The organism is Caballeronia cordobensis, assembly GCF_001544575.2.
Lineage (GTDB): Bacteria > Pseudomonadota > Gammaproteobacteria > Burkholderiales > Burkholderiaceae > Caballeronia > Caballeronia cordobensis.
Genome location: NZ_FCNY02000013.1, coordinates 56,060 through 169,816, shown reverse-complemented (window position 1 = coordinate 169,816; position 113,757 = coordinate 56,060). Strand labels below are relative to the sequence as shown.

Annotated in this window: 107 protein-coding genes and 1 tRNA gene (2 of these 108 only partly in view); 58 read left to right on the top strand and 50 right to left on the bottom strand. The window is 64.6% G+C overall.

The genetic code is table 11. The annotated features are described in order from the left end of the window. On the top strand, positions 1-647 hold the 3' portion of the coding sequence (locus AWB70_RS24685; protein ID WP_053568495.1) for an ABC transporter ATP-binding protein. It extends 46 nt beyond the left edge of the window; only the last 647 of its 693 coding nucleotides appear in the window; the start codon falls outside the window, past its left edge; the stop codon is at positions 645-647. Here the strand turns inward: AWB70_RS24685 and iolB are convergent. The 7 genes from iolB to AWB70_RS24645 form a co-directional block, all read right to left on the bottom strand. Next, positions 644-1,459, bottom strand: coding sequence for a 5-deoxy-glucuronate isomerase (gene iolB / locus AWB70_RS24680; protein WP_045450822.1), 816 nt, complete (start codon positions 1,457-1,459; stop codon positions 644-646). The genes AWB70_RS24685 and iolB overlap by 4 nt on opposite strands. Continuing rightward, the gene (iolE, locus tag AWB70_RS24675; protein ID WP_053568494.1) at positions 1,456-2,352 is read right to left on the bottom strand and encodes a myo-inosose-2 dehydratase; all 897 of its coding nucleotides are present in this window, start codon (positions 2,350-2,352) and stop codon (positions 1,456-1,458) included. Before iolE ends, iolB begins: the two co-directional genes overlap by 4 nt. A gap of 642 nt (positions 2,353-2,994) precedes the next feature. Continuing rightward, the gene (gene iolD / locus AWB70_RS24665; protein ID WP_053568493.1) at positions 2,995-4,878 is read right to left on the bottom strand and encodes a 3D-(3,5/4)-trihydroxycyclohexane-1,2-dione acylhydrolase (decyclizing); all 1,884 of its coding nucleotides are present in this window, start codon (positions 4,876-4,878) and stop codon (positions 2,995-2,997) included. Beyond that, a complete protein-coding gene (locus AWB70_RS24660) occupies positions 4,875-6,857 on the bottom strand; it encodes a bifunctional 5-dehydro-2-deoxygluconokinase/5-dehydro-2-deoxyphosphogluconate aldolase (RefSeq protein ID WP_053568492.1) in 1,983 nt (660 codons plus the stop codon). The genes iolD and AWB70_RS24660 overlap by 4 nt, the downstream gene beginning before the upstream one ends. Positions 6,858-6,869: 12 nt before the next feature. After that, positions 6,870-7,655: an ATP-binding cassette domain-containing protein gene (locus tag AWB70_RS24655; protein WP_041730532.1), complete on the bottom strand. Its 786-nt coding sequence runs from the start codon at positions 7,653-7,655 to the stop codon at positions 6,870-6,872. 11 nt (positions 7,656-7,666) lie between these two features. Continuing rightward, the gene (locus AWB70_RS24650) at positions 7,667-8,818 is read right to left on the bottom strand and encodes an ABC transporter permease (protein WP_053568491.1); all 1,152 of its coding nucleotides are present in this window, start codon (positions 8,816-8,818) and stop codon (positions 7,667-7,669) included. A 121-nt stretch (positions 8,819-8,939) separates the two neighbouring features. Continuing rightward, complete coding sequence (locus AWB70_RS24645; RefSeq protein WP_014191877.1) at positions 8,940-9,992, bottom strand: sugar ABC transporter substrate-binding protein; 1,053 nt, start codon at positions 9,990-9,992, stop codon at positions 8,940-8,942. A gap of 203 nt (positions 9,993-10,195) precedes the next feature. On the opposite strand from AWB70_RS24645, the gene AWB70_RS24640 reads away from it, so the two are divergent. From AWB70_RS24640 to AWB70_RS24630, 3 genes are read left to right on the top strand one after another with little or no spacing between them, the layout of a single operon-like run. Continuing rightward, positions 10,196-11,074, top strand: a complete 879-nt coding sequence (locus tag AWB70_RS24640) for a MurR/RpiR family transcriptional regulator (RefSeq protein WP_053568490.1) — start codon at positions 10,196-10,198, stop codon at positions 11,072-11,074. Next, entirely contained in the window at positions 11,064-12,068 is a 1,005-nt protein-coding gene (iolG, locus tag AWB70_RS24635) for an inositol 2-dehydrogenase (protein ID WP_053568489.1), read from the top strand. The genes AWB70_RS24640 and iolG overlap by 11 nt, the downstream gene beginning before the upstream one ends. Next, positions 12,065-13,081: a Gfo/Idh/MocA family oxidoreductase gene (locus AWB70_RS24630; protein WP_053568488.1), complete on the top strand. Its 1,017-nt coding sequence runs from the start codon at positions 12,065-12,067 to the stop codon at positions 13,079-13,081. Before iolG ends, AWB70_RS24630 begins: the two co-directional genes overlap by 4 nt. 10 nt (positions 13,082-13,091) lie before the next feature. Here the strand turns inward: AWB70_RS24630 and AWB70_RS24625 are convergent, their stop codons facing one another. Further along, a complete protein-coding gene (locus AWB70_RS24625; RefSeq protein ID WP_053568487.1) occupies positions 13,092-13,427 on the bottom strand; it encodes a helix-turn-helix domain-containing protein in 336 nt (111 codons plus the stop codon). Between the two features lie 344 nt (positions 13,428-13,771). Between AWB70_RS24625 and AWB70_RS24620 the strand changes: the two genes are divergently transcribed. Next, the gene (locus AWB70_RS24620; RefSeq protein ID WP_008341954.1) at positions 13,772-13,999 is read left to right on the top strand and encodes a sulfurtransferase TusA family protein; all 228 of its coding nucleotides are present in this window, start codon (positions 13,772-13,774) and stop codon (positions 13,997-13,999) included. A 71-nt stretch (positions 14,000-14,070) separates the two neighbouring features. Here AWB70_RS24620 and galU read toward each other — a convergent pair whose 3' ends face one another. Together galU and AWB70_RS24610 are read right to left on the bottom strand one after the other, a co-directional pair. Next, positions 14,071-14,952 (bottom strand): UTP--glucose-1-phosphate uridylyltransferase GalU, encoded by an 882-nt coding sequence (galU, locus tag AWB70_RS24615; protein ID WP_014191873.1) that lies wholly within the window; start codon positions 14,950-14,952, stop codon positions 14,071-14,073. A gap of 79 nt (positions 14,953-15,031) precedes the next feature. After that, positions 15,032-17,899, bottom strand: coding sequence for a valine--tRNA ligase (locus AWB70_RS24610; protein WP_053568545.1), 2,868 nt, complete (start codon positions 17,897-17,899; stop codon positions 15,032-15,034). 182 nt (positions 17,900-18,081) lie between these two features. Between AWB70_RS24610 and AWB70_RS24605 the strand changes: the two genes are divergently transcribed. The 5 genes from AWB70_RS24605 to AWB70_RS24585 all read left to right on the top strand — a co-directional run bounded on the left by AWB70_RS24605 (position 18,082) and on the right by AWB70_RS24585 (position 24,110). Next, positions 18,082-20,448: a UvrD-helicase domain-containing protein gene (locus AWB70_RS24605; protein ID WP_053568486.1), complete on the top strand. Its 2,367-nt coding sequence runs from the start codon at positions 18,082-18,084 to the stop codon at positions 20,446-20,448. Beyond that, on the top strand, positions 20,445-21,197 hold the full coding sequence (locus tag AWB70_RS24600) for a 5'-methylthioadenosine/adenosylhomocysteine nucleosidase (RefSeq protein WP_053568485.1): 753 nt from the start codon (positions 20,445-20,447) through the stop codon (positions 21,195-21,197). The genes AWB70_RS24605 and AWB70_RS24600 overlap by 4 nt, the downstream gene beginning before the upstream one ends. A 138-nt stretch (positions 21,198-21,335) precedes the next feature. Then, complete coding sequence (locus AWB70_RS24595; RefSeq protein WP_053568484.1) at positions 21,336-21,587, top strand: hypothetical protein; 252 nt, start codon at positions 21,336-21,338, stop codon at positions 21,585-21,587. Further along, the gene (locus AWB70_RS24590; protein WP_235024340.1) at positions 21,584-22,060 is read left to right on the top strand and encodes a hypothetical protein; all 477 of its coding nucleotides are present in this window, start codon (positions 21,584-21,586) and stop codon (positions 22,058-22,060) included. The genes AWB70_RS24595 and AWB70_RS24590 overlap by 4 nt, the downstream gene beginning before the upstream one ends. 139 nt (positions 22,061-22,199) lie before the next feature. Next, entirely contained in the window at positions 22,200-24,110 is a 1,911-nt protein-coding gene (locus tag AWB70_RS24585) for a propionate--CoA ligase (protein WP_045450809.1), read from the top strand. Positions 24,111-24,128: 18 nt separating this feature from the next. On the opposite strand, the gene AWB70_RS24580 is transcribed toward AWB70_RS24585, so the two are convergent. Both AWB70_RS24580 and AWB70_RS24575 read right to left on the bottom strand, forming a co-directional pair. Beyond that, complete coding sequence (locus tag AWB70_RS24580) at positions 24,129-25,100, bottom strand: fimbrial protein (protein ID WP_053568483.1); 972 nt, start codon at positions 25,098-25,100, stop codon at positions 24,129-24,131. A 334-nt stretch (positions 25,101-25,434) separates the two neighbouring features. Next, entirely contained in the window at positions 25,435-26,694 is a 1,260-nt protein-coding gene (locus tag AWB70_RS24575; protein ID WP_014191866.1) for an MFS transporter, read from the bottom strand. Positions 26,695-27,039: 345 nt separating this feature from the next. Between AWB70_RS24575 and AWB70_RS24570 the strand changes: the two genes are divergently transcribed. Next, complete coding sequence (locus AWB70_RS24570; protein ID WP_053568482.1) at positions 27,040-28,701, top strand: methyl-accepting chemotaxis protein; 1,662 nt, start codon at positions 27,040-27,042, stop codon at positions 28,699-28,701. Positions 28,702-28,876: 175 nt separating this feature from the next. Further along, positions 28,877-29,326 (top strand): hypothetical protein, encoded by a 450-nt coding sequence (locus AWB70_RS24565; protein ID WP_053568481.1) that lies wholly within the window; start codon positions 28,877-28,879, stop codon positions 29,324-29,326. Between the two features lie 29 nt (positions 29,327-29,355). On the opposite strand, the gene AWB70_RS24560 is transcribed toward AWB70_RS24565, so the two are convergent. Next, the gene (locus AWB70_RS24560) at positions 29,356-30,828 is read right to left on the bottom strand and encodes an HDOD domain-containing protein (protein WP_053568480.1); all 1,473 of its coding nucleotides are present in this window, start codon (positions 30,826-30,828) and stop codon (positions 29,356-29,358) included. 152 nt (positions 30,829-30,980) lie between these two features. Beyond that, positions 30,981-32,843, bottom strand: a complete 1,863-nt coding sequence (locus tag AWB70_RS24555; protein ID WP_045450804.1) for a putative bifunctional diguanylate cyclase/phosphodiesterase — start codon at positions 32,841-32,843, stop codon at positions 30,981-30,983. 420 nt (positions 32,844-33,263) lie between these two features. On the opposite strand from AWB70_RS24555, the gene AWB70_RS24550 reads away from it, so the two are divergent. From AWB70_RS24550 to AWB70_RS24540, 3 genes are all read left to right on the top strand, one after another. Next, positions 33,264-34,562 carry an EAL and HDOD domain-containing protein gene (locus AWB70_RS24550; RefSeq protein WP_053568479.1) on the top strand — a complete coding sequence of 433 codons (1,299 nt, stop codon included), beginning with the start codon at positions 33,264-33,266 and terminating at the stop codon, positions 34,560-34,562. Between the two features lie 63 nt (positions 34,563-34,625). Next, on the top strand, positions 34,626-35,183 hold the full coding sequence (locus AWB70_RS24545; RefSeq protein ID WP_053568478.1) for a peroxiredoxin: 558 nt from the start codon (positions 34,626-34,628) through the stop codon (positions 35,181-35,183). Between the two features lie 24 nt (positions 35,184-35,207). Continuing rightward, positions 35,208-35,681 (top strand): hypothetical protein, encoded by a 474-nt coding sequence (locus AWB70_RS24540; RefSeq protein WP_045450801.1) that lies wholly within the window; start codon positions 35,208-35,210, stop codon positions 35,679-35,681. A 2-nt stretch (positions 35,682-35,683) separates the two neighbouring features. On the opposite strand, the gene cydB is transcribed toward AWB70_RS24540, so the two are convergent. Then, complete coding sequence (gene cydB / locus AWB70_RS24535; protein ID WP_014191858.1) at positions 35,684-36,691, bottom strand: cytochrome d ubiquinol oxidase subunit II; 1,008 nt, start codon at positions 36,689-36,691, stop codon at positions 35,684-35,686. Between the two features lie 17 nt (positions 36,692-36,708). Further along, entirely contained in the window at positions 36,709-38,172 is a 1,464-nt protein-coding gene (locus tag AWB70_RS24530) for a cytochrome ubiquinol oxidase subunit I (RefSeq protein ID WP_053568477.1), read from the bottom strand. A gap of 228 nt (positions 38,173-38,400) precedes the next feature. On the opposite strand from AWB70_RS24530, the gene sugE reads away from it, so the two are divergent. The 6 genes from sugE (at position 38,401) to AWB70_RS24500 (ending at position 44,036) form a co-directional block, all read left to right on the top strand. Further along, positions 38,401-38,721, top strand: a complete 321-nt coding sequence (gene sugE, locus AWB70_RS24525) for a quaternary ammonium compound efflux SMR transporter SugE (protein WP_014191856.1) — start codon at positions 38,401-38,403, stop codon at positions 38,719-38,721. Positions 38,722-38,989: 268 nt separating this feature from the next. Next, on the top strand, positions 38,990-39,616 hold the full coding sequence (locus tag AWB70_RS24520; protein ID WP_014191855.1) for a DUF4126 domain-containing protein: 627 nt from the start codon (positions 38,990-38,992) through the stop codon (positions 39,614-39,616). Between the two features lie 71 nt (positions 39,617-39,687). Then, entirely contained in the window at positions 39,688-42,204 is a 2,517-nt protein-coding gene (locus AWB70_RS24515; protein WP_374730257.1) for an ABC transporter permease, read from the top strand. A 15-nt stretch (positions 42,205-42,219) separates the two neighbouring features. After that, the gene (locus tag AWB70_RS24510; protein ID WP_014191853.1) at positions 42,220-42,627 is read left to right on the top strand and encodes a group II truncated hemoglobin; all 408 of its coding nucleotides are present in this window, start codon (positions 42,220-42,222) and stop codon (positions 42,625-42,627) included. A gap of 95 nt (positions 42,628-42,722) precedes the next feature. After that, a complete protein-coding gene (locus AWB70_RS24505; RefSeq protein WP_053568475.1) occupies positions 42,723-43,454 on the top strand; it encodes an alanyl-tRNA editing protein in 732 nt (243 codons plus the stop codon). 3 nt (positions 43,455-43,457) lie between these two features. Beyond that, a complete protein-coding gene (locus AWB70_RS24500) occupies positions 43,458-44,036 on the top strand; it encodes a DUF924 family protein (RefSeq protein ID WP_053568474.1) in 579 nt (192 codons plus the stop codon). Between the two features lie 19 nt (positions 44,037-44,055). On the opposite strand, the gene AWB70_RS24495 is transcribed toward AWB70_RS24500, so the two are convergent. From AWB70_RS24495 to AWB70_RS24450, 10 genes are all read right to left on the bottom strand, one after another. Continuing rightward, positions 44,056-44,802, bottom strand: coding sequence for an SDR family oxidoreductase (locus tag AWB70_RS24495; protein WP_053568473.1), 747 nt, complete (start codon positions 44,800-44,802; stop codon positions 44,056-44,058). A gap of 13 nt (positions 44,803-44,815) precedes the next feature. Beyond that, the gene (locus AWB70_RS24490; protein ID WP_014191849.1) at positions 44,816-45,400 is read right to left on the bottom strand and encodes an LOG family protein; all 585 of its coding nucleotides are present in this window, start codon (positions 45,398-45,400) and stop codon (positions 44,816-44,818) included. A gap of 2 nt (positions 45,401-45,402) precedes the next feature. Beyond that, positions 45,403-46,122: a TetR/AcrR family transcriptional regulator gene (locus tag AWB70_RS24485; protein ID WP_041730518.1), complete on the bottom strand. Its 720-nt coding sequence runs from the start codon at positions 46,120-46,122 to the stop codon at positions 45,403-45,405. A 144-nt stretch (positions 46,123-46,266) separates the two neighbouring features. Then, a complete protein-coding gene (locus AWB70_RS24480; RefSeq protein ID WP_014191847.1) occupies positions 46,267-46,794 on the bottom strand; it encodes a diacylglycerol kinase in 528 nt (175 codons plus the stop codon). Next, the gene (locus AWB70_RS24475) at positions 46,791-47,822 is read right to left on the bottom strand and encodes a glycosyltransferase family 4 protein (protein WP_045450797.1); all 1,032 of its coding nucleotides are present in this window, start codon (positions 47,820-47,822) and stop codon (positions 46,791-46,793) included. The genes AWB70_RS24480 and AWB70_RS24475 overlap by 4 nt, the downstream gene beginning before the upstream one ends. 62 nt (positions 47,823-47,884) lie before the next feature. Beyond that, complete coding sequence (locus tag AWB70_RS24470) at positions 47,885-48,814, bottom strand: UDP-2,3-diacylglucosamine diphosphatase (RefSeq protein ID WP_087086335.1); 930 nt, start codon at positions 48,812-48,814, stop codon at positions 47,885-47,887. Positions 48,815-48,893: 79 nt separating this feature from the next. Next, a complete protein-coding gene (locus tag AWB70_RS24465) occupies positions 48,894-49,421 on the bottom strand; it encodes an RDD family protein (RefSeq protein ID WP_374730255.1) in 528 nt (175 codons plus the stop codon). Further along, positions 49,418-50,191, bottom strand: coding sequence for a DUF3106 domain-containing protein (locus AWB70_RS24460; RefSeq protein ID WP_053568471.1), 774 nt, complete (start codon positions 50,189-50,191; stop codon positions 49,418-49,420). The genes AWB70_RS24465 and AWB70_RS24460 overlap by 4 nt, the downstream gene beginning before the upstream one ends. Before the next feature lie 38 nt (positions 50,192-50,229). Continuing rightward, positions 50,230-50,694 carry a DUF3619 family protein gene (locus AWB70_RS24455; protein WP_045450794.1) on the bottom strand — a complete coding sequence of 155 codons (465 nt, stop codon included), beginning with the start codon at positions 50,692-50,694 and terminating at the stop codon, positions 50,230-50,232. After that, on the bottom strand, positions 50,691-51,254 hold the full coding sequence (locus AWB70_RS24450; RefSeq protein ID WP_014191841.1) for an RNA polymerase sigma factor: 564 nt from the start codon (positions 51,252-51,254) through the stop codon (positions 50,691-50,693). The genes AWB70_RS24455 and AWB70_RS24450 overlap by 4 nt, the downstream gene beginning before the upstream one ends. Positions 51,255-51,679: 425 nt before the next feature. Here AWB70_RS24450 and AWB70_RS24445 point away from each other — a divergent pair, with 425 nt between their 5' ends. From AWB70_RS24445 to pssA, 5 genes are all read left to right on the top strand, one after another. Continuing rightward, complete coding sequence (locus AWB70_RS24445; RefSeq protein ID WP_014191840.1) at positions 51,680-53,443, top strand: acetolactate synthase 3 catalytic subunit; 1,764 nt, start codon at positions 51,680-51,682, stop codon at positions 53,441-53,443. A gap of 110 nt (positions 53,444-53,553) precedes the next feature. Beyond that, the gene (gene ilvN / locus AWB70_RS24440; protein WP_008341906.1) at positions 53,554-54,045 is read left to right on the top strand and encodes an acetolactate synthase small subunit; all 492 of its coding nucleotides are present in this window, start codon (positions 53,554-53,556) and stop codon (positions 54,043-54,045) included. Positions 54,046-54,109: 64 nt separating this feature from the next. Next, complete coding sequence (gene ilvC, locus AWB70_RS24435; RefSeq protein ID WP_014191839.1) at positions 54,110-55,126, top strand: ketol-acid reductoisomerase; 1,017 nt, start codon at positions 54,110-54,112, stop codon at positions 55,124-55,126. 115 nt (positions 55,127-55,241) lie between these two features. Further along, on the top strand, positions 55,242-55,886 hold the full coding sequence (locus AWB70_RS24430; RefSeq protein WP_053568470.1) for a phosphatidylserine decarboxylase: 645 nt from the start codon (positions 55,242-55,244) through the stop codon (positions 55,884-55,886). 13 nt (positions 55,887-55,899) lie between these two features. Then, entirely contained in the window at positions 55,900-56,766 is an 867-nt protein-coding gene (pssA, locus tag AWB70_RS24425; protein WP_014191836.1) for a CDP-diacylglycerol--serine O-phosphatidyltransferase, read from the top strand. Between the two features lie 74 nt (positions 56,767-56,840). Here pssA and AWB70_RS24420 read toward each other — a convergent pair whose 3' ends face one another. The 3 genes from AWB70_RS24420 to prfB form a co-directional block, all read right to left on the bottom strand. Continuing rightward, on the bottom strand, positions 56,841-57,593 hold the full coding sequence (locus AWB70_RS24420) for a glycine zipper 2TM domain-containing protein (RefSeq protein ID WP_053568469.1): 753 nt from the start codon (positions 57,591-57,593) through the stop codon (positions 56,841-56,843). A 274-nt stretch (positions 57,594-57,867) separates the two neighbouring features. Then, positions 57,868-59,394 (bottom strand): lysine--tRNA ligase, encoded by a 1,527-nt coding sequence (gene lysS, locus AWB70_RS24415; RefSeq protein ID WP_053568468.1) that lies wholly within the window; start codon positions 59,392-59,394, stop codon positions 57,868-57,870. A gap of 85 nt (positions 59,395-59,479) precedes the next feature. Then, a protein-coding gene (prfB, locus tag AWB70_RS24410) for a peptide chain release factor 2 (RefSeq protein WP_143281699.1) occupies positions 59,480-60,584 on the bottom strand; the annotation gives its coding sequence in 2 pieces (ribosomal slippage) (positions 59,480-60,502 and positions 60,504-60,584; 1,104 coding nt in all). Between the two features lie 150 nt (positions 60,585-60,734). Here prfB and AWB70_RS24405 point away from each other — a divergent pair. Further along, on the top strand, positions 60,735-61,016 hold the full coding sequence (locus AWB70_RS24405; protein WP_014191832.1) for a CopG family ribbon-helix-helix protein: 282 nt from the start codon (positions 60,735-60,737) through the stop codon (positions 61,014-61,016). 12 nt (positions 61,017-61,028) lie between these two features. On the opposite strand, the gene recJ is transcribed toward AWB70_RS24405, so the two are convergent. Beyond that, positions 61,029-62,732, bottom strand: coding sequence for a single-stranded-DNA-specific exonuclease RecJ (recJ, locus tag AWB70_RS24400; RefSeq protein WP_053568467.1), 1,704 nt, complete (start codon positions 62,730-62,732; stop codon positions 61,029-61,031). A 13-nt stretch (positions 62,733-62,745) separates the two neighbouring features. Continuing rightward, on the bottom strand, positions 62,746-63,840 hold the full coding sequence (locus AWB70_RS24395; protein ID WP_053568466.1) for a hypothetical protein: 1,095 nt from the start codon (positions 63,838-63,840) through the stop codon (positions 62,746-62,748). Between the two features lie 149 nt (positions 63,841-63,989). Here AWB70_RS24395 and AWB70_RS24390 point away from each other — a divergent pair, with 149 nt between their 5' ends. From AWB70_RS24390 to ftsB, 9 genes are all read left to right on the top strand, one after another. Then, entirely contained in the window at positions 63,990-65,243 is a 1,254-nt protein-coding gene (locus tag AWB70_RS24390) for a lipoprotein-releasing ABC transporter permease subunit (protein WP_014191829.1), read from the top strand. Further along, complete coding sequence (gene lolD, locus AWB70_RS24385) at positions 65,236-65,949, top strand: lipoprotein-releasing ABC transporter ATP-binding protein LolD (protein ID WP_053568465.1); 714 nt, start codon at positions 65,236-65,238, stop codon at positions 65,947-65,949. The genes AWB70_RS24390 and lolD overlap by 8 nt, the downstream gene beginning before the upstream one ends. Before the next feature lie 24 nt (positions 65,950-65,973). After that, on the top strand, positions 65,974-66,762 hold the full coding sequence (locus AWB70_RS24380) for a TatD family hydrolase (RefSeq protein ID WP_053568464.1): 789 nt from the start codon (positions 65,974-65,976) through the stop codon (positions 66,760-66,762). Between the two features lie 78 nt (positions 66,763-66,840). After that, complete coding sequence (locus tag AWB70_RS24375; protein ID WP_053568463.1) at positions 66,841-69,333, top strand: ComEC/Rec2 family competence protein; 2,493 nt, start codon at positions 66,841-66,843, stop codon at positions 69,331-69,333. Positions 69,334-69,350: 17 nt separating this feature from the next. Continuing rightward, the gene (locus AWB70_RS24370) at positions 69,351-70,172 is read left to right on the top strand and encodes an alpha/beta fold hydrolase (protein WP_053568462.1); all 822 of its coding nucleotides are present in this window, start codon (positions 69,351-69,353) and stop codon (positions 70,170-70,172) included. A gap of 163 nt (positions 70,173-70,335) precedes the next feature. After that, positions 70,336-72,030 carry a CTP synthase gene (pyrG, locus tag AWB70_RS24365; protein ID WP_014191824.1) on the top strand — a complete coding sequence of 565 codons (1,695 nt, stop codon included), beginning with the start codon at positions 70,336-70,338 and terminating at the stop codon, positions 72,028-72,030. Further along, on the top strand, positions 72,027-72,881 hold the full coding sequence (gene kdsA / locus AWB70_RS24360) for a 3-deoxy-8-phosphooctulonate synthase (protein ID WP_014191823.1): 855 nt from the start codon (positions 72,027-72,029) through the stop codon (positions 72,879-72,881). The genes pyrG and kdsA overlap by 4 nt, the downstream gene beginning before the upstream one ends. A gap of 244 nt (positions 72,882-73,125) precedes the next feature. Further along, positions 73,126-74,409, top strand: coding sequence for a phosphopyruvate hydratase (gene eno / locus AWB70_RS24355; protein ID WP_014191822.1), 1,284 nt, complete (start codon positions 73,126-73,128; stop codon positions 74,407-74,409). A 112-nt stretch (positions 74,410-74,521) separates the two neighbouring features. Next, positions 74,522-74,980, top strand: coding sequence for a cell division protein FtsB (ftsB, locus tag AWB70_RS24350; RefSeq protein WP_014191821.1), 459 nt, complete (start codon positions 74,522-74,524; stop codon positions 74,978-74,980). 86 nt (positions 74,981-75,066) lie between these two features. Here the strand turns inward: ftsB and AWB70_RS24345 are convergent, their stop codons facing one another. From AWB70_RS24345 to AWB70_RS24335, 3 genes are all read right to left on the bottom strand, one after another. Beyond that, positions 75,067-75,417 carry a hypothetical protein gene (locus AWB70_RS24345; RefSeq protein ID WP_053568461.1) on the bottom strand — a complete coding sequence of 117 codons (351 nt, stop codon included), beginning with the start codon at positions 75,415-75,417 and terminating at the stop codon, positions 75,067-75,069. Between the two features lie 151 nt (positions 75,418-75,568). Next, positions 75,569-76,519 carry an Hsp33 family molecular chaperone HslO gene (hslO, locus tag AWB70_RS24340; RefSeq protein WP_053568460.1) on the bottom strand — a complete coding sequence of 317 codons (951 nt, stop codon included), beginning with the start codon at positions 76,517-76,519 and terminating at the stop codon, positions 75,569-75,571. A gap of 43 nt (positions 76,520-76,562) precedes the next feature. After that, positions 76,563-77,087 carry a gamma carbonic anhydrase family protein gene (locus AWB70_RS24335; RefSeq protein ID WP_053568459.1) on the bottom strand — a complete coding sequence of 175 codons (525 nt, stop codon included), beginning with the start codon at positions 77,085-77,087 and terminating at the stop codon, positions 76,563-76,565. A gap of 209 nt (positions 77,088-77,296) precedes the next feature. Between AWB70_RS24335 and AWB70_RS24330 the strand changes: the two genes are divergently transcribed. From AWB70_RS24330 to dapA, 8 genes are all read left to right on the top strand, one after another. Next, positions 77,297-78,151: a ferritin-like domain-containing protein gene (locus AWB70_RS24330; protein WP_053568458.1), complete on the top strand. Its 855-nt coding sequence runs from the start codon at positions 77,297-77,299 to the stop codon at positions 78,149-78,151. Positions 78,152-78,186: 35 nt separating this feature from the next. Next, on the top strand, positions 78,187-79,071 hold the full coding sequence (locus AWB70_RS24325; protein ID WP_053568457.1) for an alpha/beta fold hydrolase: 885 nt from the start codon (positions 78,187-78,189) through the stop codon (positions 79,069-79,071). 101 nt (positions 79,072-79,172) lie between these two features. Then, the gene (locus AWB70_RS24320; RefSeq protein ID WP_053568456.1) at positions 79,173-80,003 is read left to right on the top strand and encodes a 3',5'-nucleoside bisphosphate phosphatase; all 831 of its coding nucleotides are present in this window, start codon (positions 79,173-79,175) and stop codon (positions 80,001-80,003) included. 142 nt (positions 80,004-80,145) lie between these two features. After that, complete coding sequence (locus tag AWB70_RS24315) at positions 80,146-80,775, top strand: L-threonylcarbamoyladenylate synthase (RefSeq protein ID WP_053568455.1); 630 nt, start codon at positions 80,146-80,148, stop codon at positions 80,773-80,775. A gap of 131 nt (positions 80,776-80,906) precedes the next feature. Next, on the top strand, positions 80,907-81,572 hold the full coding sequence (locus tag AWB70_RS24310; RefSeq protein ID WP_014191813.1) for a site-2 protease family protein: 666 nt from the start codon (positions 80,907-80,909) through the stop codon (positions 81,570-81,572). Between the two features lie 4 nt (positions 81,573-81,576). Then, a complete protein-coding gene (locus tag AWB70_RS24305; protein ID WP_014191812.1) occupies positions 81,577-82,779 on the top strand; it encodes a tryptophan--tRNA ligase in 1,203 nt (400 codons plus the stop codon). Further along, positions 82,779-83,387 carry a class I SAM-dependent methyltransferase gene (locus tag AWB70_RS24300; RefSeq protein ID WP_053568454.1) on the top strand — a complete coding sequence of 203 codons (609 nt, stop codon included), beginning with the start codon at positions 82,779-82,781 and terminating at the stop codon, positions 83,385-83,387. Before AWB70_RS24305 ends, AWB70_RS24300 begins: the two co-directional genes overlap by 1 nt. A 63-nt stretch (positions 83,388-83,450) precedes the next feature. Next, on the top strand, positions 83,451-84,356 hold the full coding sequence (dapA, locus tag AWB70_RS24295) for a 4-hydroxy-tetrahydrodipicolinate synthase (protein ID WP_014191810.1): 906 nt from the start codon (positions 83,451-83,453) through the stop codon (positions 84,354-84,356). On the opposite strand, the gene AWB70_RS38860 is transcribed toward dapA, so the two are convergent. After that, the gene (locus AWB70_RS38860; protein ID WP_156903058.1) at positions 84,357-84,530 is read right to left on the bottom strand and encodes a hypothetical protein; all 174 of its coding nucleotides are present in this window, start codon (positions 84,528-84,530) and stop codon (positions 84,357-84,359) included. Here AWB70_RS38860 and bamC point away from each other — a divergent pair. After that, complete coding sequence (bamC, locus tag AWB70_RS24290) at positions 84,529-85,671, top strand: NlpB/DapX family lipoprotein (RefSeq protein WP_053568453.1); 1,143 nt, start codon at positions 84,529-84,531, stop codon at positions 85,669-85,671. The genes AWB70_RS38860 and bamC overlap by 2 nt on opposite strands. A gap of 19 nt (positions 85,672-85,690) precedes the next feature. Then, positions 85,691-86,464, top strand: a complete 774-nt coding sequence (locus AWB70_RS24285) for an MBL fold metallo-hydrolase (RefSeq protein WP_014191808.1) — start codon at positions 85,691-85,693, stop codon at positions 86,462-86,464. A 153-nt stretch (positions 86,465-86,617) separates the two neighbouring features. On the opposite strand, the gene AWB70_RS39355 is transcribed toward AWB70_RS24285, so the two are convergent. After that, positions 86,618-86,872, bottom strand: coding sequence for a hypothetical protein (locus AWB70_RS39355; RefSeq protein ID WP_041731112.1), 255 nt, complete (start codon positions 86,870-86,872; stop codon positions 86,618-86,620). Between the two features lie 268 nt (positions 86,873-87,140). After that, on the bottom strand, positions 87,141-88,379 hold the full coding sequence (locus tag AWB70_RS24270) for a cupin domain-containing protein (RefSeq protein ID WP_053568451.1): 1,239 nt from the start codon (positions 88,377-88,379) through the stop codon (positions 87,141-87,143). A gap of 33 nt (positions 88,380-88,412) precedes the next feature. On the opposite strand from AWB70_RS24270, the gene AWB70_RS24265 reads away from it, so the two are divergent. Continuing rightward, positions 88,413-88,964: an FKBP-type peptidyl-prolyl cis-trans isomerase gene (locus AWB70_RS24265; protein WP_014191806.1), complete on the top strand. Its 552-nt coding sequence runs from the start codon at positions 88,413-88,415 to the stop codon at positions 88,962-88,964. Positions 88,965-89,008: 44 nt separating this feature from the next. On the opposite strand, the gene AWB70_RS24260 is transcribed toward AWB70_RS24265, so the two are convergent. The 5 genes from AWB70_RS24260 to AWB70_RS24240 all read right to left on the bottom strand — a co-directional run bounded on the left by AWB70_RS24260 (position 89,009) and on the right by AWB70_RS24240 (position 96,138). Continuing rightward, positions 89,009-90,352: a hypothetical protein gene (locus AWB70_RS24260; RefSeq protein WP_053568450.1), complete on the bottom strand. Its 1,344-nt coding sequence runs from the start codon at positions 90,350-90,352 to the stop codon at positions 89,009-89,011. Next, positions 90,315-93,026, bottom strand: a complete 2,712-nt coding sequence (gene mutS / locus AWB70_RS24255; protein ID WP_053568449.1) for a DNA mismatch repair protein MutS — start codon at positions 93,024-93,026, stop codon at positions 90,315-90,317. The genes AWB70_RS24260 and mutS overlap by 38 nt, the downstream gene beginning before the upstream one ends. 231 nt (positions 93,027-93,257) lie before the next feature. Then, positions 93,258-93,626, bottom strand: a complete 369-nt coding sequence (locus AWB70_RS24250; protein WP_014191803.1) for an ElaB/YgaM/YqjD family protein — start codon at positions 93,624-93,626, stop codon at positions 93,258-93,260. A gap of 202 nt (positions 93,627-93,828) precedes the next feature. Next, the gene (gene lplT, locus AWB70_RS24245) at positions 93,829-95,127 is read right to left on the bottom strand and encodes a lysophospholipid transporter LplT (protein WP_053568448.1); all 1,299 of its coding nucleotides are present in this window, start codon (positions 95,125-95,127) and stop codon (positions 93,829-93,831) included. Between the two features lie 207 nt (positions 95,128-95,334). Then, complete coding sequence (locus AWB70_RS24240) at positions 95,335-96,138, bottom strand: inositol monophosphatase family protein (protein WP_014191801.1); 804 nt, start codon at positions 96,136-96,138, stop codon at positions 95,335-95,337. A gap of 253 nt (positions 96,139-96,391) precedes the next feature. On the opposite strand from AWB70_RS24240, the gene AWB70_RS24235 reads away from it, so the two are divergent. After that, on the top strand, positions 96,392-97,162 hold the full coding sequence (locus tag AWB70_RS24235; protein WP_053568447.1) for an RNA methyltransferase: 771 nt from the start codon (positions 96,392-96,394) through the stop codon (positions 97,160-97,162). Between the two features lie 161 nt (positions 97,163-97,323). Next, complete coding sequence (gene cysE / locus AWB70_RS24230; protein ID WP_014191799.1) at positions 97,324-98,124, top strand: serine O-acetyltransferase; 801 nt, start codon at positions 97,324-97,326, stop codon at positions 98,122-98,124. Here the strand turns inward: cysE and AWB70_RS24225 are convergent. The 4 genes from AWB70_RS24225 to AWB70_RS24210 all read right to left on the bottom strand — a co-directional run bounded on the left by AWB70_RS24225 (position 98,121) and on the right by AWB70_RS24210 (position 100,908). After that, a complete protein-coding gene (locus tag AWB70_RS24225; protein WP_053568446.1) occupies positions 98,121-98,921 on the bottom strand; it encodes a UDP-2,3-diacylglucosamine diphosphatase in 801 nt (266 codons plus the stop codon). The two genes, cysE and AWB70_RS24225, sit on opposite strands and share 4 nt — an antisense overlap. A gap of 13 nt (positions 98,922-98,934) precedes the next feature. Next, positions 98,935-99,426 (bottom strand): peptidylprolyl isomerase, encoded by a 492-nt coding sequence (locus AWB70_RS24220; RefSeq protein WP_014191797.1) that lies wholly within the window; start codon positions 99,424-99,426, stop codon positions 98,935-98,937. Positions 99,427-99,506: 80 nt separating this feature from the next. After that, the gene (locus AWB70_RS24215) at positions 99,507-100,088 is read right to left on the bottom strand and encodes a peptidylprolyl isomerase (RefSeq protein WP_053568445.1); all 582 of its coding nucleotides are present in this window, start codon (positions 100,086-100,088) and stop codon (positions 99,507-99,509) included. A 127-nt stretch (positions 100,089-100,215) separates the two neighbouring features. Continuing rightward, positions 100,216-100,908, bottom strand: coding sequence for a tetratricopeptide repeat protein (locus AWB70_RS24210; RefSeq protein WP_235024341.1), 693 nt, complete (start codon positions 100,906-100,908; stop codon positions 100,216-100,218). Positions 100,909-101,491: 583 nt separating this feature from the next. Between AWB70_RS24210 and cysS the strand changes: the two genes are divergently transcribed. From cysS to AWB70_RS24165, 9 genes are all read left to right on the top strand, one after another. After that, positions 101,492-102,889 carry a cysteine--tRNA ligase gene (gene cysS / locus AWB70_RS24205; protein WP_053568444.1) on the top strand — a complete coding sequence of 466 codons (1,398 nt, stop codon included), beginning with the start codon at positions 101,492-101,494 and terminating at the stop codon, positions 102,887-102,889. A gap of 47 nt (positions 102,890-102,936) precedes the next feature. After that, positions 102,937-103,971: a DNA-3-methyladenine glycosylase family protein gene (locus AWB70_RS24200; RefSeq protein ID WP_053568443.1), complete on the top strand. Its 1,035-nt coding sequence runs from the start codon at positions 102,937-102,939 to the stop codon at positions 103,969-103,971. 118 nt (positions 103,972-104,089) lie between these two features. Next, entirely contained in the window at positions 104,090-105,061 is a 972-nt protein-coding gene (locus AWB70_RS24195; protein WP_053568442.1) for an acetyl-CoA carboxylase carboxyltransferase subunit alpha, read from the top strand. A 30-nt stretch (positions 105,062-105,091) separates the two neighbouring features. Beyond that, on the top strand, positions 105,092-106,519 hold the full coding sequence (tilS, locus tag AWB70_RS24190; protein ID WP_053568441.1) for a tRNA lysidine(34) synthetase TilS: 1,428 nt from the start codon (positions 105,092-105,094) through the stop codon (positions 106,517-106,519). Between the two features lie 342 nt (positions 106,520-106,861). After that, complete coding sequence (locus tag AWB70_RS24185) at positions 106,862-108,112, top strand: aspartate kinase (protein WP_014191790.1); 1,251 nt, start codon at positions 106,862-106,864, stop codon at positions 108,110-108,112. Between the two features lie 177 nt (positions 108,113-108,289). Then, a tRNA-Ser gene (locus AWB70_RS24180) sits at positions 108,290-108,382 on the top strand. A 339-nt stretch (positions 108,383-108,721) separates the two neighbouring features. Next, entirely contained in the window at positions 108,722-109,735 is a 1,014-nt protein-coding gene (locus tag AWB70_RS24175; RefSeq protein WP_053568440.1) for a hypothetical protein, read from the top strand. A 1-nt stretch (position 109,736) separates the two neighbouring features. Beyond that, entirely contained in the window at positions 109,737-110,021 is a 285-nt protein-coding gene (locus AWB70_RS24170; RefSeq protein WP_053568439.1) for a hypothetical protein, read from the top strand. Positions 110,022-110,515: 494 nt separating this feature from the next. Beyond that, positions 110,516-111,064: a porin family protein gene (locus AWB70_RS24165; protein ID WP_053568438.1), complete on the top strand. Its 549-nt coding sequence runs from the start codon at positions 110,516-110,518 to the stop codon at positions 111,062-111,064. A 57-nt stretch (positions 111,065-111,121) separates the two neighbouring features. Here AWB70_RS24165 and loiP read toward each other — a convergent pair whose 3' ends face one another. From loiP to mdcE, 4 genes are all read right to left on the bottom strand, one after another. After that, the gene (gene loiP / locus AWB70_RS24160; RefSeq protein ID WP_053568437.1) at positions 111,122-111,880 is read right to left on the bottom strand and encodes a metalloprotease LoiP; all 759 of its coding nucleotides are present in this window, start codon (positions 111,878-111,880) and stop codon (positions 111,122-111,124) included. A 164-nt stretch (positions 111,881-112,044) separates the two neighbouring features. Beyond that, the gene (gene mdcH / locus AWB70_RS24155; RefSeq protein ID WP_053568542.1) at positions 112,045-112,980 is read right to left on the bottom strand and encodes a malonate decarboxylase subunit epsilon; all 936 of its coding nucleotides are present in this window, start codon (positions 112,978-112,980) and stop codon (positions 112,045-112,047) included. Continuing rightward, complete coding sequence (locus AWB70_RS24150; RefSeq protein ID WP_053568436.1) at positions 112,977-113,633, bottom strand: malonate decarboxylase holo-ACP synthase; 657 nt, start codon at positions 113,631-113,633, stop codon at positions 112,977-112,979. The genes mdcH and AWB70_RS24150 overlap by 4 nt, the downstream gene beginning before the upstream one ends. Beyond that, positions 113,621-113,757: the final stretch of a biotin-independent malonate decarboxylase subunit gamma gene (gene mdcE / locus AWB70_RS24145; RefSeq protein ID WP_374730256.1), read on the bottom strand. It continues 631 nt past the right edge of the window; the window shows 137 of its 768 coding nt (coding positions 632-768); its start codon lies off the right edge, out of view; it ends in the stop codon at positions 113,621-113,623. Before mdcE ends, AWB70_RS24150 begins: the two co-directional genes overlap by 13 nt.

Sequence of the window (113,757 nt, the reverse complement as noted above, 5' to 3'; positions counted from 1 at the left end):
AAGTGCTGCACGGCGTGAATCTCGTCATCGGCGAAGGGGAAGCGGTGGCGCTCGCCGGCCGTAACGGTTCGGGGCGTTCGACGCTCGCGAAGGCCATCATGGGCCTCGTGCGCTGCGAAGGCGACATGCGTTATCGCGATGTGCGGTTGGTCGGCTTGCGGCCGTACCGGATCGCGCGACTGGGCATCGGCTATGTGCCCGAAACGCGCGACGTGTTCCCCGCGCTGACGGTGCGCGAGAACCTCTTGCTCGGCGAAAGAAAGGGCACGCGCTTCACGACGCATGAAGCGTATCGCCTGTTTCCGGCGCTGGAAGCGCGCGCAGCGGTGAAAGCCGGTTTGCTCTCGGGCGGCGAACAGCAGATGCTCGCGCTTGCGCGCACGCTGGCGGGCGATCCGTCGTTCGTGGTCATCGACGAACCCGGCGAAGGGCTCGCGCCGCACGTGCTCGCGCAAGTGGCCGCGTGTCTGAAGACGCTGCGCGAACGCGGCGTCGCGATGCTGCTGATCGAAGAGCGCCTGACCATCGCGCGCATGCTCGATGCGCGCGTCGCCGTAATGGGGCATGGGGCGATACGGTTCGACGGTCCGATCGAGGCCTTCGCGCGCGACGCGCAGGTCATGCGCGAATGGCTTTTTGTCGGCTAGGACGACGACGCCTTGCTGTCCCGCTCCACGATCCATTCATGCTTCGGATCGTTCTTGAAATGCCACGTGCGCTTGTCGCCCGCCATCACGTTCAGATAGTAGTTGTCGTATCCATACGGCACGACGACCGGATGATAGCCGCGCGGCACCATCACGACATCGTGATCCTCGACGGTCATGGTTTCGTCGAGATCGCGTTCGTCGGTATAGACGCGCTGAAACGCGAAGCCTTGCGGCGGATTCAATCGATGGTAGTAGGTCTCTTCCAGCGCGCTTTCGAGCGGCACGTTGTCCCGATCGTGCTTGTGCGGCGGATAGCTCGATGCATGCCCGCCCGGCGTGCGCACTTCCACCACGAGCAGCGACTCGGCCGCTTCGGTTTGCGGAAGAATGTCGCATACGTAGCGCGTATTGGCGTTGCGGCCGCGCGTGGAGCGCTTCATCTGCGCCGGTTCGATGAGACGCGGCGGGAAGTCGCCTTTCGCGGGCGCGCTCGCCACGGCGATTTCCGCATCGCGCTCGGCGTGCACGATCGCGGCGAGCTTCGGCGGCACGTAGACCGCGTAGGGCGCGGCGTCTTCGAACACGCTGTCGCGCGTGCCGATCGACGGCCAGTGCTCGTCGCCGGCTTCGACGCTCACCGTGCCTGTCAGCACGACGATGCAGCTTTCGCGATCCGCGTCGTAGACATGCACGACATCGCCCGCGTTCAGGCGATACGCCGCGAAGCCGACATGCTTCCAGCCCGCGGAATCGGGTGTGACGCGCGCGATGGTCTGCTCCTCGCGCGATGCTTTCACTAGCAGGCTCATGCTGCCTCCTTGTATGGCTTGTCGACGAGCGCGCGCAAGGTGCGATAGCCCTTGTCGGCATAGGCGTAGCTCGGTGCGATCACCGGATCCTGTTCTGCCTCCACGACGAGCCAGCCTTCGTAATCGTGCTTCGCGAGACACGCGACGATGCCCGGATAATCGACGGCGCCATCGCCCGGCACGGTGAACGCGCCGTTGATGACCGCATCGAGAAAGCTCCAGTTGCGGTTGCGCGCGAGCTTCACGATCTCCGGGCGCACGTCCTTGCAATGCACGTGGCACACGCGTGCGATGTGCTTTTGCAGCACGGCGAGGGCGTCGCCGCCCGCGAACGTGATGTGGCCCGCGTCGAACAGCAGGCCTACCGCATCGTTGGTGAGCGCCATGAGGCGATCGACATCGGCGGGCGTTTCGACATACGCGCCCATATGATGATGATAGGCCACGCGCACGCCGCGCGAGAGCGTAAATTCGGCGAAGCGGTTCAGGCGCTCGGCGTATGCCGTCCATTGCGCTTCCGAGAAGAAGCGGGGGCGCTGGTAGAGGGGGCGTGGCGCGCCCTGGATCGAGTTCGCTACTTCGCCGTAGACCATTACTGTTGCGCCGTTTTTTTGCAGCAGGTCGAGGTGTTTGGCGACTGCCTCGATTTCTTCTTCCGCGCTGCGTTCTGCCAGTCTGCCGGAGTACCAGCCGGAGACGAGCGCCAAGTCGTATTCTTGCAGCAGCGTTTTTAGCGCTTGCGGGTCGCGGGGGAACTTGTTGCCTAGCTCGAAACCTTCATAGCCGATTTGTTTGCCCTCGGTTAAGGCGGTGGAGAGGGGTGTTTCGCCGCCGAGGGAAGGGAGATCGTCGTTCATCCACGAGAGTGGGTTGATGCCTATGCGGACTTTCATTTTCTTCGGCCTTTTGTGTCTTCGGGGTCGTGGAACTTGTTTTCGTGTCGGTCTATTGGCACTGCCCCTCCCCGGGGCGGGGGTAACTTTCTTTGCTGCTGCAAAGAAAGTCACCAAAGAAAGCAGCTTTGTCACCGCCCGCGGTCACACGCACGTTGGCCACTTTTCTCCTCCAAGGGGGCACTCGCCTAAAGAGTGCCCCCATAGGCCCAACCGGGCTTGGATCGCGCACGGTCTGTCACATCGCGCCGCTTAACAAACTGGTACAGCCATTTCAAGCTCCGGCCCGCTTCGCGGCCGATGGGTTAATCGGGTATGCGTGGGTTTCCCGGTATACCCGACGGCAGCGCGTAGCGCTGTGCCGGTGCTATTTCGTGCTGGGCCAGCGCGCTTCGCGCACTGGCTTGTCAGACCGTGCGCGATCCAAGCCCGATTGGGCCTGTGAGGGCACTCTTTAGGCGAGGGCCGTTCCCGGAGGAGAAGAATGGCCAACGTGCGTGTGACTGCGGGCGGTGAGAAGCTGCTTTCTTTGGTGACTTTCTTTGCAGCAGCAAAGAAAGTTACCCCCGCCCCGGGGAGGGGCAGTGCTAATAAACCGACAAGAAAGCAGGATTCCATAGCAGCCCAAAAATCAAAAAAACCTCAAGCCCCACGCGCTCGCAAAGCCCTCTCATACGCCTCCCGAGCCCCCACAACATCACTCCGATCAGAAACCTCAGGCACAGCCACTTCCCACCACCACCCCCCCTCCTCGGTAGGCCGAGCCGCATCCGTATCGATAGAAATCAAATAACTCCGATCCGCCCCCCGCGCCCGCATCATCGCAGCCTGCAATTCATCCAGACTGGAAACATGCTCAGCCAGCGCCCCCAGCGATCTCGCATGCATCGCGAAATCCACCCGCGGCGCGCCTAACGAACCCTGCTTGCAATCATCGAGGAGGTTATTGAACGGCGCCCCCCCACAAGCCCTCTGCAAGCGATTAATGCAGCCAAACCCGCGGTTATCGAGCAACACCACGATCACCTTCGCGCCAAGCATCACGGAAGTCGCAAGCTCGCTATTCATCATCAGATAGCTGCCATCGCCGACCATCACGATGACCTCGCGCTCCGGCCGCGCGAGCTTCACGCCGAGTCCGCCTGCGATTTCATAGCCCATGCACGAATAGCCATATTCGACGTGATAGCCGCCCGGCCCGGCAACGCGCCACAGCTTCTGCAAGTCGGCCGGCAAGGTGCCGGCCGCGCACACGACGATGTCCTCACCAGCCGATGAAGCCGAAGACCGTTGCACCGCACCGATCACGTCCGCTTCGCGCGGCAAGACGCCATCGGCGAGCGGCGTATTCGTCACGCGCGCAACCGTCTCGCGCCATTCGTTCGCGAGCCGGTGCGCGCGCGTCGTCCATTGCGGCGAGGCATGCCAGTCGCCGAGCGCCGCCGAGAGCGCTTCCAGCGCGGCGCGCACATCCGCTTGCACCGCCATCGCGTTCTGCTTCAGCGCGTCGAACGGATTCGCGTTGATCGCGATAAGCCGCGCCTGCGTGAAAAGCGTGTTCGAGCCGGTCGTGAAGTCCTGCAAACGCGTGCCGAGCGCGAGCACGCAATCGCTCGCATGCGCGAGTTCGTTCGCCTCGGATGAACCCGTCACGCCGATGCCGCCGACGTTCAACGCATCGTCCCATGCGAGCGCGCCTTTGCCCGCCTGCGTTTCGGCAACAGGCACGCCATGTTTGTGAGCGAACGCGCGCATCGCGTCGCTCGCGAGGCTATACAAGACGCCGCCGCCCGACACGATCAAGGGCTCGCGCGCTTCACGCAAGATCGCGGCGGCCTGCTCGATCTCGCGCGGCACCGGCGCGGGGGCGTGAATCGCCGCGACGCGCGGCTCGAAGAACAAAGCAGGGAAGTCATACGCCATCGCCTGCACGTCCTGCGGCAGCGCGAGCGTGACAGGACCGCACAGTGCCGCGTCCGTCAGCACGCGTATCGCGCGCGGCAAGGCGCTCAGCAATTGCGCGGGATGCATGATGCGATCGAAGTAACGCGATACGGCCTTCAACGCATCGTTCGCGGATACGCCGCCATCGTGACCATCCTCGACTTGCTGAAGCACGGGATCGGGCGCGCGCGACACGAAGATATCGCCCGGCAGCAAGAGCACCGGCAAGCGGTTCACATGCGCGAGCGCCGCGGCCGTGACGAGATTGGTCGCGCCCGGACCGATGGACGTCGTCACCGCCATCATGCGGCGGCGCATGTGCGCCTTCGCATACGCGATCGCACTGTGCGCCATGGCCTGCTCGTTGTGCGCGCGATACGTCGGCAATGCATCGCGATGCCGATACAGCGCCTCGCCGATGCCCGCGACATTGCCATGCCCGAAGATCGCGAACACGCCGCCGAAAAGCGGCTCGCCATGCTCCGTGCGTTGTGCCGCGAGATAGCGCACGAGCGCCTGCGCGGCGGTCAGCCGAATGGTCGATTGCACGGCGGTCTCCGTTTGCATTGCGCGCTGGTTCATGCGGCTTGCTCCTGTGTGACATGCGCTTCATCCGGCGACGAACGCGCGTCGCGCCACGCGCCGATCAACGCTTCGAACGTGCGGCGCACGCGCGCGATGAGTTCGTTGTCGTCGATCTCGTTCGCGAGCCACGCATGACTCGGCTCATGAAAGATCGTGCGCCCGACCGTGAAGCCCTTGCACGTTGTCGATGCCGCCGCAGCCCTGAAGCCATCGCGCAACTGCTCGACGCCCGCGGACAAACCCAGCAGCACGACGCCGCGGCAATATGTGTCGCGTTCGGCGATCAGCGCATCGATGGCTTGCCATTGCCGCGCGCTCATCGGTTCGAGCTTCCACCAGTCCGGATAGATGCCGAGGTTGTAAAGACGCTTCAACGCGCGATACACCGTGTCCTCCTCAACGGGCGGACCGTTCTTCGGCGCGATCACTTCGAGCAGCAGTTCATGGCCGCTTTCCTGCACGGCGTTGTACAGCGCGCGCAACTGCGCTTCCTGTTCGAGGCGCACGTCATGCGGATGATCGGGGTGATATTGCACGAGACACTTCACGACCTGTTCGCGCGGCCATTGCACGAGCGTCGTGCCGACCGAGCGGCCATGATCGAAGACGAGCGGCATCGAGCCGGGCAGTTCCACCGGACGCCCGATCCACCAGCCGCGTCCCGTTGCGGCGTTCAATGCGTCCTGGCCGTAACGATCGTCGATCAGCACGCCGATACGCCCTTCGAGCCCGCGCTCCTGCTCCGTCTGCGCCACGGCTTCGACGAACAGATTCTTGAGCGTGGCGATGCGCGTGTCGCTCGCGCCCGTCTGCTGCGCGAGTTCGAAGAACTGATTGCGATGATCGAATGCGAAGCCGAGCACTTCATCCCATTGCCGGCGCTTCGGGCTCACGCGATGCAGCCGCGCGAGCGTCGTGTCGCGATCGGGACGGCGCATGCGTATGGGGTCTTCTTTCGCGGCCTGAAGGAAGTAATCGAGTTCGGCGGGCGTGGGCATCGCGGGCGCGCAGCCGTGACGCGACACGACGAGCGCGCCGCACGCATTGGCCGCGCGCGCGCAGGCTTCGAGCGGCGCATCGCGCAGCCATCCGGAGAGAAAGCCCGATGCGAACGCATCGCCCGCGCCGAGCACGTTGAGCACTTCGACTTCGACGCCGCCGTGGATCGGCGCATCGTCGATGGAGGCGGGCACACCGCCCTCGATGATCGAGCAGCCGAGCGGCCCGCGCTTCACGATGAGCGTCGCGCCCGTGACCTTGCGGACCATCGCGAGCGCATCGGCGAGCCGGTCCTTGCCGCCCGCGATGCGAAACTCTTCTTCCGTGCCGATGACGAGATCCATCAGCGGCAGAATGCGCTGCAAATGCGCGGTCACGCCTTCGTTCGCGACGAAGCGCGTCTCGCCGTCGGCCTTGCCGGTGAGCCCCCACAGCACCGGGCGATAGTCGATGTCGAGAATCGTGCGCACATCGTTGCGTCGCGCGTATTCCAGCGCGCGGCGGCTCGTGCGGTTCACCTGTTCCGTCGAGAAATGCGTGCCGGTGATGAGCAGCGCCTTCGACGACGCGATATACGCTTCGTCGAAATCGCTTTCATCGACGGCCATGTCCGCGCAGTTCTCGCGATAGAACACGAGCGGAAACGTGTCGCGATCTTCGAGGCCGAGCAGCACGAGCCCCGTGAGCCGGTCGCGATCGATGCGCAGGTGGCTCGTGTCGCAGCCTTCGCGTTCGAGCGTCTCCGTGAGAAAGCGTCCCATGTGATCGTTGCCGACGCGCGCGAGCATCGATGCGTTCAGGCCGAGCCGCGCGCATCCGAACGCGATGTTCGCCGACGAACCGCCGAGATACTTGGCGAACGTCGATACGTCTTCGAGCCGCGCGCCGACCTGCTGCGCATACAGATCGACGGCGATGCGCCCGAGACAGACGATGTCGCGCGCGCGATCAGGAGCAAAACGGGAAGTGGTTGGCATGCTGGATAGTCCTCAGATCGTCGCGCCTTCGAGTTCGCTCATCATCTGCTGCATCTCCGCGCCGCCCGCCATCATGTCGAGCACCTCGTTCTTGCTGATGGTGTCCTTCGTGAACGTGCCCATCGAACGGCCGCGATTGAGCAGCGTGAACGAATCGCCGATGGGGTAGGCATGATGGACGTTGTGCGTGATGAAGATCACCGAGATGCCTTTTTCGCGCGCCTTGTGAATGAGCTTCAGCACGTTGAAGCTCTGCTTCACGCCGAGCGCGGCGGTCGGTTCGTCGAGAATCAGCACGCGCGCGCCGAAGTGAATCGCGCGCGCGATTGCGAGACACTGCTTTTCGCCGCCCGACATCGTGCCGATCGGCTGATGCGGATCGCGCACGTTGATGCCCATTTCCGCGAGCTTCGCGCGCGAGGTCTCGGCGGCGAGATCGAGATCCATCACGCTGATGCCGAAGCGCTTTTTCTGCGGCTCGCGGCCCATGAAGAAATTGCGGGCGACAGAAAGCAGCGGCACGAGCGCGAGATCCTGATATACGGTCGCGATGCCGAGATCGAGCGCTTCCTTCGGCGAATCGAAATGCACGGGCGCGCCATCGACGAGATAGTCGCCGGAAGAGGGCTGGTGCACGCCCGCCAGCGTCTTGATGAGCGTGGACTTGCCCGCGCCGTTATCGCCGAGCAGGCAATGCACTTCGCCGCGCTTCAGGCGCAGGGTGACGCCGTTCAGCGCGATCACCTTGCCGAAATACTTGCTGACGTTTTCGAGGGCGAGGATGTTGTCGTCGTTCATGTCGCTTCTCCTCATTGCGCCTGTGAAACGCGGCGGCGCACGTAGTGATTGAAGAGCACGGCGATCAGCAGCATCACGCCGAGGAACACGCGGAACCAGTCCGAGCTCACGTTCGTGTAGGTGATGCCGATCTGCACGACGCCGAAGATCAGCGCGCCAAAGCATGCGCCGACCACCGATCCATAACCGCCCGTGAGCAAGGTGCCGCCGATGACCGCCGCGATGATCGCCTCGAATTCCTTCTGCAGGCCACGGTCGGCCGCCGCGGAACCGATATCGCACACTTGCAGCACGGCGAACAGGCACGAGCAGAACGCGGTCAGCACGAAGAGCGAAATTTTCACGCGCTTCACCGGCACGCCGACGTTCTTCGCGGCATTCGCATCGCCGCCGACGGCGAGAATCCAGTTGCCGTAGCGCGTCTTCGCGAGCACGAACGCGCAGATCGCCGCCAGCACGATCCACCAGATGATGACCTTCGGAATGCCCGGCACGAGCGGCTCGCCGCTGTCGAGCAATTTGCCGACGCCCATGTGCGCGAGCCACGTGAACACGCCATGAAACGCGACGCCATGAAAGAGCGTGTTGGCGATCGCATCGTTCTGCGCGAGATCGCCGACGCCGGAAATGATCGTGCGGTCGGCGAACATGATCGACAACGCGAGCGTCAGTCCGCGCAGAATGAAGAGAAACGCGAGCGTGACGATGAACGAGGGCAGGCGCGTTTTCATCACGAGATAGCCGTTCAGCGCGCCGAGCAGCATCGACATGACGAAGGCGAAGAGAATCGACACGGAGATCGGCCAATGGAAATAGACCGACGGCAGCGCGACCATCATGCCCGCGAAGCCGATCATCGAGCCGATGGACAAGTCGAACTCGCCCGCGATCATCAGGAGGCACGCGCCGACCGCGAGCAGGCCGAGATAGGCGGCCACTTGCGACCAGTTCATCACGCCGTCGAGATTGAACATGCCCGACGATCCGGCGGCGAAGCCGAACACGAGAAACACGAGCACGGTGCCGGAAATCGCCGCGAATTCCGGCCGGTTCAGCAAATGGCCGAACCACGATTGCCGCCGCACACGCTCGTCGGAAGGCTTGACCGCATCGGTGGTTTCAGCGTTCGCGTGTGGCGGATAGTGTTTTCCGGCTACGCCCATGATGTCTCCTTGATACGTACGTGCAGGTGCCTGCCGCGTCCGCGAACGGACGCAGAAGTGCATAGAGAGCGATACGTCTTTGATGAAAGCGGGCGGCGTCAGCAACACCGCCCGAAGGTGATCAACGATATTGGCCCGCGTACTTCACGACCTTGTCGAGGTTTTCCTTGGTGATGAAGCCCGGCCCCGAGCGGATGTTCTTCGGACCGTACGACGGCTGCAATCCGTAGGTGTCGAGGCGCGCCTTGAACTTCGGATTGGCTTCGAGAATCTGACGGATCTTCGCCGGATCGGTGGTGTGCTCCTTCTTCGCGATCGCGAGCACCGCCACCGGGATATAGCCTTGCAGATACGGCTGCTGGTCGATGGCGAACTTGATCGTGCCGTCCTTGATCGCCTTGGCGATGTCATCGGAGAAGTCGAAGGTCACGAAATAGACCTTGTTTTGCAGGCCCATTTGCACCACGGCCTTGAGCGTCGCCGAAGCGGGCGTGGGTCCGAGCGTGAGGATCGCCTGCGTGTCCGGATGGTTGCGCAGATACGCCGACACCTTCGACTGGATCTCGGTCGGGTCCTGTCCCGAATCGAGCGTCGAGGCTTTGTAGTCGATGCCGAGCGCATCCGCGAAGCCCTTGCATCGATCGAACGACACCGTGTTCGTCGCGATGTGGTTCACGCACAGGAACGACTTCACGCCCGCGGCTTTCGCCTTCTCGCCGGCGGCCTTGCCCGCGACATATTCCGGCTGCCCGACGTGCATGATCGCGCCGAGCTGCGCGCTTTGTTCTTCGGTGCCCGAGTTGATCGTCACGAGCGGAATCTTCTTCGCGGTCACTTTGTTGATCGCGCTCTTCAGCACGTCGAAGTCCGCAATGGTGGTGATGACGCCGTCGTAATTGCGCGCGGCCGCCTGCTCGATCAGGCGCGACATGTCCGCGATATCGCCGTTCGGCGGATTGCGGTAATCGGTTTGCACGTTGAAGTCTTCGTCGGCCTGCTTGATCGCGTTCTTGATGGTGTTCCACCACGAATCGGAGTCCGGCGCGTGGCTGATCAGCACGAACTTCGCGTCGGGCGCCGCGTGAGCGGGACTCGCCGCCATCATCGCCGCGCTGCAGAACGCAGCAGCAGCCACCAGCGCGCGTAGCGCGGCCCGACCGTTGCAAAGGGTCATTGTCTCCACCTATCTCGGTTGTTGTTTGGTGTGATGTTCCCGCGAGCCGCAGCGTCGTGCTCCGTGCTCACGACCAAGAGTAGGTCAGTTTTCGGTGCTCTGCAATAGAAATTTCATGTGTGCGACAAATGGAAAATACATTCCAATTTGCTTGCCGCCTTCCTATAATCGGTTGCACGACGAACATCGAACAAGAGCCTGTGATGGATGAAGCCAGCACCGACGTGCAGAGCGTCGACGAACTGATGCAGCGGATCACCGATGCATACGATTCCTTGCCGCGCCAGTTGAAGAGCGTGGCGACCTATATCGAGCAGCACCGCCCAAGCGTGATGATGGACCGCACGAGCGATATCGCGAGCGCGTGCGGCGTGCATGCATCGGCGGTCGTGCGTTTTGCGCAGCGCTTCGGGTTTTCCGGCTTCTCCGACCTTCAGGCCGTGTTCCGGCAGGCGTACGCGGGCGGCGGCGGCTCGCAGCAGAGCTATCAGCAGCGCATACGCAAGCTCATCGACGAAAAGGCCGGCGAGGCCTCGGGCGTGTCGGTGGCGCGCGAGTTTATCGCGGCGAGCCGCACGGGTCTCGACGAACTCGCCGCCGGTCTCGACGACGCGCAGTTCGAAGCCGCCGTCGACATGCTGTCGCAGGCGGAAAACATCTATGTGATCGGCGTGCGACGCTCGTTCGCGGTGGCGAGCTACATCGTCTATGCCTTGCAGCACACGAAGAAACGCGTGCATCTGATTTCGGGCTTCGGCGGCATGTTCCGAGAGCAGGTCCGCAGCGTGAAGAAGGGGGACGTGGTGGTCGCGATCAGCTTCGCGCCCTACGGCAAGGAAACGCAATATTGCGTGCGCGCGGCGCAGCATCAGGGCGCGGCAACCCTCGTCATCACCGACAGCCAGCTTTCGCCGCTCGCGCGCCACGCGAGCGCGAGCCTGCTCGTGAAGGAGGGCAGCGCGTTCGCCTTCCGTTCGCTCACGAGCACCATTTGCCTGTGCCAGGCGCTGTTCATCGCGCTCGCGTACCGGCTCGAATTGAACGTCGAGGAATCCAGGGAGACAGGTGGCTATGACGATTGATGTGGCGGTGTTCGGCGCGGGGCGCATCGGCAAGATTCACGCGGCCAATCTCGCGCGGCAGCCGGGCGTGCGGCTTCGTTATGTTGTCGATGTGAACAGGGAAGCGGCGGCGGCGCTGGCTGCTTTGCATGGCGCGCAAGTGGCGGATATCGACGGCGCGATGGGCGATGCGTCCATCGGCGCGACGGTCGTGTGTTCGAGCACGGATACGCATGCCGATCTGATTCAGGCGTCGGCGGCGCAGGGCAAGCACGTGTTCTGCGAGAAGCCCGTGGATCTGACGATCGAGCGGGCCCGTGCATGCGCCGATGCAGTCGCGAAGGCGGGCGTCGTCTGCATGATCGGCTTTCAGCGACGTTTCGATCCGACCTTTGCCGCGTTGAAGGCGCGCATCGATGCGGGCGAGATCGGCGATCCGGAAATGCTGATCGTCACGAGCCGCGATCCGGGCGCGCCGCCGGTCGAGTACATCAGGCACTCGGGCGGCATCTTCAAGGACATGCTGATCCACGACTTCGACATCTTCCGCTGGATTCTCGACGACGAAGCCGAGACGCTGCACGCGACGGGCAGTTGCCTCGCCGATCCGGCGATCGCCGAGGCGGGCGACATCGATTCGACGGCGGTGACGATCCGCACGAAGCGCGGGCGGCTGTGCCAGATCAACACGGCGCGGCGCGCGGCGTATGGCTACGATCAGCGCTTCGAGTTGCTCGGCAGTCGCGGCATGCTGCAGGCGGGCAACGTGCGGCCGACGGAAGTCACGTCGTACACGAAGACGGCCGTGTCCAGCGACGTTCCCGAGGCGTTCTTTCTCGAGCGCTATCGTGCGGCGTACGCGGCGGAAATCGCGCATTTCTTCGATGCGGTCACTAACGCCAAGCCGGTGCGCACGACAGTCGCGGATGGCCTGAAAGCGCTGGAACTTGCCGAAGCCGCGAGCGTGTCGTGGCGCGAGAAACGCATTGTGAATCTCGCGGAGCACGTCGCATGAAAACGGTGCGCGTGGGTATTGCCGGATTGGGGCGGCTCGGGCGGCGCCATGCCGCGAATCTCGCGTGGCATGTGCCGGGCGCTGCGCTCGTCGCGGCGTGCAGTCCGGTTCAGGAAGAGCGCGAGTGGGCGTCGTCGAGCCTGCCCGAACTGACGCTTCACGCCGATTACGATGCCATGCTCGCCGATGCGTCGATCGATGCCGTGTGGCTCGTCACGCCGACATCGCTGCACGCGCGGCAGATCATCGCCGCGTTGCGCGCGGGCAAGCATGTGTTCTGCGAGAAGCCGCTGTCGCTCGATCTCGCCGAATGCGACGCCGTGATCGAGGAGGCCGCGCGTCATCCGCATCTGCAGGTGATGATCGGCTTCGTGCGACGCTTCGATGCGAGCTATCGCGATGCCTTCGATAGCATTGCGAACGGCGTCATCGGCAGGCCGTTCATGGTGCGCTCGCAGACCTGCGACAAGAACGATCCCGATGGCTTTTTCGTGCGTTTCGCGCCGACATCGGGCGGGCTCTTTCTCGATTGCAGCGTGCACGACATCGATCTCGCGCGCTGGCTGCTCGGCAATCCGAAGCCGAAGCGCGTGTACGCGAGCGGGACGATCGCGATTCACGAAGGCCTGCGTGCGTGCGGAGACATCGATAACGGCGTGGGCACCATCGAGTTCGACGACGGGCGGCTCGCGGTGCTCTACGCATCGCGCACGATGGCGCACGGTCACGACACGCAAACGGAAGTGATCGGCACGGCGGGCGCGGTGTCGGTGGGGCGCAATCCGCGAGCGAACCGCGTCGAGATCGCCGATGCGGGCGGCATGCGCAACGCATGCACGCCGACGTTCTTCGAGCGTTTCGAGGATGCGTTTTTGCGCGAGGCGCAGGCGTTCGTGGCTTTGCTGGCGGAAGGCAGGCCCACGGGGCTGACGCTCGACGATGCGCGGGAAGCGACGCGCATCGGCATCGCGATGCGGCAGGCGTATGAGAGAGGGGAGGCGGTGGAATTGTGAACGCGGGTCGTCAGCCGATGACGAGCTTCACCGGCTTGCCTACGCGAGCAAGCATGTCCACCAGCGTATCGATCGTGAACTTGCTTGTCTTCTTGTTCACGACGTCCGATACGCGAGGCCGTGTGACATGGAGGATCTCGGCCGCTTCGGATTGCTTGAGATGATGTGCGGCAATCCAGGTCGCGAGTTCCTCCATGAGTTGTTCCTTCAGTGTCAGCGTCTGGTTGATCAGCGCTTTCGACTCGGTTTGATATCGGCGCGCTTCCTCTGGCGAAAAACCGAGTTCGGCAAACAGATTCGCTCCGGGTTTCGTCACATGCCGAACGTGCGTATCGACCTTGCTCATGTTCGTTCCTTTCTGTCTCGGACGATCGCGCGGTAGCGGAGTCTCGCGGACCCCGGAACCTACGTCGTCGAAAGGCTTCCAGTCTTCCGGATCGAGTCCGGCCCGAAGGCGGCCGAGCTGAAAGCCCGCTTCGCGCCGCGCAATTGATGGGAATTCGCAGACGAACGCTATCCTCAATGTCGTGACGCATGAACTAGAGGTTTCTCAACTTGGAGGATGGCGCGCGCATCGGCATCGCGATGCGGCAGGCGTATGAGACTGCGCAGCCGGTGAACTTATGACCGCTGCGTTAAAATCGAACCTCACGACCGCTCATCCCCAGGCAAAGGAAAGGTTCAATCGCGATGGAAGTTCACAAGGAAGTCGACGCGCGCGGGCTCAATTGCCCGTTGCCGATTCTGCGGGCGAAGAAGGCGCTCGCGGACATGACGAGCGGCCAGATTCTGAAGGTTCTCGCCACGGACCCGGGTTCGCAGCGCGATTTCGCGGCGTTCGCCAAGCAGACCGGCAACGAGATCGTCGAATCGACGGCGCAGGACAAGACGTTCATCTTTCTGATGCGGCGTCGTTGAAACGGTAAAGCAGCGCGCAGAAACAAAAAAACCCGTCACGCGTGACGGGTTTTTAACGCGAAAGCGAAAAATCAGCCTTCGAGAATCGGCGCGCGATTGCGCAGATATTCCTCGAATTCCTGCTTCACTTCCGGGTGGCGCAGCGCGAATTCCACCGTCGCCTTCAAATAACCCAGCTTGCTGCCGCAGTCGAAACGCGTGCCGTGATACTTGTACGCGAGCACTTGCTCGTCCGACAGCAGCGATTGAATCGCGTCCGTCAGTTGCAGTTCGCCGCCCGCGCCCGGCTTCAGCGCGCGGATGTGATCGAAAACGCGCGGCTTCAGCACGTAACGGCCCACCACGCCCAGGTTCGACGGCGCGACCGCCGGCTCCGGCTTCTCGACGATGCCCGACAGCTTGAAGATGTTGTCTTCCCATTCCTTGCCGTCGATGATGCCGTACGACTTCGAATCCTGCTGCGGGATCTCTTCGACGCCGATGACCGAGCTGTGATAGTGGTCGAAGACTTCGATCATCTGCGACATCACGGGCGGCTTGCCGTACAGCAGGTCGTCCGCGAGGATCACGGCGAACGGGTTGTCGCCGACGAGCTTTTCCGCGCACAGCACGGCGTGGCCGAGACCGAGCGCTTCGGCCTGACGCACATAGAAGCAGTCGACATGGCTGGGCTTGATGCTGCGCACGAGTTCGAGCAGCTTGTCCTTGCCGCGCGCTTCGAGCTCCGCTTCGATTTCATAGGACTTGTCGAAATGGTCTTCGATGGCACGCTTGCTGCGGCCGGTGACGAAGATCATTTCGGTAATGCCGGCCGCCATTGCTTCTTCGACCGCATACTGAATCAGCGGCTTGTCCACGACTGGCAGCATTTCCTTCGGGCTGGCCTTGGTCGCGGGAAGAAACCGCGTGCCCAGACCCGCGACGGGGAAAACCGCTTTGGTAACTTTTAGCATGTGATGACCCTGATCCTCTTAAATCATTTAGAACGTCGAGACAACCGGAGCGGATCGACAAGCGATTCGAACCTCCAATTCAGACAGGCAGACGCAATAATTGCGCCTGGAGCTTCTCGATAGTGGTTCCATATTCTGCCAGCCTTTTGCGCTCCTGTTCAACGACAGCGGCCGGCGCTTTTGCAACAAAGCTTTCATTACCGAGCTTGGCGTTACATTTTCCAATCTCGGCGTTCAGACGCTCCACTTCCTTCGTCAGACGCTCGCGTTCCGCAGCGACATCGATCTCGACTTTCAACACCAGCTTGCTGCTTCCGACGATCGCCACGGGCGCGCCGTGGGCTTCCTTGTCGAGAGCGGCTTCGTCGTCGATGATCTTCACGTCGGACAGGCGCGCGAGCGCGGCGACATACGGAGCGAATGCGGTAAGGCGCGCCGCGTCGCCGTGCGCGAGCAGCGGCACCTTCACCGCGGGCGACAGATTCATTTCGCCGCGCAGATTACGACATGCATCGATGACAGTCTTCAGTTCGGCGGCCCACTGTTCGGCGGATTCATCGATCTTTTTCTGCTCCGCGCGCGGATAAGCCTGCGTCATGATCGACGCTTCGCCCTCGTTGGCGCTCTGCGGGAAGGCGTCGGTCAACGGCGCGACCTTCTGCCACAACGCTTCCGTGATGAACGGAATGATCGGGTGCGCAAGACGCAGCACCGTTTCGAGCACGCGCAGGAGCGTGCGGCGCGTCGCGGTCTGCTGTTCCGGCGTGCCGGTCTGAATCTGCACCTTCGCGAGTTCGAGATACCAGTCGCAGTATTCGTCCCACACGAATTTGTAAATCGCGCTCGCGACGTTGTCGAATCGATAGTCCGCGAAGCCTTTCTCGACTTCCGCCTCCGTGCGCTGAAGCAGCGACACGATCCAGCGGTCCGCCTGCGAAAAGTCCGTATAGCCGCCGGGACCGCAATCGCCCGGCTTGCACGCGCCCGGATTCGCGAAGCCGCAATCGTGGCCTTCGCAATTCATCAGCACGAAACGCGTGGCGTTCCAGAGCTTGTTGCAGAAGTTGCGATAACCCTCGCAACGCGCGAGATCGAAGTTGACGTTGCGGCCGAGCGTGGCCATCGAGGCCATCGTGAAGCGCAGCGCATCCGTGCCGAACGCCGGAATGCCGTCGGGGAATTCCTTGCGCGTCTTCTTTTCGATCTGCGTGGCGGCCTTCGGATTCATGAGGCCCGTCGTGCGCTTCGCGACGAGCGCTTCGAGATCGATGCCATCGACGATATCGATCGGATCGAGCGTGTTGCCCTTGCTCTTCGACATCTTCTGGCCTTCGGCGTCGCGCACGAGGCCGTGCACGTAAACGGTGTCGAAGGGCACCTTGCCGGTGAAATGCGTGGTCATCATCACCATTCTGGCGACCCAGAAGAAGATGATGTCGAAGCCCGTCACCAGCACCGACGACGGCAGGAACGCCTTCAGTTCCTTTGTCTCGTTCGGCCAGCCGAGCGAGGAGAAGGGCACGAGCGCGGACGAGAACCACGTGTCGAGCACGTCTTCATCGCGCTTCAATGCGCCGGTGTAGCCTTGCGCGTCGGCTTCCGCGCGCGCTTCTTCCTCGGTCTTCGCGACGAAGATCTCGCCGTTCTCGCCGTACCACGCCGGAATCTGATGGCCCCACCAGAGCTGGCGCGAGATGCACCAGTCCTGGATGTTCTCGAGCCATTGATAGTACGTGGTCGTCCAGTTCTCCGGCACGAACTTGATCTGGCCGCTCTTCACGACATCGAGCGAGGTTTCCGTGATCGACTTGCCCGGATTGAACGTGCCCTCCGGCGCGGCCTTGCTCATCGCGACGAACCACTGGTCGGTGAGCATCGGCTCGATGACCACGTTGGTGCGATCGCCGCGCGGCACCATCAGCTTGTGCGGCTTCACGGAGTCGAGCAGGCCGAGCGCTTCGAGATCCTGCACGACGGCCTTGCGTGCTTCGAAGCGATCCATGCCGCGATACTTCGCCGGCGCGTTGTCGTTGATCTTCGCGTCGAGCGTGAGGATTTCGATCTGCGGCAGCTTGTGGCGCTGGCCGACGGCGTAGTCGTTGAAGTCGTGCGCGGGCGTGACCTTCACAACGCCGGTGCCGAACTCGCGATCGACATATTCGTCGGCGATGACCGGGATTTCGCGATCGCACAGCGGCAGCACCACCGTCTTGCCGATCAGATGCCGGTAACGCTCGTCTTCCGGATGCACCATCACGGCGACATCCCCAAGCATGGTTTCGGGGCGCGTGGTCGCCACGGTGAGATGTCCCGAGCCGTCCGGCAGCGGATACTGGATGTGCCACAGGCTGCCGTTCTCTTCCTCGCTCACGACTTCGAGATCGGACACCGCCGTGCCCAGCACCGGGTCCCAGTTCACGAGACGCTTGCCGCGGTAGATGAGCCCTTGCTTGTAGAGCGTGACGAAGACATCGCGCACGGCGGCCGACATCTTGTCGTCCATCGTGAAGTATTCGCGCGACCAGTCGATCGACGCGCCCAGGCGCCGCACCTGATTCGTGATGGTCGAGCCGGACTGCTGCTTCCACGCCCACACGCGCTTGAGGAACTCCTCGCGGCCGAGATCGTGGCGCGAGACGCCTTGCGCATCGAGCTGACGTTCGACGACGATCTGCGTTGCGATGCCCGCGTGGTCCGTGCCCGGCACCCACAGCGTGTTCTCGCCGAGCATGCGGTGATAGCGCGTGAGGCCATCCATGATGGTCTGATTGAACGCGTGCCCCATGTGCAGCGTGCCGGTGACGTTCGGCGGCGGCAACTGGATGGAGAAATTCTTCGCGCCTTCCTGGAATGTCGGCGCGGCGTAACCGCGCTTTTCCCATTCCGGGCCCCATTGGGACTCGATATTTTGAGGCTCGAAGCTCTTGGCAAGCGTGTTGTCGCTCATTGTGAAATCTGCCGAAAAAAGCGTGAAAAAATGCGAGGGAATCTCCAATTATAAGGTTCCCACACGCCGGACCGCCGTTTTCGGCCCCTAGTCGAAGAGGATGGGCAAAAACGCTGCCATCGGCGCGGTCTTATAATGGTCGGCCCGCCGATAGCGCCGTTTCTCCGTCGTCTGACTTTCCCATGCCCGACCTGCTCGCGAATCTGAACCCCGAACAACTCGCCGCCGTGACGCTGCCGAACGAGCCCGCGCTCATTCTCGCGGGCGCCGGCAGCGGCAAGACGCGCGTGCTCATTACGCGCATCGCGTGGCTGATCCAGCAGGGCTACGCGTCGCCGCCGACCGTGCTCGCCGTGACCTTCACGAACAAGGCCGCGCGCGAGATGATGGCGCGCCTGTCCGCCTTGCTGCCCATCGATACGCGCGGCATGTGGATCGGCACCTTTCACGGCCTGTGCAACCGCATGCTGCGCGCGCATTACCGCGACGCCGGCCTGCCGCAGACTTTCCAGATTCTCGACACATCGGACCAGCTTTCGGCCATCAAGCGGCTGATGAAGGGCCTGAACGTCGACGACGAAAAGTATCCGGCGAAGAACCTCCAGTACTTCATCAACAACGCGAAGGAGCAGGGTCTGCGTCCGAAAGACGTCGATGCCACCGACGCGTTCAATCGCAAGTTCGTCGAGCTTTACGAAGCCTACGACCAGCAATGCCAGCGCGAAGGCGTGGTGGATTTTCCGGAACTGCTGTTGCGCTGTCATGAACTGCTTGCGCACAATCTGCCGCTGCGCGCGCATTATCAGGCGCGTTTCCGCAATATTCTCGTCGACGAGTTTCAGGACACGAACAAGCTGCAATACGCGTGGCTGAAGCTGCTCGCGGGCGAGCACAACGCGATCTTCGCCGTGGGCGACGACGACCAGTCCATTTACGCGTTCCGTGGCGCGAACGTCGGCAACATGCGCGATTTCGAGAACGAATTCCGCGTGCGCAATCTCATCAAGCTGGAGCAGAACTACCGCTCGCACGGCCATATTCTCGACACGGCGAACTATCTGATCGCGAACAACGCGCGGCGGCTCGGCAAGAATCTGCGCACCGACGCGGGCCACGGCGAGCCGGTGCGCGTCTACGAGGCCGCGACGGATTCGCAGGAAGCGGGCTGGATCGTCGAGGAAATCAAGGCGCTCATCAACACGGGCGTTGCACGCGGCGAGGTCGCGGTGCTGTACCGGAGCAACGCGCAGTCGCGCACGATCGAACATACGCTCGTGAACGCGGGCATTCCGTATCGCGTGTATGGCGGTTTGCGCTTTTTCGAGCGTCAGGAAGTGAAGCACGCGCTCGCGTATCTGCGCCTCATCGACAACCCGAACGATGACACCGCGTTCGCGCGCGTTGTCAATTTCCCGACGCGGGGCATCGGCGCGCGTTCCATCGAGCAGGTGGCGGACGCCGCGCGTCTCTATAACTGTTCGATGGCCGCCGCCGTGCCGTATGTCACCGGCAAGGCGGGATCGAGCCTCGGCGCGTTCGCGACGCTCATCGCGAAGATGCGCGCCGAGACGCAGCAGATGAGCCTGCCCGAAACGGTCGAATACGTCGTGCGCGCGAGCGGTCTCGCCGCGTTCTACGAAACCGAGCGCGAAGGGCAGGACCGGCTGGAGAACTTGCAGGAACTCGTGAACGCGGCGGCGGCGTTCGTCAGCGAAGAAGGCTACGGCCTCGACACGCCCGCGCGTTCGATTCCGTTGCGCCCCGGCGCGACGGCCGCGCCCGAGATCGTCAGCGAGGACGGCGAGATCGAAGTGCTCGATGCGCCGACCATCACCGATCCCGCGCAAAACCCCGACACCATGACGCCGCTCGCCGGTTTCCTGTCGCACGCCTCGCTCGAAGCCGGCGACAACCAGGCGCAAGCCGGCCAGGACGCTGTGCAACTGATGACCGTGCACGCGGCGAAGGGCCTCGAATTCACGGCGGTGTTCATCACCGGTCTCGAAGAAGGGCTGTTCCCGCACGAGAACAGCGCGCAGGAATCGGACGGGCTGGAGGAAGAGCGCCGTCTCATGTACGTGGCGATCACGCGCGCGAAGGAGCGGCTTTATCTGTCGTTCGCGCAAAGCCGCATGCTGCATGGGCAGACGCGCTACAACATCCGTTCCCGTTTCTTCGACGAACTGCCCGAAGGCTCGCTCAAATGGCTCACGCCGAAGATGGAAGCGGGCGCGCGCTGGGGCGGCCGTTCGGACAACGCCGGCTGGGGCCGCGACTGGTTCGCGCGTCCGGGACAGGAACGCGGCGGCGCCGCGGGCTATGCGCGCGATCAGGGCGCGAGCGCTGCGCTGCCGTCGTTCGCCAACGAGCAGCGCGCCGCCGATGCGGGCTTCAAGGTCGGCCAGGCGGTCTTCCACACGAAGTTCGGCGAAGGTACCGTGACCGCGCTCGAAGGCTCCGGCGGCGATGCGCGCGCCCAAGTGCGCTTCAAGCGCCACGGCGAGAAATGGCTCGCGCTCTCGGTCGCGAAACTGCAGGCCGTCGAATGAAGCGGCTCGGCATCATGGCGGCGTTGCCGCAGGAGCTGGGCGATCTGATCGCGCAGATGCGCGCGGCGGGCGAAGTGCGCACCGTCACGCTCGGCCGGCGCGATTATTACGTCGGCGACGCGCACGGCTTGCCTGTCGTCGTGACGCTCGCGCGCATCGGCAAGGTGGCGGCGGCCGCGACGGCGAGCGCGCTGATCCACGTTTTCGAGGCCGATGCGATCGTCTTCACGGGCGTCGCGGGCGGCGTGCGGGCCGACGTGCAGGTGGGCGATATCGTCGTCGCGGACGCGCTGATGCAGCACGATCTCGACGCATCGCCGCTCTTTCCGCGCTTCGAGGTGCCGCTGCTGGACCGTTCGCACTTTCACGCCGACCGCGCCTTTTCCGATGCGCTCGCCGCCGCTGCCGACGCGTTCATCGCCGAGGCGGGCCGCGCGCTGTCGGCGCGTTTCGCGGTGAACGCGCCGCGCGTGCATCGCGGGCTCATCGTGAGCGGCGATCGCTTCATCGCGAGCCATGACGCGCTCTTCGCCCTGCGCGACGCATTGCCGGACGCGCTCGCCGTCGAGATGGAAGGGGCGGCCATCGCGCAGGTCTGCTACGAGCACGACGTGCCGTGCGCGGTCGTGCGCACCATCTCCGATACCGCCGACGCCGCCGCGCCCGCGTCGTTCGCCGAATTCCTCACCTCGATTGCCGCGACGTATTCGTCGGGCATTTTGTCGCGCTTCCTGCGCGCCCGCGCCTGACGCGGTCCAAAACCTTGCCGTGACGAGGAATCATCGATAAGGCGCGCGCTCCGGCGCGCTTTTTCTTCTCTTGTAAGTGAGAATGATTCTCAATACAATGAGCATCACGAATGGAGGACCGACATGAGGAGGGCCGACATGACCACCGAATCCGACGCGCGCACGCGCGGCCCGCAAGGCGAGACGCGCGCGATCGCTGCGAACGCGGCGAAGGTGCTCGAAACGACGCGCCGCGCCTGGGGCGATTCATCCGCCGCGCCCACGCCCGCGCCGAAGCAGGACAAGCGCCGTGCGCCGCGCGCGTTGCCGAAACGGCGCGTCGTGCCGCGACGATCCCGCTGGCCGAGTCTCATTGCCGCGCTCAACTACTGGAGCCCGAAACCACTGTGAACGAAGTGACCGCCGCCGACCTGTTCCCGACATCGACTTCCGCGCCAGCGCTCGATGCGCGCCTCTTCGACACGAGCCGTTTCCCGCTCGTGCGCGTGCGCCCGCGCGCCGTGAAGCCCGGCTATGCATTCGCGTGGAGCGCGCAGATGCGCCGCCTCGTGAAGCTCGGGACGCCTTTCGTGCTGGTGGCCGAGCACGACGAAAGCGAATCCGCCGACGACGCGCGCCTGCGCGCCGCGTGGATGCGCACCCATCGCCCGACGCTCGCCGCCTGCTGCCGCGGAATGATCGTGATCGAGCCGCGCATCGAGGCGCGTGCGACGACGCGCGAAACGCTGCGCGCGCTGACCGAGGGCAGCGGCGTGCGCACGGTCGTCGTGTCGAGCATGCGGGTTGCGGGCGAACTCGTGCCCGTGCTGCTGAAGCACACGGCATCCGCTGACCATGCCGCCGCGCGCACGCGGGCGCTGTAAAACGCCGATCAGGGCGTCCCCTGTCTAGCCGCGTCCGGTGGCCTGCTCTATGCTGTGTCGGCCAGCGTTGGCGCTGTAGCGCTGACTCTGGCCCCATGCACCGCTAAGGCCCGTCAACGCCGCTTTGCAGAGGACGCGCATGCCGACTTACCGAGAAGCGTATCGCCGCTCGATCGACGAACCCGAAGCGTTCTGGGCCGAACAGGCCCGCCGCATCCATTGGCAGACACCGTTCGACGCCGTGCTCGACGCGAGCCATCCGCCGTTCGCGCGCTGGTTCGTCGGCGGTAAAACGAATCTGTGCCATAACGCGGTGGACCGGCATCTCGCCACGCGCGCGCAACAGGATGCGCTCGTGTATGTCTCGACGGAAACGGGCATCGAGCGCCATTACACCTATGCGGAGCTGCATGCCGAAGTGAACCGCATGGCGGCGGTCATGCGTTCGCTGCACGTGAAGAAGGGCGACCGCGTGCTGATCTATCTGCCGATGATCCCCGAAGCGCTGTTCGCGATGCTCGCGTGCGCGCGCATCGGCGCGATCCATTCGGTCGTGTTCGGCGGCTTCGCGGCGCCGAATCTCGCGGCGCGCATCGACGATGCCGAGCCCGCGCTCATCGTCACCGCCGACGCCGGCGCGCGCGCGGGCAAGGTAATCGACTACACGCCGCTCGTCGACGAGGCGTTGTCGCGCGCCGAATACAAGGTGCCGCAAGTCTTGCTGATCGACCGGCAGCTTGCGCCCGAGCGTCTGCAGGCGAGCTATCTCGTCGCCTACGAGCCGCTGCGCGAACAGTTTTTCGATGCCCACGTGCCCTGCGAATGGCTCGAATCGAACGAGCCTTCCTACATTCTCTACACCTCCGGCACGACGGGCCGCCCGAAAGGCGTGCAGCGCGATGTGGGCGGCTACGCGGTCGCACTCGCCGCGTCGATGGAGCATATCTTTCAGGGCGCGCCGGGCGACACGATGTTCACGGCATCGGACGTCGGCTGGGTCGTCGGGCACAGCTACATCATCTATGCGCCGCTGATCGCGGGTCTGACGACCGTGATGTACGAAGGCACGCCGATTCGCCCCGATGGCGGCGTCTGGTGGCGGCTCGTCGAGCAGTACAAGATCAACCTGATGTTCACCGCGCCGACCGCGATCCGCGTGCTCAAGAAACAGGACCCGGCGTTGATGGAGAAGTACGACCTGTCGAGCCTGCGCACGCTCTTTCTCGCGGGCGAGCCGCTCGACGAGCCGACCGCGCAATGGATCCAGAGCGCGCTGAAGAAGCCCGTCATCGACAATTACTGGCAGACGGAAACCGGCTGGCCGATGATCGCGATACCGCGCGGCATCGAGGAATTGCCGTCGAAGCTCGGCTCGCCGGGCGTGCCGTCGATGGGCTTCGACCTCAGGCTGCGCAACGAGGCGACCGGCGACGAATGCGCGCCGGGCGAGAAGGGTGTCGTGACGCTGGGCTATCCGTTGCCGCCGGGCTGCATGCAGACCGTGTGGCGCGACGACAAGCGCTTTGTCTCCACGTACTGGCAGAGCGTGCCGGGCCACGAGGTCTATTCGACGTTCGACTGGGGCGTGCAGGACGAAGACGGCTACGTGTCGATTCTCGGCCGCACCGACGATGTGATCAATGTCGCCGGGCATCGGCTCGGCACGCGCGAGATCGAGGAGGCGCTGTCGGCGCATCCGGCGGTGGCGGAGGTGGCCGTCGTCGGCATCGCGGATGCGGTGAAGGGGCAGGCCGCGGCGGCCTTCGTGGTGCTGCGCGACGCGGACCGTATCAACGCGCCCGGCGCGCGCGAAGGGCTCGAAGCGGAGCTCTGTCACGCGGTGGATTCGCAGCTCGGCGCGATCGCGCGTCCATCGAGAGTCCATTTCGTGACGATGCTGCCGAAGACGCGGTCCGGCAAGCTGCTGCGAAGGGCGATCGCCGCGCTCGCGGAAGGGCGCGATCCGGGCGAGTTGCCGACGATCGAAGACCCAGGGGCGCTGATGCAGGTCAGGGAGGCGCTGGGCGACGCGCGACAGGGCAAGGCATGACGAACACAACGTCGCGCGTCATTGATAGTTCAATGTGAACACGGCCGTTGCGCGCACGGTGCCTGCCGTGACGGCAGTGGCGCCCGTCCGGACGTATTGAGTGAAGAAGGGGAACGACATGTTTCCCGTCGTGCTGGACGTCAGCATGAGCGGCGAATCGAGCGTGATGGGCGTCTGCGTGGCGTCGAGCAATTGCACGCCGATGGACTGTGCCGTGCCGGCGTTTCCCAATGCGCTCGCAATACCGGACGATCCGGATGTCGAGCTGAACACCACCCAGACCTTCACGCCTGCCTGGCAACTGAGACCCAGTGAAAATGACGTCCTCGCCGCCGTCGAGCCGACGGCGGGAAACGCCGAGGGACTGACGGTCGCCAGCGTGATCGTCTGATTCGCGGTCGCCGCGGTGACGTTGCAGGTGATCGCCGTGACGGGCGTGTTGTTCGGCACGGACATCGTATAGGCGCCGTCGTTCAGCGGCACGCCCGTGTTGAGTACGCCGGAATAGTAGATTGCGCCCACCAGCAACCCGGACGACACCGTGCCGGTTTTCACGAGTTCGAACGACGCCGTGAAGGTGTAGCGGCCGTCCGCGCCGACGTAGCCCAGAACGGAAGTCATCGAGCAGCCGCCAGTTCCAGAGAGAGGATTTCCGTTGGAGTCGCGCATTCTCATGCCGACGCCCGCCACGTTTGTCGGGTAGACGCCGGACATGCCGGACACTTCGGTACCGCTGCCCGGGCAAGCAACGATAGGCTTGCCGAACACGCCGCTCGATACGCACTTTCCCACGACAGTGAAGGCCTTCACCGTGCCCGGAATGACGTCGCCCACGGCGACCGTGCTCGAGACCGCCACGGAGCCGTAACTGAACACCGCGGGCATGCCGCTCGACGCGGTGCAGTCCGCTCGCGCCTCACCGATCGAACAGGCCGGCAATGCGAGCAACACGAGAATACGAAACAGGCCGAGCCAATCCGTTCGCGTCATTGTTACGTTCTGTGAAGTGAGCGGAGCCGATGTTTCGCCGCGTTTCATTGGAGACGACGGTCGTCATCGCGTGAGCATCGGCACTGCCGGCCTTGCGCGGCCAGTGTGCAGCAGTATAGGAAACAGCGGTGATTTCAGAAAGACGCGCGCGTGGGCACAATGCCGCTGTTCTTTCCTGGAATGAAAATGATACGTAGGGCTAACTTATGAAGGCTGCTTCATGTCTTGCCGTTACACCGACGCTGCCGATCATCGAAGATGAAACGCGTCACAAAGCAAAACGCCCGGCCGATTCAATCGACCGGGCGCATCGCCCATCCAGACCGCAATAACCTCAAGCCTTCGCCGGCGTCTCCTGCGTCTTCGGCAACACCACCGTCAGCACGCCGAGCAGCGGCAGGAACGAACACACCTTGTACACGTAATCGATGCTCGTGGTGTCGGCGAGATGCCCGAGCACCGCCGCGCCCACGCCGCCCATGCCGAACGCGAAGCCGAAGAAGAGGCCCGCCACCATCCCGACCTTGCCGGGAATCAGCTCTTGCGCATAAACGAGAATCGCCGAGAACGCCGAAGCCAGCACGAGCCCGATGATCACCGACAAGACGCCCGTCCAGAACAGATTCGCATAAGGCATCAAAAGCGTGAACGGCGTGACGCCGAGAATCGACACCCAGATCACGGACTTGCGTCCGACCTTGTCGCCCACCGGCCCGCCGATGATCGTGCCCGCCGCCACCGCCGCGAGAAACACGAACAGATGAATCTGCGCAGCCTGCACCGACAGGCCGAACTTGCTGATCAGATAGAACGTGAAGTAACTCGTGATGCTCGCGAGATAGAAGTACTTCGAGAACACGAGCAGCACCAACACGCTCATCGCCATGATGACCTTGTTGCGTGGCAGCGTCGCGTGCGCGACCTGCTTGCGGCCCTTCTTCGTCGCCGGATGGCGCTTGTACCAGCGGCCGATGTTAGCCAGCACGAACATCGCGACGAGCGCCGCCGCCGAGAACCACGCGATGCTCTTCTGCCCGTGCGGAATCACGATCAGCGCGGCGAGCAAGGGCCCCAGCGACGAGCCCGCGTTGCCGCCCACCTGAAACAGCGACTGCGCGAGACCGTGCTTGCCGCCCGAGGCCATGCGCGCGACCCGCGACGACTCCGGATGAAACACCGACGAGCCGCAGCCTACGAGCGCCGCCGCGATGAGCAGCGTGCCGAAGTTGCCCGCGACCGACATCAGCAGCAGGCCCGACAAGGTGAAGCCCATGCCCACCGGAAGCGAATACGGCTTCGGATGCTTGTCCGTATACAGCCCGACGAGCGGTTGCAGTAGCGACGCAGTGATCTGATACGTCAGCGTGATCAGGCCGATCTGCCCGAACGAGAGCGCGAACTCGCTCTTGAACATCGGGTAGATCGCGAGAATCAGCGACTGGATCATGTCGTTCAGCAGGTGCGAGAAGCTGATCGCGCCTAGCACGGAATACACGGTGCGTTGTTGCGTGGCCGTGCCCGCGGAACCTGCGGCGGAAGCGCCGGCCGCTGCGCCGGAAGGCGACAAAGCGCCCTTGTCGATGCTCGTTTGCATAGTGGATGGCTGATGAAGAAAGCGGAAAACCGTCTCGGATTTCGATTTATTTGTCCCCGCGATTTATGCGTGGACTGAATTTCTGACAAGTTTAGGCTGTCCTTTGCGGGTTGTCCTGCCAAGCTTTGTCGCGAATCGGACAGCTTTCGCCGCGTTGCGAACAGCGAATTCCATTGATACGACGAATTTTGGCCGGTTATAACCGAACGTAGCGGGCGAACGTCTGTTCGCGCGCCAATTAAAGCGGCTCAAGAAGCCGAAAAACCTGCCGTACTACCGGCGGGGACCAGACCACGGATGCGCCGCACGACGGCTGAGTCCGCAGATCAAAATCGGGGAAGATCGATGAAACTGTTTTCGCTTCGCGGCGCCAAGGACGCGGGCTTCGTAGCGCAGGCCGAGGCCGCGCCCGCACGACTCGACGCCCGCACGACGGGCACACGCGCGCTGTCCGTCAAGGCATCGCTGAGACTCGCGTTCGGGCTCGTGCTCGCGGGCACGCTCGGCATCGGCGCGATTTCGCTCACGCAGATCAGCCGTCTGAACGGCGCAACCGAATCGATCTACACGCAGGGCTATGTCGCGAGCCGCGCGGCGGAGGAAACGCGCGGTTATCTGCTGCGCGCGAGCCGCTCGCAAAAGATGCTGCTCACCGCGACCACCGCCAAGGAACGCGACGATCTCGGCGCGCAGGTCGAGCAGGCGCTCGCGGATATCGGCCGCGAACAGACGCAGCTCGCGCAATACATCGATCACGCGGATCAGGATGCGCCCGCGCAGCAAAAGCGCTTTGCCGCCGCGCTCGCAACGTGGAGCAAGAACCTGCGCACGTTCGTCACGCTCGTGAAGGAACAGCCGCTTGATCTGTCGCAGATGAACTGGCAAGTCGGCACGCAGGACGTGTCGCTGCTCGTCGAAACCGGCAAGCTCGAAAAGATGGTCGATGAGCTCGTCGCGCGCCGCGGGGCGGCCGCCAAGGCCACGATCGATTCCGCGTCGTTCATCTTCCATTCGTCGTTCGTGATGGTGTCGGCGCTCACGCTCGCGTTGTTCGCGCTCGCCATCGTCGTGTCCGAATGGGTCGTGCGCCGGCTCGCGGGACAGCTCGGCGGCGAGCCCGGCTACGCGAAGGACATCGCGCGGCGCATCGCGGCGGGCGATCTCGCGCACGAGATCAGGCTCAAGCGCCGCGACGACGCCAGCATGCTGCACGCGCTCGCCGAAATGCGGGCGGGTCTCTCGGCCACCGTCGGCGATATCGCGGCGAGCGCCGAGGCCATCGCGTCGGCATCGAGCGAAATTTCCACCGGCAACGTCGACCTGTCGCGCCGCACCGAAGAGCAGGCCGTCGCGCTCGAAAAGACCGCGGCCAGCATGGAGCAGCTCACCTCGACGGTGCGCCAGAACGCCGACAACGCCAAGCAGGCGAGCACGCTGGCCGCGAGCGCCTCGGAGATCGCGGAGAAGGGCGGCGCGGTCGTGGGCCGCGTCGTCGAGACGATGCAGCGTATCGACGCGAGCGCGAAGAGCATCGGCGACATCATCGGCGTGATCGAGGGCATCGCCTTCCAGACCAACATCCTCGCGCTCAATGCGGCGGTCGAAGCGGCGCGCGCGGGCGAGCAGGGACGCGGCTTCGCGGTCGTCGCGGGCGAGGTGCGCGGACTCGCGCAGCGGTCGTCGTCGGCGGCCAAGGAGATCAAGGCCTTGATCGACACCTCCGTGTCGCGCGTGTCGGATGGCTCGACCTACGCGCAGGAAGCCGGCGCCACGATGGACGAAGTCGTGAAGGCCGTGCGCCGCGTCACGGACATCATGGGCGAGATCTCGGCGGCGTCGGCCGAGCAGAAGACGGGCATCGAATCGATTGGCGACGCCGTGACCAAGATGGATGCGAACACGCAGCAGAACGCCGCACTCGTCGAAGAGGCGGCGGCTGCCGCGCAATCGCTCGACGATCAGGCGCGCGCGCTGAAAACGCTCGTCGGGAAATTCCAGTTGGCCTGAGGCAAAACATCGGGATAGAATCGCGGACGGGCGCGGCAGGGCGCCCGGTCTCGCGAAAGTCTTACGCACCTGCCACGCAGTTCATCGAGCGCATCGAGCGCATCGACTCTGGATCGAACCGCAACGTCGAACCTTTTCAGCCGCAGCGAGAACGGCGCAACAAAGGAACAACGTCATGTGGTCTACATCCTGTCCGGTCTCTTCTTCCATTTCCGTTTCCAATAGCGACTATCTGCGCGAACACGCGCGGCGTCTGCTTCGCCACGCCCGCGAAGGCGACACGAGCGCCGCGATGCCCGTGCTGCGCCGTCTGCTCGCCGCGCGGATCACACGCGCCGAGCGTCTCGCCGACCTGCACGCGATACGCGGCGAACTTCAACTGAAGCATCTCCTCGCGATGCTCGCAGCCGAGCTCGGCTACGCCAGTTGGGACGTCTGCCAGGCCGATATCGATGCGCAAGCGGGCGCAATCATCGATCGCTATCGGCTCGACGCCGGCGCGTTCAACGACTTCGAAAAGAACTGGTTTGCGAACGAGAGGGAAGCGCGCGAGTGGCAGCGCGAACACGGCGGCTATATCGTGCGATACGGCGAGCAGGCCGTGGCGATTCTAAAGCGGGAGTAGGGGGAGTTTGCGCGCAGGAGGGAAGCCGGTCAGATCAGCTCGACTTCCTTCCAGTTCGCGCTATAAAAAAAACGGCTGAGTTCCTTCGTGAGCTCGTTGAGCGCGCTCATTTCAGGCGGCGAGATCTTGCGCACGTGCTGCGGCAGGGTCCAGTCGCCGTAGATCAGCGCGACGGTGGAATCGCCCGATTTCACCGGCAGCAGCACGAACGCCTGCGCCTCGCCGAGCGTGTCCTTGTACCAGCGCGGCAGGCGTGCGTCGATGCGCGCATCGCGGGCGTTTTCGATGAAGATGCCGACCGGATTCGTGATCGCAAGATGAAACACGTCGGGCCGGAATTCGGCGGAAAAACGCAGTTGCTGCATCATGGGCTCGACGCCCGCGCCGAGACCGAGACGCGCGTGGAACTCGTTGTTGGCCTGCCGCACGAAGATGACGGTGCGCGACAGATGCAGGCTGCCGAGTATCGATTCCGACGCCATCGCGAGCGCGGGCGCCAGCGCGTTTTTCGATGGCAGCGAGCGCAGATCCTCGACGCTCGCGCCGATGCGCGCTTCCGCCGATATGTTCGCGCGCGCCATGGCGTCGGCGTTCGCCTGGAGCTCGGAAATCTCGCGGATCACGCCGTCGCTCGCTTCCTCGTTGGCGAGCGCGAGGCTCATCGCCATGAGCGTCTCGGCGTCGGTGGAAAGCGGGCCGCTGTAACGGTTCGAGATGTCGAAGACGAGCGACTCGCGGCCGTCCACAGCCACGTTCTGGGCGGTGAGGGCGTCGGCGACTTCGGTCGAATAGTTGGAGATCGCGCGCAGCCAGCGCACGTGCTTCGGCACGGTTTCGTCGACGGGCGCGTTCGGATCGGTTGCGCGCATGCCTTCGCGGATCGTCTCGGGCAGCCGCCAGCGGTCCGCCGCCTCCAGCCCGATTTCGTCGAACGTCACGCCGAGCAGCGCCGCGCACGCCGCGCTGTCCGGAATGTTTTCCGTGGCCGCCTTGCGCCGCAACTGATCCCACTCGTGCTCGAGATAGAACGCCACGAGCAGCTTGCCGATCTGCCGCATCAGCGTGCAGACGACGGCTTCCTCGGCGGAGCGCAGATCCTTGTGCTCGGTGAGCTGGCGCGCGACCGCGCCCGAGAGCAGCGTGCGGTTGAGTTCGAGCTTCGCGTCGATACGGCGTGGCGCGCTCTGATGAAAGTGATCGACGAGCTTCAGTCCGACGACGAGATGCCCGACCGCATCCATGCCGAGCACCATCAACGCGCGTGTGACCGTGGTGATATTGCCGCCGAACGCGATGTACATCGCCGAATTGGCGAGGCGCAGCACCTTCTGCGTGAGGCCGACGTCCGACAGCACGACTTGCACGAGGGACGTGAAGTCGAGGTCGTCGTCGCTCATCGCGGAGACGGTCGTGCGCAGCGCCTGGGAAAGCATGGGGAAGTCCCCGCGCTCGCTCATGCGCGACCACAACTTGTCCAATAGTTCGGCCTTGGTGCGTGCCATTGCTAGAAATTAGAACCCTGCTTGCTTTTTCCGGATACGCGACGGCCAACCCGAGGCGATCCAGCAATTCACTCCAGCGCCCAACAACGAAAGATACACGTTATTAGGGGTTTACGGCGCGTTGCTCGATTAGAACACGAACACTCGTCCACTCATATTGACTCGTGCAACACGAGCGAGTGCGACTGGAACGAGCGCGCCAGCTCGTCCGACGGTAATGCATGGCTGATGAGCCAGCCCTGAATATGATCGCAGCCGAGGTCGGCGAGCAAATCGCGCTGCGCCTCGGTTTCGACGCCTTCAGCCACCAGCTCCAGTTCGAGCGATTGCGCGAGCCCGACCACCGCGCTCACGATCGCGCGGTTGTTGCGGGACGTAATCAGGTTCTCGACAAAGCTGCGGTCGATCTTGAGCTTCGAAAGCGGAAAACGTTGTAAATAGGCGAGGCTCGAATAGCCCGTGCCGAAATCGTCGACGGCGAAGCGAATGCCGATCGACGTCAGCGCTTCGAGCAGCCGCGTGGCTTCTTCCGGATCGTGCATCAGGAGGCTCTCGGTGATCTCGAACACGAGCCGCCGCGCCTCGATGCCGGTGAGCGCGAGCGCTTCCTTCACCGCGGCGGTGAAACGTTTGTCGCGGAACTGCTGCGGCGACACGTTGACCGAAACGTAATCGAGCCGGATGCCGATCGCGTCCCACTGCATGATCTGCATGCACGCGGCCTTCAGCACCCAGTTGCCGAGATAGTTGATGAGGCCGATCGATTCCGCGAGCGGAATGAACGTCGACGGCGGCACGAGCCCGTGCACCGGATGATTCCAGCGCATCAACGCTTCCACGCCGACCACCGCGCCCGTGCGGATCTTGGTGATCGGCTGGAAGTAGAGCGAAAACTCGCCGTTGCGCACGGCTTCGTACAGGTCGGCTTCGAGCTTCAGGCGCTCGGCGTCGGCGGGGTCGTCGTCGAGCGTGTGGAAGACGAGCGCGTTGCCGCCGGATTCCTTGGCCTGCGCGAGCGCCTGATCGGCCATGCGCAACAGGCTCGTCTGCACGCCGCTGCGCGCGTTCTTGCCCGGCTGATCCGGATACAGCGCGACGCCCACGCTCGCCGACAAATGCGTGTGTTGCCCGCGATGCCGGTACGGCTGCGCGATCGCGGTGAGCAGGCGCCGCCCGAGACTCTCGGCGAGTTCGGGCGTGGTGCCGGGGGGCAGCAGCACGGCGAACGAGTCGCCGGCCACGCGCGCGACGCGCTCGCCGTGTCCGGCCGTGTGCTGGATGCGGCGCGCGGTCTCGCGCAGCAGTTCGTCGCCGGCGTCGTAGCCGAGCGCGCGGTTGATGCGCTGGTAATCGTCGATATCGAGCAGCACGAGGCCCGCGTGCGTGCGCGTGAGCTCGGCTTGCGCCTGCGCCGCGGCGATTGCGTCCCTCAGCGAGACGAGATTTTCGAGGCCCGTGAGCGCGTCGTGATTGAGCGTGTGCACGAGCGATGCTTCGCGCTCGCGCCAGTGCGCGACGTCGAAGGCGGCGAGCGCGAATCCGGGCGTGCCGCGCGAGGCGGTCGAGACGAGCCGCAGCTCCACGCAGAGCGGATAGGTCAGCGACTTCACGACGGTCAGCGTCGCCGATTCGAGCTTGCCGCTCGCGCGCGCCCGGGCGACGAGCGCGTGCAGTTCGTCCGCTTCCTCGGAGGCGACGAGATCGTGCAGCGTCAGCATGCTCAGATAGTCGCGGTGATAGCCGATGAACTCGATGCTCGCGTCCGACACATACTGGAAGCGCAGCGCGTCGTCGAGCTGCGCGAGGAAATCGACGGCGCCGAGCGTGGCTTCGGGCACGCCGGGCAGAACGGGCGTGGCCGGAGCGGCAGCGGCGGGCGGCTGCGGCTCTTCGAAAGGCGCGTCGAGCTCGCGCTCCGGCAGCGCGCGCTTGGCGCCCGGCCAGACGCGGGCGAGCGCATCGAGCGCGATGCGCCACGGTGCGCGGCGGGAGACGTTGATCCGATTCGCTTGCATGGTCTCGTAGGGGTTTCGGGCGGCAGCGCTCGCTTAGTCGGCGAGTCGGCGCGCGGAACGCGCCGTGTGCTGGTTTCGGGCGGTTCCGGCCGGGACGTGCCGTAACGGGCGCGGCACGCTCTATCAGGCGATTTATCGGCGCGCGGCGCCAAATCTTTAGACGTTAGCGCGGTGCGCGCAATCGATCTCGTGCGCCGACTTGTCCATGAATTGTCGAGTTTCGTAACATGTCGTCTGGCGAATTCGGTTACAGTGGCGCGTTTCGAGCGGAACGGTTCCGCGCCCGTTGCATGCACCATGCGGGGGCATCGCCGGGCTTTGCTCATCAGAATTCGTCCGACTCGTTCGTCTCATGATCGAATCCTTTACACCGCCGGCGGCCGCGTGCGCGCCGCAAAGCACGTCCGGGCCGTTCCCGCCATGCCCCATTCATCCCTGAAGCGCGCATCGTCCATGAAGCGCGGACCGAGCGTCTATGTCGGACGGCAGCCGATTCTCGACGTCGACGGCGCGCTCGTCGCCTACGAGCTGCTCTTTCGCGACAGCCCCGACAACCGCGCCCGCGTGCACGACGACGTGCAGGCGACTGCGCATGTCGTCGCGCGCACGGTCGGGGAGATCGGCGTGCCGGCGGTGCTCGGGCCGCACCCGGGCTACGTGAACATGAGCCGCGAGCTTCTGTTCGACGACATCGTCCATATCATGCAGCCCGAGCGCTTCGTGCTGGAGCTGCTGGAGAACATCACCTTCGACGAAGCGCTCTTCAAGCGCTGCGCCCAGTTGCGCAACGCGGGCTTTCGCTTCGCACTCGACGACGTGGTGCGCCTCGACGATGCGCTGCTCGCCGCGCTGCCCTCGGTGGATATCGTCAAGGTCGATTTTCTCGTGGCGGACCGTGACCATCTGCCGGAACTCGCGGCGGCGGTGAAGCGGCGCGGCAAGCTGCTCGTGGCCGAGAAAGTCGAGACACGCGACGATTTCGCGCAGGCCAGGCAGCTCGGCTTCGATTTCTTCCAGGGCTATTTCTTCGCGCGGCCGCAAGTGCTCTCGGCGCGGCGCGCGAGCCCCGCGCGCGGCTCGCTGCTGCGCCTCATGGCCGTGCTTGCCGGCGAGCCGGGCATGCGCGAGCTCGAAGCCGAACTCAAGCGCAATCCGGACATCGTCGTGCAACTGATGCGGCTCGCGAATTCGAGCGCGCAGACGCGCGGGCGGCGCGTGTCGTCGCTGCGCGAGGCGATCGCGGCAACCGGCACGCGCCAGTTGATGCGCTGGGCGCAACTGCTGCTCTACGCGGACGGCCGCGGCCTGCCGTGGCGCTCCGACCCGCTGCTGCAACTCGTCGGCACGCGCGCGCGCTTTCTGGAACTCGCGGCCGTGCTGCTGCGCCCCGACGACGAAGCGTTCTCCGACGCCGCGTTCATGACCGGCATCTTCTCGCTCGTGCACGTGGTGCTCGACATGCAGCCGGCGGAAATTCTGGATAAGCTGCATCTGGCGGCGGAAATCCGCGCGGCGATTCTCACGGGCGATGGGCCGCTCGGCGCGCTGCTTGGCATCGCGCGGGCGGCGGAGCGGGGCGATGCGCCCGCCATCGACGCGAGCCGCCACGCGCATGCCGCGCTCGACCTGCTCACGCCCGCTGTGCTGGCGAAGTTGCAGTTCGACGCGGCGGCCTGGTTCGCCGAGCATCGCATGGATCACGGCGCGGACGAAGCGTGAGGCAGGCGCGCGCTCGCGCCGCACGAACGAAGTCCACGAACGAAGTCATGAAAAGGAGCGTGCATGAGAAAGCTTTTCAGTCTGATGGCCGGTTGCCTCGTGGCGAGTGCGGCGGCCTTGCCGCTTGCCGCGAACGCGACGCTCAAGCCCGGCGACCCCGCGCCCGATTTCACCGCGCAGGCCTCGCTCGGCGGCAACGTCTACGCCTATTCGCTCGCCGATGCGCTCAAGAAAGGGCCCGTCGTGCTGTACTTCTATCCGGCGGCGTTCACCAAGGGCTGCACGATCGAGGCGCACCAGTTCGCGGAAGCGGTCGATCAATACAAGGCCGAGGGCGCGACGGTCATCGGCGTGTCGCATGACAACATCGACACGTTGAAGGAATTTTCGGTGAGCGAGTGCCGCAGCAAGTTTCCGGTCGCGGCGGACCAGGACTCGAAGATCATCAAGTCCTACGACGCCTCCATGCCGATGACGCGCACGATGGCCAACCGCGTGTCGTACGTGATCGCGCCGGACGGCAAGGTTATCTACGAGTACACCAGCCTGTCGCCGGACCAGCATGTCGCGAACACGCTCCAGGCGCTGCGTGACTGGAATGCGAAGCACAAGGCGCAGTGATTCTGAATTGATCGCGGAGGTCCCATGCCTATCGTCGTAGGTCTGATCGCTTTAGGATTGCTGATTTATGGCGCGATTTGGTCGTTCAATGCGCTGCACGCGCAGTTCGGCCTGGGCGTGGCGGTGGGCGTCGCGATCGTCGTGCTCCTCGCGATCGCCGCGGGAGTTATGCGCTGGCTTGCGAGCCGCCGCGAGATCGCGCCGAATCTGCGCCGCGGCGAGCACGGCGACTGGACGCACGAGCTTGCGACCGACTGGGGCGGCGTGCGGATCGCGGCGGGCAAGCGTCTGTGCGACGTGCGCCTGCGCGGCGAAACCGGCAGCTACATCTTCGCGGACCTGCGCGGCGCGCGCGCTCAGGAAGCGGGCGGCGCGTGGCAGGTGCTGCTCGACGTGAAGGACGCGAAGCGCGCGGAATGGACGCTGCCGATGCGCGATCGCAACGAAGCGCACAAGTGGGCGCGCATTCTCTCGCTCGCGACGCAGCAGAAGTTGTGAGCCTACTCGGCGTGATAGCCCATGTCGCCGCGCACCTTGCCGCGAAACACCCAGTACGACCAGATCACGTAGATCATCAGCACGGGCAGCAGGAACATCGTGCCGATCAGCAGAAACTGATGCGATAGCGGCGCGGCCGACGCGTCCCACAGCGTCACCGAAGGCGGCGCGATGAACGGCCAGAGGCTGATCACGAGCCCTGTAAAGGCGAGAAAGAAGAGGCCGATCGAGCACAGGAAGGGCACGACTTCGCGGCCTTTCGCGAGGCTCGACCAGAGCGTCCACGCGAGCAGCACGGTCAGCACGGGCACCGGCGCGAACGCGAAGCTCTCCGGGAAGCCAAACCAGCGCGCCGCGATGCGCGCGTCCTTGAGCGGCGTCCATACACTGATGAGCAGAATGAACGCGATCACGCCGAGCAGGGCGACGTGCGCCATCTTGCGGCTCCACGCCTGCAACTCGCCTTCGGTCTTGAGCACGAGCCACGTCGTGCCCTGCAGCGCGTAGCCGAAGATCAGCCCTACGCCGACGAGCAGCGGAAACGGCGCGACCCAGTTCCAGCTCGTGCCGGCGTATTCGCGGCCCTGAATCGGGAAGCCCTGAATGAACATGCCGAGCACGATGCCCTGCGAAAAGGTCGCGACGAGCGAGCCCACGCCGAATGCGCCGTCCCACAGCCACTTGCGCGCGCCGATCACCTCGCGGAACTCGAACGCGACGCCGCGAAAGATCAGCCCGAGCAGCATGAAGAGAATCGGAAAGTAGACCGCCGGCACGATGATCGCGAAGGCGAGCGGAAACACCGCGAACAATCCGCCGCCGCCGAGCACCAGCCATGTCTCGTTGAAGTCCCAGACGGGCGCGACGGAGTTGATCATCAGGTTGCGCGACTCGCCGTCGCGGCGCAGCAGGAACATCACGCCGACGCCCAGATCGAAGCCGTCGAGCAGCACATACATGAACACCGCCAGCGCGAGAATGGCGGCCCACAGCGGCACGAGATCGAGCATCGCGTTCTCCGTCGTCGTTAATTGCGTCCGCGGCCCGGCGGCACGATGTCGTCATTGCTCACGGGGCGGGACGCGCCCGCATGGCCGCCGCCCGCCGACACCGCGGAAAGCGGGCGCGCCGCGCGCGTCTTCGCATCCAGTTCGTCCTTTTCATGCGCATGCGCGACTTCGGCAGGCCCGACGCGCACCAGCCGCCGCAGCAGGAAAAATCCCGCGCCGAAAATGACGAGATAGGCGCACACGTAGAGCAGCCACGACAGGCCGACATCGGCGGCGGTGAGCGAGGGCGTCACCGAGTCCTTCGTGCGCAGGATGCCGTACACGGTCCACGGCTGGCGGCCGGCTTCGGTGGTCGTCCAGCCGGCGATCACGGCGATGAAGCCGAGCGGCATCGCCCAGGTCGCCGCGCGCAGCCAGCGCGTGCTCGTCTCGATCCGCCCGCGCGCGAACTGCACGATGCCCCACAGCACGAGCGCGAACATCAGGAGCGCCACGCCGACCATGATGTGAAACGCGAAGAACACGACGGCGACGGGCGGCCGGTCCTCGCGCGGGAAGTCCTTGAGTCCGCGCACGTAGCCGTTCGGATCGTGCGTCAGATAGAGGCTGCCGAGCACCGGAATCGAAATCTCGAAGTGATTGCGCTCTTCGTCCTGATCCGGAATCGAGAAGAGATTGGCGGGCACGCGCGTGCCGGATTCCCACAGCCCTTCCATCGCGGCGAGCTTGGCCGGCTGATGCTTCAGCGTGTTGAGGCCGTGCGCGTCGCCGATCACCATCTGGACCGGCACCATGACGATGAGAAAAAGCAGCGACATCTTCACCATGACGCGGCTTTCTTCGAGGGCGCGGCGCTGCCGCAGATACATCGCGCCGACGCCGAGAATGACGAAGGCCGCCGTCACTAGAAACGCGCTGACCGTGTGCCCGAGCCGGTACGGAAACGACGGCGTGAAGATCACGTCGAAAAAGCTCACCACTTCGAAGCGGCCATCCGGCAGCAGGCGGTGGCCCTGCGGCGTCTGCATCCAGCTATTGACCGCGAGAATCCAGAACGACGAGATCACGGTGCCCGCCGCGACGAAAATCGCCGACATCACGTGCGCCCATTGCGGCACGAGCTTGCGCCCGAACAGCAGCACGCCGAGGAACGCCGATTCGAGGAAGAACGCGGTCAGCACTTCGTAGCCCATCAGCGGGCCGACGACGTTCGCTGTGGCGTCGGAGAAGCGGCTCCAGTTGGTGCCGAACTGGAACGGCATGACGATGCCCGACACCACGCCCATGCCGAACGACACCGCGAAGATCTTGAGCCAGAACGCGGAGAGCCGCCGGTAGACGTCGCGCTTGGTGATCCACCAGTTGAATTCGAGGGTCGCGATATAGCACGACAGGCCGACCGTGAACGCCGGCAGCAGAATGTGAAACGCGACGACCCACGCGAACTGAAAGCGTGAGAGCAGGACCGAATCGACATCCATGAACGCTCCTTTGTTCAGGCTTTTGCAGCGGATATGTCGAAGGGACGCCTCGCGCGGGCGTTTTCTCTTTAATACACGGTTTTGACGGCGACAGCCACGCGCGGCGGCGCGGGCGAAGCGTCCGAGTGCCGTTTTGCTACAATCGCAGTTCGATCTTATGGCCATGCGGACGACCGCATGCGCATCGTTTTGTCGGGGACGGCCCCATGACTTCAAGGGAGTCGCTCGATGTCCTGGATTCTTCTTTTCATCGCCGGGTTGCTCGAAGTGGCGTGGGCCGCCGGTCTCAAATCGTCGGAAGGCTTTACGCGGCTCGGGCCGTCGATTTTCACGCTCGTCACGGCAATCGGCAGTTTCGTGCTGCTCGCGATGGCCATGAAGCAACTGCCGCTCGGCACGGCCTACGCCGTGTGGACGGGCATCGGCGCGGTCGGCGCGTTCGTGTTCGGCATCGTGTTCATGGGCGAGGCGCTCTCGGCGGCGCGCGTGCTGAGCGCGGTGCTGATCGTCGCCGGACTGATCGGGCTCAAGCTCTCGTCGGGTCACTGAAGGCGCATCCGTTGCGCCCGCGCCACCCGGCCGTGCGCTGGCGCACCGCGAACGGCAAACGTCCGGGCCTTGCTGCACCGCGCGGTTTGGCGTGGATATAATGGTCTGAAGTCAGACGGTTCTTAGTCGTTCCTATGACTCCGCGTTTTTGTTGTATCGTCGTGGATGTGGGAGGCTTCTTTCGGCATCTGCCGAAAAGATCGTATCTTCAGCCGGCAAATCGTTCACCTGAAGCGAGCGGCGGCAGCAGGGAACAAGGGAGGCGGCAATGCTTGAGTCACTTTCGCTCGCGGCGGGCCTGTCATGGGCGAGCGGGCTGCGCCTGTACCTCACCGTGTTCATCGCCGGCATGTTTCAGCGCTTCGGGCTGGTGCATCTGCCGGATTCGCTCGCCGTGCTCGGCTCGCCTTGGGTGATCGGCGTCGCGGGCGTGCTCGCGCTCCTCGAATTTCTCGCTGACAAAATCCCCGCCGTCGATTCCCTGTGGGACGCGGTCCACACCTTCATTCGCATCCCGGCGGGCGCGGTGCTCGCGGCCGGCTCGCTCGGCCACGCCGATCCCGCCATGCTCACCGTCGCCGCGCTCGCGGGCGGCACGCTCGCCGGCGCATCGCATTTCGCGAAGGCGGGCACGCGCGCGCTCATCAATCTGTCGCCGGAGCCGGTGTCGAACTGGGCGGCGTCCGCCACCGAAGACGTCGGCGCGGTCACGGGCATCACGCTCGCGCTGTTCGTTCCGTTGCTGTTCCTCGTGCTCCTGCTCGTGTTTCTGGTGCTCGCGGGCTGGGCGCTGCCGCGTCTCGCGCGCGGCGTGCATGTGGGCGTGTCGCGCATGGCCAAGCACATGCTGCCGAATTCGGAGCGCATGAACCGATTGCGGAGCAAGCACGATTGAGCACCGCATTCAGGAACGATCAGGCTGCACGTAAGGCAGGGCATTCGCATCCGGCCATCCGGCTCGGTTTCATGCAGACGGTGCGCCAGGCGTGGCGCATGACGGGGCGCGACTGGCGCGCGGGCGAACTCACGATGCTGCTGCTCGCGCTCGTGCTGGCGGTCGCGGCGCTGTCGAGCGTCGGCTTTCTCGCCGATCGCATGCGCCAGGGCCTCGCGCGCGACGGCCGCCAGATGATCGCCGCCGATTTCGTCGTGCGCGCCGATCATCCCGTCGATACCCTGTTCACGCGCAAGGCCCAATCGCTCGGTCTCGACACCGCGGGCACGACGATCTTCCCCAGCATGATCAGCTCGACGTCCGCGCAGCCGGCGTCGCGTCTCGCCGCGATCAAGGGCGTCACGCCGGGCTATCCGTTGCGCGGCGCGCTGCGCATTGCGCCCGCGCCCGATGCCGCCGATGCCCCCGCGCACGGCATTCCCGCGCCCGGCACCGTGTGGGCCGATCCCGCCTTGCTCGACGCGCTGAAAACGCAGGTTGGCGGCACGGTCAAGGTCGGCACGCGCACGTTCACGGTGGCGGGCGTCATCACGCGCGAACTGGACCGCGGCTTCTCGTTCGTCAACTTTTCGCCGCGCCTCATGATGCGCGCCGACGAAATCGCGGCGACCGGGCTGATCGGCTACGGAAGCCGCGTCACGTACCGGCTGCTGGTCGCGGGCCCGGACGCGCAGGTCGAACAGTTCGCGAAGTTCGCGCGCGACGAAACCGACGGCGGCAAGCTGCGCGGCGTCGCGCTGGAGTCTTTGTCCGACGGTCAGCCGCAGGTGCGCCAGACGATCGATCGCGCAAGCCACTTCCTCACGCTCGTGTCGCTGCTGACGGCGCTGCTCGCGGCCGTTGCGATCGCGATGGCCGCGCATCGCTTCGCGCGCCGGCATCTCGACGGCTGCGCCGCGATGCGCTGTCTCGGCGTGAGCCAGCGCACGCTGCGCGCGCTCTTTCTGAACGAATTCCTGACGATCGGTCTGATCGGCAGCGCGGCGGGCGTCGTGCTCGGCTTCGGCGGCCATCTCGTGCTGCTGAACTGGCTCGGCGCGCTCGTCGATGTCGAATTGCCGCAGCCGAGCGTGTGGCCCGCGCTGCAAGGCATCGCGATGGGCCTCGTGCTGCTGCTCGGCTTCGCGCTGCCGCCGCTCTTGCCGATCACGCGCGTGCCGCCGGTGCACGTGATCCGGCGCGAGCTCGGCGACGCGGCGCGCGTCGCGCATGCGGCGTACGGCGTCGGCGTGCTGCTGTTCGCGGCGCTTTTGATCGTCGCGGCGGGCGAAGTGAAGCTCGGCGGCATCGTTGCGGGCGGCTTCGCGGCGGGCTTGCTCGTGTTCGGCGCGATCGCGCGCGCGGCGCTCTGGGCGGCGGCGCGCTTCGTGCGGCGCGAGAAGAGCCGCGCGGGCGTGGGCTGGCGTTACGCGCTCGCGTCGCTCGAGCGCCGCAGCGGGTCGAGCGCGCTGCAGATCACCGCGCTCGGCATCGGGCTGATGTGTCTGCTGCTCATCGGCATGACGCGCAACGACCTCATCAAGGGATGGCGCGACGCGACGCCGCCCGACGCGCCGAATCAGTTTCTCATCGACATTCAGCCGGACCAGCGTCAGGGCGTGCTCGATTATCTTCACGCGCACGGCCAGCCCGACGCCGCGCTTTCGCCGATGGTGCGCGCGCGGCTCGTCTCCATCAACGGTAAGGCGGTGAATCCGCAAGACTACGACAAGGCCGATGCGAAGCGCCTCGTCGACCGCGAATTCAACCTGTCCTACACGACCGAGCTGCCGGGCGACAACCGCGTCACGCAAGGCGCGTGGTTCGGCAAGGACACGAAGCCGCAGGTGTCGATCGAGGAGGGCATCGCGAAGACGATTCGCGTGAAGCTGGGCGACACGCTGCGTTTCGACGTCGCCGGTCTGCCGGTCGAAGCGCCGGTGACGAGCGTGCGCAAGGTCGACTGGAATTCGTTCAAGGTCAACTTCTTCGTGCTGCTGCCGCCCGAGGCGCTCGCCGATCTGCCGGCGACCTTCATCACGAGCTTTCATCTGCCGCTCGAAGAACAGCGCGTGATCGACGGGCTGGTGGCGCGTTATCCGAACGTGACGGCCATCGATATCGCGCCGATTCTCGCGCAGATTCACCGCACGCTGGCGCAGGTGATCGGCGCGGTGCAGTTCCTGTTTCTCTTCACGCTCGCGGCGGGCGTGCTCGTGCTGTACGCGGCGCTCGCCGGCACGCGCGACGAACGCGTGCGCGAGTCGGCGCTCTTGCGCGCGCTCGGCGCATCGCACCGGCAGGTGCGCTCGGTGCAGGTCGCGGAGTTCGTCGCCGTCGGCGCGCTGTCCGGCCTGATGGCCGCGATCGGCGCGCAGGCGATCGGCTACGTGCTCGCGGCGCGCGTGTTCGAATTTCACATCGATTTCAATCCGTGGCTTGTGCCCACGGGCATCGTGGCGGGCGTCGCGTGCGCGGGCGTCGGCGGCTGGCTGAGCCTGCGGCGCGTGCTGGTGCGCCCGGCCCTGCAATCCCTGCGCGATGCGTAATTTTTCGTACAAGCAATGACTGAAGACACCGAACAAGGCCAGCAGCCGACCGCTTTCGAGCTGATCGGCGGCGAGGCGCGCGTGCGCGCGCTCGTCGATCGTTTTTACGACCTGATGGATCTCGAGCCGGAATTCGCCGGCATCCGCGCGCTGCATCCGCCGACGCTCGACAATTCGCGCGACAAGACGTTCTGGTTCCTGTGCGGCTGGATGGGCGGGCCGGATCATTACATCGACCGCTTCGGGCATCCGCGTTTGCGGGCGCGGCATCTGCCGTTTTCGATTGCCTCGTCCGAGCGCGATCAATGGCTGCGCTGCATGGCCTGGGCGATGGAAGACATCGGCGTCGACGAAGCCTTGCGCGAGCGCCTTCTGACTTCGTTCTTCGATACGGCCGACTGGATGCGCAACCGTCCCGGTTGATTCGCGCCGATTTGTACCGGTTCACGCGGGGCGCGGGTGATGCATCATCGGTGCTTCACCTCTTACGCAAGCATCGGACGCAAGGAACGGCAAACATGAGCACACGCGCACTCTTTCGCGAGGACGCCTATCTGACGCGTTGCGACGCGACGGTGACGGCCATCGACGAGCAGGGCATTCACCTCGACCGGACGGTGTTCTATCCGCTCGGCGGCGGCCAGGCGGGCGACGCCGGCACGCTCACGCTCGCGGACGGCACGGTCGTCGCGATCGCCGATACGCGCAAGGCGAAGTTCGAAGGCGCGACGCCGGACGACGCCGTGCACGTGCCCGCGCCGGGTCAGGAAGACGCGCTGGCTCGCATGAAGGCTGGCGACGCGGTGAAGGCGGAGATCGACTGGTCGCGGCGTCATCGGCATATGCGGCTGCATACGGCGAGCCATCTGATCTGCGCGGTGCTGCCGTATCCGGTGGACGGATGCAGCATCACGAGCGACTACGCGCGCCTCGATCTCGCCACCGTCGAGCCGATCGAGCGCGAAACGGTCGAAGCGAAGCTGAACGCGTTGATCGGCGGCGCGCACGACGTTCACACCGAATGGATCACCGACGACGAAATGGCCGCGCGCCCCGAACTCGTGCGCACGATGAGCGTTAAACCGCCGATGGGCCTCGGCCGCGTGCGCCTCTTGCGCATCGAGAATGTCGATTTGCAGCCGTGCGGCGGCACGCATGTGCGCAATACGGGGGAAATCGGCACGCTGCGCATCGCGAAGCTGGAAAAGAAGAGTGCGCGCACGCGGCGGCTCGTGCTGGAACTCGTCTGACGCATGGACCCGCGCGCGCAGGCCGTTCTCGATCTCTGGTTCGGTGAAGCGGGCTCGCCCGAGTTCGGGCAGGAACGCACGCTGTGGTGGAAGAAAAAGCGCGTGGTCGATGCGATGCTCACGGAGCGTTTCGGCGCATTGCTCGAAGAGGCGCACGCGGGCGGTCTGCGCGACTGGGAGCGGACGCCGCTCGGCACGCTCGCGCTGATCGTGCTGCTCGACCAGTTTTCGCGCAATTGCTATCGGAACACGCCGCGCGCCTTCGCGGGCGATACCCGTGCGCTCGCATTGGCGAGAAAGCTGGTCGAAAGCGGCGACGATTTGAGTTTGCCAGGCGCGTATCATCGCGCGTTCGTGTATATGCCGTTCGAACACGATGAAACGCCCGAAAGCCAGCGTGAATCGCTGAGACTATTCGGAAAGCTAAACGAGGAAACGGGCGTTTCGAGCTTCTACGAATCGGCGGTCGAGCACGCCGACGTGATCGAGCGCTTCGGGCGTTTTCCGCATCGCAACCGGATTCTCGGACGCGAGATGTTGCCGGACGAAGAGGCGTGGCTGGCGAAACACGGCGGGTTTTGATCCGCCGTTTCCGTTACCGTCAGCGTCCGCCCGTCACATCCAGAATTGCGCCCGTCACATACGACGACGCATCCGACAGCAGCCACACGATCGATTCGCCGACTTCATCGGCCGTGCCCGCGCGTCCGATGGGCGTCTGCACGCCGAGCACGTGCGCGCGATCCGGCTTGCCGCCGCTCGCGTGGATTTCCGTGTCGATGAGTCCGGGCCGCAGCGCATTCACGCGCACGCCTTCCGGTCCGAGTTCCTTCGAAAGCCCGATGGTCAGCGTATCGATCGCGCCTTTCGAGCCGGCATAGTCAACGTACTCGTTCGGGCCGCCGAGCCGCGCCGCCGCCGACGACAGGTTCACGAGCGAGCCGCCCTTGCCGCCGCGCGAGGTCGACATGCGCCGCGCCGCCTCGCGCGCGACGAGATAGGCGCCGAGCACGTTGATGTCGAAGATGCGCTTCATCCGTGCGATGTCCATGTCCGCGAGCTTCGAGCCGGGCGCGACGACGCCCGCGTTGTTCACGACGCCGTCGATCTTGCCGAACGCCTTCTCGGTCGCGTCGAACATCGCGACGACCGCGGCTTCGTCAGCGACATCGCCGCCGATGGCGATCGCCTTGCCGCCCGCGGCCTGCACGGCGGCGACGGTGGCTTCGGCGGCGGCCGCGTTCGACGCATAGTTCACGCCGACCGACCAGCCGCGCGCGCCCGCCAGCACCGCGGCCGAGCGGCCGATGCCACGGCTGCCGCCCGTAATCAGAATCACCTTTGACATGCGCTTTCGCTCCTCAGACGGCGTTGCGGTTGGTGGCCCACTTGTCGTTCGCGGGCGGCGTATAGGCCTTGAGCCTCGCGATCATCGCGTCGGGCTCGGCGGCGACCTGGATCATGTCGAGCAGCGGCGCGCGCATGAAACCTTCGGCGACCGTGTGGCGAAGCATCGCCATGAGCGGATCGTAGTAGCCGTTCACGTCGAGCAGGCCGACCGGCTTCTGGTGATAGCCGAGCTGCGCCCACGTGTAGACCTCGAAGAACTCCTCGAAGGTGCCGACGCCGCCCGGCATCGCGACGAACGCGTCCGAGAGATCGGCCATCATCTTCTTGCGCTCGTGCATGTCGGGCACGACGTGCAGTTCGGTGAGATCCGTGTGGCCCACTTCCTTCGCGACCAGCAATTCCGGAATCACGCCGACCGCGCGTCCACCCGCGGCGAGCACTTCATCGGCGATAAGGCCCATCAGACCGACGCGCCCGCCGCCATAGACGAGCGCGAGATTGTTGTCGACCAGCGCGCGGCCGAACGCCTTGGCCGCTTCGGCATAGACGGGGCGGGCTCCGGTCGCGGAGCCGCAATAGACACAGACTGCTTTCATGCTCAGGAATCCTTCGGTGGTTCTGACTTGTCCTCGCGCGGCGGCAGGAAGTCCGCGTATTCGCGCTTCGGAAGCTTACCGGATACGAGGTCGTCGAAGAGCTGGCGCGAGCGCCCGCGCAGATACGGCGCCATGATCGAGATGATGTGCAGGCTCGCCTGATGCAGCTCCGTGCGAATCGCTTCCTGATCGTTGTACTTGCGCGGATTCATCACGTACTGGTACGAGAGCCAGTAGGTCGCGATCACGCCCATGTTGGTCGCGACCACGTTGATCTCCTCGGGCGTCGCGACCATTTCGCCGTCGGCCACGAGCGCCTCGCACAACTGGCTCGCGAAATGCACCTTGTGCGTGATGATCTGCTTGAAGTGCGTTTCGAGCGTGCGGTTGCGCGCGAGCAGATCGTTCAGGTCGCGATAGAGAAAGCGGTACGTCCAGAGGAAATCCGCCATGTACTGCAGGTACGACCACATTTCGTCGATCGTCGGGCGGTGGTCGTCCGGAAAGCGCAGGCGCTTCTGAATCTGCTGCTCGAACTGCGCGAAGATGCTGTTGATGATGTCGTCTTTGTTGCGGAAATGGTAGTACAGGTTGCCTGGACTGATTTCCATCTCCTCGGCGATCGTCGTCGTGGTGACGTTCGGCTCGCCGATATCGTTGAACAACTTCAGCGACAGTTCGAGTATGCGTTCGCGGGTGCGGCGGGGTGGTTTGGCTTCCATGTCGTCCGACCTTGGCATCGGGCCGCGGCGGCTCGGGATGAGCGTTCGCACGGCCGCTTCCGTTGCTATTTTTGAGAATGTCGGACGATTATAAACCGGTCGTTCGGCTGCACCCATGCGGGCTCTGCGCGACGGTGCTCTCCTTTATAAGATACGCGCGAGCCACGGGGATGCAAGCGGCCAGAGAATCAGGCCCCAGGTGATGACGCAAACGCCCAGCGCGACCATGACCGCGGCGCTGCCGAAATCCTTGGCCCGCTTCGACAATTCATGTCGTTCGAGCGAGATGCGGTCGATGGCCGCCTCGACGCTCGAATTGAGCAGCTCGACGATCAGCACGAGCAGCACCGACGCGATCAGCGCGGCGCGTTCCACCGGCGCGACCGGCACGAAGAGGCTGACCGGCAGCAGAATCGCGGCGAGCGTCAGTTCCTGGCGAAACGCGCTTTCCTCGCGAATCGCGACGCGAAAGCCGTAGAGCGAGTTCTTCATCGCGTGCCAGGCGCGCGTGAAGCCGCGGTTGCCCTTGTACGGATTGAAGGGCAAGTCGTCGGGGCCGAGCGGCTCACTGGCCGGCGCGGGCCTGCCGTCGATTTCGTCGGTGTCTTCGATATCGTCGTCGAAGGGATCGCTTTCTCGCGCGCGCTTCCGCGCCACGGCGCGTTGCGTCATGCGGCGGCCCGGTCCTGACTCGCCGCGCGCGGCCCGCACTGCCGCAGATGCGAGGCGAACTGCTCCGACGCCGCGCGCCACGAGAAGCGCTCGGCCCATGCGCGGGCATCGGCGCGTTCGATCTTCAGCGCCTCCAGGCAGGCTTCGCGCAGGTCGTCGTGGAGCGCGCCGGGGCCGTTTTCGCCGAGCACGTCGATCGGGCCTGTCACCGGATACGCCGCGACCGGCGTGCCGCAGGCCATCGCTTCGAGCAGCACGAGGCCGAAGGTGTCGGTCCTGCTCGGGAACACGAAGACATCCGCCGCCGCGTAGACCTTCGCAAGCTCGGGCTGCGACAGCACGCCCAGATAGTTCGCGTTCGTGTAGCGCGATTTCAGTTCAGCGAGCGCGGGGCCTTCGCCCGCGACCCACTTCGAGCCGGGCAGATCGAGCTTCAGGAACGCTTCGACGTTCTTCTCGACCGCGACCCGCCCGACGTACAGAAAGATCGGCCGCGCGGTATTGAGCACCTTCGACTCCATCGGATGAAAGATGTCGAGATCGACGCCGCGCGTCCACAGCACGACGTTGGTGAAGCCGTACTGTTCGAGGTCGCTCTTGACGACGGGCGTCGGCGCCATCACCGCCTGCGAGTCCTTGTGAAACCAGTGCAGGAAGCGGTAGGTCATCGCGAGCGGAATGCCGAAGCGCGCCTTCACGTACTCCGGAAAGCGCGTGTGATACGCCGTCGTGAACGGCAGCTTGTGGCGCAGCGCATAAGCGCGTGCGGCGAGCCCGAGCGGGCCTTCGGTGGCGATGTGCAGCGCATCCGGCGCGAATGCGTCGATGCGCGCGGCGACGCGCCGGCCCGGCAGCAGCGAAAGGCGGATCTCGGGATAAGTCGGGCAGGGGATCGTCCTGAATTCGAGCGGCGTGAGCAATTCCACGCGATGGCCCAGCGCGCACAGCTCCTTCGTCGTCTGCGTGAGCGTGCGCACGACGCCGTTGACCTGCGGCTCCCATGCGTCGGTAACGATCATGATCTTCATCGAATGGCCCAGGTTGGTGTGACGTGTTATGGCTCGATGCGGCGGCGTTCAGACGGTGACGTTCAGACGGTGACGCGAGCGCGCGTCGTGCGTGTCTCGCGCGCCTGTTGCCCGCGCATCACGGTCCAGTAGACGATCTTCAGTTCGCCGTCGTAGGTCTCGACGAGCGCGGAGAGGCTCTCGACCCAGTCGCCGTCGTTGCAGTAGAGCGTGCCGTCGATTTCGCGGATCTCGGCCTTGTGGATGTGGCCGCACACGACGCCGTCGCAGCCGCGGCGGCGCGCTTCGTCGGTCATCACCTTTTCGAACTGCGAGATGAAGTTCACCGCGTTCTTGACCTGATGCTTGAGGTACTGCGAGAGCGACCAGTAGTTGAAGCCGAATTTCGTGCGCACGCGATTGAACCAGCGGTTGAGCAGCAGGATCATCGTGTAGGCGGTGTCGCCGAGATAGGCGAGCCATTTCGCGTGCTGGATCACGCCGTCGAAGAGATCGCCGTGCACGATCCACAGGCGCTTGCCCGCGAGCGTCGTGTGGAAGGCTTCGCCGCGCACGTGGATGTCGCCGAACGCGAGATCGCAGAACTGGCGCGCGGCTTCGTCGTGATTGCCGGGAATGTAGACGACCTGCGTGCCCTTGCGCGCCTTGCGCAGGATCTTCTGCACGACGTCGTTGTGCGCCTGCGGCCAGAACCAGCCTTTGCGAAGCTGCCATCCGTCGATGATGTCGCCGACGAGATACAGATACTCCGACTCGTGATACCGCAGGAAGTCGAGCAGATACGGCGCCTGGCAGCCGCCCGAGCCGAGGTGAATGTCGGAGAGCCAGATGGTGCGGTAGCGGTGCGGCGCGTCGCCGGCATCGCCGTGTTCGTCATCGTGGAGGCTCGGCGTGTCTGGCGACACCGCCTTGGGCGATTCAGTGGACTCGGATCGCAGTGCGAACGGACCGGGCGGGTCGAATGCCGGGTGAACTGACGAAGTGAAGGCCATTGGCGCGCGCATCGGGTTTCGGTATGCGCATTGCACCGTGCGGCCGTGACCGAGCCGTGACAGTCACGAGAAGTTCTTATTACTTGACGACAGCTTGAGTCGCGACGATGCGCGTGCCGGCGAGGCGGTCATGCAGGAACTGGCGCGCGGGATCGAGCCGCACGGCCGCCGCCCACAGCACGACCCACGCCGCGAACACGGCGAACGTCTGCGGCACGGTGAGGGAAAGCAGCGGATGCAGCGCGAGCGGCGGCAGGAACCAGAGCCATGCGAGCGCGTACCGCGCGAGCGCGCGTCCGGCCTTGACGGGCTGGCCGTGCGTATCGACGACCTTGAGCCGCCAGGTTTTCATCGGCAGGGTCTGGCCGCCGTGCGTCCAGAAATACACGAAGTACGCGGCGAGCACGAGGCCGATCCACGACATCAGCCAGTTGTGGTGCGTGAGGCCGTTGCGTTGCTGCGTGAGCGTACTGAAAAGATATCCGGCGATGAACACGACGCCGAACAGGATGACGCCTTCGTAGAGCATCGTCGCGAGGCGGCGGCGCAGCGTGGGCGCGCGCATCGGCGTGACGGAGGTTGCGGCCGCTTCGGGCTGGGCGCTCACGAGCCGTTGTACATCGAAGGCGCCTGTTGCGGCGACACGGGGATTGGCGTGGCGGGCACGATGCTCGCGGCGTTCGGAATGGCAGGCTGCATCGGCGCGCCGGAGGTGGGCGCGGCCGTGCCGGGCGCCGTGGCGGAGCCGGCTTCCGCATGTCCGGAAGCGTGACCCTGCTCACGCGCCGCAACGAGGCGGTTGATGTCCTTCACTTCGGTCTTGCCCGTGGGCGGCGCGGAAACGACGGTAGGACGGCGCGTGCGCTCGCTCGCGGCGAGTTTCTTTTTCTGCTCTTCGGAGAGCTTCTGATACGCGTCCCAGGCCTTCTCGCGCTTTTCCAGCGGCACCGCTTTGGAAACCTGATAGTTCTCGCGCGCGACCTTGCGCTCATCGGGCGTGAGCCGCACCCATTCTTCCATGCGCTGATGCAGATGCTTCTGCGCCTCGGGCGACATCCGGTGAAAGCGCGAAGCGATCTTGAGCCACTTCTGCTTGCGCTCGTCGGAAAAAGAATCCCACTGCGCGACGAAGGGCGCGAGCGCGAGATGCTGCGCTTCGGTCAGATGGCTCCAGGACAGCGGCCCTTCGGACGAGAGTGCGGAAAGCGGCGAAAGATTCGTGTCGGCGTGAGCGCCCGAGCCGCCGGCGGCCGGCGTGGCGGCCGACGACGGCGGGGCGGCGGCAGTGGCGTAGAAGCGCGGATAAGTCGCGGCGAACGCAACCATGCCCGCAATCGCGCAACCAAAGACAATCGCGAGACCGCGCTTGTAACTCACCCGAAAATTCCCCCGCTGTGTTCAGTCCGAACGATGACTTAGTGATTGCGCGTCAGATACGCGTTGAAACCGTGGTCGAGATAGGCGTCGATCGGCAGGCTGTCGCTCATCATGGCCGCGTCGATGTCGGCGAGCTCGGCGCGGCGCTCCTGATCTTCCCAATAGGCGATGCCCGCCAGCCCGATGACGAGCGCCGCGAGCGGCCACGCGAGACCGAGGCCGCCGAGCCGCGCGAGCCAGCCCTTCGGCCGATGGCCGTCGCCGGAATCGCCCGTGGTGAGGGTCGAGCCCATTTCGGCGCCCGCACCGGCGAACGCCGGCGTGAAGGCGGGCGCGCTCATCGCGACGGCCGCCTTTTCCGGCTTCTTGCGCGCGATCGCGGCGCGGCGCGCCTCGCGCAGCCGGTCCACGGCGGCAGCCGGCATGTTCGACGTATTTTCGTCGAGCGCGCGCACGACTTTCAGCGCGAACTCGTTTTCTTTCGTTTCAAGTGCGGAACTCATAGCGTGATCCCTTTTGCTTTCAGGGCTTGCGCGAGTGTGTGCGTGGCGCGTGAACAATGTGTCTTCACGCTGCCCTCGGAGCACCCCATCGCAGCGGCCGTCTCGGCGACATCCATATCCTCCCAGTAACGCATGAGAAACGCTTCCCGTTGACGCGCGGGCAGTTTCTGGATTTCGGCATCGATCAGGTTCAGCACCTGTTCGCGCTCCAGCTTGTTCTCGCTGCTCTCGCTGCCGGCCGCGCCGTCTTCGGATTCGAAGGTTTCGAGCGGGTCGAATTCGTCGTCGTCCGCGTTGCCGAAGGACGAGAAGAGGCTGACCCAGGTGTTGCGCACCTTCTGACGACGGAAATAATCGTGCGTCGCGTTCTGAAGGATACGCTGGAATAAAAGCGGAAGCTCGCTCGCGGGACGGTCGCCGTATTTTTCCGCCAGCTTGATCATCGCGTCCTGCACGATGTCGAGCGCCGCGTCGTCGTCGCGAACGGTATACACGGTCTGCTTGAACGCGCGTCTTTCGACGCCCGCCAGAAAGTCGGCGAGTTCCTTGTCTGATGCCATCCGTTGGGGGCCGGCGCAACGAATTTGCGTCCGTAGTTGCGTCGAAAAAGGGAATCGTGGAGTTCGAGGAAAACCTGCGAATCCTAGCAAAGTTTCGCGGCAGCGGGAGCAAATGAGCGATTTTGTTGCCACTTCCGGTGCTCGGCCGGGCGATTGCATACCACTTCGACAGCTTGAGCTTGCACGGCGCTTTCGGGCGCGGACCGTTGCCAAAAGCCGCTATCGGACGGTTCGCAAAGTTTTTGCTTGACCCGTCGCGCGGCGCGCTGTTACATTTTCTGACTCGCATCATCCAGTGAAATGTCTGCTTTGAGGCGAGCCCAAGAAGCACGCCTGTCAATTCAAGACGCGCCGCTTGAACCCGAGCCACAAGCCCGGCAGAGAGCACCCGATCAATTTTTTGCCGAAAATTCGAAAGGTGATGAATGAACATGCCTAGCGCGGAATTCTCCACGTCGGATACCACTCCTCCTCACGAAGCCGATTCCATCGGCGGGACCGTGCTCATGCGCGCGCTCGCGGATGAAGACGTCGAATTCATCTGGGGCTATCCCGGCGGCTCGGTACTCTACATCTACGACGAGCTCTACAAGCAGGACCAGATTCAGCACATTCTCGTGCGCCACGAGCAGGCCGCCGTGCACGCCGCCGACGCGTATTCGCGCTCGACCGGCAAGGTGGGCGTGTGTCTCGTGACTTCGGGCCCGGGCGTCACCAATGCCGTCACCGGCATCGCCACGGCCTACATGGATTCGATTCCGCTCGTCGTCATCAGCGGCCAGGTGCCCACCGCGGCCATCGGCCTCGATGCGTTCCAGGAGTGCGACACCGTCGGCATCACGCGTCCTTGCGTGAAGCACAACTTCCTCGTGAAGGACGTGCGCGACCTCGCCGCGACCGTCAAGAAGGCGTTCTACATCGCGCGCACGGGCCGTCCGGGTCCGGTGCTGATCGACATTCCGAAGGACGTGTCGAAGGCGCCGTGCAAGTACGAGCCGATCAAGAGCGTGTCGCTGCGTTCGTACAATCCGGTCACGAAAGGCCATTCGGGCCAGATCCGCAAGGCGGTGCAACTGCTCTTGTCGGCGAAGCGCCCGTACATCTACACCGGCGGCGGCATCATTCTGGCGGACGCGTCGCGCGAGCTGAACCAGTTCGCCGATCTGCTCGGCTATCCCGTCACCAACACGCTGATGGGCCTCGGCGGCTACCGCGCGTCGGACAAGAAGTTCCTCGGCATGCTCGGCATGCACGGCACGTACGAAGCCAACATGGCGATGCAGAACTGCGACGTGCTGATCGCCATCGGCGCGCGCTTCGACGACCGCGTGATCGGCGATCCGAAGCACTTCGCGTCGTCGCCGCGCAAGATCATTCATATCGACGTCGATCCGTCCTCCATTTCCAAGCGCGTGAAGGTCGATATTCCGATCGTCGGCGACGTGAAGGAAGTGCTGAAAGAACTGATCGAGCAGCTTCAACACGCGGAGCACGGCCCGGATACGGCGGCGCTCAAGACCTGGTGGGACGATATCGAAGGCTGGCGCTCGAAGGACTGCCTGGCTTTCGACCGCAAGAGCGAGATCATCAAGCCGCAGTATGTGGTCGAAAAGCTCTGGGAATTGACCGACGGCAACGCGTTCGTGTGCTCGGACGTCGGCCAGCATCAGATGTGGGCGGCGCAGTTCTATCCGTTCAACAAGCCGCGCCGCTGGATCAATTCGGGCGGCCTCGGCACGATGGGCTTCGGCCTGCCCGCCGCGATGGGCGTGAAGATGGCCTATCCGGACGACGAAGTGGTCTGCATCACCGGCGAAGGCTCCATCCAGATGTGCATTCAGGAGCTCTCGACGTGCAAGCAGTACAACACGCCCGTCAAGATCATCTCGCTGAACAACCGCTATCTGGGCATGGTGCGCCAGTGGCAGCAGATCGAGTACAAGAAGCGCTATTCCAGTTCGTACATGGACGCGCTGCCGGACTTCGTGAAGCTGGCCGAGGCGTATGGCCACGTTGGCATTCGTGTCGAAAAAACCGCGGACGTCGAACCGGCGCTCAAGGAAGCGCTGCGTTTGAAGGACCGCACCGTATTTCTCGACTTCCAGACCGATCCGACCGAAAACGTATTCCCGATGGTGCAAGCCGGTAAGGGCATCACGGAAATGCTGCTCGGGTCTGAGGATCTCTAACGCGGGTTTGATTCGCGAGGCTCGCGCGCGCCTGTCTTCACAAAGGACATGTGCCGCGCGTGGGTTTTTCGGACAAGCGCCAATCTGGACACACATCGGGAAACACGAACATGAAACACATCATCTCCGTTCTGCTGGAAAACGAGCCGGGCGCGTTATCGCGCGTCGTCGGATTGTTTTCGGCACGCGGCTATAACATCGAAACGCTGACGGTGGCGCCGACCGAAGACAGTTCGCTGTCGCGGCTGACCATCGTCTCCATTGGCTCGGACGACGTGATCGAACAGATCACGAAGCACCTGAACCGCCTGATCGAGGTGGTGAAAGTGGTCGACCTGACAGAGGGCGCCCACATCGAGCGCGAGCTGATGCTCATCAAGGTCCGGGCGGTCGGCAAGGAACGCGAAGAAATGAAGCGCATGGCGGATATCTTCCGCGGCCGCATCATCGACGTGACCGAGAAGACCTACACGATGGAACTGACGGGCGCGTCCGACAAGCTCGACGCGTTCATCCAGGCGCTCGACGCCACGGCGATCCTCGAAACGGTTCGCACGGGCAGTTCCGGCATCGGCCGGGGCGAGCGGATTCTCAAGGTTTGAAGGCGCCTCACCCATTCATTTGCAGCAAGTAGCGCAACCATTTTCCAGGACTCAAGGAACCACCATGAAAGTTTTCTACGACAAGGACGCCGACCTCTCCCTCATCAAGGGCAAGCAAGTCACCATCATCGGTTATGGCTCGCAAGGCCATGCGCACGCGCTCAACCTGAAGGAAAGCGGCGTGAACGTGACGGTCGGCCTGCGCAAGGGCGGCGCATCGTGGAGCAAGGCCGAGAACGCGGGCCTCAAGGTGAAGGAAGTCGCCGAAGCCGTGAAGGGCGCCGATGTGGTCATGATGCTGCTGCCCGACGAGCAGATCGCCGAGGTCTACAAGAACGAAGTGCACGACAACGCCAAGCAAGGCGCGGCGCTCGCGTTCGCGCACGGCTTCAACGTGCACTACGGCCAGGTGATCCCGCGCGCGGATCTGGACGTCATCATGATCGCGCCGAAGGCACCGGGCCACACCGTGCGCAACACGTACCAGAACGGCGGCGGCGTGCCGCACCTGGTCGCCGTGGCGCAAGACAAGTCCGGCTCGGCGCGCGATGTGGCGCTGTCGTACGCCGTGGCGAACGGCGGCGGCCGCGCGGGCATCATCGAAACGAACTTCCGTGAAGAAACCGAAACCGATCTGTTCGGCGAACAAGCCGTGCTGTGCGGCGGTACGGTCGATCTGATCAAGGCCGGCTTCGAAACGCTGGTGGAAGCGGGCTACGCGCCGGAAATGGCGTACTTCGAGTGCCTGCACGAACTGAAGCTGATCGTCGACCTGATCTATGAAGGCGGCATCGCCAACATGAACTACTCGATCTCGAACAACGCCGAGTACGGTGAATACGTGACGGGTCCGCGCATCGTCACGGAAGAGACGAAGAAGGCGATGAAGGCCGTGCTGAAGGACATCCAGACCGGCGAATACGCGAAGAGCTTCATCATCGAGAACCGCGCCGGCGCGCCGACGCTGCAATCGCGCCGCCGTCTGACCTCGGAGCATCAGATCGAGCAGGTCGGCGAGAAGCTGCGCGCGATGATGCCGTGGATCGCAAAGAACAAGCTGGTCGATCAGTCGAAGAACTAAGCTGCATCTTTTCGACTCGCGTCACGCTTCTTGCTTGTAGAAAAGCCGCCCGGTTGCCCTGTGCGCCGGGCGGCTTTTGCTATCCTACGGTTTTTATAAAACACAGAACTCGTTCATGAACTATCCTCATCCGATCATTGCCCGCGAAGGCTGGCCGTTCATCGCCATCGCGGCAGTCGTGGCCGTTCTCGTGCAGGCGATGGGCGGTTTTGGCTTCGCCTGGATCTTCTGGCTGATCGTGATTTTCGTCGTCCAGTTCTTCCGCGATCCGCCGCGCCCGATTCCGGCGCAGCCCAACGCGGTGCTGTGTCCCGCCGACGGGCGCATCGTCGCGGTCGAAAGCGCGCACGATCCGTACGTGGGCCGCGAGGCGCTCAAGATCAGCGTGTTCATGAACGTGTTCAACGTGCACTCGCAGCGCTCGCCGGTGGACGGCGCGATTACGAAGGTGCAGTACTTTCCGGGCGCGTATCTGAACGCGGCCGTCGATAAAGCGTCTACCGAAAACGAGCGCAACGCCGTGGTGCTGCAGACGGCGGGCGGGCAGACCGTGACATCCGTGCAGATTGCGGGCCTCATCGCGCGACGCATTCTCTGCTACGTGCATGTGGGCGAGCCGCTCACGCGCGGCCAGCGCTACGGCTTCATCCGTTTCGGCTCGCGTGTCGACGTGTATCTGCCGGTCGGAAGCCGTCCGCGTGTGTCGATCGGCGAGAAGGTTTCGGCGTCGTCGACGATCCTGGCCGAGTTCGCGGAATAACGCGGAGGATTCGATGGCGGCATTCAAACCGCGCCGTAACCGCGTGAACGGCGCATCGCCGCGCGCGTTTCGCCGTAACAAGGCCGCGCAGGACGTGAGCGTCGTCGAGACGCGGCGCGCGAAGCGGCAGCAGTTTCTGAAAAAGCGCGGCATCTATCTGCTGCCGAATGCGTTCACCACGGCCGCGCTCTTCTGCGGCTTTTTCGCCGTCGTTCAGGCGATGAACGTGCGCTTCGAGATCGCGGCGATCGCCATTTTCGTCGCGATGGTGCTCGACGGCATGGATGGCCGCGTCGCACGCATGACGCACACGCAGAGCGCATTCGGCGAGCAGTTCGACAGCCTGTCGGACATGGTCTCGTTCGGCGTCGCGCCCGCGCTCGTGATGTACGAATGGGTGTTGAAGGACCTCGGGCGCTGGGGCTGGCTCGCGGCGTTTGTCTACTGCTCGGGCGCGGCGCTGCGGCTCGCGCGCTTCAACACGAACGTCGGCGTGGTGGACAAGCGCTATTTCCAGGGCTTGCCGTCGCCGGCCGCGGCAGCGCTGATCGCGGGTTTCGTGTGGCTCGCCACCGACAACCGCGTGCCGCTCAAGCTCGTGTGGCTGCCGTGGGTCGCGTTCGCGCTGACGATCTACGCTGGCGTCACGATGGTCTCGAACGCGCCGTTCTACAGCGGCAAGGCGCTCGACGTGCGCTACCGCGTGCCGTTCGCGGGCGTGCTGCTGATCGTGGTGGCGTTCGTGCTGGTGTCGTCGGATCCGCCGGTCATGCTGTTTTGTCTGTTCGTGCTGTACGGCTTTTCGGGTTACATCTGGTGGGCTTATCTGGCGGTGCGCGGGCGGCCGAATCCGGCGCGAAGTTCGCAGCGGGAGCACTAACGCTTTGTGCACACGCGAAAAAAGGCGACAAGCTCAACGGCTCGTCGCCTTTTTTGTGGCCGGTCGTCCGTCGCTTAGCCGGAGACCAGCGTGCCGTTCGAGATATGCACGCGCTCGCCTTGCTGGAACGGCGGCGGGTTCTTGTACGTGAAGATGCGCGTCTTGCCGTTTTCCATCCGCACGCGCACCGAATAGTCGGTTTCGCTGCGGATATGCTTCTCGACCGAATTCCCCGCGAGACCGCCGCCGAGCGCGCCGAGCAGGGTCATCGCGGTACGGCCGCCGCCGCTGCCGAACTGATTGCCGACGACACCGCCCGCGACCGCGCCGCCCACCGCGCCGATACCCGTTCCGTGACCTTCACGCTTGACGGCGGAAATGGCTTCGACGGTGCCGCAGGTCGAGCAGTACGCGCGATGTTGCGGCTGTTGCTGCGCATACGATGGCTGCGCGGGCTGCGGTTGCGCCGGAGCCTGTTGCGCTTGCTGCTGGGCCGCGGCCTGTTGCGCCGCTTGTTGCTGTGCTGCTTGTTGCTGTGCAGCCTGCTGTTGCGCCGCTTGCTGTTGAGCCGCCTGCTGCTGCGCCTGCGTCGGCGCGGCGGGGCTCGCCACCGGCTGCTGCGCGACCGGCGCGGCCTGCGTTTGCGCATTCTGCGCGCCGTTGCTCGACGCCTTCGGGAACAACCCTGTCATCGCGGCCGTGGCCACGAGGCTCGCGACGATGACCGCGCCCGCCGCCGTCGCGATGAGCGGATGCAGGCGCCGCTGCTGCGGCTGGCCGCCGCCCGAAGCAGGCGACGTGTCGAATTTGCTGGTTCCGTTATCCATTGTCGAACCTCCGTGTCGAGGCGAACTGCCGCTACCCATGTCGGCCGTTACGACCCATTCTGGGGGAAACCCGGATTTTTCGCTTTTTCGGGTTGTAACAATTTCGAGGACATGGCGTGTCCGGACTGAAGCAGAACCGATGCCAGGGCGCATCGCCACGGCGCGTCGCGGTGGGCGGCATCAGCGAGCCGTGCAGCTTTTACCAGCCGTTACAACACAGACGAAAAAAAAGCGCGCCCCGAAGGACGCGCTTTCTGAGCAGCCGAAGCTGAAATCAGTCTTCCCGGCGCAGATGCGGGAACAGAATCACATCGCGGATGCTCGGGCTGTCGGTCAGCAGCATCACGAGACGGTCGATGCCGATGCCGCAACCGCCCGTCGGCGGCATGCCGTATTCGAGCGCACGGATGTAATCGGCGTCGAAATACATCGCTTCTTCGTCGCCGGAGTCTTTCTGGTCGACCTGTTTCTGGAAGCGCGCGGCCTGATCTTCCGGATCGTTCAGCTCCGAGAAGCCGTTGGCGATCTCGCGGCCCGTGATGAACAACTCGAAACGCTCCGTGATGCCCGGCACCGAATCCGATGCGCGCGCGAGCGGGGACACTTCGATCGGGTAATCGACGATATACGTCGGCTCCCACAACTGCGATTCCGCCGTCTCTTCGAACAGCGCGAGCTGGAGCGAACCGAGACCGGCGTTGAGGAACGCCGGCTGCGTCGTATCGACGCCGAATTTCTTCAGTTCCGTGCGCAGGAAAGCGGCGTCGGAAAGCTGCGCGTCGGTGTATTGCGGCGCGAACTTCTGAATCGCCTGATTGATCGTCAGACGATGGAACGGCCTGGAGAGATCGAGCTCGCGCCCCTGATACGTGATGGTCGCGGTACCGAGCGCGTCGATCGCGGCCTGGCGGATCAGCGATTCGGTGAAGTCCATCAGCCACTGATAGTCCGTGTACGCGGCGTAGAACTCCATCATCGTGAATTCCGGATTGTGACGCGGCGACACGCCTTCGTTCCGGAAGTTACGGTTGATCTCGAACACGCGCTCGAAGCCGCCGACGATCAGGCGCTTCAGATACAGCTCAGGCGCGATGCGCAGGAACATCTGCATGTCGAGCGCGTTGTGATGCGTGGTGAAAGGCTTGGCCGCCGCGCCGCCGGGAATCGGATGCAGCATCGGCGTTTCGACTTCCATGAAGTCCGATTTCGCCATGAAATTGCGGATCGACGTGACCGCCTTGGTGCGCGCCATGAAGGTCTTGCGCGATTCCGGCGTGACGATCAGATCGACATAGCGCTGGCGATAGCGCGTTTCCTGATCGGCCAGGCCGTGGAACTTGTCCGGCAGCGGGCGCAGCGCCTTCGAAAGCAGCCGCAATTCCGTGCAGCGCACCGACAGTTCGCCCTTGTTCGTGCGAAAGAGCACGCCCTTCGCCGCGATGATGTCGCCCAGGTCCCACTTCTTGAACGCGTCATAGGTGTCCGCGCCGACATCCGCGGGCGTGACGAAGAACTGGATCTGGCCGCTGCCGTCCTGAACCGTCGCGAAGCTCGCCTTGCCCATCACGCGCTTGAGCATCATCCGGCCGGCGATCGCGACGGGCAGGGGATTCGCTTCGAGCGCGTCCTTGTCGGTCCCGGCGTACTCGCTCTGGAGCGCGGCGGCCTGATGCGTCGGGCGGAAATCGTTCGGATAGGCGACGCCTTGCTCGCGCAGCGCGCGCAGTTTGTCGCGGCGCTCGGCGATGATCTGGTTCTCTTCCAGTTCGGGAGCGGCGCCCGGTTGAGTCGGTTCGGTCATGATGATTCTTGGCTTGTGAGACGGAGAGTGCGCGGCGGGGTGAAACGAATGCGGCGCGGCCGGAAGGCCACGCCGCTGCGGGAGATCAGACGCCCTGTTTCAGACTCGCGCTGATGAAGTCGTCGAGGTCGCCGTCGAGCACGGCGCGCGTGTTGCTCATTTCCACGTTGGTGCGCAGATCCTTCACGCGGCTCTGATCGAGCACGTAAGAACGGATCTGATGGCCCCAGCCCACGTCGGTCTTGCTCGATTCGAGCTTGTCCTGTTCGGCCTGGCGCTTGCGCATCTCGAACTCATAGAGACGCGCCTTGAGCATCTGCATGGCTTCCGCGCGGTTGCGGTGCTGCGAGCGGTCGTTCTGGCACTGCACGACGATGCCGGTCGGCGCGTGCGTCAGACGCACGGCGGAGTCGGTCTTGTTGATGTGCTGGCCGCCCGCGCCCGAAGCGCGATACGTGTCCGTGCGGATATCGGCGGGATTGATCTCGATTTCGATCGAATCGTCGATTTCCGGATACACGAACACCGACGAGAACGACGTATGGCGCCCGCCCGACGAATCGAACGGCGACTTGCGCACGAGCCGGTGAATGCCGGTTTCGGTGCGCAGATAGCCGTAGGCATATTCGCCTTCGACCTTGATGGTCGCGCTCTTGATGCCGGCGACGTCGCCTTCGGATTCTTCCAGCACTTCGGTCTTGAAGCCCTTGCGCTCGCAGTAGCGCAGGTACTGGCGCAGCAGCATGGACGCCCAGTCGCACGCCTCGGTGCCGCCCGCGCCCGCCTGAATGTCGATGAAGCAGCTGTTCGGGTCGGCCGGGTTCGAGAACATCCGGCGGAACTCCATGTCTTCGACGCGCAGACGCAATGCATCGGCGTCGGATTCGCTGGCGACGAGCGTGTCTTCGTCGTCTTCCTCGCGCGCCATCTCGAACAGCTCGTTCGCGTCGCGCAGGTCGTTGTCGAGCGCGGTGAGCGCGCTAACGACGCCGTCGAGCAGCTTCTTTTCACGACCGAGCGCCTGCGCGTTCTTCGAGTCGTTCCAGACGTTCGGGTCTTCGAGTTCCTTGTTGACTTCGACTAGGCGCGCCGACTTGGCATCGTAGTCAAAGATACCCCCGTAGCTCGCCCGCGCGGCGGCGCAGGTCGGCCAGAAGGCTTTCGATCGCGTTGAGACGTTCCGCTTCCATTGTCGATCTTCGGCTTCGTAAAAAGATGAAATTATAGCTGAACGGCAGAGTATTCCCGACCGGCGCGGTGGGGCACACTGAGCACCGGGTGTCGTTCGCGTCATGACGATGTATATACTTCGTCATGACAAAATGGCGAAGAGAAAGGTCATGGCGAAGGAAGCGGTTTTTTCGATGAAGCTGGAGCCCGAGTTGCGCGCGGAATTCATGGCGGCGGCTGAAGCGTCGCATCGGCCTGCATCGCAGATCTTGCGCGAACTGATGCGCGAGTTCATCACGCGGCAACGTGAGGCGGGCGAATACGACGCGTATCTGCGCGCCAAGGTGGAAGCCGGGCGGGAATCGATGCGGGCGGGCCGCGGCCAGTCCAATGACGAAGTCGAAGCGCAGTTCGCCCGAAGGCGCGCGCACGCAGCGAACAGGGAGGAATGAAAGTTCGGTGTTTTAAGCCGCGTGCTCCACGATCAACTGCACCCGCGCCACCCCATTCCACGAATCGCTGACCAGCCGGTACGCCACCGTCGCGCGCGGCGGCAGCGGATCGACGTGATTGAACCAGATCGCGTTGAAGCGCTGGCGTCCGCGCAGGAGCGACAGTTTCAGATGCTTGTCCTTCACGAGCGCCTGTGACGCGACTTCGAACTCGCCCGAGAATGTGGGCGCGGGAAAGCCCTGGCCCCACACTGCGGCGTCGAGCATCTCGACGAATTGCGGCGTGAAGTAGGCGTCTTCCAGTTCGCCGTCGGTTTCGACGGTGCGCGCGAGCGTTTCCGCCGTCAGCCACTCGCGGCCGACCGTCTCGAACGCCTGCGTGAAGCGCGCAATGTCGGCGGTGGCGAGCGTCAGGCCCGCGGCCATCGCGTGACCGCCGAACTTGTGGATGAGGCCGGGTTCGCGCTTGCTGATGAGATCGACCGCGTCGCGCAGATGAAAGCCGGGAATCGAGCGGCCCGAGCCCTTGCACAGCACGCCGCTTTCGTCGGCGTGCGCGAAGGTGAACGACGGCCGATGAAACCGCTCCTTCAGCCGCCCCGCGACGATGCCGATCACGCCCTGATGCCAGCTCGCGTCGTACAGCGTGAGCGTCGCGCGCTCGCCGCAATCGAAAGTCTGCAGTTCGGCGAGCGCCTGCTGCTGCATGCCGGCCTCGATCTCGCGGCGTTCGCGGTTCATGCCGTCGAGCTGTTGCGCGAGTTCCCAGGCGCGGCCGACATCGTCGGTGGTCAGGCATTCGATGCCGAGCGACATGTCCGACAGACGTCCCGCCGCGTTCAGGCGCGGACCGAGCGCGAATCCGAGATCGAAGCCCGATGCCGTGCGCGCATCGCGGCCGGCGGCGCGAAAGAGCGCCGCGATGCCCGGCTGCATGCGCCCGGAGCGAATGCGCTTCAACCCTTGCGCGACGAGAATGCGGTTGTTGCAATCGAGCTTGACGACGTCGGCGACCGTGCCGAGCGCAACGAGATCGAGCAGCCCGTCGAGGCGCGGTTCCGGCGTGCCGTCGGCATACGCGCCGCGGCGCCGCAATTCCGCGCGCAACGCGAGCAGCACATAGAACATCACGCCCACGCCCGCGATGCACTTGCTCGGAAATTCGCAGCCCGGCTGGTTCGGATTGACGATCGCGCGCGCGGCGGGCAATTCGTCGCCGGGAAGGTGGTGATCGGTGACGAGCACGTCGATGCCGAGCGCGTTCGCCGCGGCGACGCCCTCGACGCTCGCGATGCCGTTATCGACCGTGACGAGCAGATCGGGCGCGCCGCGCGGCGAACGCGCAGCCAGCTCGACGATTTCTGGCGTCAGGCCGTAGCCGTATTCGAAGCGGTTCGGCACCAGATAATCGACGCTCGCGCCGAACATGCGCAAGCCGCGCACGGCGACGGCGCAGGCGGTCGCGCCGTCGCAGTCGTAATCGGCGACCACGACCATGCGCTTGCCCGCGGCGAGCGCTTCGGCGAGCACGGCGGCGGCGTCGTCGCAGCCTTTCAGCGCGGCGGGCGCATGCAGGCGCTTGAACTCGGTTTCGACTTCGTCGGGTGTAGTCACGCCGCGCGCCGCGTACAGGCGCGCGATGACGGGATGCAGACCGTGGCGCATCAGCGCTTCGGCGTCGGCGGGAGAGGGCGCGCGGGTGACGATTCGCGTCATGCTGGGAGCAACCTTATTCGATGAAGAGTGCGGCGATCGGCCGGCGCCGCCAGAACTTGCGCAAGTCCGCGCGCGTGACGGAAAGCGTGACCGAGCCGCTGTCGCCGCACAGCGTGAGGCTCAGGCGGCCGAGCGCGCCATCGGTCAGCGCTTGCAGCGCGGGCGCGAACCACGCGGTTTCGAGCGACTTCAGCGACGCGTTCCAGCGCGCCCAGTCCTGCTCGATGAACGGCGCGGAAAACGGATTCAGCTCGACGAGCGTGCTGCCTTCCGTCAGTCCGCCCGCGAGCGCCGCGAACGACTCGGGCGGCGCGCCGGGTTTGATTCCCGCCGCGATCGCGAGCCCGCGCGTCGCGGCGGCGTCGGACATGACGTGCGCGAAGGGGCTCGTGACGGGCCGCAGCAGGCCTTGCCCGTGCAGCCAGATCGAGTTGATCGCGGGCAGTCCGCGCGATTCGCGCTCGAGATTGAGCGGATGCTCGAACCACGCCATCTGCACTTCGTTCTGCAGCTTCATCCACGCGCGCGAGCGTTCGCCGGTGCGGGCTTCGTGCGGCAGCCAGATTTCGATGTTGCGGCCCGTCGCGCGCAACGGCGACGCGCCCGCGAGCGCGCCGAGCGCTTCGCCCGACACGTACCAGCGCAGCGGCGTCGGCGCCTGCAGTTGCACGCCGAGTTCTTCGATCACGGGCCGCGCGGTGTGCAGCAGCACGCGCGCTTCTTCGGTATGCACGCCGAGCGTGTCGGGGTCGATCAGCACCAGATGATCGTGCGCGATGCGCACGTGCACCGGCTCGATGCAGGCCCACAGCGCATCGCCGGGCGTGCCGCCGTCGGCGAGCAGCATGTAGGGGGCGAGCGGGGCGTCGTCGGCATAGCGCCGGTCGGTGGACGTGACGGCGTCGAAGCGGCGCGCGATCCAGCGTTCGTGCGGCAGCGTGCGCTGAAAATCCTCGCCGATGACGCGCTCTTCCAGCGTGGCGCGCGCAAGCAGCTTGTCGAGCGCCGCGCTCTCCAGTCCGTGCAGGGCGGTGGCGGCGTCCGCGGCCGAGGGCAGCGCGAACGGCAGCAGGAGATGGAGGTGGTGAACGGGCATGATGCTCGGCATTGTAGGGCAAAGCGCTGAGCCGCTGCGTCTGTGGAAAAGCCGCGCGCTTTCACGAACGCTGCCGTCCCATCCGGGTCACATATGGCAAACTTTCGCAAATTTGCGCCATCGGGGCGCAATAACGCTGGACAGCAGCAGAAAGGAATCGCTTGAAACTTCCGTACGAATGGCAGATAGGCTGGCGCTATACGCGCGCCAGCAAACGCACCACGGGCAACGGCTTCATCTCGTTCATCGCGCTCGTGTCGATGGCGGGCATCGCGCTCGGCGTCGCCGCGCTGATCGTCGTGCTGTCGGTCATGAACGGCTTCCAGAAGGAAGTGCGCGACCGGATGCTCTCGGTGCTCGCGCACGTCGAAATCTTCTCGCCGACCGGCTCCATGCCCAACTGGCAACTGACCGCGCAGGAAGCGCGCAAGAATCCCGAAGTGATCGGCGCGGCGCCCTATGTCGAAGCGCAGGCGCTGCTGACGCGCCAGGGCGCGGTGAGCGGGGTCGCGCTGCGCGGCGTGGAGCCGACGCTCGAACCGCAAGTGTCGGACATCGCGAAGGAAATGCGCGCGGGCAAGCTCACGGACCTGAAGCCGGGCGAATTCGGCATCGTGCTCGGCAAGGATCTCGCGGCCAATCTCGGCGTGATGGACGGCGACAAGATCACGCTCGTCGCGCCCGAAGGCACCATCACGCCCGCCGGGATGATGCCGCGCCTGAAGCAGTTCACGGTGGTCGGCATCTTCGAGTCGGGCCACTACGAATACGATTCGACGCTTGCGCTCATCGAAATCCGCGACGCGCAAGCGCTCTTTCGCCTGCCCGCGCCGACCGGCGTGCGCCTGCGTCTGAAAGACATGCAGCGCGCGCCCGAAGTCGCGCGCCAGCTCGCGCGCACGCTGTCGGGCGATCTTTACATCCGCGACTGGACGCAGCAGAACAAGACCTGGTTCTCCGCCGTGCAGATCGAAAAGCGCATGATGTTCATCATCCTCACGCTGATCATCGCGGTGGCGGCGTTCAATCTGGTGTCGTCGCTGGTGATGACCGTCACCGACAAGCAGGCCGATATCGCCATCCTGCGCACGCTCGGCGCGCAGCCCGGCTCGATCATGAAAATTTTCGTGGTGCAGGGCGTGACGATCGGCTTCATCGGCACGGCGTTGGGCGTCACGCTCGGCTGTCTGATCGCGTGGAGCATTCCGTGGCTCGTGCCGATGATCGAGCATCTCTTCAACGTGCAGTTCCTGCCGTCTTCGGTGTATTTCATCAGCGAGCTGCCCTCCGAGCTCGTGCCGGGCGATGTGGCCAAGATCGGCGTCATCGCGTTTGTGTTGTCGTCGCTCGCGACGCTCTATCCGAGCTGGCGCGGCGCGAAGGTTCGTCCGGCGGAGGCGCTGCGCTATGAGTGACATGATTCCCGCAACCAATATCGTTTTGCAGGCCTCCGCGATCTCGAAGACGTTCGTGCAGGGCGGCTTCAACGTGCAGGTGCTCGACAACGCGCAGCTCGACGTGATGAAGGGCGAGAAGCTCGCGATCGTCGGCGCGTCGGGTTCGGGCAAGAGCACGCTCCTGCATGTGCTCGGCGGTCTCGACGAACCGAGCGCCGGCCGTGTTTCGCTGCTCGGCAAGCCGTTCACCGAACTGAAGGAAAAGGAGCGCAACGAACTGCGCAACCGCGCGCTCGGCTTCGTGTACCAGTTCCATCATCTGTTGCCGGAATTCACGGCGCTCGACAATGTCGCGATGCCGCTGCGCATCCGCCGCATGTCGGAGGACGACGCGCGCAAGGAAGCCCAGACCATGCTGGAGCGCGTGGGCATCGGGCATCGCGCGAAGCATCGGCCGGGCGCGCTCTCGGGCGGGGAGCGTCAGCGTGTGGCGATCGCGCGCGCGCTCGTCACGCGTCCGGCCTGCGTGCTCGCCGACGAACCGACCGGCAATCTCGACGGCGGCACGGCGGACACTGTCTTCAACCTGATGCTGGAGCTGTCGCAGACGCTGGAGACGAGCTTCGTGATCGTCACGCACGATCAGGATCTCGCCGCGCGCTGCGACCGCATCATGCGTCTGCGCGACGGCGTGCTGCACGAAGAGCCGTCGGTGCCGGTCTAAGGCGTTCTGTTCGCGGGAGGCGTCATGTGGATCGATACGCACTGTCATCTCGATGCCGGCGAGTTCGACGCCGACCGCGACGCCGTCGCCGATGCGGCGCGGGCCGCGGGCGTCGCGCGCATCGTGATTCCGGGCGTCGACCGCAGCAATTTCGGCACGGTGCGCAAGCTCGCGCATCGCATTGAGGGCGGCGCGTATGCGCTCGGCATCCATCCGCTTTTCACGCCGGGCGCGCACGAAGACGATCTGCGCATCTTGCGCGATGAAATCGAAGCGAGTCTCGACGATCCGCTCTTCGTCGGCATCGGCGAGATCGGGCTGGATTATTTCGTGCCGACGCTCGACGACGCGCGCCAGCAGTTCTTCTACGACGCGCAACTGAAGCTCGCGCGCGAATTCGATCTGCCGGTGATCTGCCACGTGCGCAAATCGCAGGACAAGGTGCTGAAGGGCCTGCGCGTGCACGGCATTCATCGCGGCATCGCGCATGCATTCAACGGCAGCTTCCAGCAGGCCGAGGCGTTCATCGCGCAGGGCATGCATCTGGGCTTCGGCGGCAATCTCACCTTCGAGCGCGCGCGGCAAATCCGGCGGCTCGCGGCCGAACTTCCGCTCGGCTCGATCGTGCTCGAAACCGATGCGCCCGATATCGCGCCGTCCTGGCGCTACAAGCAGCGCAATTCGCCCGATCAGGTCGCGGCGATCGCGCAAGTGCTCGCGCAGCTGCGCGGCATCGACGAAAACGCGCTTTCCCTAGGCACAACGGCTAACGCTCACGCCGCGCTCCCACGGCTCGCGCTCGCCTCGTCATAATCGTTTCGATCGACGCTGAATTGCGCCGGAGCGCTTCCGGCGCGCATGCGTTCGCGGTCACGAAACGGCGAGGGAGAAGTGCGGGCGATACTGCTGGGTTTTGCGTTGGGTGTGTGGGGGTTGCAGCAGCAGGCTCGCTTGCCGGATGGCGTTGCATGGTGCGCATGCTGCGCGGTGTTTTTCGCCGCGCTCGGTTTGAGTGCGATGAAGCCGCGCGTGCGCACGGTGAGCCTGGCGATCGCGGCCTGCGCGGCCGGTTTCGCGTATGCCGCCGCGCGCGCCGATGTCGCGCTGCGCGAGCACTTGCCCGTCGAATACGAACAACGCGATATCGAACTCACGGGCTTCGTACGCGGGCTGCCCGAGCAGCAGACCGACGGCACACGCTTTCTCTTCGAAGTCGAGGCGAATGGCGCGCATTTGCATGACTTTCCACGCATCGTGCGATTGACGTGGATGGAAGCGGACCGCACGCAGCTCCCGGCCGGGTCGCGATGGACGCTCGTCGCGTGCCTGAAACGCGCGCACGCCAACGCGAACTTCGGCCTGCGCGACGGCGAAGCGACGCTGCTCGAACGCGGCATCCGCGCGACGGGTTCCGTGTCGGCGGCGCGCGCGCCGCGGCGTTTGCCTTCCGATGCCAACGGTCCGCGCCTGGCGATCGACCGGCTGCGCGCCCGCGCGCGCGATCGCATCGAAAACGTGCTTGGGGACGCGCCGCATCGCGGGATCGTCGTCGCGCTCGCGGTGGGCGCGCAGGACGCCGTCAGCGACGCCGACTGGTCGCTCATGCGCGCGACCGGCACGAGCCATCTCGTCGCCATCTCGGGCCTGCATATCGGCTTTGTCGCGGGGCTGTCCGCGTTTGTCGCGGGCTTCGTGTGGAAGCGCGCGCGATGGCGGGGCGCGAGCGCGCCGCTCTTCGTGGCCGCGCCGAAGGTGTCGGCGGCGGGCGCGGCGCTGTTCGCGGCGTTCTACGCGGCGCTCGCCGGATTCAACGTGCCCGCGCAGCGCACGCTCTGCATGCTGCTGATCGTCGGGGCCGCGTTTTTGTGCGGACGGCGGCCTGCATCGTCGCTTGTGCTGCTCTGGGCGCTCGCGTGCGTGCTGCTCGCCGATCCGTGGGCGGTGACGTCGCCGGGATTCTGGCTGTCGTTCGGCGCGGTGGCCGCGATCCTGCATGCGATCGCGGCGGCGGGGCGAGTCGAATCGCAAGCGCCGGCGCAGGATCGCGACGACATCGATCAGTGGGATCGCGTCGATCCGAGCGAGGTCGGGCAGCGTCCGGAGCGTCCGCAGCCGTCACGCAAGCGCAAGCTGATCGCGTTCGTCGCGCGATTGGCGCGGCGCGCGCGGGCTCACGCCGCGTCGAGCGTGCGCGTGCAGTTTGCGGTGACGATCGCGCTCGCGCCGCTCACTGTCTACTGGTTCTCGCAAATTCCTTTGCTGGGGCCGCTCGCAAACGCCTTCGCGATTCCGTGGATCAGCGTGCTCGTCACGCCGGCCACGCTCGCGGGCCTGCTGCTTCCCGCGCCGCTCGACGCGCCGATGCTGCACGCCGCGCATGCCGTGCTTTCCGTGCTGATCGATGTGCTTGCGCGCCTCGCCGATTCCCTGCCGGCGCCGCTGTGGATGCTGCCGCGCCCGGATGCGTTCGCGCTCGCGGCGGCGTGCGTCGGCGTCGCGTGGGCGCTCGCGCCGCGCGGCTGGCCGCTGCGCTTCGCCGCGCCGCTGACGTGGCTGCCCTTGCTCGCGCCCGCGTCGCATCCCGCGCCCGAAGGCGCGTTTCGCGTGACTGCGCTCGATATCGGGCAAGGCTCGGCGCTCGTCGTTCAAACCGCGCGTCACGCCTTGCTTTTCGATGCCGGCCCCGGCCCCGAATCGACGCACGCAGGCGAGCGCATCACCGTGCCGTATCTGCAGGCGGCGGGCGTCCGCACGCTGGATGCGCTCGTCATCAGCCATTCGGATTCGGATCACGCGGGCGGCGCGCCGGCCGTGCTGCAATCGATCGGCGTGCGGCAACTGCTCGCGTCGCTGCCCGCGACAAACCCGCTCTGGCCGGGCGCACGCGCGCGCGGCGCGGATACGCTGCGCTGCGTGGCGGGGCAGCGGTGGACCTGGGACGGCGTCGAGTTTCGCGTGTTGTGGCCCGAGCCGGGGCCGCTCGCCGGCACGCCGAATCATCAGTCGTGCGTGCTGAAGGCGACGAGCGCGGCGGGGCGCGCGGCGCTCTTCGCGGCGGATATCGAAGCGGACGTCGAACGCATGCTGATCGCGCGCGAGGCAGGTGCGTTGCGCGCCGATGTGCTGATCGTGCCGCATCACGGCAGCCGCACTTCGTCCACCGAGCCTTTCCTCGATTCCGTCGGGCCGCTCGCGGCGATATTTCAGGTAGGCTATCGCAACCGTTTTCACCATCCGCATCCGACCGTGTTCGCGCGCTACGGGCTGCGCGGCATCGCGCTGTCGCGCAGCGACGACGACGGCGCCGCGCGCATCGACATCGGTTCGGACATCGTGCTCGAACGCTATCGGGACACGCACGCGCGCTACTGGATGAATCACTAGAAAAACCAAGGAGCCGCTTGAAGGACATCATCCATTTCTCGCACGCGAACGGTTTTCCTGCGTCGACGTATCGCACGATGTTCGCCGAGCTCTCCGACGATTACGACATTCGTAGCATCGAGCGCATCGGGCATGACGCGCGCTTTCCGGTCACGCGCGACTGGCCGTATCTCGTCGATCAGCTCATCGACGACATGGGCCGCTACCGCCGCGAGGCCGACGGCGATCATCCGAAAGTGTGGCTCGTCGGGCATTCGCTCGGCGGCTATCTTTCGATGATGGCGGCGTTGAAGCGCCCGCAATGGGTGAAGGGCGTCGTGATGCTCGATTCTCCAGTGATCGCAGGCTGGAAAAGCGGTCTTCTGCGCGTGACGCAATGGACCGGGCTGGACGAGCGTCTGTCGCCCGCCGCCGCGACCAAGAAACGCCGCACGCGCTGGGCGAGCCGCGACGAGGCCTGGCGGCATTTCCTCGCGAAGCCCGCGTTCGCGCGCTGGGACGAGCGCATGCTGTCCGATTACGTCGATTTCGGCATTCCGCAGGCTCAGGCGAACGGCGCGCGTGCGCTGGCGTTCGATCGGCACGTCGAATATCTGATTTATCGCACGCTGCCGCACACGCTCGGCGCGCGGCTCGCGCACGGTGCGCCGGTGCCGGTCGGTTTCGTCGCGGGGACGCGCTCGCGCGAGGTGCGCCAGGTGGGACTCGGCATGACGCGGCGCATCGCCGGGGACTATTTCGAATGGATGGAGGGCAGCCATCTTTTTCCGATGGAACGCCCGATCGACACCGCGCGCGCCGTGCAGCGCCTGCTGGAGGCAATGCGCGTTTCGGCGTGACGCAGCCGGGTAAATCGACGCACGGGACTTGACGAACCGCCGGCGGCGCGTTCCGCAAAAATGACGCCGAAATGCGCGGTTTTGTAGTCAATTCCGGTCACGCTCGCGCTTCGTGGGAACCTGCCTTTACGGTATAATCCGTTTTTCCCGCGAGCATCTAGCGATGACCAAATATGTATTCGTCACCGGCGGCGTAGTTTCGTCCCTTGGCAAGGGTATTGCCGCCGCCTCTCTCGCCGCGATCCTCGAATCGCGCGGTCTCAAAGTCACTCTCCTCAAGCTCGATCCCTACATCAACGTCGATCCCGGCACGATGAGCCCGTTTCAGCACGGGGAAGTGTTCGTGACGGAAGACGGCGCGGAGACCGACCTCGACCTCGGCCACTACGAGCGCTTCATCAGCACGAAGATGCGCAAGGCCAATAACTTCACCACCGGCCAGATCTACGAATCGGTAATCCGCAAGGAACGCCGCGGCGAGTATCTCGGCAAGACGGTGCAGGTCATTCCGCACATCACCAACGAAATCCAGGCTTTCGTGGAGCGCGGCGCCGCAGCGGCGACGTGCGGCCAGCCGGACGTGGCGATCGTCGAAGTCGGCGGCACGGTGGGCGACATCGAATCGCTGCCGTTCCTCGAAGCCGCGCGTCAGATGAGCCTGCGCATGGGCCGCAACAGCGCGTGCTTCGTGCACCTCACGCTGGTGCCGTTCATCGCGACCGCGGGCGAACTCAAGACCAAGCCCACGCAGCACAGCGTGCAGAAGCTGCGCGAAATCGGTATCTATCCGAACGTGCTCTTGTGCCGCGCCGACCGCCCGATTCCCGACGACGAGCGCTCGAAGATCTCGATGTTCTCGAACGTGCCGGAAGACGCCGTGATCTCCGTGTGGGACGCGGACAGCATCTACAAGATTCCGCAGATGCTCAACGACCAGCATCTCGACGACATCATCTGCGAGGAGCTGAAGCTCGCGCCGCCGCCCGCCGATCTCTCGATGTGGTCGGACCTCGTGCAGAAGCTCGAGAACCCGAAGAGCGAAGTGACCATCGGCATGGTCGGCAAGTATGTCGAGCTCACGGAGTCGTACAAGTCGCTCATCGAAGCGCTGCGTCACGCGGCCATTCATACGTCGACGAAGGTCAACATCGAGTACATCGATTCGGAGCAGATCGACGCCGAAGGCACCGATGCGCTGAAGCATCTCGACGCCGTGCTGGTGCCGGGCGGTTTCGGCCGTCGCGGCACGGAAGGCAAGATCAAGGCGATCCGCTATGCACGCGAATCGAAGACGCCGTATCTCGGCATCTGCCTCGGCATGCAGCTCGCGGTGATCGAATTCGCGCGCGACGTCGCCGGCCTCGCCGATGCGAATTCCACCGAGTTCGATCAGGACACGAACAATCCGGTCGTCGCGCTCATCACCGAGTGGTACGACCGCGCGGGCCGCATCGAGAAGCGCAGCGAAGAGTCGGATCTCGGCGGCACGATGCGTCTCGGCTCGCAGAAATGCCCGATCAAGCCCGGCACGATGGCCGAGCGGATTTACGGCAGCGATGTGAACGAGCGTCATCGTCACCGTTATGAAGTCAATAACCGTTTCGTGCCCCAGCTCGAGGCCGGCGGGCTTATCATCAGCGCCCGTACCCCGAGCGAGGATTTGCCCGAAATGATGGAGTTGCCGCAGTCGCTGCACCCTTGGTTCGTCGGCGTGCAGTTCCACCCCGAGTTCACCTCGACGCCGCGCGACGGGCATCCGCTCTTCAAGGCGTTCGTCGAAGCGGCGCGCGCGCATGCCGAAGGCGCGGGCGCGAAGACGCCGGTGCGCGCTACGGCCACCGCGGGAGCGCAAGCATGAAGCTGTGTCACTTCGAAGCCGGTCTGGACAAGCCGTTCTTCCTGATCGCGGGCACGTGCGTGGTCGAGTCGGAGCAAATGACCATCGACGTCGCCGGGCGGCTGAAGGAAATCACGCAGAAGCTCGGCGTGCCTTTCATCTACAAGTCGTCGTTCGACAAGGCGAACCGCAGCTCCGGCAAGTCGTTTCGCGGCCCCGGCATGGACGAAGGCCTGCGCATTCTCGGCGAAGTGAAGAAGCAACTCGGCGTGCCCGTTCTCACGGACGTGCACACGGAAGAGGAAATCGAAGCGGTCGCATCGGTCGTCGACGTGCTGCAGACGCCCGCGTTCCTGTGCCGTCAGACCGACTTCATCCACGCGTGCGCGCGCTCAGGCAAGCCGGTGAACATCAAGAAGGGTCAGTTTCTCGCGCCGCACGACATGAAAAACGTGATCGACAAGGCGCGCGACGCCGCGCGCGAAGCGGGTCTCTCGGAAGACCGCTTCATGGCGTGCGAGCGCGGCGTGTCGTTCGGTTATAACAATCTCGTGTCCGACATGCGCTCGCTCGCGATCATGCGCGAAACCAACGCGCCGGTCGTGTTCGATGCAACCCATTCGGTGCAGTTGCCGGGCGGGCAGGGCACGAGCTCGGGCGGCCAGCGCGAATTCGTGCCGGTGCTCGCGCGCGCGGCGGTCGCAACCGGTGTGGCCGGTCTCTTCATGGAGACGCATCCGGACCCGGCGTGCGCGAAGTCGGACGGCCCGAACGCGGTGCCGCTGCACCATATGGAAGCGCTGCTCAATACGCTCATCACGATCGATCGCGCCGTGAAAAGCGGCGCGTTTCTCGAGAACGATTTCAACTGAGCATCGGCAGCAACAGGTAGTGCAACGCGGGCGTCACCATCGGCGCCCGTGTCGCGAGGGGTCACATGGACCGAAAACGCCGGTCCCGAACGACCGCTCTGTGCGCCGGAACTGAACCCGGCGGTCATCGGGAAGGTCTGAGCGAAGCCCGTGAAGCGTGCGCCGAAGGGTGTATCGAAGTGTAAAACCGCGCGGCGCGCTTCGTTGTGACTGACAGAATTCATCGTCATTTCTTGAGGAAACCATGAGTGCTATCGTAGATATCATCGGCCGCGAGATTCTCGATTCGCGAGGCAATCCGACCGTCGAATGCGACGTATTGCTCGAATCGGGCACGATGGGCCGCGCCGCGGTGCCGTCGGGTGCGTCCACCGGTTCGCGCGAAGCGATCGAACTGCGCGACGACGAAGCCGGCCGCTATAACGGCAAGGGCGTGCTGAAGGCGGTCGAACACATCAACACTGAGATTTCCGAAGCCATCATGGGCCTCGACGCCTCGGAACAGGCTTTCCTCGACAAGACCCTGCTCGAACTCGACGGCACCGACAACAAGTCGCGCCTCGGCGCGAACGCGATGCTCGCCGTTTCGATGGCGGTCGCGAAGGCCGCTGCTGAAGAAGCCGGCCTGCCGCTGTACCGCTACTTCGGCGGCTCCGGCGCGATGCAGCTTCCGGTGCCGATGATGAACATCGTCAACGGCGGCGCGCACGCGAACAACAGCCTGGACATCCAGGAATTCATGATCGTGCCAGTGAGCCAGCCGACGTTCCGCGAAGCGCTGCGCTGCGGCGCGGAAGTGTTCCACGCGCTCAAGAAGATTCTGGCCGAACGCGGCATGAGCACGGCCGTGGGCGACGAAGGCGGCTTCGCGCCGAACTTCGGCAGCAACGACGAATGCCTGTCGACCATTCTGCAAGCCATCGAGAAGGCCGGCTATCGCGCCGGTGAAGACGTGCTGCTCGCGCTCGACTGCGCGGCGAGCGAGTTCTATCACGACGGCAAGTACCAGCTCGCGGGCGAAGGCCTGCAACTGTCGTCGGCGGAATTCACGGACTATCTGGCGACGCTCGCCGACAAGTTCCCGATTGTCTCCATCGAAGACGGCATGCACGAGTCCGACTGGGAAGGCTGGAAGCTGCTGACCGACAAGCTCGGCAAGAAAATCCAGCTCGTCGGCGACGATCTGTTCGTGACCAACACGCGCATCCTGAAGGAAGGCATCGAGAAGGGCATCGCCAACTCGATCCTCATCAAGATCAACCAGATCGGCACGCTGACGGAAACTTTCGCGGCGATCGAAATGGCCAAGCGCGCGGGCTACACGGCGGTCATCTCGCACCGTTCGGGCGAGACGGAAGATTCGACGATCGCCGATATCGCGGTCGGCCTGAACGCCGGTCAGATCAAGACCGGCTCGCTGTCGCGCAGCGACCGCATCTCGAAGTACAACCAGTTGTTGCGCATCGAGGAAGATCTCGGCGATATCGCGAGCTACCCCGGCAAGTCGGCGTTCTACAACTTGCGCTAAAGCTTTTGCCGCTTTAGTCGATAAAGGACGTTAAGTCATCTTTTGAAGCCCGCGGCCCACGGTTCTCGAAGTCAATCGAGGCCGCCGGGCTGCGCTTATTTCGGCTACGTGAATGCGGCTCGTAACTGTCGTTCTGGTTCTGTTGCTGGTGTTGATCCAGTACCCGCTCTGGTGGGGGCATGGCGGCTGGCTGCGCGTGCACGAATTGCAGCAGCAGCTTGCACAGCAGACGGAGAAGAACACGAACCTGCGCTTGCGCAATGAGCGCGTCCAGGGCGAAGTGCAGGATCTGCAAGGCGGCACCGCCGCCGTGGAAGAGCGCGCGCGCTATGAAATGGGCATGGTGAAGGACAGCGAGGTGTTCGTGCAGTTCGTCTCGCCGAACTCGACCGCGCCTGTTAACTCCGCGAACGTGCCGGGCATGAACGGCTCGACGCGCGGGCAGGTTTCGGCGGCGCCGTTGCGCGTGGTGCCGAATCCCGTGTCGCGTTCGAAGCAGGAGTTGCGCGATCTGGACAAGAAAGCGCAGAAGGAAAAAGCGGAAGCGAAGAAGCAGGGGGCGGGTCAGTAGCTTCCCGGTCTTATCGAACTGCATAAAAAAATGGCGCGTTCATCGACCGCGCCATTTTTCTTTCCGCCGTTGTGTATCCGGCCCGCTCACCACCAGGTGCCGAATCCGACGCCCGTGCCCCAGTACGGGCCGCCCCAGCCGCCGCTCGAATATCCGCCATACACCGACACCGGCATGGGCGCGTAGAACTGCGACATCGTCTTCGCGGCATTGCCCGCGGCGGCGGCCTGTTGCGATTCGTTCAGCGCCTGCTTGTCGATGGCGTTGTAGCGTTCCATCTGCTGTTGCGGCGTGAGCGCTTGCTGGGGCGCGGGCGCGCTGTCGGGCAGACGGCTATAGATCGGCGAAGGGCCGGGCGGGTCCATCGCGCAGCCGGCGAGGAGCGCCGCGCCGGCGATGCACGACATGAGATTCCGATTGAGCGTTGCGGTTTTCATTTTGCGACCTCCAGCGGGTCGGACAACTAAACAAAAATCACATCATAACGCGCGGCGGATTTCGCGAGAGACCCGCCGCGGGCGGGCGTGGCGATCGCTCGCCGCGCCCCGGCATCCGCGACAAACGCGATGCCATGTGCCAAAGCCGCGCTCAGTGCCGCTGTCCCGGCGCCGGACTGACCCCTTGTGAGAGCTCTTTTGCGACAAAAAGTTGCGCAACGTCGACGGAGTCGAAGTCGTAGCGCTGGTTGCAGAACTCGCAATGCACTTCGACTTCGCCGCGTTCCGCCAGCACGCTGTCGACTTCCTCGCGGCCGAGCATCTTTAGCATGCCGCCGACTTTCTCGCGCGAGCAGGTGCACTGGAAGCGCGCCGCCGCCGGCTCGAAGTGCTGCACGTTCTCTTGCCAGAAAAGGCGCTTGAAAACCGTCTCCGGTTCTTCCTTCAGCAATTCTTCCGTCGAAAGCGTGCTGCCGAGATGGCAGACGCGCTGCCAGGTGTCGGCGTCGTGCTCGCCCGGATGGGGAACGATGCCGCCATCGCCCGGCAGCTTCTGCAGCAGCATGCCGACGGCGCGATCCGTGTCCGCGGCGAGCCACAGGCGCGTGTCGAGCTGCTCCGAGTGATGCATGTAATGCTCGAGCACTTCGGCCATCGAGGAAAGCGGACCGTGCTCGCCCGACAGCGGCACGATGCCCTGATACGGCTGCTGTCCCGGCTTCTTGTCAGCGGGATCGAGGGTGATGACGCAGCGGCCGCGACCGTGACGGTTCAGCAGTTCGGGAAGCGACATCTCGTTTTCGAGCTCGGCTTCCACGCCTTCGGCGAGCTTCGCGGTGGCGCGCAGCGACAGGTTCGAGTTGCACTGCACGACCAGCATTTTCACGGGGCCGTCGCCGTAGATCTGCATGACGAGCGTGCCGTCGAATTTGAGGTTCGCCGACAGCAGCGCGCACGCGGCCATCATCTCGCCGAGCACGTTGCGCACGGCCGGCGGATAGGCGCGGCGCGCGAGCACTTCCTGCCACGTATTGCGCAACGAAACGATCTCGCCGCGCACGGGCGCGGCGTTGAACATGAATTTCTGCAACTGGTCGTTCACAACTCTTCCTTGGGGTTTGGGGCTCGCTCGTTCTTTCCGGTCTTCAGCCGATGCGCACGAGCTGCGCCTTGTAATATTCGCGCCGGTCGGCATAACTTGCCGTGGCCGCGCGCATGCGGGCGATATCCGCCTCGCCGATTTCGCGGACCGCCTTCGCGGGCGAGCCGAGAATCAGCGTGTTGTCCGGGAACACCTTGCCTTCGGTAACGACAGCGCCCGCGCCAACCAGACAGTTGCGGCCGATCACCGCGCCATTCAAGACCACCGCCTGAATGCCGATCAGCGAGCCTTCCTTGATCGTGCAGCCGTGCAGCATCGCCTGATGGCCGACGGTGACGTCGTTTTCGATCGTGAGCGGAAAACCCGGATCCGCGTGCAGCACCGCGCCTTCCTGCACGTTGCTGCCGCGCCCGACGACGATCGGCTCGTTGTCGCCGCGCAGGACGGCCGCCGGCCAGATGCTCGCGTTTTCCTCGAGCGTCACGCGGCCGATGATGGTCGCGGTATCCGCGAGAAACACGCTTTCGTGGATGGTGGGGGCGTCGTCGCCGAGTTTGTAGATGGCCACATTGTCTCCTGGGCGTGGTGTCGTGGGGATGAGGCGCGGGGCGCGTTGCGCGGCGGCGGCGCTAAAATGCGCGCCTGCCGGTGCGGCGTGGCGGATCTTGCCGCGCGATCGTTGCGCGGATTGCGGCGTTCACCGGGATTACTATTTTAGCTGTTTGCGACATCCGTCCGCCGGACTGCCGCCTTCGACGCCGTTTTCGAGATAGTTCGATGCACGACTCCGCGATTGCCCCAAACCCGAGCCACTGCGCGCGCCTCGCGGCGCTCCACATCCTGCGCGAGCGCGAGCCCGCGGCCAAGGCGGCACACGCCCGCGCGCTGTGGGACGCGGCGCGGGCGGCGCCTGAGCGCATCGAGCCGGGCGCGGCGTTCGACGAACCGGACGATCTGCCCGGCCGGCCCGCGCGGCCCGAGCTCGTCGAACCGTCGTCGCTCAAGCGCCGCGGCATGCAGTCCGAGGCGGGACGCGCCGTGCTGCTGCATGCGCTCGCGCACATCGAATTCAATGCGATCAATCTGGCCCTCGATGCCGTCTGGCGCTTTCCCTCCATGTCGATTGATTTTTATCTCGACTGGTTGAAAGTGGCGGCCGAGGAAGCGCATCACTTCACGCTGCTCAGCGCGCGGCTCGCCGAATTCGGCCATGCTTACGGCGATTTCCCCGCGCACGACGGTCTGTGGGAGATGGCGCAGCGCACGCGCGCCGACGTGCTCGCGCGCATGGCGCTCGTGCCGCGCACGCTGGAGGCGCGCGGGCTGGACGCGTCGCCGCCCATCAGAAAGCGTCTCGCGCAGGCGGGCGACCACGCGTCGGCAGCGATTCTCGATGTGATCCTGCGCGACGAAATCGGCCATGTGTTGATCGGCAATCGCTGGTTCCGTCATTTGTGCGACGGCGAGGGTCTCGATCCGCACACGACCTACGAACGCCTCGCCGCGCAATACCACGCGCCGAAGCTGCGCGGGCCGTTCAACTTCGAAGCGCGTCGCGACGCGGGCTTCGACGAAGCCGAACTGCGTGCGCTCGCCGGCCTCGACGACGCGACGCAGAACCCGCCGCTATAATCGAACGATCATCCTTTTTCCACAAAGATCCCATCATGAAAGAATCGCGCTCCGATTTCGTCGACGCGCGCGGCGTGCGTCTGCACGTGCGCCGCTGGGGTTCGCCCGACGCACCGATGCTCTTCATGCTGCACGGCTGGATGGATGTCTCGGCGTCGTTCCAGTTCGTCGTCGATGCGCTCGCGGGCGACTGGCAAGTGCTCGCGCCCGACGCGCGCGGTTTCGGCCTGTCGGACTGGCCGGTCGCGCAGCAGGGCGGCGGTCACTATTACTTTCCCGACTATCTCGCCGATCTCGACCTGCTGCTCGATCACTACACGCCGGGCGCGCCGGCGAATCTCGTCGGGCACAGCATGGGCGCGAACGTGTGCCTGCTGTACGCGGGCGTGCGGCCCGCTCGCGTGCGCCGCGTCGTCGATCTCGAAGGCTTCGGTCTGCCGGCGGCGCGCGCCTCGCAGGCGCCGGGGCGTCTCACGCAATGGCTCGACGATCTGCGCGTACCGCCCGCGCTACGCAGCTACGCGAGCCTCGACGAAGTCGCGGACCGGCTCATCCGCACGAATCCGCGTCTGCCGCTGGCACGCGCGCGCTATCTCGCGCAGCACTGGTCGCGCGAGGAAGCGGACGGGCGCTTTCATCTTCTTGCCGATCCGGCGCACAAGTTGCGGGGACCGACGTTGTATCGGCTGGATGAAGTGAGCGCGGCCTGGACGCGCGTCGCCGCGCCGGTGCTGCACGTCGAGGCGAAGGATTCGCCGACGCTCGCGGGCTTCGCGGGCGATACGCCCGTCGCCGAGTTCAAGACGCGTTTCGCCGCGTTTCCCGACTGGCGCGAGGAAATCGTCGACGAAGCCGGCCACATGATTCATCACGATCAGCCGGAACGCGTCGCCGCGCTGATCGAAGCGTTTTGCGCATGAACCGCATGAACCGCACGGAACGCGGCAACGGCATAACCGGCGGGTCTGCCGTCGCATGAGGCCGTTACAGTTAGAATGTCATTGAAACTCACGAGTCCACGATGAACGCCGATCTGCATTGCCATTCCACCGTATCCGACGGCCAGTTCGCGCCCGCCGAGGTTGCGGCGCGCGCGCATGCGAACGGCGTGACGCTGTGGTCGCTGACCGATCACGATCAGCTCGGCGGGCAGGAGGAAGCGAAGAAGGCGGCCGAGGCGCTGGGCATGGGCTATCTGCCGGGCGTCGAAATTTCGGTGACGTGGGCGTCGCGCACGGTGCATATCGTCGGCATGAACGTCGATCCGGCCAATGAAGCGCTGCTGTGCGGGCTCGAAGCCACGCGCAACGGGCGCGCGGCGCGGGGCGTGGCGATCGGCGAAGCGCTCGGTGCGGTCGGCATTCCGAACTGCTACGAAGGCGCGCTGCGCTACACGGACGATCCCGACATGATCTCGCGCACGCATTTCGCGCGCTATCTGGTCGAAGCGGGCTACGCGCAATCGACCTCGGAAGTGTTCGCGCGCTATCTCGGCGACGGCAAGCCGGGCTTCGTCGGGCATCGCTGGGCGAAGCTCGCGGACGCGATCGGGTGGATCCGGGGAGCGGGCGGCGAGCCGATCATCGCGCATCCCGGCCGCTACGACTACACGCCGGTCGAGTTCGCCGCGCTCTTCGACGAATTCATACAGCTCGGCGGCCACGCGATCGAAGTCGTGACGGGCAGCCACACGCCCGACCAGTACCGCGAGTACGCCGATGTCGCGCGCCGCTACGGCTTCGAGGCCTCGCGCGGTTCGGATTTCCACGGCGCGGGCGAGGGGCGCGTCGATCTCGGCCGGCTTCCGCCGCTGCCCGACGATCTCACGCCCGTCTGGGAGCGCTGGGTTTAGCTTCCCTGCGCGCGTTCTTGCCGCGCGCACGGTCTTTGCATCAACGGTATTTCCGCACGCAACACCGGGAAGGCGCGTCACTGCGCGCGGTCCGCGCCGCGCGCCGCCTTTTCGATAACGATCGAAACAAGAAGGCGTCGCCATGTCTCAATTCTTTCGCATTCATCCGGACAATCCGCAGCCGCGGCTCATCAATCAGGCCGTGGAAATCATTCGCGGCGGCGGGCTCGTCGCGCTGCCGACCGATTCGAGCTACGCGCTCGCCTGCCATCTCGACGACAAGGACGCGGTCGAGCGATTGCGGCGCATCCGCGGCATCGACGACAAGCAACTGCTTTCGCTGCTCGTGCGCGATCTCTCCGAGCTGTCCAATTTCGCGATGGTCGACAATCAGCAATACCGGCTGATCAAGTCGGTGACGCCGGGGCCGTACGTGTTCGTCCTGCAGGCGACGAAGGAAGTGCCGCGGCGGCTCTCGCATCCGTCGCGCAAGACGATCGGGCTGCGCGTGCCGGATCACCGGATCACGCTCGATCTGCTGGAGGCGCTCGGCGAACCGCTGCTCGCAACGACGCTGATCCTGCCGCCCGACACCGAGCCGATCAACGATCCCGACGAAATTCGCGAGCGTCTCGAAAAGCAGATCGACCTCGTGATCGATTCGGGCGCGTGTCCGGCGGAGCCGTCGACCGTCATCGATCTTTCTTCGGGGGAGCCAGTGCTCGTGCGCGCGGGGAGAGGCAGTCTCGAACCGTTCGGGCTCACGGCGTAAGCGCCGCGCAGTGACGCACACGGGCGTAAGTCCCGATTAAGTGTTCCGGCACATCATGGGGCGAAAATGTGCGCGTGTGGCGCCGCCGCGCGCGCCTGTCCAGCCCTGCCTGCTTGATACAATACCGCCCTATGGATCCTTCCCTGATACAAACCATCGCGGTCTACGCGCTCCCGGTGATCTTCGCGATCACGCTGCACGAGGCCGCGCATGGCTATGCCGCGCGACTGCTCGGCGACAACACGGCCTACGTTCTGGGCCGCGTTTCCATGAATCCGATGCGCCACATCGACCCGATCGGGACGATCGTGATTCCCATCGTGCTCTATTTCGTGACGAGCGGCGCGTTCATGTTCGGCTACGCGAAGCCCGTGCCGGTGGCGTTCGGCAATCTGCGCAATCCGCGCTGGGGCAGCCTGTGGGTTGCCGCGGCCGGTCCCGGCAGCAATTTCGTGCAGGCGATCGTCTGGGGCGTGATCGCGGTGATGCTCGCGGCCTTTCACGTCGACGAGCAGTTCCTCACGCGCATGGCGGCCGCCGGCGTCGGCGTGAATCTCGTGCTCGGCGTGCTGAATCTGTTTCCGCTGCCGCCGCTCGACGGCGGCCGCGTCGTCATGGCGCTTTTGCCGGTGCGCGCGTCGATCGCGTTTTCGAAGCTCGAACCGTACGGTTTCTTCATCGTGATGGCGCTCGTCGTCACGGGCGTGCTGACGCGCTTCTGGCTCGGGCCGCTCGTGAACGTCGGCTATACGGCGGTGTCGGCCATCCTGAATCCCCTCGCATCACTCTTTCCATAACATCATGTTCCCTGACCGTATCTTCTCCGGCATGCGGCCCACCGGGTCGCTGCACCTCGGCCACTACCACGGCGTGCTGAAAAACTGGGTGCGGCTGCAGTCCGAGTACCCGTGCTTCTTCGCGGTGGTCGACTGGCACGCGCTCACGACGCACTACGAGACGCCCGAGGTCATCGAGAAAAACGTCTGGGAGGTGCTCATCGACTGGCTGGCGTCGGGCATCGATCCGGCGCAGGCGACGCTCTTCATCCAGAGCCGCGTGCCCGAGCACGCCGAACTTTCGCTGCTGCTCGGCATGGGCACGCCGCTCGGCTGGCTCGAACGCGTGCCGACCTACAAGGAGCAGATCGAGAAGCTGAAGGAGAAGGATCTCTCCACCTACGGCTTTCTCGGCTATCCGGTGCTGATGGCGGCGGACATTCTGCTGTACCGCGCGTCGCTCGTGCCGGTCGGCGAGGATCAGGTGCCGCACGTCGAAATGACGCGCGAAATCGCGCGCCGCTTCAACTATCTCTACGGACGCGAGCCGGACTTCGAGGAAAAGGCGATGGACGCCGCCAAGAAGCTCGGCGGCAAGCGCGCGAAGCTGTACCACGAGCTGCGCGTCGCGTATCAGCAGGAAGGCGACGACGAAGCGCTCGAACAGGCTCGCGCGATGCTGCAGGAATCGCAAAGCCTGTCGATGAACGATCGCGAGCGCCTCTTCGGCTATCTGGAAGGCTCGCGCAAGATCATTCTGGTCGAGCCGCAGGTCTTGCTGACGGAGGCGTCGCGCATGCCGGGCCTCGACGGCCAGAAGATGTCGAAGTCCTACGGCAACACGATCGGGCTGCGCGAGGATGCCGCGACCATCGAGCAGAAAGTCCGCAAGATGCCGACGGACCCCGCGCGCGTGCGCCGCACCGATCCGGGCGATCCGGACAAGTGCCCGGTGTGGAAGCTGCACGAGGTCTACACCGACGAAGAGACGCACAAATGGGTGCAGAAGGGCTGCCGCAGCGCGGGCATCGGCTGCCTGGAATGCAAGCAGCCGGTGATTGAAGGCATCCTGCGCGAGCAGCAGCCCATGCTGGAGCGCGCGCAGAAGTACATGGACGATCCGTCGCTGCTGCGCGCGATCGTTGCGGACGGTTGCGACAAGGCCCGTAAATTCGCCACGGAAACGATGCGCGACGTGCGCGAGGCCATGGGCCTGTCCTACAACTGATGGACGGCGCGCCGAGCGGTTGGGTCACGCGCTGGGCGCATCTCGTTGCGCCCGGCGGCGCCGTGCTCGATGTCGCCGCGGGCAGCGGGCGGCATGCGCGCTGGTTCGCATCGCGCGGGGTGAGCGTGCTCGCGATCGACCGCGACGCCGAGGCGCTCGCCTCGATGCACGCATGCGCGGGCGTCGAAACGCTGGCGGCGGATATCGAACGCGCGCCCTGGCCGATTCCGGCGCACCGCACGTTCGGCGCGGTGGTCGTGACGAACTATCTGCATCGGCCGCTCTTCGGGCATCTGATCGATGCGCTCGCGCCCGGCGGCGTGCTGATTTACGAAACGTTCGCGACGGGCAACGGCAGCATCGGCAAGCCGTCGAATCCCGCGTTTCTGCTGCAACCCGGCGAACTGCTCGACGCCGTGCGCGGGCGGCTGCGCGTGGTCGCCTACGAAGACGGATTCGTCGACAACCCGCGTGCTGCCTACGTGCAGCGAATTTGCGCGGTTCGCGAACGGCAGGCAGCGGGTGCGTTGGCGCAAACTACGCTCACCCCGGAAGACACAACCGGTAACACACCCCCGGGTCCGCCACGTTACGCGTTGTCCGGCTAATCCGCTACAATCGCGTAATATCGCTTTTCGCGATTAAATTTTCGATTAAATTCATAGAGTTTCATGACAAACGGAACACACGGCGGCATCCAGATCCGCGGCAGCATTCCTGCCATCGTCACACCGATGCACGAGGACGGTAGTCTCGATCTGCCGGCGTTTCGAAAACTGGTCGACTGGCACGTCGAACAGGGCTCGAACGGTCTCGTCGTCGTGGGCACGAGCGGCGAATCGGCCACTTTGTCGGTCGAAGAGCACATCCTGATGATTCAGACGGCCGTCGAGCATGCGGCGAAGCGCTTTCCGATCATCGCGGGCGCGGGCGGCAATTCGACCGCGGAAGCGATCGAACTCTCGAAGCACGCGAAAAAGGTCGGCGCCGACGCCACGCTGCAAGTGGTTCCGTATTACAACAAGCCGACGCAGGAAGGCATGTATCGCCACTTCAAGGCGATCGCCGAAGCCGTCGATCTGCCGGTCATTCTCTACAACGTGCCGGGCCGCACCGTTGCCGACATGAGCAACGAGACCATCCTGCGTCTCGCGCAAGTGCCGGGCATCATCGGCGTGAAGGAAGCAACGGGCAACATCGACCGCGCGGCGCATCTGATCAAGCACGCGCCGGCGCAGTTCAGCATTTTCAGCGGCGACGATCCCACGGCCATCGCGCTGATGCTGCTCGGCGGCCACGGCAACATTTCGGTCACCGCGAACGTCGCGCCGAAGGAAATGAGCCAGCTTTGCCGCGCCGCGTTGGAAGGCGACGCCATCACCGCGCGCCGTATCCATCTGAAACTGCTGTCGCTGCACAAGCAACTCTTCTGCGAATCGAATCCGATTCCGGCCAAGTGGGCGCTTGCCGAACTGGGCCGCATGGAAGGCGGCATCCGTCTGCCGCTCACGCCGCTCGACGCGCGCTATCACGACGTCGTGCGTGACGCGTTGCGCGAATCCGGACTGCTCGGCTGATCACGCGAGGCGGCGCGCCAAGCCACAAAGAATCGAAATCCCGCGCCGCCGCCAGTGATCGAAATGAACCACGCCTTCAGTCATCAACCGCCGCTCATTGGACTCGTCGACCTGCCCGGCTAGGGCGGAATCGGCGCGAAGCAATGCGTCATCAGCAGCAAAGAAGGACCTCATGAAACGTTCCGCTTTTCTTACTCAAGCCAAACGCCTGAGCGTGCTGTCGCTGGGCGCCAGCGCGCTGTTCGCGCTCGCGGGTTGCGACACGCTCAACGACTGGCTCGCGCCGGATCGCGTCAACTACAAGGCCGCCGAAACCGCGCCATCGCTCAGCGTGCCGTCCGATCTGAGCACGGCCGACATCAGCCAGCGCTACGCCGCGCCGCCCAAGATCAACGCGCTCGGCGGCGCAGCCGAACGCGCGGTCACGCCCGCGGGCAATGCAACGCTCGGCGTGCCGACGGCGCAAGACCCGTACGGCATGCACGTCGAGAAGGACGGCGACCGCCAGTGGCTCGTAGTCGACGGCCGCTCGCCCGACCAGATCTGGGGTCCGCTCAAGGAGTTCTGGGAAGAGAACGGCTTCACGCTCAAGACCGATTCGGCGCAAAACGGCATCATGGCGACCGACTGGGCCGAAAACCGCGCGAACATTCCGAGCGACTGGTTCAGGAACAGCGTGGGCAAGCTGCTGGATTTCGCGTATTCGTCGGGCACGCGCGACATGTTCCGCACGCAGGTGGACCGCGCATCGGACGGCTCGACCGACATTTCCATCACGCACAGCGCGATGGAAGAAGTGCTGACGGGACAGGACAAGACGTCCTCGCGCTGGGAAGCGCGTCCGCGCAATCCGGCGCTCGAATCCGCGGTGCTCGGCAAGCTGATGCAGAAATTCGGCCTGACCGAAGCCCAGTCGAAGAAGCTGATCGCCGAGGCGCGCCCGGCGGGTGCGAAGGTGGCGGTGGACCCGGGCGCGAACGGCTCCACGCTCGATCTCGCCGAGCCGTTCGACCGCGCCTGGCTGCGCGTGGGCCTCGCGCTCGATCGCACGAACTTCACGGTCGACAATCGCGACCGCGAGAAGGGCATCTACTACGTGCACTTCTCCGATTCGATGGCCGAGCTGAAGAAGGAAGGCATCTTCGGCAAGATGTTCTCGAGCAACACGCCGAAGCCGACGCGCCAGTTCCTCGTCAACGTGAAGCCGAAGGCGGATTCGGTGACGCAAGTCGGCGTCGTCGATGCGAACGGCCAGCCGGACACCTCGTCCGACGCGCAGCGTATCGTCTCCCTGCTGCACGCGCAGTTGAACTAAACGACATGCCGACGACATCGTGAGATTCGCCAGTCTCGGCAGCGGCAGCGAGGGCAATGCGTTGCTCGTCGAGGCATCGAGCGGCACGACCACCACGCGCGTGCTGCTCGATTGCGGTTTCTCCGGCAAGGAAGTCGCGCGCCGTCTCGAGCGCCTGAACTGCCGCGTGGAAGATCTCGACGCCATCGTCATCACGCACGAGCATTCGGACCATATCGGCAGCGCGCTGACGCTCGCGCGCAAATGGTCCATTCCGCTGCATATGAGCTGGGGCACGGCGCGCGCGATCGGCGCCGATGAAGCCGGCGTCGAATTGAACGTGTTATGGGGCGACGAGAGCGTCGCTATCGGCGATCTGAGCGTGCTGCCCTACACCGTCCCTCACGACGCCCGCGAGCCGCTGCAATACGTCTTCTCCGACGGCGCGTGCCGCCTCGGCGTGCTGACGGACGTCGGCGTTTCGACGCCGCACATCACGAACGTGCTGAGCGGCTGTGACGCGCTCGTGCTCGAATCCAATCACGATGTCGAGATGCTCGCCGCGAGCCGCTATCCGCCCATGCTCAAGGCGCGCATCGGCGGGAATCACGGACACCTGAACAACGAAGCGGCGGCGGCCATACTCGCATCGCTCGATCGTTCGAGGCTGCGTCATCTCGTGGCCGCTCATCTCAGCCAGCAAAACAATCTGCCGCATCTCGCGCAGGCGGCACTCGCGGCGGTGCTGGACGCGTCGGCCGTCGATGTAGTGGTGGCGACGCAAGCCGAAGGTTTCGACTGGCTCGCGCTCTAGACGCAGCGCTGGGCGCACCGTGCGGCGCAGGAAACCCGCAGAAGAACTGATAAAAAAGCAGATATGAAAAAACCGGCCCAAGAGCCGGTTTTTTCGTTGACGGGCCGCATTGAGCGGCCTGTCGCATGACGGCGCAAAAAGCGCCGGCAAGCCTTACTGGCTTGCGCCCGATGCCGGGGCAGCAGCCGAAGCAGCAGCGTCCGAAGCCGCGCCAGCAGCCGAAGCTGCGTCGCTTGCAGCGGCCGAAGCGCTCGATGCAGCAGCGTTTGCGTCCGAAGCAGCAGCAGCCGGAGCCGAAGCTGCCGGGGCTTCGCTTGCAGCGCTCGGAGCAGCCGTTTCGCTAGACTTGTTGCATGCAGCCAGAGCAACAGCAGCCAACAGGGATGCTACGAGGAGGGATTTCTTCATGATCACGTCCTTTTATGGTTAAAGGTAAGCAACAGCGCAAAGTACCGGTAATGTGTGCTCCAACACCGACCTGGGCCGCTGTGGAGACTCACAATTCATTTTTGTGTGAGACTTCCTACGGCTTGGCCGGAAATTATAGGCACTTTCGCAACGACCGTCGATAAATCAGGGGCCGATACGTTGTCTTTCTCATACAAACTTTCATATTGCGGAACAGCAAAATTTAAGCATCCGCAGCCGTCCGGTAAGTCTCGTTAAGGCAAGCCTGTCAAGGCAAAGCGCCCATCCGAATCCAGCCCGCACGATACCATTCGTGCAGCAGCCCTGTCATTGACGATTCGTCTGTAAGTGTTACAAAGCGTTTCGCTTCCAGACGCCGTGTATCGGCCAATTCCGGGAGCCACTTTTTCAGCTTCGAAGACAGCGCTGCGGCTTCTCCATTTACGAAAAATGACCTTGCGTCATAGAGCAAAATAGTCTTTCTATCCAGTTCGATGCCTGTTTTTTTGGCTCGCTCTACAAACTTTTGCTCATTCAACGCGCGTTCGGGCGAATCGAATACGACATTCGCTTTCGGCTCGCTCAAATAGGTGCCTAAAAATTCGGCGATGTCCTTTTCGCTCCAGTCGACGTTCGCAAGGATCGCGCCAACGCGTTCGATGAGAAGCGCCGGCAGCGCCGCCGGATTCGCCACGGGCTCCTGGCCCGGATCGCGATAGCGTGCGTTCGCGCGGGCGCTGTCAGGCGCATCGCCCGTGCGTTCGGCGAGGTGATAGAGGAACTGCGCCGTCAGTTCGTGCGCGGACGGCGCGCGAAAGCCGATCGACGCCGTCATGCACTCGCCCTCGGCGATGCCGTCGTGTGCGATGTGCGGCGGCAGATACAGCATGTCGCCGGGCTCCAGCACCCACTCCTGCTCCGGCTCGAAGTGCTGTAAAACTTTCAACGGCAATCCGGGTTTTAGCGAGAGATCGCGCTGCGCGCCGATACGCCAGCGGCGCTTGCCATGAACCTGAAGCAGAAACACGTCATAAGAGTCGAAGTGCGGTCCCACACCGCCGCCATCGGTCGCATAGGAGATCATCAGATCGTCGAGGCGCGCGTCCGGAATGAAGCGAAACCGGTTCATCAGCGCGTGCGCGCGATCGTCGTGCAGGTTCACGCCTTGCACGAGCAGCGTCCATTCGCGTTTTCTGACCGAAGGCAGTTCGTCTGGCGCGAAGGGGCCGTGCTCGAGATTCCACGCCTTGCGAAAATGCGTGATGAGACGGCTCTCGACGTCTTCGAGATCGGCGAGTTCGAACAGTTCGTCGCGCGCGAGCGGCGCGGCGATATCGGGAAAAGCCTGGCGAATCAGCAGCGGCTTTTTCTGCCAGTAACGCCGCATGAACTGTCGCGGCGTGCGGTTGCCCAACAAGGGCGTGAGTTCGTCCGGCAAAGGCGCGCGAGCAGGCGAGCAAAGGCCGGAAACGGGGTTCGAGGGTGCGTGGTGGGGCCGCTTCGGCATCGTATAATCGAGGCTTGTATCTTGGAGGATCCAATGAAAATTGCGAAAGACACTGTCGTTTCGGTCGCGTACAAGCTATCGGATGCGCAAGGCAATCTGATCGAGGAGAGCGACGAGCCGATGGTCTATCTGCACGGCGGCTATGATGGCACGTTCCCCAAGATCGAGGAAGCGCTCGACGGTCACGAAGCCGGTTATGAAACGCTGATCCAGCTCGAACCGCAGGACGCGTTCGGCGAGTACGATCCCGAACTCGTGAAGATCGAAGAGCGCAACCGCTTTCCCGAGCCGCTCGAAGTCGGCATGCAGTTCGAAGGCACGCCCGAAGACGGCGACGACGACATCGATTCGCTCATCTACACCGTGACGGATGTCGCCGAAGACAAGGTCGTGCTCGACGGCAATCATCCGCTCGCGGGCATGGCGCTACGCTTCGCGCTCTCGGTGCAGGAAGTGCGCACCGCGACCGAAGACGAAATCGAGCATCAGCACGCGCATGGGGCGGACGGCCTGCATGTCGTCGACGAAGACGAAGACGACGATGACGACGAACCGCGCAAGAACGCAGGTCCGACGCTGCACTGAGCGCGTCGGACGAAGAAGGAAAGCGCAGCCGAGGCTGCGCTTTTTTATTTGCCGGCGGCGCTCGCAGGCGTCGCTGGCACGGGAAAGATCGGCGGCAGAGATTGCGGCGACGATGATTGCGGTGACGACTGCGGCGGCGATGACTGCGGCGGCGTGAGAATCGGCGGCAAATCGGAGGCCGGCAGCGGCATCGACGGCGGCGCGGGCAGCGACTCGGGCAGATCGTTGCGCGGCAAGCCCAGATGAGGCGCGGAAGAGGGCGTCGGATACGCGTCTGGATACGGAACGAACGGCGTGCTCAATTGCGAGGGTGTTTCGGGCGGCGGCGCGATCGGTTCACGCGCGCGCGTCTCTTTCACGTCGCGCACGCGCAGCCGAAACGGTGGATGCCATTGCGCATCGCTTTGCACTTCGAGCCATTGCGATTGCGGCTTCTTCAACGCGAGCGCCACGCGCGTGAGATTCGTGACGATCAATCCCTTGTCGTTGCGCAAGGGCTGATCGATGTGGAAGCCGTTCGGCTCGGGCGCATCGGTGCCGTGAATCACGATGACCGGCCCGCGAAAAATTTCCGCCGCCTTCACGAGACTGCGCTTGAGTTCGAGAAAGCCGTCGCGGGGCTGATTCGAGCGCGAGAAGCGCAGCCACGCGAAGCGATCGCGGTGTTCGTAGCGCGAAAAATCCGGATCGCCCTGAAACAGGACGACGAGCGCGCGCATGTCGGTACGCCGCGCCGATTCCGCCGCGTGTTCGAGCCAGAAGCTCGTCGCGACCGCGCGATCTTCGAATTCGCCGTTGCGCCCGCCCGCGGTCAGATAGTGATTGTTCGGGCTCGGCACGTTCAGGCCGATGAACGCGACGCCCTGCGACTGCCAGCGCACGATTTCGCGAAAGGTGCGAAAGCGCGCGACATCGCTTTCGCGCGACAGCGTGAGCGCGCTTTGTCCGAGCGCATTCGCATCCGTGAAAAAGAGCTGACGGACGAAATCGAGCCGTTCGACCGGATCGTAAGCGCCGGCATGCGCGCCGCTGCAATCGGCCCAGTCGCGCTGGCCGAGCAGCAGCACGAGCGGTGTGCGCGACGCGTCGAGCACCTCGTGCCGCGACTGATAGACGCTGTCGCGGCACGGTTCGGCGGCGCCCTTCAGATTGCCGTCGTAGACGATGAACGCGATGCCGCCGTCGCGCCCGATCGCATCGAGCATGCGGCGCACGGGCGCTTCGTCGGCGGGGCGGGTGAGTGCGTCGGCGATCACGGCGAAGGCGAGCGGCGCGTCGCCTTGCGCATGCGCCTGCCGGTGCGTGCCGAAGAAGAGCGCGCCGCAGACGAGCGCGGCCGCTACGGCACGCTCAGCGCGATGCGTCCGGCGCGGCGTTCGCCAGTTCATGCAGTTCGTAGAGCAGATCGAGCGCCTCGCGCGGACGCAGCTCGTTCGGGTCCAGCGCGCGCAGCTTCTGCATCGCCGGATGCTCGGGCGCGTCGGCCTTCGCTTCGTCTTTGTCTTCGTGCGGCGGCTCGTCGTCGTAGGGCGCATACGGCTGGCTCGCGAACAGATCGAACTGCGCCGTGGGATGGCCGATCGATTGCTGTTCGAGATGCACGAGATGCTTGCGCGCCGCGCGAATGACCGCCGCCGGCACGCCTGCGAGCTGCGCGACCTGGAGGCCGTAGCTCTGGTTGGCCGGTCCTTCGCTCACCGCATGCAGAAACACGATGCCGTGATCGTGCTCGACCGCCGACAGATGCACGTTGGCCGCTTGCGCGAACTCCGAGGGCAGTTGCGTGAGCTCGAAGTAATGCGTGGCGAAAAGCGTATAGCAGGCGTTGTGCGTGAGCAGATGCCGCGCGATCGCCCAGGCGAGTGCGAGGCCGTCGAAGGTCGAGGTGCCGCGCCCGATTTCATCCATCAGCACGAGGCTCGATGCGCTCGCGTCGTTGAGAATGGCCGCCGCTTCGGTCATTTCGACCATGAAGGTCGAGCGCCCGCCCGCGAGGTCGTCCGCTGCGCCGATGCGCGTGAAGATGCGGTCGAGCGCGCCGAAACGCGCACGCTTCGCGGGCACGTAGCTGCCGACGTAAGCCATCAGCGCGATCAACGCGGTCTGGCGCATGAAGGTCGATTTACCGCCCATGTTCGGGCCGGTGATGAGCAGCAGCTTGCGCTCGTCGCTCAGACGGCAATCGTTGGCGATGAACTGCTCGACCTGCGCCTCGACGACCGGATGCCGGCCTTGCTCGATCTCGATGCCGGCATCGGCGGTGAATTCGGGCGCGACCCAGTCGAGCGCGCGCGCACGCTCGGCGAACGCGCACAGCAGGTCGAGTTCGGCGAGCGCGCCGGCCACGCGCTGGCAATCCGCGAGGAACGGCAGCAGGCTTTGCAGCAGCGCGTCGTAGAGCGCGCGTTCGCGTGCGAGCGCGCGCTCCTGCGCGGACAGCGCCTTGTCTTCGAACGCCTTCAGTTCCGGCGTGATGTAGCGCTCTGCGTTCTTCAACGTCTGACGACGGCGATAGTCGTCCGGCACCTTGTCGGTCTGACCGCGCGTGACTTCGATATAGAAGCCATGCACCTTGTTGTACTCGACACGCAGATTCGCGATGCCCGTGCGCGCGCGCTCGCGCGCTTCGAGATCGATCAGGAACTGATCGCAGTTCTCCGAAATATCGCGCAATTCGTCGAGGTCCGGATCGTAGCCGCGCGCGATCACGCCGCCGTCGCGAATCAGCGCGGCGGGCTCGGGTGCGATCGCGTTGGTCAGGAGATCGAGACATTCGCGCGGCGGTTCGAGCGCCGCGCCGATGCGTTCCAGCGCCGACGCATGCGCCGCCACGTCCGCGACGCGCACTTGCAGGTCGGGCAGGGCCGCGAACGTGTCGCGCAGGCTCGACAGATCGCGCGGCCGCGCCGACAGCAGCGCAAGGCGCCCCGTGATGCGCTCGATATCCGAGATCTTGCGCAGCGCGCCGCGCAAGGTGTCGAGGCCGCCGCTCGTGGGCGCGTCGAGCAATGCGCCGATCGCGTGCTGGCGCGCCTGCGCAATCGATGCATCGCGCGGCGGATGATGCAGCCAGTGGCGCAAGAGACGGCTGCCCATCGTCGTGCAGCAGGTGTCGAGCAGGGAGAACAGCGTGGGCGATTCGGTGCCGCGCAGCGTTTCCGTGAGTTCGAGATTGCGCCGCGTGGCGGGATCGAGCCCGATGTATTCCGATTCGTACTCGACCTTCAGGCTGCGCACGTGGCGCAACTGCTGACCTTGCGTCGCGGCGGCGTAGAGCAGCAGCGCGCCGGCCGCGCCGCATGCGCACGTGAGCGTCTGCGCGCCGAAGCCGTCGAGGCTCGCGACATCGAGTTGCTCGCGCAGCCGCTGCGTGCCGGACCCGACATCGAAATGCCAGGCCGGAACGCGCGTGGTCGCGCCGGGGTGCGTCACGCCGAGCGACGACTGGACGTCCGTGATCGAATCGGCGATGAGCGTCTCGGCCGGACGGATGCGTTCGAGCGCCGTGCTCACTTGTCCCGGCGCGACTTCCGCGAGCCGCAGCGCGCCGCTCGCGAGATTGAGCCACGCGAGCCCGACGCTCGTCACCACCCCGCGCCGGTTGTGCGCGGGGCACAGCGCGAGCAGATAGACGTCGCTTTTGTCGGAGAGCAGGGCGGCGTCGGTGAGCGTGCCCGGCGTGACGACGCGCACCACTTTGCGCTCGACCGGACCTTTCGATGTCGCCGGATCGCCGATCTGCTCGCAAATCGCCACCGACTCGCCGAGCTTCACCAGCTTGGCGAGATATTGCTCGCACGCGTGATGCGGCACGCCGGCCATTCTGATCGGATTGCCGCCGGACGCGCCGCGCTGCGTGAGCGTGAGATCGAGCAGGCGCGCGGCTTTCTCGGCGTCGTCGAAGAAAAGCTCGTAGAAATCGCCCATGCGGTAGAAAACGAGCGTGCCAGGATGCTCCGCCTTGATGCGCAGATACTGCTGCATCATCGGAGTGTGCTGGGACAGGTCCGCGAGCGGCGTGGTGTCGGTGGAGGTGTCGGGAGTAGCCGTGTGAGTGCCCATCTTGCGTGCGGTGGAAGCAGGAACGGCCAGACGGCCGGGCGCGACGTGCGCCGGCCGCCGATTGGCCGATAGGGCATGAGTTTAACCTGTCGAGGGATGAGCGCGAGCCGGCCGGACGGCCAACGTTGATCCGCGCCCGCCCCTAGGGGACGAGACGCGCGGCAACGCCGCTTGCCGCCGGAACGAGCGCAAGCCCGTTCCGGCGGCGCATGCAGAAGAACGCTGCGTTCGTTACGTGCGCCCGGCGAGATAGCCGACGAGCAGCGCGAGCCCCGCCACCGCGCCGAGCGTGTGCCACGGCTTGTCGTGCACGAAGTCGTCGGCGTAACCGGCTGCATCGCCGAGCTTGCCCGAGATCGCGCCGCCCGCGCCGTTCATCTGCGAACGCGCGGATTTGAGTTTCGATTGCAACTCCTTGCGCAGCTTGTCGGCATCGATGTCCTTCGCGTTCAGAATCGAACTTTCCAGATCGTCGAGCAGGCTGCGCAACTGGCCGCTGGCCGAATCGACCGCGTCGCTCGCACCGCGCACCGCGCGCTGGCCGATATCGGCGGCGCCATTGATTTTGCTGTCGAGCGTCGAACGTGTGAACAATCCCATTTTCCATGCTCCTTTATTGACGTTGCCGAGGAAGAATCACGCCGGGTTCGCTGTGTGCGGCCTCGTGCCGCGGGAAAGGCCCGGCGCGCCGCTTACAACCGCCATGCAACCTACGACTTGGCCCCGCCGCCTGCGTTCCCTCCCTTTGATCCTCCTCAGCCGGGCTGGGGGTATGAACCCAGAATACACCGTCGAGCAAGGTTCATTCCTCAACTAGCGCAACAAGGTCGGTTTCGCGCTCGTTGCGGGTGTGACGGCGCATCGCGAGCGCCATCATCAGGCAGACGAACAGTCCGAACACGACGATGATCCACTGCACCGGCACCTTGACCGTGAGCAGCAGGGCGTAGGCGCCGAGCATCGACAGCACGGCGATGTTCTGATTGAAGTTCTGCACCGCGATCGAATGCCCGGCGGAAAGGAGCGTGGCGCCGCGATGCTGGAGGACCGCATTCATCGGCACGATGAAAAAGCCGGACAGGCCGCCGAGCCCGATCATCAGCGGATAGGCCATCAGGATGTACGCGGGCGCGTAAAAAGGGCCGATCTGCACGCCCGCGCCCGCAGGGAACAGGTCCTTGTTGTAGAAGGCCATCGCGACCGCGACCAAGCCGATCAGCACGCCGACCGGCAGCACCCTGAGCGACTGGCGCAGCACGATCCACGCGGACGCCGCCGCGGCGCCGAGCGCGATGCCCAGGCCCGTCACACCCTGAAGCACGGCGGCCTTCGAGAGCGTCAGGCCCAGATTGGCATCGGCCCACTTGAGCACGAGCAGTTGCAGCGTGACGGCCGCGCCCCAGAGCAGCGTCGTGACCCACAGCGCGATCTGCGCGAGCTTGTCGCGCCACAGGACTTTGAAGCCGTGCGAGAAATCCTGGACGAGCTTGGTCGGCTCGGTCAGCAGGTTCGGGTAGCGCGCGCCGGTGTCGGGAATGAACACGTTGATGACGGCCGCCGACACGTAAATGAGCATCACCGCGAAGAGCGCGGCGTGCGCGGCGGTGGACACGAACGGCAGATGCGCATGCGTGACCCAGCGCGCGACGACCTGCGACACGAGCGCGCCGCCGATGACAGTGCCGAGGATCGTCGAGCCGACCGTCGCGGATTCGAGCCACGCGTTCGCCGCGATCAGCTTTTGCGGCGGCAGCAGCTCCGTGAGAATCCCGTATTTCGCCGGCGAATACGCGGCCGCGCCGAGGCCGACGACGCCGTACGCGAGCATCGGATGCGCGCCGGCGATCATCATCGCGCAGCCGGCTGCCTTGAGCGCGTTCGAGACGAACATGACGTGGCGCTTCTGGATGGCATCGGCGAAAGCGCCGACGAATGGCGCGAGCAGCACGTAGGAAATCGAGAAGAAGATTTGCAGAAGCGGCGTGACCCACGGCGCCGAATGCACGACGGCGAGCATGGCGATCGCGGCGATCAGAAGCGCGTTGTCGGCGAGCGACGAAACGAATTGCGCGGCGATGATCGTGTAGAAGCCTTTTTTCATGAGCGGGCAGGCGGTGGGGCGCGGCGCGCGCGGCGGAAAAGCGGGGGAAGGGCGGAAGGAGCGCGCATCGCCCTGAACGGCGAGGGAAAAAGATGCACTGTAACGGAGCCCTGCATTCGATGCAGAGCAGGCGGCGCGCCCGGCGCGCGGAGAGGAAAAACGCGGAGGAATGCAGCGGAGCGCGAAGAAGCGCCCCGCCGGTCAGGCTTATTCGCCGGTCAGGCGCGTGCGCGAGTACATGTCGAGAATCTTGACCATCTGCGCGTAGACCTTCGGATTGGCGGCGACGATCTCGTTCTTGAACAGGAAATCCGATTCGCCCGTGTAGTTGCCGACGAGCCCGCCCGCTTCCGTCACGATCAGGCTGCCCGCGGCGACGTCCCACGGATGGATGCCCTGCTCGAAGAAGCCGTCCAGCCTTCCGGCCGCGACGTTCGCGAGATCGAGCGCGGCCGCGCCCGGACGCCGCAGGCCGGCGCACGAGAGCGTCATCTCGCTGAAAAGGCGCATGTAGGCGTTCAGGCCCTGGCCATCGCGGAACGGGAAGCCCGTGCCGATCAGCGAATCGGACAGACGGTCCAGCTTGCCGACGCGGATGCGCCGCTCGTTCAGATACGCGCCGCGGCCGCGCGACGCGGTGAAGAGGTCGTTGCGGGTCGGATCGTAGATGACCGCCTGCTGCACCACGCCGCGATGCGCGAGCGCGATCGACACGCAGTAATACGGAAAGCCGTGGATGAAGTTGGTGGTGCCGTCGAGCGGATCGATGATCCACTGGAATTCCGATTCGCGATCGGTTTCGCCGGACTCTTCGGCGAGAATCGAGTGGTCGGGATAGGCGGTGTGCAGCGTCTCGATGATGGCGGCTTCGGACGCCTTGTCGACTTCCGTCACGAAATCGTTGTGCTGTTTCTTGCTGACCTGGATGCGATCCAGATCGAGCGAAGCGCGATTGATGATCTGTCCGGCGCGGCGCGCGGCCTTGACAGCGATATTGAGCATCGGATGCATGAGCGAAATCCTCTGGCCGCCCGGCAAGGCTCGGGCCGAGCGCATGCGGGCGAAAAGTTGGCGACAACGACTAGGTCGACGAAAGACGAATTGAATAAGAGCGGGGCGTTCGCGCGAGGGTCCGACTGACTCGGAAAACCGTTCGCGGCGCGCGAAGGCGCCATTTTACCCGAAAGTCGCTGTCAAGCCCGTGGAGAAGCGCGGCCAAAGCGCGTTAACATATCGGGTTCGCACATTCAGCACATATCGCGCTTTGGAACACACCGATCTTTCCGCGCCTGCCGGCGGCTTCACGTCCACGCGCTTCATCCTTGTCGAGCCCAGTCATCCGGGCAATGTCGGCGCGGCCGCGCGCGCGCTCAAGACGATGGGCTTCGCGCGCCTCGTCCTCGTCGCGCCGCGCGTGCCCGATGTCAAGAACGAGCCGGAAGCCGTCGCGATGGCCTCGGGCGCCGACGACGTGCTCGCGTCCGCGCATGTCGTCGATACGCTCGCCGATGCGCTCGTCGGCGTGCGCTGGTCGGTCGCGCTGACCGCGCGCATGCGCGAGTACGGCCCGCCGCAGATGCCGCCGCGCGCGCTCGCCGAACGCGCGCACGAATACGTGCGTCATGGCGATATCGCGCTCGTGTTCGGCAACGAGCGCACCGGGCTTTCGAATGCGGATGTCGAGCGCTGCAGCGCGCTCGCGCATATTCCGGCCAATCCCGCGTATAGCTCGCTCAATCTCGCGCAGGCCGTGCAGGTGCTCGCCTACGAACTGCGGCTCGCGTTTCAGGCGAGTCCGAGCGCGCTCGCGGTCGTCGAGTCGGCGGAGCAGAGCGCATCGAGCGAGGAAATCGAAGGCATGTACGCGCATCTCGAAGACGCGCTCGTCGCGCTCGATTTTCTCGATCCGGCGAATCCGAAGAAGCTGATGTCGCGCGTGCGGCGGCTTTTTGCGCGTTCGGGGCTGGAGCGCGAAGAAGTGAATATTCTGCGGGGCATCGCGAAGCACATCCTGCTGCGCGCGAAAAAAGGCTAGCGCGCAAGCGACCGCGCTGCCATCGGGGGCATCGGGCAGACTCGCCGCGCTCGTCCTACAATCGGCGAAAAACGGCGACAGCCGATATAAGCATTGCACGCTTCGTGCATTAGCCGATACACGCGATACACGCCTATCCGCCCCCAATCAGAGACATCGCCATGTTCGAACGACTTCGCGAAGACATCGCCGCCATCCGCGAGCGCGATCCCGCCGCACGCAGCGCCTGGGAAGTCGTGACGTGTTATCCCGGCCTGCATGCGATCGTGCTGCATCGCTTCGCACACGCGTGCTGGCGCGGGCAACGGCGCTGGCTCGCGCGTTTCGTGTCGCAGATCGCGCGTTTTCTCACGGGCATCGAAATCCATCCGGGCGCGACGCTCGGACGGCGCGTGTTCATCGATCACGGCATGGGCGTCGTGATCGGCGAAACGGCCGAGATCGGCGACGACTGCACGATCTATCAGGGCGTGACGCTCGGCGGCACGTCGCTCACGCGCGGCGCGAAACGGCATCCGACGCTCGAGCGCGGCGTGATCGTCGGCGCGGGCGCGAAAGTGCTCGGCGGCTTCACGGTCGGCGCGGACGCGAAGATCGGCTCGAACGCCGTCGTCGTCAAGCCGGTGCCGGCGGGCGGCACGGCGGTGGGCAATCCGGCGCGCATCGTGATGCCGGCGGTGTCGAAGCCGAAGGAAACGAAGCGCGAGGGTTTCTGCGCCTACGGCATCACGCCGAACGCCGACGATCCCGTCTCGCTCGCGATCCACGGTCTCATCGATCACGCATCGACGCAGACGCAGCGCATCGACGAGATCGTCGCGGCGCTCGAACGGCTCGGCGCGCGCGTGGAAGCGCTCAATGGCGTGGATGGCGCCGCGCTCATCGATCTCAAGCGCCTGTGCACGTCGATGGACGGCAAGAGCGAAGAGCAGTCCGAGCGTACGGCTTCGGTCGGGCGTTAGAGCGGCAGCGCGCGCACGCCGTTTTCGTCGAGACGCAGATAGCCGCCGCGCGGCGTGTTCGCGTCGAGCTCCCAGTCGGGCAGCACCCAGCGTACGCCTTCGACTTCGCGATGCATCGCCGGCCGATGCGTATGGCCGTGAATCAGCGTGTCGGTGTGATTGCGGATGAAAACCTCGGACACGGCTTTTTTCGTCACGTCGTATTTGGCCGAGACGCCCATCACGCGCGCGCCCTCGCTTTTCGTGCGCATGCGCTGGCCAATGCCGAGCCGCGTGTCGAGCGGCAGCGCGAGAAAGAGCCGCTGCGCGAAGGCGTTGCGCGCGAAGGCGCGAAAACGCTGATAGGCGCGGTCGGCCGTGCAGAGACCGTCGCCGTGGGCGAGCACGATGCGCTTGCCAAATGCGGTGATGACGAACGGATCGGGCAGCGACATCGCGCCCGCGTCTTTCATGAAGCGCTTGCCCAGCAGGAAATCGCGATTGCCGCGCATCACGTAAAGGCCGATGCCGCGCTCGGTCAGCGTGTGCAGAAGACGCGTCATGCGGCGCGCGAAGCTCGCGCGAGCGTCGCTTGCGGAGGCGTCGAGGATGTCGTCGCCGATCCAGAACTCGAACAGGTCGCCGAGGATGAAAACCGAGTCGGCGTCGTTTGCCGTGACCTCGATGAAATGCTCGAACGCGGCGACCGTCTTCGGAATCGCTTCGGAGAGATGCAGGTCCGCAATGAAAAACAGCGGGCGCGCGTGATTCGCTGCGCCCGCTGCTTCACGATCGGAAGAAGTCTTCGTATCGATCATGCAACGGCCGGGATCAGACCACGACGGCCTTCTCGATCACCACGTCGTCGACCGGCACGTCCTGGTGGAAGCCCTTCGAGCCGGTCTTGACCTTCTTGATCTTCTCGACCACGTCCATGCCTTCCACGACCTTGCCGAACACCGTGTAGCCCCAGCCTTGCGGCGTCGGAGACGAATGGTTCAGGAAGTCGTTGTCCTTCACGTTGATGAAGAACTGGGCGGTCGCCGAATGCGGATCGTTCGTGCGCGCCATCGCGATCGTGCCCGATTCGTTCGTCAGACCGTTGTTGGCTTCGTTGTCGATCGGCGCGTCGGTCGGCTTTTGCTTCATGCCCGGCTCGAAGCCGCCGCCCTGGATCATGAAGCCGTCGATCACGCGGTGGAACACGGTGTTGTCGTAATGACCCTTCTTCACGTAGTTGAGGAAGTTTTCGACGCTCTTCGGTGCTTTTTCGGCGTTCAGTTCGAGCTTGATGACGCCGTGGTTCGTATGCAGTTCGACCATGATGATGTTCTCTCCGGTGTGTTTGATTGAGCCGCGGCGCGAATGCTTGCGCGCGCCGCGGGCGTGAAGGGCGCTGCGTGTTACTGCGTGACCACCGCGGCGGATTCGATCACGGTCGGCTTTTGCGGCACGTTCTGCATCGGGCCGCGCGAGGTCGTCGGGCTGCCTTCGATCTTCTTCACGACGTCCATGCCGCCGACGACCTTGCCGAATACCGCGTAACCGTTGCCGTCCGGGCTCGGATAGTCGAGACCCGCATTATCGACCGTATTGATGAAGAACTGCGCGGTGGCCGAGTTCGGGTCGCTCGTGCGCGCCATCGCGATCGTGCCGGTGGCGTTCTTCAGGCCATTGCGGCTTTCGAGCGGGATCGGCGCGCGCGTCGGCTTCTCGGCGAAGCTCGTGCTATAGCCGCCGCCCTGGATCATGAAGCCCGGAATCACGCGATGAAAGATCGTGCCGCTGTATTGACCGGACTTCACGTAATCGAGAAAGTTCGCCACGGTCTTCGGCGCCTTCTCCGGATACAGCTCGACCTTGATGTCGCCTTGCGTGGTCTTGATGAGCACGACGGGGTGCGCGGCCTGCGCGTTGGGCTGGGCGAACGCGGGCGCGCTCGCGATCAGGGCAGCGCTCGAGAGCGCCAACATCAGGACTTTCATGAAGGATCGATCCTCGTGTGGTGAATGCAAACAGTCGACCGCGAAGGCAAGCGCCCGATACCGCGATGCGAGGCGACAGCTTACCGCGCGCGGCTGCACACGCGCGGCTCGCGCTTAACGCTTCCCCTTAGGGCTGTGTCTTCGGCGCCACGTAGGGCGCCGTGGGCAGCGGGCTCGTCGGGCCGCCGAACGGCGAGTATTCGTCGGGCGAGGGTATCGCCGCGCCCGTGCCGGCGGACCCGTTCACGCCCGATGCCGGCGTCCATTCGTCCGCGGACGCGCCCGGCGCTGCCGCGGCGCGCGCGCCCGAGGCATCGTCGGCGGTGGCCGCGCGCTTTTTCGGCGGCGCGTAGATTCGCTGGATCGCCGCGATGCGCTGGCTCGTCAGCGGACTCTTCGAGCCGAGCGATTGCGCGCGCTTGTACGACTCGCTCGCAAGCCGCAAATAAAGATCGCCGAGATTGTCATAGGCGAGCGCGTAGCCGGGGTTCGCCTTGACGGCGGTTTCGAGCGCGGCGCGCGCGTCTTCGTAGCGCCCCTTCTTGGCATAGAGCGCAGCGAGGTTGTTGTACGGCTCGGGCAGCTCGGGATACGTCTGCGTGAGCTCGGTGAAGGCGGCGATGGCTTCGTCGTCGCGATTCAGGCGCGCGAGCACGGTGGCGCGCTTGAACTTCGCCTGCGCGTCGCGCGGATTGCTCGCGATGCGCGCGTCGAGTTGCGTGAGCGCGTCGTTCCACTGCTTGTTCGCGATGGCCGCGTCGATTTGCGGCGTGTCGTCGCGCGTGGCGGGCGAAGTCTGCGCGAGCGCGGCGGCCGGCATGCCGATGCAGGCGGCCAGGCCGAGCGTCGCGATGGCGAGCGTGCGTGCGGCAAAAGCGCCGAGCTTTCCGGAAAGCGACCCGGAGGCGGACCGGCAAGAGAGTTGCAGAGGCGTGCGCGCTTGGCGTGGAGTCACTTGGAATCGAGTCAATGAATGATGCAGCGAAAGAAGCCACGAAAGCGGCGAAAGAGACGGCGAACGTTTCGATGCGCGAAGCATGAAGCGAGCAGAAACGCCCGATGCGGCATGCTGTCCGGCAAGGCTTTCGACCGGGCGCAAAGCGCGGCATGCGATGCCCGCCGCGCGGCCGCTTCGACATTTCATAGGCTCAGGTCCCGGTGTTATACTCCGACCCATTCTAACAAAAGGTCTGCACGTCCCGCGCACGCGTCTTGCGCTTGCTGTTTCAAGCGCGCATCCGGCGCCGGCCTCAGACTGTCTTTCGCCACTCGTGGCCGTCTCCGTCCTGGTCGCATGACCGTCGTGTTCGCGCTCGCGTGTGCGTCTATCGCGCTCTCGCACGCATCGTTCACGCCGTCTGCTTTCCGGCACGCGGTTGCTTCCGGTCTACGCTTCGCCTTCTATGAATTCGCTGCGCATCTACAACACGCTCGCCCGTGACAAGCAACTCTTCACGCCGCTTCGCGAAGGCGAGGTGCGCATGTATGTCTGCGGAATCACGGTGTATGACTATTGTCACGTCGGTCATGCGCGCATGTTCGTCGTGTTCGATATCGTGCAGCGATGGCTGCGCGAGTCGGGCTACAAGGTCACATACGTACGCAACATTACCGACATCGACGACAAGATCATCCGCCGCGCCGTCGAGAACAACGAGCCGATCAAGGCGCTCACGCATCGCTTCATCGACGCGATGCACGAGGACATGGATGCGCTCGGCGTCGCGCGTGCGGATATCGAACCGCGCGCAACCGACTTCATCCCGCAGATGCTCGGCATGATCGATGCGTTGCAGGCGAACGGCTATGCGTATCACGCGAAAGACGGCGACGTGAACTACGCGGTGCGCAAGTTCGCCGACTACGGCAAGCTCTCGGGCAAGTCGATCGAAGACTTGCGCGCCGGAGAGCGCGTTGCCGCCAACGATGCGAAGGAAGATCCGCTCGACTTCGTGCTGTGGAAGCAGGCGAAAGCGGGCGAGCCCGCCGACTCCGGCTGGGACTCGAAGTGGGGACGCGGGCGTCCGGGCTGGCACATCGAATGTTCCGCGATGGGCTGCACGCTGCTCGGCGATCATTTCGACATCCACGGCGGCGGCATGGACCTGCAGTTCCCGCATCACGAGAACGAGATCGCGCAGAGCGAAGGCGCGACGGGCAAGACGTTCGTGAACTACTGGATGCACAACGGCTTCGTGCAGATCGATAGTGAAAAGATGTCGAAGTCGCTCGGCAACTTCTTCACCATCCGCGAAGTCCTTGAAAAATTTGATGCCGAAGTCGTGCGCTTCTTTATTGCGCGGGCACACTATCGGTCGCCGCTGAATTACAGCGATGTGCATATCGACGATGCAAAGAATGCACTGACGCGCCTATATACGGCGTTGAAGGATGTCGAGCCGGACAATCAGCAACTTGACTGGAACGAAGCGAACGCGCAGCGTTTCCAGTCAGCGATGAACGACGACTTCAATACGCCGGTGGCCGTGTCGGTGCTGTTCGATCTCGCAAGCGAAGTGAACCGCACGCGCGATGCCGCGCTTGCGCGCCAGCTCAAGGAACTCGCGGGCGTGCTCGGTCTGCTCCAGCGCGAGCCGCGCGCCTTCCTGCAGCAGGCGGGCGGCACGGGTTCGCAGGAAGGGCTCACGCCGCAGGAGATCGAAGCGAAGATCGCCGAGCGCATCGCCGCGAAGCAGGCGAAGAACTATGCCGAAGCAGACCGGATTCGCGCCGAATTGCTCGAAGCCGGTATTGCGCTTGAAGACAAACCGGGTGGGTCGACCGAATGGCGCCGCGTTTGAACGCGGACATTCGAACCCTCTGATCGACTCACCAGGCAGGAGGCAAGATGGCAACGGCCAGGAAGACGCCGGTCAAGCGACCCGCGTCTGTTAGCGACGCGTCGGGCGCAATGAAGCGAACGCGCGGCGCGCAAACGAAAACGAATACGCAGAAGATCGACGGCGCCATCGCGGCGAGCGGTCGCAAGACCACGATCGTCAAGCCCGCGAAAAGTGCCGCGCTGAAAGCCGCGAAGCCCGAAACGGCGACGCGTGTGAACGGCGTCGCGCGTTCATCGAAAGCGGGCACGGAAGAAGCCGAAGCGTTGCCGTTGAAGGGCAACGGGCGCGCCGTCGCGGGCGACGGCGCGAACGCGCAGGCGATCGTTCCGGACACGCAGCACGGCGAAGTCGTGCGCAAGTCGCGCGTCGTTACGGCGGATGCAACGGTGCCGGTGCAGATCGGCGGGCTCACGCGTGAAGTCACGCGTCCCGACTACTGGGACCGCGCGTGCGCCGATCTCATGAAGCGCGACCGCATTCTCAAGAAGCTGATCCCGAAGTTCGGCGAGATTCATCTCGTCAATCTCGGCGATCCGTTCTCCACGCTCGCCCGTTCGGTCGCCGGTCAGCAGATCTCGACGAAGGCTGCGCAGGCCATCTGGGAACGCGTGAAGGCCGCGTGCCCGGAAGTTCACCCCGCGCATTTCATCAAGCTCGGTCACGACAAGCTGCAGGCGTGCGGACTGTCGAGACGCAAGGCTGAATACATTCTCGATCTCGCGCAGCACTTCGAGTCGGGTGCGCTGCATGTCGACGCCTGGACGTCGATGGACGACGAAGCCGTGATCGCCGAACTCACGCAGATTCGCGGCATTGGCCGGTGGACGGCGGAGATGTTCCTCATCTTCAATCTGTCGCGTCCGGACGTATTGCCGCTCGACGATCTCGGCCTGATTCAGGCGATCAGCGTCAACTATTTCAGCGGCGAGCCGGTCACGCGCAGCGAGGCGCGCGAAGTCGCGGCCAACTGGGAACCGTGGCGCACGGTCGCGACCTGGTATATGTGGCGCAGTCTCAATCCGATCCCGGCTGACCACTGACGTCGGCGAGCGAATCGCGGAACTATCGTTGCTTTATAATCCATAGCTTCCGCGCGCATTTGATTGGGGACGGACGCGGTTAGAATACGCGCTGCCCGATGTTCTAGGATTCGAACACATGAAGACCACGTTTCTGGATTTCGAGCAGCCGATCGCTGAACTCGAAGCGAAGATCGAAGAACTCCGCTTCGTTCAGGACGATTCCGCTGTCGATATTTCGGAAGAAATCGAGCGGCTGTCGAAGAAGAGCCAGCAACTCACCAAGGATCTCTACGCGAATCTGTCGCCCTGGCAGGTTTCGCAAATCGCGCGTCATCCGCAGCGTCCGTACACGCTCGACTACGTGAGCGAACTGTTCACCGATTTCCACGAACTGCATGGCGACCGCGCCTTCGCGGACGACCTCGCGATCGTCGGCGGCTTTGCGCGCTTCAACGGTCAGCCGTGCATGGTGATCGGCCATCAGAAGGGCCGCGATACGAAGGAGCGCGCGCTGCGCAACTTCGGCATGCCGCGTCCAGAAGGCTACCGCAAGGCCGAGCGCCTGATGCGCACGGCCGAAAAATTCAGCCTGCCCATCTTCACGTTCGTCGATACGCCGGGCGCGTATCCGGGCATCGGCGCGGAAGAGCGCGGCCAGTCGGAAGCCATCGGCCGCAATCTGTATGTCATGGCTGAGCTCAAGACGCCGATCATCACGACGATCATCGGCGAGGGCGGTTCGGGCGGCGCGCTCGCGGTCGCGGTTGCAGACGTCGTGATGATGCTGCAGTTTTCCACGTACTCGGTCATCTCGCCGGAAGGCTGCGCGTCGATTCTGTGGAAGAGCGCGGCGAAGGCGCCCGAAGCGGCCGAAGCGCTCGGTCTTACCGCGCATCGGCTGAAGGCGCTCGGTCTCATCGATAAAATCGTGAACGAGCCGCTCGGCGGCGCGCATCGCGATTCGAAGGGCATGGCCGCGCTGCTGCGCCGTGCGCTCGCCGATTCGCTGCGTCAGTTCCAGGGCATGAGCGTCAACGAGTTGCGCGAACGCCGCTTTGACAAGCTGATGGCGTACGGCAAGTTCAAGGAATCGCTGCCGGGCGCGTAACCGGCTCTTACTTCCTCATCACGATCTCTCGTGACATCCGATAACGAAACCCCGGCCGGCCGCCTCGTCTTCGAGGCGGTGCGCGCGGCGGTTTCGGACGCGGATCTTTTCTCCGATGCGCTACTCGCCGTCGCACTGAGCGGCGGACTCGACTCGACCGTGCTGCTCGATGCGGCCGTGCGCTGCTTTGGCGCGCAACGCGTCGTCGCGTTCCACATTCACCATGGCCTGAGCCCGAACGCCAACGCGTGGGCCGCGCATTGCGAGCGCTTCGCGGCATCGCTCGGCGTGCGCTTCGCTGCGCGTCACGTCGATGTCGCGCGTGCGGGTGGCGAAAGTCTCGAAGCGGCGGCGCGCGAGGCGCGTTATCGCGCGCTCGACGAACTCTGCGACGAACATGGCGCGCGTGCGCTTCTGATCGCGCATCATGCCGACGACCAGGCCGAAACCGTGCTGCTGCAACTGCTGCGCGGCGCGGGCGTCGCGGGCCTCGCGGCGATGGCGCCGCAGCGGTTCGATGGCGCCGCGCCGCGTCTGCGGCCGCTCTTGCGTCTGCTGCGCGCGCAACTGGAGCAATACGCGCACGAGTACGATCTCGCCTGGATCGACGACGAGTCCAACGGCGACACGCGCTATTCGCGCAACGCGCTGCGGCACGACGTGCTGCCGGTCCTCGCGGTGCATTTCCCTGGTTTTCGCGATGCCCTCGCGCGCACCGCATCGCATGCGGCGTCGGCGCAGCGGCTGCTGGATCAGCTTGCGCGCATCGATCTCGAGCATGTGCAAAGCGCGGACGAAGAAGGCGCGCTCGCGCTCGATGCGCTCCTCGCCCTCGACGACGAACGCGCGATCAACCTCATGCGCCACTGGATTCGCGCGCGCGGATTGCTCGCAGCGTCGACGGCGCGCATCGCCGACATGCTGCGTCAGTTGCGCGATGCCGCTGCTGCGCGCGACGGCCACGCGTTGCGCGTCGATCACGCGGGGCATTGTCTGCGCGTGTATCGCAACGCGCTGTTCTGGGAACCGGGCGACAGCGGCGACGCGCCCGATCTCGACGACGGCGCGAGCGCGCTCCAGTCCCCGGTGGAACTGCAATGGCAGGGCGAAGAAGTATGGCGTCTGCCGCAGTGGCGCGGTTCGTTCGTGTTCGAGCCAGCCGATTCGTCCTTCGACGATGTGGTCGGCGAGGGCGTGCTGCGCGCCGCGCCGCTCGTCGCGCGTCCGCGCGCGGGCGGCGAGCGCATGCGTGTGGCGGGCGAAGCGCCCAGCCGCACGCTCAAGAATCTCTTTCAGGAGCGCGGCGTGCCGGCCTGGAAGCGCGACGTGCCGCTGCTTTTCGTCGGCGAGGCGCTGCTCTTCGTGCCGCACGTCGGCGTCAACCGGGAAGCCGCGCCGAGCGCCGCGCATGGGCCGCTGCGCCGCATTTCGTGGCGGCCGGACTTGCTGCTGGCCTGATGGCTGCGGGCTGATTCGAGGCACGTAGCGCAACCGTTGCGCCGGAGCCGGTAAAATCGGCGTTGCGCGGCGGTTATCTTGTAATTTCGGCCTCGATCGGGTACGGTTACTCGTTTCGCCCAAGCGCGTTTTTGCGCGGCATCTGCGTTCAAAAGACTCGATTTCGCCCGCAACCACGCATCCGTGCACCGCGTACCACCTCGTGCGCTCGCGCGGCGGGCGTGCGGCAGCGCCCCGCGGCCGGTCGGCTTCGACCCATCCCCTGAAGCGATCGGGCGCGCGTCTCGAGCGCTTTCGCATCGAGCGCGTAAAGCGCGGTTTTCCCTCCAGTTCAAAACGCAAATGGCACTCATCGTACACAAATACGGCGGCACTTCGATGGGCTCGGTCGAGCGCATCAAGAACGTCGCCAAGCGCGTCGCCAAATGGCACAAGGCAGGCCACAAGATGGTCGTCGTGCCCTCGGCGATGTCCGGCGAAACGAACCGCCTGCTCGGTCTCGCGAGAGACATCAAGGCGGACCCGGACCCGCGCGAACTCGACATGATTGCCTCCACCGGCGAGCAGGTGAGCGTGGGGCTTCTCGCCATCGCGCTGCACGCCGAAGGTCTCGAAGCCGTGAGTTACGCCGGCTGGCAAGTGCCGATCAAGACCGACAGCGCTTTCACGAAGGCGCGCATCAGCGAAATCGACGGCGAGCGCGTGCTCAAGGAGCTCGACGCGGGCAAGGTGGTCGTCATCACGGGCTTTCAGGGCGTCGATCCCGAAGGCCATATCGCCACGCTCGGCCGCGGCGGATCGGATACGTCGGCGGTGGCGATTGCCGCGGCGATGAAGGCCGACGAATGCCTGATCTATACCGATGTCGACGGCGTCTACACGACCGATCCGCGCGTCGTCGAAGAAGCGCGCCGGCTCGACCGCGTGACGTTCGAGGAAATGCTGGAAATGGCGAGCCTCGGCTCGAAGGTGTTGCAGATCCGCTCGGTGGAATTCGCCGGCAAGTATCAGGTGAAGACGCGCGTGCTCTCCAGCCTGACCGATCCGCTGATGCCGCTCGCCGACGAGATGCACTCCGGCACGCTGATTACTTTTGAAGAAGACGAGAACATGGAAAAAGCAGTGATTTCTGGCATCGCGTTCCAGCGCGACGAAGCGCGGATCGCGGTCATGGGCGTGCCCGACAAGCCGGGTGTCGCGTATCAGATTCTCGGGCCGGTCGCCGATGCGAACATCGACATCGACATGATCATTCAGAACCAGAGCGTGAACGGGAAGACCGACTTCACGTTCACGGTCGGCCGCGGCGACTATCAGCGCGCACTCGAAATCCTGAACAACCAGGTGAAGGGCCACGTTCAGGCCGAAACCGTGCTGGGCGACCCGAAGGTGTCGAAGGTGTCGGTGGTCGGCGTCGGCATGCGTTCGCACGTCGGCATCGCGAGCACGATGTTCCGCACGCTGTCGGAAGAGGGCATCAACATCCAGATGATCTCGACGTCCGAAATCAAGATTTCGGTGCTGATCGACGAGAAATACACTGAACTCGCCGTGCGCGCGTTGCACAAGGCGTTCGAGCTGGATCGCGCGTAAGGTCGCGTGACACGCGCGTGAAGGCTCGCGGGCCTTTACGCCGTTGCGGTTCGCGAAGCAAAGGCGGTTCGCTGTCGATGATCTGAAAAAAATCGTCATGCGAATTTGACCGGCGTGAGCGAACACGCTATTATCTCGATCTCGTTGCACTGCACTCCCGGTGCAACGAAAAGTTTGGGAGACGTGGCCGAGAGGTCGAAGGCACTCCCCTGCTAAGGGAGCATCTGGCTAAAAACTGGATCGAGGGTTCGAATCCCTCCGTCTCCGCCAGTAGTGGTATAAAAACCCCGTAAGTTCAAGGACTTACGGGGTTTTTGCTTTTTCGGCCGAAAAAATGACCCAGGTCTGTCGAGGCGCGCTCGATCTGCCGTTGGCCTGATGTCGAAGCGTTGCCATTCGAATTGATAAAAATGGTTGCGGCGAAGTGACTGAGGCGACGGGATGACAATTCCACCGCGCGATGTGCCGCGCCCGCGCTTCCATCAACGGGCGGCGCGACACGTTCTCAACGATTAATCCGGCTTCGACCACTTCGTTTTTGGGACGTCTCCACGGACAGAAAACGGCCACCCCTTAGAATTAGCAATCCTATGCAAATAAGGAGGTGACATGGCGTTTCCCGAATGGGGCCGCTCGTTCAATGCGCTCTATGTGCCGCTGTCAGGCGGCTTCGGCTGGCAATGCACGCTGATGACTCGACGCGAATTTCATCAGATTGACTGGTATATGTGGCGGACTCACCCGTACGGAGATCTGTCCTACGACGAGCGCGGCAGTAAGGAGAAAGAGCAAGAGAGACAAATCGCGCAGGACCGGCGGGATTTCGACAGGCTGTTTCGGGCGCGTATCGATCGACGCAGCACTTACCTGAGTACTGAATTCCGCCAGTATGTCGATTTCATCCGTCATGAGTTGCGGGTATCGAGTTGGGACGTACCGGTCGACGGCGACGGCATCACGCGCGTGCTGCGCCGCGCCGTTCAGGATGGCCGCCTCGTGCCCGCGATCAATCGCAAACGATACTGGTGGAGCGGGCAAGAGGTGTACAAGTGGTATGCGCCGCAATACTGGCCAAAACCAGGCGGCGGCGTCAGTTTCAAAGCCAAGAGCGACGAAGTCTTGGACTTGCACGAATTCGCAGCGCTTAAGTGCGCAAACGGCGAATCGGGCTACGGTTCCGAAATGCTCGGTTCAGTGCGCGATTTCGCATCCGCCGCGGACGGCGCGACCAGCAGCGGCGGGGCCGATGGCGGCGGCAGTGGTTTCAATTGGCTGGGTGCTGCCGAAGCGGTCGCCGGGGCCGTGCTTGGCGGCGCGCGTTCGGACGATGACAGCGGCGGCGACTCGATGCTCAGAAGCTTCGACGATCCTGACGACAGAGGCGACTGTGCGTTACTGAGTGACGCGCAGCCGTTTGAGTATCAACCGGACGCTTTGAGCGACGATGTAACCGAATTGGCGGCGCGTGGCGTCAGTGAAGCGCAAGAGGCTGAATGCTTCGCTGAGTACGATATCGACATGGAAATGTGCTCGGCGGGCGGCGCGATGTACAAGAGTCCGGCGTATTACCTTGAATGTGAGGCGCGCGCTTTCCAGAAATACCAGCAATGCAGAGGATATTGAGATGACCAAACCACCGCGAGCGGCGATTGTCTTCTACGACGAAGACACTCAAGAATTTAAAGTCTGTAACGTTCAGCGATCAAAGGTGCAACCTTTAATCGAACGCGCTACGGTTATGCCTGTGCCGCTTGATGACCATGATGCCACTATCACTGATGAGGACGCGCGCAGGCTGGGTGGCATGGTCATGCTAATGCAGGGACACACGAATCCAGAATTGCGTGACCGTTTCAGGATCACGACGGAACGGCCTATGAATTGGGAGTCTCCACAGCGACCCGAATAAAGGCAGTGGGTTAACATAAGAAGCGAAAAGGCCGCCCGTGTGCGGGGGGCGACGTTATACGAACGCGCGATATTCAAGCCGCTGGCGGCGGTTGAACTGCCGTCGGGCCGTCGACACCAGCGACGGCCGGTTGTTCGCCGGGCGGAATAGTGCGCAACGATTTCAGAGTCACGGCTAGATCAGAGCCGCGGACTCCGTCTCCGCCAGTTGTCGTAGAAAGGCCCCGCAAGGTTAAAAACTTGCGGGGCTTTTTCTTTTTGCGCTCTGCACTCGCATTCGCATCCATATCCCCGCCGGGTCAAAACGTCACGATTGATCCGATCCCTTTAGGATAAGTCCGCTTCCGAGCGCCGCCGCCTCTCAATATTCTCCCGTTGCTTGCAACGAAGCGAAACGTTGCAAGAAAAGCAACCACCGCGTTGTCTGCCTTAAGGCGTTCTCCGCGCATGCGCATACACGCGAAGCAGCGCTCCTCTCCAGGATTCACTATTCACATGTCTCGTTTCAAAAAACTTCTCGCTCCGGCGCTGGTTTCGTTGCTCTGCATCGGTCATGCGCACTCCGAAACACTCGATCCGACGCTTCTCAAGGTGATGGGTGTCTACGGACCGCACAGCCAGTTCGCCGGTCCCTACGTCGGCGCGAAGTTCGGTGTCAACTGGTCGAATATCAGTGGCGAAAATGGCCGCTCGCACACGACGATGTTCCCGGGGATCCTCGGCGGCGTGAACTATGATGTCGGCCCCGTCGTGCTCGGCTTCGAAGGTTTCGCCGACTTTCACGCCGGCTCTGTGACCAAGAAAGACGCAGGCCTCGACCTCAAGCTCGGCATGCCGGTTAACGGCAACATCATGCCGTACGCACGCGTCGGTTTTACGGGACCCTGGCCGACCGCGCGCTTCCATTACGGCGCGGGTGTCGAATACAAGTTCGCGAAGAACTGGAGCGTCGCGGGCGAGTACACCGGCGACACCACTAGCGACGGAGGCGCCAACTGGAATAACAACAGCCTGACGCTCGGCCTGCACTACTACTTCTTCTAATCCTTTCCCGCCGATGCGCGAGCGTTCGCACGCCCGCGCATCGTGTCTACGCCGGCGTCACTTCCCCGACGCGATCCGATCCTGAATGTGCTTCGCTCGCGCCGGCGACGACGGATGCGAATCGAGCATGCTCGATTTCCCGCCGTCGATGGTCGCTAGTTTCTGGAACGCCGTGACGAGCCCGGCCGGGTTGTAGCCCTTCTGCTTTTGCGTATCGAACGAGTAGTCGTCGGCAGCAGTTTCTTGCGATTGCGAGAACTGCGCGTTGACGAACTTCTCCGTCAGATCGCCGAGTTGCGAACCCGAGAGGCTCGCGATCACGCCCGAACTCGACGACGCAATCGAGCGCGCCGCCGATGTGGCATACGCGACCTGCATCGCCTTCTTGGTGTGGCCGAGCGCCACGTGCCCCATCTCGTGGCCGACCACGCCGCGTACTTCGTCGTCGTTCATCAGGTCCATGAGGCCGCTGTAGACGCGCACGCAGCCATTGGCCATCGCCCACGCATTGACGTCCTTCGTGACGTAGACCTTGTAATTGACCGGCACGCCGTTGATGTTGTCGCCGAGCTGCTTCGAGATCTTGTTCAGACGCTGCGTGTACGGACTCGACGCCGGCGCGATCTTGTTCTCGCTGTCCATCTGCGCGCACGACTTGTCGGAGAGTGTGCGCACGTCGCCGTCGCTCAACATGAGCGCCTGCGTGGCGAGTTGGCCCGACTGGGCGAGCGAGTCCGGATTCAGGCTGCCGATGCTGCTGCACGAGGCGAGCGCAGTGACTGCCGATGCCGCGATCGCCAAGCGGATGATTCTCATGATTGCCTCTTCTGTACGTTGTGGTTTCGGGCCCGCATCGAATGCGGGTCGGGGCGAAATGCTCAACGGAGATCGACCCGATGCATACCCGAAAATTCCGATTTTCTTACAGAAGCTGACAACGGCAAGACAAATATTCGATTCAGTGGGGCGCGCGAAACGAATCAGTCCCGCGCGCGGCGGACGGCGGCGCGCACGCGGGCGGCCATTGAGGCGACCGTCGATGCGTCGGCGGCGATGCTTGCCGCGTCCGGCAGGGCTTCCGCGGCAAGTTGCGTGAGCGTCTGGCCCGGCGGCATCTCGACGAAGACGTTCGCGCCGAGTTCGGAAAGCGCGATGGTCGAATCGTGCCAGCGCACCGGATAGCGCAAGTTGGTCGCGAGGTCTTCGCGAACGGCGTCGGCGTGGCGCAGCACGCGTGCGCCGCGATTGCCGACATACGCGATGCGCGGCGTCTCGACGCGCACGTCGTGCGCCGCTTCGATCAGGCGGTTGGCCGCGTCTTCGAGCAGCGCGCAATGCGACGGCACGCTGACGGAGAGCCGCTCGGCACGGCGCGCGCCGCGTGAGAGCGCGATATCACGGACTTTCGCGAGCGCGGCATCGCTGCCGGAAACGACGATCTGGCGCGGCGCGTTCAGATTGCCGATGTAGGCATCGGCGCCGCTGTCGGCGATGGCGCGGGCGATCTCGCTTTCGTTCAGCCCGAGCACCGCGAGCATGCCGTAGCCATGCGGATAGGCGTCCTGCATCAAGGTTGCGCGCAGGCGCACGAGGCGCAGCGCATCGGCGAAGCGAACCGCGCCGCAGACGACCGCCGCGCCGTACGCGCCCACCGACAGACCCGCGACGGCTTCCGGCTCGATGCCTTCTTCCGCGAGTGCGCGCGCCGCCGCCACGCCCGCGGCGACGAGCGTCACCTGCACCGCGACGGTCGATTTCAGCGCATCGGCTTCATCGAGTTGGAGGATATTCGCGCCGAGCACATCCGACGCCTCCGCGAGGGTGCGCGCGATCGCCGGATGCGGCTTGTCGCCGCCGAGGCGATGCAGGAATCCGGGCGTTTGCGCGCCCTGTCCGGGAAAGAGAAACGCGATCATGACGCGGCCCACGGATCGGCGACGAGACGCGGGCCGTCGGCGTGCCGCAGCATGACGCGCAGGCCGGCGCGCGCGAATTCGGCGAGCGAGAAGGCGGCTTCGGGCGTTTCGATCTGCACGTCGATGCGCGTGCCCGCTTGCTGCGCCGCATGCGACAGCGCGTCGAGCAGCGCGGACGCATCGGCGCGCGGCAGCGGCGTGGGCGCGCGCACGACGATATCGAGGTCGCTCGACGCGGTGATCGCCGGCATCGCGGTCGCCAGTTCGAAGCCGGCGCTGCCTGCCGGTCCCCAGGCCAGCGCGCGCGCATCGAGGATCGAGGCAACCGCGCGCAACAGCGCGAACGCGGGCAAGCCGGCGCGCGCGGGCTCGGGTGCGCGCGTGCACAGATCTTCGGGCGTGAGGATCGCATCGATCCAGCGCGGTTCGATCCACGCGCCGAAACGCTCGCTGCGCACGTCGCCGCGCACGCCGACCGCGATCTGATCGCCAATATGATCGCCAATATGATCGGCAATACGCGGCGCACGTCGCACGACCGCGAATGGCGCGCGCTCGAGCGCCGCCGCGACCCAGCCGGGCGCATCGGCGAACGGCGGCGCGCCGGGCGCGAGGCGCACCAGATCGTGCGGCCGAACGTTCACGCGTTCCATTGCTCGCGCATCCGTTCGCGCACGGCGATCGACGCGGCGCGCGTGCGCTTCGCAGCGGCGGACGCAAGACGATTCGACAGATCGCGCGGTCCGTTTCGCGTATCTTTCACGGCGGCGGCGAGCG

Coding starts and splice junctions, on each gene's coding strand:
- iolB (WP_045450822.1), bottom strand. CDS start 1,459: ATGAGCCTGCTAGTGAAAGCATCGCGCGAGGAGCAGACCATCGCGCGC.
- iolE (WP_053568494.1), bottom strand. CDS start 2,352: ATGAAAGTCCGCATAGGCATCAACCCACTCTCGTGGATGAACGACGAT.
- iolD (WP_053568493.1), bottom strand. CDS start 4,878: ATGAACCAGCGCGCAATGCAAACGGAGACCGCCGTGCAATCGACCATT.
- AWB70_RS24660 (WP_053568492.1), bottom strand. CDS start 6,857: ATGCCAACCACTTCCCGTTTTGCTCCTGATCGCGCGCGCGACATCGTC.
- AWB70_RS24655 (WP_041730532.1), bottom strand. CDS start 7,655: ATGAACGACGACAACATCCTCGCCCTCGAAAACGTCAGCAAGTATTTC.
- AWB70_RS24650 (WP_053568491.1), bottom strand. CDS start 8,818: ATGGGCGTAGCCGGAAAACACTATCCGCCACACGCGAACGCTGAAACC.
- AWB70_RS24645 (WP_014191877.1), bottom strand. CDS start 9,992: ATGACCCTTTGCAACGGTCGGGCCGCGCTACGCGCGCTGGTGGCTGCT.
- AWB70_RS24640 (WP_053568490.1), top strand. CDS start 10,196: ATGGATGAAGCCAGCACCGACGTGCAGAGCGTCGACGAACTGATGCAG.
- iolG (WP_053568489.1), top strand. CDS start 11,064: ATGACGATTGATGTGGCGGTGTTCGGCGCGGGGCGCATCGGCAAGATT.
- AWB70_RS24630 (WP_053568488.1), top strand. CDS start 12,065: ATGAAAACGGTGCGCGTGGGTATTGCCGGATTGGGGCGGCTCGGGCGG.
- AWB70_RS24625 (WP_053568487.1), bottom strand. CDS start 13,427: ATGAGCAAGGTCGATACGCACGTTCGGCATGTGACGAAACCCGGAGCG.
- AWB70_RS24620 (WP_008341954.1), top strand. CDS start 13,772: ATGGAAGTTCACAAGGAAGTCGACGCGCGCGGGCTCAATTGCCCGTTG.
- galU (WP_014191873.1), bottom strand. CDS start 14,952: ATGCTAAAAGTTACCAAAGCGGTTTTCCCCGTCGCGGGTCTGGGCACG.
- AWB70_RS24610 (WP_053568545.1), bottom strand. CDS start 17,899: ATGAGCGACAACACGCTTGCCAAGAGCTTCGAGCCTCAAAATATCGAG.
- AWB70_RS24605 (WP_053568486.1), top strand. CDS start 18,082: ATGCCCGACCTGCTCGCGAATCTGAACCCCGAACAACTCGCCGCCGTG.
- AWB70_RS24600 (WP_053568485.1), top strand. CDS start 20,445: ATGAAGCGGCTCGGCATCATGGCGGCGTTGCCGCAGGAGCTGGGCGAT.
- AWB70_RS24595 (WP_053568484.1), top strand. CDS start 21,336: ATGACCACCGAATCCGACGCGCGCACGCGCGGCCCGCAAGGCGAGACG.
- AWB70_RS24585 (WP_045450809.1), top strand. CDS start 22,200: ATGCCGACTTACCGAGAAGCGTATCGCCGCTCGATCGACGAACCCGAA.
- AWB70_RS24580 (WP_053568483.1), bottom strand. CDS start 25,100: ATGACGCGAACGGATTGGCTCGGCCTGTTTCGTATTCTCGTGTTGCTC.
- AWB70_RS24575 (WP_014191866.1), bottom strand. CDS start 26,694: ATGCAAACGAGCATCGACAAGGGCGCTTTGTCGCCTTCCGGCGCAGCG.
- AWB70_RS24570 (WP_053568482.1), top strand. CDS start 27,040: ATGAAACTGTTTTCGCTTCGCGGCGCCAAGGACGCGGGCTTCGTAGCG.
- AWB70_RS24565 (WP_053568481.1), top strand. CDS start 28,877: ATGTGGTCTACATCCTGTCCGGTCTCTTCTTCCATTTCCGTTTCCAAT.
- AWB70_RS24560 (WP_053568480.1), bottom strand. CDS start 30,828: ATGGCACGCACCAAGGCCGAACTATTGGACAAGTTGTGGTCGCGCATG.
- AWB70_RS24555 (WP_045450804.1), bottom strand. CDS start 32,843: ATGCAAGCGAATCGGATCAACGTCTCCCGCCGCGCACCGTGGCGCATC.
- AWB70_RS24550 (WP_053568479.1), top strand. CDS start 33,264: ATGCCCCATTCATCCCTGAAGCGCGCATCGTCCATGAAGCGCGGACCG.
- AWB70_RS24545 (WP_053568478.1), top strand. CDS start 34,626: ATGAGAAAGCTTTTCAGTCTGATGGCCGGTTGCCTCGTGGCGAGTGCG.
- AWB70_RS24540 (WP_045450801.1), top strand. CDS start 35,208: ATGCCTATCGTCGTAGGTCTGATCGCTTTAGGATTGCTGATTTATGGC.
- cydB (WP_014191858.1), bottom strand. CDS start 36,691: ATGCTCGATCTCGTGCCGCTGTGGGCCGCCATTCTCGCGCTGGCGGTG.
- AWB70_RS24530 (WP_053568477.1), bottom strand. CDS start 38,172: ATGGATGTCGATTCGGTCCTGCTCTCACGCTTTCAGTTCGCGTGGGTC.
- sugE (WP_014191856.1), top strand. CDS start 38,401: ATGTCCTGGATTCTTCTTTTCATCGCCGGGTTGCTCGAAGTGGCGTGG.
- AWB70_RS24520 (WP_014191855.1), top strand. CDS start 38,990: ATGCTTGAGTCACTTTCGCTCGCGGCGGGCCTGTCATGGGCGAGCGGG.
- AWB70_RS24515 (WP_374730257.1), top strand. CDS start 39,688: ATGCAGACGGTGCGCCAGGCGTGGCGCATGACGGGGCGCGACTGGCGC.
- AWB70_RS24510 (WP_014191853.1), top strand. CDS start 42,220: ATGACTGAAGACACCGAACAAGGCCAGCAGCCGACCGCTTTCGAGCTG.
- AWB70_RS24505 (WP_053568475.1), top strand. CDS start 42,723: ATGAGCACACGCGCACTCTTTCGCGAGGACGCCTATCTGACGCGTTGC.
- AWB70_RS24500 (WP_053568474.1), top strand. CDS start 43,458: ATGGACCCGCGCGCGCAGGCCGTTCTCGATCTCTGGTTCGGTGAAGCG.
- AWB70_RS24495 (WP_053568473.1), bottom strand. CDS start 44,802: ATGTCAAAGGTGATTCTGATTACGGGCGGCAGCCGTGGCATCGGCCGC.
- AWB70_RS24490 (WP_014191849.1), bottom strand. CDS start 45,400: ATGAAAGCAGTCTGTGTCTATTGCGGCTCCGCGACCGGAGCCCGCCCC.
- AWB70_RS24485 (WP_041730518.1), bottom strand. CDS start 46,122: ATGGAAGCCAAACCACCCCGCCGCACCCGCGAACGCATACTCGAACTG.
- AWB70_RS24480 (WP_014191847.1), bottom strand. CDS start 46,794: ATGACGCAACGCGCCGTGGCGCGGAAGCGCGCGCGAGAAAGCGATCCC.
- AWB70_RS24475 (WP_045450797.1), bottom strand. CDS start 47,822: ATGAAGATCATGATCGTTACCGACGCATGGGAGCCGCAGGTCAACGGC.
- AWB70_RS24470 (WP_087086335.1), bottom strand. CDS start 48,814: ATGGCCTTCACTTCGTCAGTTCACCCGGCATTCGACCCGCCCGGTCCG.
- AWB70_RS24455 (WP_045450794.1), bottom strand. CDS start 50,694: ATGAGTTCCGCACTTGAAACGAAAGAAAACGAGTTCGCGCTGAAAGTC.
- AWB70_RS24450 (WP_014191841.1), bottom strand. CDS start 51,254: ATGGCATCAGACAAGGAACTCGCCGACTTTCTGGCGGGCGTCGAAAGA.
- AWB70_RS24445 (WP_014191840.1), top strand. CDS start 51,680: ATGAACATGCCTAGCGCGGAATTCTCCACGTCGGATACCACTCCTCCT.
- ilvN (WP_008341906.1), top strand. CDS start 53,554: ATGAAACACATCATCTCCGTTCTGCTGGAAAACGAGCCGGGCGCGTTA.
- ilvC (WP_014191839.1), top strand. CDS start 54,110: ATGAAAGTTTTCTACGACAAGGACGCCGACCTCTCCCTCATCAAGGGC.
- AWB70_RS24430 (WP_053568470.1), top strand. CDS start 55,242: ATGAACTATCCTCATCCGATCATTGCCCGCGAAGGCTGGCCGTTCATC.
- pssA (WP_014191836.1), top strand. CDS start 55,900: ATGGCGGCATTCAAACCGCGCCGTAACCGCGTGAACGGCGCATCGCCG.
- AWB70_RS24420 (WP_053568469.1), bottom strand. CDS start 57,593: ATGGATAACGGAACCAGCAAATTCGACACGTCGCCTGCTTCGGGCGGC.
- lysS (WP_053568468.1), bottom strand. CDS start 59,394: ATGACCGAACCGACTCAACCGGGCGCCGCTCCCGAACTGGAAGAGAAC.
- AWB70_RS24405 (WP_014191832.1), top strand. CDS start 60,735: ATGGCGAAGGAAGCGGTTTTTTCGATGAAGCTGGAGCCCGAGTTGCGC.
- recJ (WP_053568467.1), bottom strand. CDS start 62,732: ATGACGCGAATCGTCACCCGCGCGCCCTCTCCCGCCGACGCCGAAGCG.
- AWB70_RS24395 (WP_053568466.1), bottom strand. CDS start 63,840: ATGCCGAGCATCATGCCCGTTCACCACCTCCATCTCCTGCTGCCGTTC.
- lolD (WP_053568465.1), top strand. CDS start 65,236: ATGAGTGACATGATTCCCGCAACCAATATCGTTTTGCAGGCCTCCGCG.
- AWB70_RS24380 (WP_053568464.1), top strand. CDS start 65,974: ATGTGGATCGATACGCACTGTCATCTCGATGCCGGCGAGTTCGACGCC.
- pyrG (WP_014191824.1), top strand. CDS start 70,336: ATGACCAAATATGTATTCGTCACCGGCGGCGTAGTTTCGTCCCTTGGC.
- kdsA (WP_014191823.1), top strand. CDS start 72,027: ATGAAGCTGTGTCACTTCGAAGCCGGTCTGGACAAGCCGTTCTTCCTG.
- eno (WP_014191822.1), top strand. CDS start 73,126: ATGAGTGCTATCGTAGATATCATCGGCCGCGAGATTCTCGATTCGCGA.
- ftsB (WP_014191821.1), top strand. CDS start 74,522: ATGCGGCTCGTAACTGTCGTTCTGGTTCTGTTGCTGGTGTTGATCCAG.
- AWB70_RS24345 (WP_053568461.1), bottom strand. CDS start 75,417: ATGAAAACCGCAACGCTCAATCGGAATCTCATGTCGTGCATCGCCGGC.
- AWB70_RS24330 (WP_053568458.1), top strand. CDS start 77,297: ATGCACGACTCCGCGATTGCCCCAAACCCGAGCCACTGCGCGCGCCTC.
- AWB70_RS24325 (WP_053568457.1), top strand. CDS start 78,187: ATGAAAGAATCGCGCTCCGATTTCGTCGACGCGCGCGGCGTGCGTCTG.
- AWB70_RS24320 (WP_053568456.1), top strand. CDS start 79,173: ATGAACGCCGATCTGCATTGCCATTCCACCGTATCCGACGGCCAGTTC.
- AWB70_RS24315 (WP_053568455.1), top strand. CDS start 80,146: ATGTCTCAATTCTTTCGCATTCATCCGGACAATCCGCAGCCGCGGCTC.
- AWB70_RS24310 (WP_014191813.1), top strand. CDS start 80,907: ATGGATCCTTCCCTGATACAAACCATCGCGGTCTACGCGCTCCCGGTG.
- AWB70_RS24305 (WP_014191812.1), top strand. CDS start 81,577: ATGTTCCCTGACCGTATCTTCTCCGGCATGCGGCCCACCGGGTCGCTG.
- AWB70_RS24300 (WP_053568454.1), top strand. CDS start 82,779: ATGGACGGCGCGCCGAGCGGTTGGGTCACGCGCTGGGCGCATCTCGTT.
- dapA (WP_014191810.1), top strand. CDS start 83,451: ATGACAAACGGAACACACGGCGGCATCCAGATCCGCGGCAGCATTCCT.
- bamC (WP_053568453.1), top strand. CDS start 84,529: ATGAAACGTTCCGCTTTTCTTACTCAAGCCAAACGCCTGAGCGTGCTG.
- AWB70_RS38860 (WP_156903058.1), bottom strand. CDS start 84,530: ATGAGGTCCTTCTTTGCTGCTGATGACGCATTGCTTCGCGCCGATTCC.
- AWB70_RS39355 (WP_041731112.1), bottom strand. CDS start 86,872: ATGAAGAAATCCCTCCTCGTAGCATCCCTGTTGGCTGCTGTTGCTCTG.
- AWB70_RS24270 (WP_053568451.1), bottom strand. CDS start 88,379: ATGCCGAAGCGGCCCCACCACGCACCCTCGAACCCCGTTTCCGGCCTT.
- AWB70_RS24265 (WP_014191806.1), top strand. CDS start 88,413: ATGAAAATTGCGAAAGACACTGTCGTTTCGGTCGCGTACAAGCTATCG.
- AWB70_RS24260 (WP_053568450.1), bottom strand. CDS start 90,352: ATGAACTGGCGAACGCCGCGCCGGACGCATCGCGCTGAGCGTGCCGTA.
- mutS (WP_053568449.1), bottom strand. CDS start 93,026: ATGGGCACTCACACGGCTACTCCCGACACCTCCACCGACACCACGCCG.
- AWB70_RS24250 (WP_014191803.1), bottom strand. CDS start 93,626: ATGGGATTGTTCACACGTTCGACGCTCGACAGCAAAATCAATGGCGCC.
- lplT (WP_053568448.1), bottom strand. CDS start 95,127: ATGAAAAAAGGCTTCTACACGATCATCGCCGCGCAATTCGTTTCGTCG.
- AWB70_RS24240 (WP_014191801.1), bottom strand. CDS start 96,138: ATGCATCCGATGCTCAATATCGCTGTCAAGGCCGCGCGCCGCGCCGGA.
- cysE (WP_014191799.1), top strand. CDS start 97,324: ATGTTCGAACGACTTCGCGAAGACATCGCCGCCATCCGCGAGCGCGAT.
- AWB70_RS24225 (WP_053568446.1), bottom strand. CDS start 98,921: ATGATCGATACGAAGACTTCTTCCGATCGTGAAGCAGCGGGCGCAGCG.
- AWB70_RS24220 (WP_014191797.1), bottom strand. CDS start 99,426: ATGGTCGAACTGCATACGAACCACGGCGTCATCAAGCTCGAACTGAAC.
- AWB70_RS24215 (WP_053568445.1), bottom strand. CDS start 100,088: ATGAAAGTCCTGATGTTGGCGCTCTCGAGCGCTGCCCTGATCGCGAGC.
- AWB70_RS24210 (WP_235024341.1), bottom strand. CDS start 100,908: ATGCCGGCCGCCGCGCTCGCGCAGACTTCGCCCGCCACGCGCGACGAC.
- cysS (WP_053568444.1), top strand. CDS start 101,492: ATGAATTCGCTGCGCATCTACAACACGCTCGCCCGTGACAAGCAACTC.
- AWB70_RS24200 (WP_053568443.1), top strand. CDS start 102,937: ATGGCAACGGCCAGGAAGACGCCGGTCAAGCGACCCGCGTCTGTTAGC.
- AWB70_RS24195 (WP_053568442.1), top strand. CDS start 104,090: ATGAAGACCACGTTTCTGGATTTCGAGCAGCCGATCGCTGAACTCGAA.
- AWB70_RS24185 (WP_014191790.1), top strand. CDS start 106,862: ATGGCACTCATCGTACACAAATACGGCGGCACTTCGATGGGCTCGGTC.
- AWB70_RS24175 (WP_053568440.1), top strand. CDS start 108,722: ATGGCGTTTCCCGAATGGGGCCGCTCGTTCAATGCGCTCTATGTGCCG.
- AWB70_RS24170 (WP_053568439.1), top strand. CDS start 109,737: ATGACCAAACCACCGCGAGCGGCGATTGTCTTCTACGACGAAGACACT.
- AWB70_RS24165 (WP_053568438.1), top strand. CDS start 110,516: ATGTCTCGTTTCAAAAAACTTCTCGCTCCGGCGCTGGTTTCGTTGCTC.
- loiP (WP_053568437.1), bottom strand. CDS start 111,880: ATGAGAATCATCCGCTTGGCGATCGCGGCATCGGCAGTCACTGCGCTC.
- mdcH (WP_053568542.1), bottom strand. CDS start 112,980: ATGATCGCGTTTCTCTTTCCCGGACAGGGCGCGCAAACGCCCGGATTC.
- AWB70_RS24150 (WP_053568436.1), bottom strand. CDS start 113,633: ATGGAACGCGTGAACGTTCGGCCGCACGATCTGGTGCGCCTCGCGCCC.